This window comes from Pelagicoccus albus (assembly GCF_014230145.1).
Lineage (GTDB): Bacteria > Verrucomicrobiota > Verrucomicrobiia > Opitutales > Opitutaceae > Pelagicoccus > Pelagicoccus albus.
In genome coordinates this window covers 865,073-980,415 of the sequence record NZ_JACHVC010000013.1, presented here as the reverse complement: position 1 = coordinate 980,415, position 115,343 = coordinate 865,073, and the positions used below count along the sequence as shown (strand labels likewise).

Sequence of the window (115,343 nt, the reverse complement as noted above, 5' to 3'; positions counted from 1 at the left end):
GGCATGCTTTGGGCAGCCGATCTCAGAAAAGGTCGAGCTGCTCTGATTCCTGTTCCGGTTTGATCCGGTCGATCTCGAACTCACTTAAGCTCGGAACCGCCGGGTTTATCTTTTTGAGCTTTTCGTTGAACTGGCGGGCGACGAAGGGGGCGAAGTCGTCATCGCCTGAATGGGCAAAGAAATATGGCTTCTTGCCTTCTAGTATCCACTTGTTGATTACCGAGGCCCACTCGCGAAGGTATTTTTTGTTTTTGTTCGGATTGTCCTTCCCGACGAAACGGATGACAGGATGGTTGGACAGGCCGACCTTTCGAATCGGCATCTGCGGCTTTCGCTCTCTCGCCTCTTCTTCGTCTTTGTTGTCGGGATCCGATGCAAAAAGGGGACGGGTGTCGAATATGGCTTTGTCGATGTTTAGGGTTTCTAGCAAATCGTCCAGCCGCTTCTCGTTGTCTGCTTTGTCGTACCAGCTGATGTGCCGTGGCTCGACGGCGTAGCTGAAGCTCTTGGGCAAGCTTTTGAGATAGGCACTAAGCGTATCCAAATGATTGATATTGAAGGAGGGCGGAAGTTGAAGAAATGACAGGCCTAGCTTATTTCCGTCCGCAAGTGCTTCGAGTACCCGGAAGAACGCTTTGTTTTCTTCACCCGCACCTTGGAGTCTACGTTCATGTGAGATGACCTTGGGAAATTTGGGGGCAAAACGAAAGTGCACGGCTGTTTCAGCCATCCAGCGTTCCACCGTTGCCATTGGCGGTAGGGCATAGAAGAGAGTGTTGCCTTCGACTGTGTTGAAGACTCTCGAGTATTCCCTCAACAGTTCGCTGGTTTCAGTTCCGGTTCTGAACACGCGCCCGATCCAGTTGCGATTCGACCATGCGGGGCAGCCGGTGAAGTATGGAAAGGGAATTTGCATAGAATCTGGAAGGATAAGCGCCAAAAAAAGAGGGGAAGCTTTTGAGCTTCTCCCTCTTGGGTTGAGTGATTACTTTTTATAAACTTCGGCTGGATCGAATACCCGCTCTCCTCCGTCGAATACAAGCTTGTCGCCGTCTAGCTTCCGGTAGAAGCAGGACTTGTATCCAGTATGGCAGGCGGCCCCGTTCTCTCCGATGTCTGCTTTGATAAGGATGACATCCTGGTCGCAGTCGGTACGGAGTTCCTTGACCCATTGGATTTGGCCAGAGGATTCTCCTTTTACCCATAGTTTTCCGCGTGAGCGGCTGTAGTAGGTGGCTTTGCCGGTTTCAATGGTATGATTGAGGGCTTCTTCGTTCATCCAGGCGAACATGATCACCTCGTTGGTATGAACCTCGGTGGTGATGCAGGGGATGAGGCCATTGCTGTCGAATTTGGGCTGCAGCTTCTGGCCGTTTTCTATCTCCTCGTGCGAGGTGCGTTCGTGGATGCATGTTTGTGACATAACGCGGGGAATCAATTGGAAGGTCGGGCATTTGTAAAGGCGCTTAAGACGGTTGGGGGCCCTGAATGGCCTAAAAGGCTACCAAAGTGGATTCATCACAGTTGGGAATCACTGCTATCAGCGGTCTGAAATTGATCTCCAAAAAATAGTAAAAGGGAGCCGCTGATTTATGGGCCGCAAGCCAACGTCGTTTTCACAAGGGATTTAGCGTGCGAAGCGGTCCGGCTTTGCGGTCTTTAAATAGTTCTAAGATGAAACTAGAAAAACTATCGGTTCGTAGGCGACTCCATGTGCTCTTGGGCGCTGTCGCTTTGCTTTTTATTGGAATGTCGCTGCTTTCCTCTCGTGTGACGAGGAAATCTGAAGCCATCGCAGACCAGGTCTTGGCCGATAGCCTCTTGTCCATGCAGAAAGAGAAACTGCAGGTCGCTTCTCATTCGATGGCTGTTTCGCTCGCTCGACTGATTGAAAAAGAAGAATCGACGGAATCGAAAATCGCGATCCTTCGCGAGGCGATTGATACCATTCGCTTTGAAAGCGACGAATCAGGATATTTTTTCATCTATCAGGATACCACTGTCGTAGCGCTACCGACTAAGAAGAATTTACAAGGGAAGGACTTAGCTGAAGCCAAGGATCCTGGTGGCGTTTATTTCATCAAGGAACTGAAAGATCGAGCCATTGAGGGAGGCGGCTTTGTATTCTACCAATTCGATAAGCCAGGCGTCGGAATCGTACCTAAGCTGTCCTATGCCGAGTTGATCCCCGGTACTGAAATGTGGATCGGAACGGGCGTTTATATTGATAACATCGCGACTCAGCAAGCAGCCTTCAACGAAGTCTTGAACGAGCAACTTCTGAAAGAGAGAATTATCTTTTTCGCAGTGTCCGGCTCCGTTTTTCTTTTCGTCGTTTTGCCGGTTTCGATTCGTATCGCAGTCAGTGTGGCTAAGCCTTTGGAGCTCGCCATGAAACGACTCCATGAAAATTCCGGTCGCATCCTTGGGTCATCGACCGAAATCGCAAATGCCTCGCAGACGCTGGCTTCGGGGTCGTCGGAGCAGGCTGCCTCCATTGAAGAAACGACCGCAACGGTTTGCGAGATCGCGAACCTATCAGACAAGAACGCAGAGCGGGCTGAGGACGCGATAGCATTGATGACGGCAGCGAACCGCTCAATCGGGGAGGTCAGCGAGCGTATCGATGAATTGCATCAATCCATGGATCAGATTTCCGAATCCAGTGCGGAAATGCAGGCGATCATAAAGACCATCGATGAAATTGCGTTCCAAACGAACATTCTAGCCTTGAATGCGGCGGTTGAGGCCGCCCGTGCGGGCGAGGCTGGAGCGGGTTTTTCGGTGGTCGCCGAGGAAGTGCGTTCGTTGGCCGGTCGTTCGGCGACTGCGGCGAGGGACACTGCTGGTTTGATCGAAAATTCTGTTGCGACAGTCGGGCAAGGGACGCGGGTCATGCTATCTGCGAGAGAGTCCTTTGCTGAGATGAGGGGCAAAACTGCCGAAGTCAGTGGAATTCTTTCGGAGATCGAAGGGTACTCGAAGGAGCAGTCCAGTGGAGTGCGGGAGGTTAATTTGGCCAGCGAGCAAATGAACCAAGTGGTTCAGGCAAACGCTGCGCATGCGGAAGAATGTGCGGCGTCTTCCGCTCAGCTCAATAAGTCTTTCCGGGATTTTGGCGAAGTGATCAGTCTGATCGAGAAGGTCGTCGAGGGAGCGCAAGCTGGGCGAGCTAGGGCTGATGGAGCAGGAGATCTTGATGAATCTTCCGGATCGCCGGTTCAGGTGGCGGCTCACGGTCGGATGGATCGCTTTGCATCAGTTGCGGAAGATTCGTGGGAATCGGGCGACTCTTTCCTGCGTTGAAGCCCTCTATCGTTCGCGTTTTCAGACCCTCAGGAATCTGAGGGTCTCCGAGATATCCTTGATCGTGGGCACATTGGAGGCCGAGGAGGTTTTTTCTTCCTCCCCGCATATTCTGAGGGCGTGCCAGCCCGAATTACGGGCGCCTTCGATATCGTGCTGCAAACTGTCTCCCACGTGGAGAATCTCGTGAGGGGCAAGGTTGAGCTCCCTTTGGCAGTGCTGAAAAATCTTCGGATCGGGCTTTTCGAATCCGATTTCGCTCGAAATGAACAAGGCGTCGAATTTGTCGGAGAACCCCGTTTCCTCGACGACCTGCCGTACGCGACTGTCCCAGTTCGTGAGGAGGGCGGTTTGGTAGCCGCGCTTTCTCAAAGCGTCCAGTGTGGCTGCGGCAGTTGGCTCGGCTCTCCATCTATCACCGTGAGAAAATTCTTCCCAAATATCCTCGAAGAGGGCGTCGAAGTCCTCGGGTGGTGGGGAGAAATGGGAGATGGATTCACCAACGATGGATTTCCAGTAGCTCCACTCCCTTCTTTCTCCATCTAGGATCGAGCGATCTTTGCTTACGCAGCGGAAAGCTCTCTTGAAGCCCTCCTGCAGCTGATCGGCTGGATAGGCCAAGCCGTGTCTTTGCATGACTTCGCGGTAAATGGCCCCTACGGAAGGATAAGGGTGGTAAAGGGTGTGGGCGGCGTCGAAGGTGACCGCTTTTATGCTATCGAACCGCATCTTTGTGAAATTGGAACCAGTTGCGGCCAGAATTGCGTTCAGTCTCCGAGACTTTTGATAAGATCGAAGCTGTAGAGCCCGGTGGCGTGTCCATCCGAGAATTTGAAGCGGATCGCGTAGTTGCCTACGAACTGCCAGCTCAGGACGCGTACTTGAGAATAGTCCTTACCGTGCTCCCCGCCGTGCAGGACACCTAGGATGTCTCTCTCTCCGGCGGTTTCCGCACTGGGAGAGGCGGCTCGAAGGACAGGGCTTTGTATGTAGGTCTCGCTTTCGTCATCCCAGAGAATGGCGATTTCATTGCCGATGAGCTGAATGTTTTTCGGAGGTTTCATGACTTGGTTGTGGCAAAGTGGGATAGGGTGGGGGCGTTCCGCAAGCAAGTTCGCAGGCCCACTTTTCGGGCCACTTATTCCAGTTGTTCGCGAGTTATTCACAGTCCGACGGAGGTAGGTGAAAATGGGGCCAAAAACGGCCCAGAAACCCCGGTTAACAACATGGCGATTTCGGGAGCGTTTCAGCGTGCCGAAATCGCGATTTCCCTCTGTGCCGAGGGAAAAAGGGCCTCAAACGTAAAACCGCTGTTAAGGAATGGGATGTGAATAACTTGTTGATAGTAAAAAAGGGGCTTGGTGGTGGAATTTAATTGAAAAGTGGGGGAAAGTGGGGACTTTTGGGGAAGTTCTCCACATTACTTCCGGAAGAAAAATTAATGAGCGCCTTGGGCAGACCAATTTTCGTTGGCAAACACCAACGAAACCTTGATTCGAAGAATCGTCTCACGATCCCTTCGAAATGGCGCTTTGATGGGGACACAGAAGACGTGTATCTGGCATTCCCGGACCCAACCAGCGGGTCGATCCATGTACTACCGCCTTCGCGAGTTCAGAAGCTCATGGAGTTGATGGAGTCTCAAAACCTGAGCGACGAAGATCTGTCCACTTTGCAGGACAAGCTCTTCTCGGAAGCTCATTCATTTGGCTGTGATAAGCAGGGCCGAGTCAACTTGACCGAAGAGTTGCTCGCTCATGCTGGTATCACCAAGGAGGTCATGATCGTAGGCCGCCTTACCGATTTTCGCATTTGGTCACCGGACAGATGGAGCTCCGTGGATCCGAAGGCGAACAACGACGACATGAGCAAGCTGATGAAGCTTGCTGGGATCTAAAGGAGATTCAGTCATGAAGGACCGCCAGACAATACTCTCTAGTTTAATGGAAACAGTGGGGCTCGCCCCGCGTAAGGGGCTTTCGCCGGGAGCCGGAAGGTTTCTCGGCATGGGAGGCTCTTTCGGAAAAGCCAAGATCCGGCACTGCACGACTTGGGATTTTGAATACAAGCTACCCCGAGTGCCAGGCAGAGAGCAATTCAACGACACCAGATTTCGCTAGCCGCCTCGAAGATCGCCCACACGATATGGAAGGACATGTACCAGTTTTAGCAACCGAGACGCTCGAGTACCTTGCTCCGCGTGACGGTGGCTTGTATCTGGACTGCACCTTTGGTGGAGGAGGGCATACGGAACTGATTTTGAATGCAGCGGATTGCACCGTGGTAGCCTTGGATCAGGACCCTCAAGCTGTGGAGCGTTCGAAGGAATTGAAAAGTCGATACGGCGACCGCTTTCACTTTCACCGCATGAACTTCGAGTCCCTCGATCAGTTGGAAGAGGGACCCTTTGACGGGGCCTTGTTCGATTTCGGGGTTTCGTCTTTCCAATTGGATCAGATCGATCGCGGATTCTCGTTTCGAGGAGAAGCGCCTTTGGACATGCGTATGAATCCAGAGGCGGGACGTTCAGCCGCTCAGTGGCTTGCTTCTGCCGATCGCTCGGAGCTCATTCATGCGATTCGCGGATATGCGGAGGAAAAGAATTGGAGAAAGATCGTTGATGCAATTGTGACTGCCCGCGGTAAGGGTGAGCTGAATACGACCACTCAGCTTGCTGATTTGGTAGTCTCGGTAACGCCAGCAAGAATTCGCTTCTCATCAAAGATACATCCCGCGACCAAAGTCTTTCAAGGAATCCGCATTGCGATCAATGATGAGATTGGAGTTATCGAACGCGGGCTGCCTACAGCCTTCGAACGCCTTAAGATAGGAGGCATCCTTTGCTCGATCAGTTTTCATTCTCTAGAAGATCGCGTCGCGAAGACGTTTTACCGTCGTTGGGCCGGAAGACCTGAAGGGGCAAACGATAATAGACCGCAAGATATGCGGGAAGTTCTAGCGGAACTACTAGGCAAAAAGCCCATCACCGCAACTGAATCAGAGATAGCCGAAAACCCGCGAAGCCGTTCTGCCAAGCTTCGTGTACTGAGACGCCTAAAGTAGCCGAAATATGAATACGGCATAAAAATGACCACGCCAACCATGAATGACTCGACAACCAGCAAAAGTAAATTAAACCGCCAGCCTCACTCTCAAAACAGTGGAGCTGTTCCTCTCGACGCTAGCCTTGATTGCCGGCTGGAGACGACTGTCGGAACCGATTCTCCCACCATTGCTTTTAAACCCTTTGATCGCACTTTCAGGCTCCCCGCTCGACGCGTGTAGCTTGGCGAATACGAAAAATGAGTAACCGCACGACTCGAAAGAATACCCGCGTTAATTCGCTACTCAACAGAATCATTTGGCTTACCTTCTCACTCTTCTTGTTTGTAGGAGCGTTTGGCTTGGCCACCGTTTATCTGCGGCATGAAGCTGCTGTGCTCGCCAACCAGAATAAGGCGCTTTACTCGGGCATCTCCGAACAAAAGCGACACATCGCTGAGCTCGGAGCTGTACTTGCTCGGCAAACGACTCGAGATGAGCTCAAAGACTTGAACAAACAGTTTAAGCTGGGGCTTCGCATGCCGCGCGACACGCAGATCGTGCATGTTCTGGAGGATCCAACCAAGCGACTCTACGAGAAGCAATCTCAGTCTATGGTCACGGTATCGACTTTTTAATCACCTATGGCTAGCCGTCCAGGAACTAAGTTTAGATTTTGGATACTCGCTCTTCTTTTCTTCTGTGGATATGGAGCGATAGGCTACCGCTTGGTCGAACTGCACGCTTTCAAGAGCCCCGAACTGGTTGACGAATTGGAACAGACTCGGTTTCGCGTTCTTCGCGAAATGCCGAGGCGAGGCGACATTTATGACATCAATGGAGAAATTCTCGCCACCAGTCATATTTTCCTAGAGGTCGGGGTGGATCGTCACGAGATCAAGCAAAGCGACTGGGCCAAAATACCCGCTATAGCGAAATCTCTCGATCTTCCTGTATCCAAAGTTCAGGAGGCGTTCGGTATGGTCAACGGGCGCATGCCGGATAATCTGAAGTCAATCAGCCCTCGTTGGGTTCGCCTGAAGCGTCGGGTCGAGCCACGCTCATTCGAAGGATTGGCTCAAATGGGGATCCGTTGCGTTACGAGCACCAAGAGCTACGAACGTGAATATCCTCAAGAAGGCCTTGCTGCTCACGTTCTTGGCTTTGTTCGTAAAGACGGCCAAGCCGCGATGGGAGTGGAACGAGAGTTCAACTACTACTTGAGCGGAGAAGAAGGTTGGACTGAGACTGAAATTGGAGCCGGCCGCCGCGAAATGGCTCAATTCAGAAGGAGGCAGGTCGCCTCTACCGATGGATTTAATGTGGTCCTAACCTTGGATTCTTATGTACAGGATGTAGTTGAAAAGGAACTAGCTGAGATTGCCAAAAAGTATAAGCCACAGGCTGCTACTATTATTGTTTCCGATCCTTATACAGGCGAGATGCTTGGATTGGGGAACTATCCGAGTTTCAACCCGAATACGTATTCTGAATCTGACGACAACTCCCGTAAGAATCGTGCCCTCACAGATATTTTAGAGCCCGGGTCCACTTTTAAGATCGTTGCCGCCGCAGCAGCTTTGGAAGAGCGCGTTGTAACTGTAGATACGGAGATCGATTGCTCGGAAGCCTATGCTGTCATGCCAGACGGTTATCGAGTGAGCTTGCCGGGCGATGATCATGCAATGGGCGTTTTGACCGTTGCTCAGGTCATTTCGAAATCTTCCAATCGCGGTGCCGCCCATCTCGGCTTCAAGCTAGGGGACGAGAACTTTTACGATTGGGTCGAGCGTTTCGGATTTGGCGAGTACAGTGGCTTTGGCCTCGGTGTGGAATCCAGAGGGATATTGAATCCGCCTGATAAGTGGGACCGCTTAACTTTGTCCCGCATGACGATGGGCCACTCTATCGCGGCGACGCCGATCCAGATCCACATGGCGACCTCTACTCTTGCCAACGGAGGGGTGCTAATGACGCCTCGCGTGGTGGCAGCTATAACTAATTACGATGGGGATGTCGTGGCGGAGTTTGGTCCGCTTCCACGCCGGAAAGTCTTTTCCAGGGATACGGCGCGTACAGTTACGCAGTTGCTTGAGGAAGCGGCTTCAGTCCGTGGAACAGCTCGTAAAGCGGTAGTGGAAGGCTATCGCGTGGCGGGTAAAACCGGTACGACGCAAAAGATCGTGGGCGGCCGCTATTCACAGAAGGAGCACGTCGGATCGTTTACGGGATTCTTTCCCGCAAATAATCCACAAGTTGTTATCACTGTGATAGTTGATCGGGCTAATGTTTACAATAGCCAAGGCTACCGGATGACGGGTTATGGAGGTACTGTAGCAGCTCCATCTTTCAGCAATATTGCGAAAAAGTTGATCCCGCACTATGCTATTTCACCGTCCACTTCAGTGGATGGCTTCGCGAACCTGCAATCCTCAACCCTCCACAACGGGAGCAATTGATCGAGTGGTCGCGGTTCTCGGAGGAAACAGTCGCCAATAAGGCGAGTCGCACGGGTACGTGAACGTAAATCTACAGATGCCAACCAAAGCGAAAAAGCTAAGCGCAATTTTGGGACCGAAGTTTGCCAAAGCCATGAAGGGGCAACCGGATCCTAAAATCGAGCGTCTGGCGATCGATAGCAGGCGAGTAACGCCCGGCAGCCTGTTTTTTGCATTACCTGGATTGAAGGCGGACGGGAACTCATTCGTCGACGAAGCGATTTCGCGTGGAGCGGTCGCGGTGATCTCCTCGCAACCCCGTCGATTCCGCAGCAGCAAGACCGCCTTTGTCACCATTGAAAACCCTCGCCAAACATTGGCAGCGGTAGCCCGTGAGTTTTATGATAAACCAGACGAAGCTCTTTCCTTAGTAGGGGTGACGGGGACGAACGGAAAAACGACCGTGACCTATCTGGTGAAGCAGATTCTGGCCAATCTCGGACAGCGTTACGGATGCTTGGGTACGATCGGGTACGATTTGGTCCGCCGGACCGTTCCCTCTTTTCGCACGACTCCGGAGTCCTTGGATCTTTGCGATTTACTCAACCAGATGAGGGGGTTCGAATGCCGCGGGGCGGTGATGGAGGTTAGCTCCCATGGGATTGATCAACATCGGGTTGCGGGCTTGAAGTTTGAAGTAGCCGCCTTTCTGAATTTGACGCGTGACCACCTAGACTACCACGACGACATGGAGAGCTACTACCAAGTGAAGCGTAGTTTTTTCCTTGGTGAGCACGGGCCCCAGCCAAAGGTGGCGATCATGAACCTAGATGATCCTTATGGCGAACGTTTGGTATCTGAGGTTCCCGATGACGTTGAGGTAATTACTTTCGGAGAATCTCCAAAGGCGGACTATCGGGTTAGCCAGATTGCACTCTCTTCGGGTGGCTCTACTTTTGTCTTGAGTTGCCCCGATGGCGAATTCGAGGTGAACACTTCCTTGGTCGGTCGATACAATGTTAGTAATACATTAGCTGCCTTGGCCATTTGTGGTGGCTTGGGTCTGAATGTGACTAACTGCGTGAAGGATTTGAGTTCCTTTTCAGGAATCCCTGGCCGTATGCAGAAAGTGGAGGCAGGACAGTCCTCAACAGTTTTAGTCGATTATGCTCACACGGAAGACGCTTTGAAAAATGCTCTCAGCATGTTGCGCGACGTGACGACTGGAAAGCTCAGCGTTGTCTTCGGTTGCGGAGGAAATCGCGACCGTGGAAAGCGTCCCGCCATGATGCGGGTAGCCAATGAGTTGGCGGACGTTTCTTGGGCGACATCAGACAACCCTAGAAATGAAAAGGTGGAGGATATTTTCCAAGACATGCGCGAAGGCATTGTCGATGGCGATCGGGTTCATTTTGTCGCGGATCGTCGGCGGGCCATCGAGCTCGCATTGGAGTCGTGTGGCGAAGGGGATTGCCTCTTAATCGCCGGAAAAGGTCATGAGTCTTTCCAGGAGTATGGTGAGACGGTAATTCCTTTTGACGATAGAAAGGTGGCGATCGAGCTGATCGAGAATATGCGATTGGGAGGTCGGGCCTGAGTGGATACGATCGATGCGAGCGACTTTGAGTCTTGGACGTCTGGCCAATGGCGAAACGGATTCCCCAGCAAGATGGCTGGATTGGTGAACGACTCCCGGAAGGTTCAGCCGGGTTTCCTCTTTGCCGCTATCAAAACGCAGGCTCGCGACGGACACGATTTTTTGAATACAGCCTTGGAGGCGGGTGCTTCGGGAGCGATCGTAAATAGATTTCAAACGGAAGTTGAGATCCCGCAGCTTTTAGTTTCCGATGTGCAAAAGGCCCTCAGGGCTGCTGCTAGGGGATATCGCGAGACCTGGAAAGCCAAGGTGATCGGGATTACCGGCAGTTGTGGAAAGACGACTTGCAAGGAACTGCTCGCCTGCTTGCTCTCGGATAGCGAAACGCTCAGCACTCTCGGCAACTTAAACAACTTGCTGGGAGTTCCTATGAGTATTCTCAAGCCGCAAGGTCAGACAGCGGAGTTTGCGGTTTTGGAAGCTGGAATTTCCGAGCCTGGTGAAATGGAGCTACTAGAGGAGTGCATCCAGCCGGAAATCGGGATTATCACTTCGATAGGTCCCGCCCATCTACAGGATTTAGGTTCCGTCGAAGGCGTGGCGAAAGAAAAGGGCAAGCTACTAAAAGGAAGCCGTCTGGAAATCGCTTTTGTCGGCAGTACCTGTATGCCTTATCTGAAGCAGATTGACTGCTCAAAAGCTGTGGTCGTAGAGCCTGATGAGGAATTGTCCAAACTCTGGTCCTACCGTTTCGAAACTTCGGATGGCCGAACGCGCCATTGGCAGAATATCGAAGGCACTGTTCGGGAATTTGAATACGGCGGAACGGGAGCGGGCTTGGCATCAAACGCAGCCCTTGCCATCGCGGCGGCCTCCCATTTAGGCCGAGGTTGGGAGACTGTTGCCGAATCCCTACGGGATTGGCGTCCTGCCCAAATGAGAAACGAGTGGCGAAAGCTAGGGGACTGGAAAGTTTTCGTGGATTGCTACAACGCTAATCCGCTTTCGATGCGCGATTCGCTTGATACTTTCGTCCGAGAAACATCTGGCGAGGAAGCTCGATTTTACCTGATCGGATGCATGGAGGAACTGGGTGGCGAGTCCAAACGATTGCATGAAGAATTGGGGCGAGCTATTCCTTTCAGAAAACAAGATTTCCTGCTTGTGATTGGGGGCGAAGCGTCGAGCGTGTTGCACGGTATGAAATGCGCTGGGCGAGCGACAGATAATTGTATTGCGATCGAGACCGCGGAGGAGGCGACCGAACAGCTTCGGAACTTCTCCGGGAACGTCTTTCTGAAGGGAAGCCGCAAGTATCGGCTGGAGTCGGTGCTGCCTGTTTTGCAAGGAGGTGCGGCATGCTGAGTTATTTGGCCCAGTACGAAGAGTATTTTGGACCGTTTCGTTTGCTGCGGTTTATCACCTTGCGCACCCTGTTTGCATCGGGGTCGTCCCTAATGATTGGATACTTGTTAGGTCCTTGGGTGATCGCTAAGCTGAGATCTTTCAGCTTTCAGCAAAGTTTGCGGGACAAGAGTGAAGTCGGGCGTTTGGCCGAGCTGCACGAAGGCAAGAAAAACACTCCCACCATGGGTGGATTGCTCATCTGCTTAAGCGTTACGAGCAGCAGCCTGCTCTGGGCTCAATGGAACGTTTGGGTACTGACCGCTTTGCTGGTTTACGTGAGTCTGACTGCCTTGGGCTTCATGGATGATTTCCTGAAAGTCTCCAAGCGGAACAGCAAGGGTGTTAGCTCCAAGTTCAAGCTAGTCTGGCAAAGCATAACGACCGTAGTGGCCTTGCTGATACTTCTAAACCACCCGGAAAGCGCAGAGCTGACTCGAGAGCTTTGGCTGCCATTTTTCAAAGGTGCGGTGATCGAAAAGATGCCGTATTGGTTCCTGTTTATATTCCTTTTCTTCGTATTGGTGGGCTCGAGCAATGCCATCAATCTGACGGATGGGGTAGACGGGCTCGCGATTGGCTGCACTATTTCCGCGGCACTCGTTTACGCTGTGATGGCTTATGCTGCGGGTAATGCTATCATTTCTGATTATCTGCTAATATCCAATGTTCCCGGTGTTGGAGAGCTGACCATCATTTGCGGTTCTCTGGTGGGAGCAGGACTTGCATTTCTTTGGTACAACACGCACCCGGCGGAGGTCTTCATGGGTGACACTGGGTCGCTTGCTCTGGGTGGATTAATTGGCATAGTTGCCTTTATGGTGCATCAGCCAGTTACGCTAGTCATCGTGGGTGGCATTTTTGTCATGGAGGCGATGTCGGTTATTTTACAAGTGGCCTCCTTCAAGATGACGGGAAAACGGATTTTCCGTATGGCTCCCATTCACCATCATTTTGAGCTTAAAGGTTGGGCGGAATCGAAAGTGGTGGTCCGTTTTTGGATCCTATCGCTGATTTTCGCCATCGCAGGGCTGGGGACCCTGAAACTTAGATGAGCCTGCTGCATACAGATTTGCCTAAATGGCTTGCTCCTCTGGTTTCAAGTCCGGTCGCTATATTCGGCTCGGCCTCGAGTGGCCAAGCGGCGAGCAACCTGCTCGAAGGCTTCGGTTGCGAGTGCGATGTTTTTGATCAAAAGCATGGCGACCCAGCATTTTCCGTTTTCGACGAAACCGTTGCTGATAGGTACAAGCTGGTAGTGGTGAGTCCTGGCTTCCCAGCGGATCACCCGTGGCTGGAGGCAGCCAAAGCAGCCAAGTGTAAAGTCGTGCCGGAAATCGATTTGGGCGCTTCCATGTGGAAAGGCTCACTCGTGGTAATAACCGGTACGAACGGGAAGACCACTTTGACCGAATTCCTTAGTGCTGCATTCAGTAGCGCGGGGATCGAAGCTTACGCCTGCGGGAATATCGGTAGGCCGATATCCAGCTTGGTAGCGGAAGGCTGCAATTTAGAAGCTGTTGCGGTGTGCGAAGTGAGTTCATTCCAAGCTGAACTTTGCCAGCATCTTCATGCGGATTCGCTGCTTTGGACGAATTTCGACGAGGATCACTTGGATCGCCACAAGACCCTAGAGAACTATTTCCGGACCAAATATCATCTGGTCGATTTGCAACGAGGTGACGTCTTTCTTTTCGACGAAAGCGTGAAGGAATATGGCGAGCAGCTTGGTTTGGAGATTCCGGAAGGCGGCTTGGTAGAGGATACGCTTTCCGCCAGTGAGATGGGAGTCTCGGGCACTATTTTTGAAACATTGCCCGAGCGAAACACCTACCTAATCGCTCGATCCCTTTGGCTAAGCATGGGGCTAGATGAGGGCGAACTCATCGAAGCGGCCAATAATTTCAAGAAGAGCCCGCACCGGATGGAGCTCATCGAAAATCGAGATGGAATCTCTTTTTGGGATGATTCCAAATCCACCAATTTCCATTCTGTCTACGGCGCCCTAAAGCGCTTTGAAAATCCAGTGGTTTGGATAGGAGGCGGAAAAAACAAAGGGGGAGATCTGCAACGTTTTGCAAAGCGAGTTACGGGCCAGCTTCGCTCTGCCCACTTGATAGGGGAGACTGCGGAGGAACTTGCCGCAGCTTTCAGGGAGCATGAGCTCCCAACCCATGTCTACGAGGATTTAGACCAAGCAGTAGCCGGCGCCGTTGCAGACGCAGAATCCGGCACCAACATTTTATTAAGCCCCGGTTTCGCTAGCCTCGACATGTTCGACGGCTATTCGCAGCGTGGGGAAGCATTCCGAAGAGCAATCAGCCATTTGTCAGACCTATGAAACTATCAGCGTACAAGGAACTCGATTCGAGCAAGCGCGCCCAGACCCTGAGCCGCATTATCCTGATTGCGGGAGCGCATCTCGTCGTAATCGGAGGAGCGTACCTCGTGTCCACTTTTGGAGATAAGCAGGGCAACGACCCGGATTCACCATCCATGGCGGGAGTTGGGACCTGGTCCAACCGGAGCTCTGATGCCAACGCTCCGAGTGTCGATGCCTCATCGGGCACGCTTTTCGACTCTCGAGCAGGGGATCTTTCAGGCTACAATGCAGGCGATCCAGATCCAGTGCTTCTCGCGTCCGCCTCATCGCCCTCAAGCTCAAAGGCCCGCTATGCACCTCGGCGTCCAAGCGACTCGGGAAGCAGCAGCTCAAATTCCTCCACGCGTGCTCCTTCAACATCCACTTCCTCCAGCCAGGTTGACGACGATGAATTCTTGAGCCCGATCAACAGTTCGAGCGATGTACTCTACCCAGTGCGTTCGAGCTCCGCGTCGGAAGGCTTGTCCAAGACCATTGATTATAAAATCCAAAGTGGAGACAGCCTCTGGGGCATTTCCAAGCGGTTTAATGTGACCGTCGCCGAGATCACTGCCGTAAATCCCGGAATCAAGGCGAACGCAATTCGAGTCGGGCAGTCCTTGAACATTCCTCGCAACTCCACCACGGAGTCGATGGGACTGGGTGCTTCTAGCTCCTCCGATGCTTCCAAGAAGCCCGTCAACGGATCCATCTACACCGTGAAGGCCGGAGATGTGCTCTCCAGAATCGCCTCCCGTCAAGGTATGACTGTTGCTGAACTCAAGCGAGCGAATGGACTCAGCAATGACGTTATCCGCGTGGGGCAGGAGCTCGTGATCCCTGCCAAAAAAGCCAGTAGTGCCGATCTCGTTTCCAAGCAGCACAGAGGGCCGAAGGTAACAATCGAAGCGGGCGATACGATCGGAAAGATTGCCGCGATCTATGGTGTTTCACCAACTGAGTTGATGAAGCTAAACAACATCTCCAATCCGCGCCTGATCCGTATTGGCCAAACGCTTTTGATCCCCGAGAAGAATCCGACTCCAAGCACCGTCACGCCGCGTGCTCAAAGTACCGCTCCGACCCGTGCCAGCAATCCAGAGCCAACTCCGCGTCAGCCAACGCGAACTCTAGAGGACTTGCCTCCGCCTGCGGAGGAAACCTTGCCGACGCTTCCGACCTTGGACGACACATTTGGAGAAGAGGATTTGGAGGATCAGCCCCTTATTCAAATTTCCGAGTAGCGGCTTGTAGTCCATCCCACGCTACAGTCGCATGTCGAAAGCGAAGAAAAAAGAGCAGATTGGCCACAGTGGCGTCCTCAATCCAGCGGCGGTCGTGCTCGCCTGCGCCGCGATCCTGACGATCCTGGGAGTCACGATTCTTTTTAGCGCGAGCCTGCATATCCACAAATCTTCGCCTTACTACTTCATCGAGAAGCAAGCCATGTGGATCGGGCTGACCTTGCTTGTGGGATTGGTTATCCAATTGGTGAATCTCGACTGGATTCGCCGCTTTGTCTGGTTCGGCTATGCCGTGGGAATCGGCTTACTCTTGCTGGTTTTCATACCTGGCATCGGGACCACGATCAATGGAAGTCGCAGTTGGGTCCGTTTAGGCCCTATCGGATTTCAAGTAGCGGAGTTAGCTAAGATCGGCTTTGTATTTTTCATTGCCCACTACTTCAGCGTTATCCGTAGCGATAATCAGAAGTTCTTTCGAGGCTTCATTTACCCATCGATCGGTATGGCGGTTTACATCGGATTGGTGATAGCGCAGCCAGACCTCGGCACCGCCTTGATCTACGTGATGGTTGCGGTCGGATTGCTTTACCTGGCCGGAGTGAAATTGCTCTATCTGGTACCTTCGGTCACAGCGGGATTGGCCGGGGTCGTGGGGCTAATTTATAACGACGCCGAGAGATGGAGCCGGTTAACTGCCTTTTGGAACATGGAGGCCGAAAAAGCGGGCGATGCATACCAGGGTTGGCAAGCTCTGCTGGCTTTCGGGGCAGGGGGGATCGATGGAGTTGGTTTAGGCAATGGCCGCCAACAGCAGAGCTTTCTGCCTGAAGCCCATAACGACTTCATATTCGCCGTGATTGGAGAAGAGCTCGGCATGATCGCCACCCTCGCTGTAGTCGTGGCCTACTTTGTGTTATTTGTCGCTGGCATTTTGCATATCCGCAAGGCCCCTAACACCTATCAGTATCTGCTCGCAGCGGGAAGCGTATTGATGATATCGGTACAATCTATCCTGAACCTAGGCGTGGTAACTGGTGTGCTTCCTACCACAGGATTGCCACTCCCCTTTATCAGTTACGGGGGCTCCAACTTTTTGACGATGGGTATATTTGTAGCGATCATTTTGAATACGAGTATGGCTTGGAAGGGTCCGGTACTTCAGCAGTCGAAACGCAAACTGAAAGATATCGAAGGATGAAACGGGCCATCATTGCATGTGGTGGGACTGGCGGTCATATGTCCCCGGGAATCGCTTTGGCGGAAGAGCTCAGCTCGAGAGGCTGGGAGTGCACGCTACTGATTAGCAACAAGCAGGTCGATTCACGATTGGTTAGAAAGTACGGACAATTCAAGTACGACACCATCGATGGCAGACCCTTCTCTGTTCGTCCGGACCGGCTCGCACTTTTTTTGATCAGCCTGATGAAGGGTACTCTGAAATGCCGACGAATGATTCGGAGCTTAGAGCCTCAAGTCGTGGTTGGATTTGGCGGATTTCTTACCATGCCTGCTATGTTGGCTGGCTTTCTCGCTGGATTGCCAACTGTGATTCACGAGGCCAATCGCGTTGCTGGGCGCGTGACGCGCATCGTTAGCTGGTTTGCTCGCCGCATCTACTTACCTGAAGGTGTTCGCATACGAACTAAAAGATCTAGTCGTATCCGCTATTTGGGCATGCCAGTCCGAGACGAAATCGTGAGTATGTCGAAGTCTGCCGCTAAAGAATCGCTCGGACTGGATCCAAGCTTGAAAGTTCTAGCTATCATGGGCGGAAGCCAAGGTGCTCAGTCGCTCAACAACTGGGTAGAGACCAGCTTGAACGCGCTCAGCCAAAAGGAAATACAGGTTTTCTGTCTAACCGGAGACTCGTCTTCCGACAAAGTAGTTACTAAGAAGTCGCCTAAGGGAGGAGATATCAAACATGTCTTCCAAGGTTTCAGTGACGACATGGCCACAATCCTAAGTGCTGCCGATTTCGTGGTATCACGCTCTGGTGCGGGAAGCATCGCCGAGATGATTCGGTGCCGTGCTCCGGGAATCTTAGTTCCGTATCCATACTCTGCGGATGATCACCAGATCGCAAATGCTGAGAATTTCGAGAAATTGGGTTGCGGGATGCAGATGTCCCAAGAGTTCTTGGGTGACATGTTGGAAGAGATTAAAGAAGTGATTTACAACGAATGGTTGCTTCAGAAATTTCGGAAAAATCTCGAATTGGCGGATCGGGTAGATGTGCGAGCCTTTATGGCCGATGATCTGGAGAGCATCATTTCGAGTGATGGCTTGGATATGCTGGGACGCGCCCAGCGTCGTGTCGAAACATGATAGAGTCCCTTCCGGAACGTATCCATTGTCTGGGCGCGGGGGGAGCGGGGATGCTGCCACTGGCCATCTACCTGTCTGAAGTAGGACATATCGTTTCGGCCGAGGACGATGCTTTTGGCGAGCACGCGGAGACCTTGCTCCGTTCCTGTGGCGTATTGGTCCAGCCCTTTGACGAGGGATGCGAGGCATTGGTGTACTCTTCTGCCATCCCTCCCTCTCACCCCGCCTATCGTAAAATGCGGGAAGCGGAAAAACCTCTTTTAAGGAGAGGGGAATGCTTGGCTTTGATTGCTCAGGGTAAGCGACTTGTGGCGATATCAGGATCTCACGGAAAGACTACCACTTGCGCCATGCTGATCGATATTCTGGATACCCTCGGGTTTGATTTCGATTATCTATTGGGAGCTCTTTACGATAAAAAGGCGCCTAGCCGTTTTGCTGGCTCGCACTGGTTGGTCGCTGAAATTGACGAAAGCGACGGCACGATCGATTCCTTTTCGCCGGAGATTACTCTGATCTTAAATGTGGATCACGATCACCATGCACGCTACAAGACTGAGGGAGAATATTTTGCTGCTTTTGAGTCTTTGGCTCGGCGAACCTCTGGCACTGTCATTTTTGATGGATCTCTTAAGGAGCGACTTTGCCCTGATGTAGACTCGGCAGTGGATTGGGTCGGGGTGGGCGTTGATAGCGTGCTACACGCAAAACCAGCTGGAAGCGGCTGGACATGGCTGGGCCTGGAGGGGCAAAAAGCATTGCCAACCGTACTCCTCAATCGATCGGGAGAGATGAACTTTTATGACGCGGCTTGTGCATTGTTGGCGGCAAACGCGATGGGATCTGAAATTTTGGAAGGCCAAATTTTTGAAATGAATTCAGTCAAACGCAGGCAACGCTGCTGGTTTAATAGTCCGGAGACCCAGGTGTTCGAAGACTACGCCCACCACCCGCGGGAGATTCAGTCTTTGCTGGAGTGCGTGGAAAATGTGCCTGGCTGGCAAACTGTAGTTGTTTTTCAAGCTCATCGCTATTCGCGTACTAGAGAGCTAAAAGAGGAATTGGCTAACTCTCTCTCCCTCTGCGAAGAATTGGTGCTGCTCGATGTCTATGCTGCCAGCGAAGATCCACAAGAAGGCGGCATGGGGACTGATCTCTACGAAGCCTGCCGAAAAAGGAATCAACGCGTTTGCTACATTTCGGATAAGGTTGGTCCGATCGGGACTCTTTTTGCCAGAGCGCAACAGCCTAAGACTAGAATCATCTTTCTTGGAGCTGGCGTCGGGGACCAGCTAGCCCGGCAACTAAGCGATCTCCTCGCCGAGCAAGACAAACGATGGGGACAGTTCTATCGCTCCCTTGCCGAAGTTTCTTACTTCTCGCTTGCGATTAAGGCCGATGAACCGCTAGCCAACAAGACGACCATGCGAGTGGGCGGTACAGCGGAGCGCTATCTGGAACCGGCCTCGCTTTCCCAACTTCTCGCGGCGCTCAAGGCCTGCAAAAAGGCGGGGATTGAGGTTTTGCCGCTTGGCCGGGGATCAAATTTGGTAGTTGCTGATAGTGGAGTCTCTGGATTAGTGATCCGACTGAGTCATCCCTATTGGAGTCGATTTGAATTGCTAGGCGAGGGACGTGCCAGACTGGGAGCCGGTATGCGTATCAAGGCACTTTGCGGCCAGGCTGCCAAGGAAGGGCTGCAAGGGTTTGAATTCTTGGAAGGTATCCCGGGGAGTTTGGGCGGAGTACTTCGAATGAACGCTGGAGCGATGGGCGGATGGGTTTTCGATGTGGTCGAGTCGATCCGCTTCGCTACTCTCGACGGAGAGGTTCTTGAAGCGAAAAAAGGAGACTTGGATTTTGGATACAGGTACTGTCGCGAGCTAGAAGACGCGATCGCTTTGGACGCTGTTTTTGTATCCAAGGAGCAGAAGGGAGTCCCCGATCAGATCCGTAGGACGATAGATACCTATCAAAATAAGAGGAAGGAATCCCAACCTCGCGAACCGAGTGCCGGTTGTATTTTCAAGAATCCGGATGGAGACTCAGCCGGTCGGATCATCGACGAACTAGGACTTAAGGGGGCAGTTGTCGGAGGAGCGGAAATCAGCCAAGTCCACGGTAACTTCATTATCAATCGAGGTGGAGCGACGAGCGAAGATGTGGTGGAGCTTGTCAAATTTGCGCGAAAAGTGGCCAAAGAAAGAAAGGGTGTCGAACTCCATCCTGAAGTGCTTCTATTTGGCTCTAAATGGGAGGATGCCTTGAGATGAAAGACTTTCGAATTGCAGTTCTCTTGGGCGGCACCTCCGACGAGAGAGAGGTCTCATTGGGCTCAGGGAAGGCCGCCGCGGCAGCCCTCTCCAAATTTTTTGACGTGGATGTATTTGATATCCAATCCACGGAGCATTTGCCGGAAGGGCTAGATCCATCGAGACACGTAGTTTTCTCCACCTTGCATGGCAGTTTTGGCGAAGATGGGACTGCTCAAAAGCTGATGGATGACGCCGGCGTCTTTTATGCCGGTTGTGACGAAGCTTCGAGCCGTTTGACCTTCGACAAGGTCGCTACCAAAAGAATGCTCAGCGAGGCTGAAGTTCCTGTGACGGACGACCTCGTTTTTGAGGGCGGGAAGCTTCCGAGTGTCGACGCAGTGGTTAGTCGTTTGGGAAGCTCTGTGGTTATAAAGCCTGTGGATCAGGGCAGTAGCGTGGGGCTTATGTTTGCCTCAACCGAAGAACAGATCGAGGCGTCTCTCAAGAATTGCCTGAAAGGTCGTTGGTTGATCGAACCCCGCGTAGTTGGAAGAGAGGTAACGGTCGGGATTCTTCACAACAAGGCGATGGGCGTGGTTGAAATTCGTCCCAAGAGCGGGCAGTTTGACTTTACCAGCAAGTATACGAAGGGGTTGACCGAATACATCGCTCCAGCCGAATTGTCGGATGAACTGAGCGAGCGCATCCGGAATCTGGCTACGATTGCCTTTGAGGCATGCAACTGTCGAGACTTCGCCCGGATCGATTGTATGATCGATGCCGACGAGAATCTGTTTTTTCTTGAGATAAATACGCTCCCCGGGCTCAAGGAAACGAGCTTGTTACCCATGTCCGCATCCGTTTGTGGATACAATTTCGATGAACTTGTGCAAAAGCTTGTCGAACCCGCTATTTTGAGGTATAAGTCTCGTTAAACCAATCGACGAAATGGCCGCTCAGAAAACCAAGACAGCAACTCGCCGTAAGCGCAAAGCGAATACGTGGAAAGACATCGACCAAAGTGTAAAGCCGAAGGCGATGAGCTCCGCATCGGAGCGCCGAGTTTGGCTGGGCCGTGCCAAGTTTGCGGCAGTGGCATTATTCGTGGGCGCGATAGCGGCAGGTGGTATCTATTTGGCCCCAAAATTAGAGGCGGGGCCGGAGTTACTTACTAAGGCCGGCGAATCCATGCCGATTGTGCTGATCGATGTGCAAACGGATGGCAGCTTGGATCACAGCTTTATATTGGAACGTTTGGGAATCGAGGAAGACGCTAATCTGCTTAGTATAGACCTTGATTTGCTGAAGGAAAAATTAGAGGCGATTGGCCAGGTGAAAGAAGCAGTGGTTTCTCGCCGGTTTCCAGATGCTTTGGAAGTCTCCGTATCGGAGCGGAACCCCATTGTCCGTTTGATTGGTGTCCGACCTAACGGTGAAAAACTGGATCTATTCGCGGATGAGGAAGGGGTCGTTTTCGAAGCAGAGCAACTTGATCCTAATATTGCTGGCAAATTGCCGTACCTAGCTGGGGTGGGACTTTCGAAAGCCGCTGACGGCTATGCGCCGATAGGCGATATCGATGCCGTTGCGAAGCTGTTATCCGACGCCCAAGCGATCGCTCAGCATCTCTATGCTCGCTGGAGAGTTATTTCCCTTGAACACGAGGGACGCATCATCGTCAAAGCTGTTGGAACCAGAGAGATACACTTCGACAGAAATATGGACTTCAGGGATCAGCTGGGTCGTTTAGACTACATTATCGACTATGCGAGGAGCGTCGGGCATCCGTCGCTGAAGCGAGTCGACCTGACTTTGGAAGATCAGGTCCCGGTGACGCTTTAAGACTTTTCACTATCGGGTTGAAATTATTCGAAAAGGAGTCAGCCCTACGGTCTGAGCAAGGTGTATAAGACGAAGGTAATCGCAGGTGTAGACGTTGGTACGAGCAAGGTGACTGTGCTTCTCGGAGAAATCCATGAGGGAAGTAAGCTCAATGTGATCGGCCTTGGACAGTCGTCTTCGCAAGGAATTGTGAAGGGAGAGATCGTCGATTACCACTTAGCCAGCGATTGTGTGCATGCGGCTCTATTGGCCGCAGAAAGCCAAGCAGGTGTCTCCATAGACGGAGTATACTTGGCGCAGTCGGGTGGGCACATCGAAGGGTTTCCCAGCGAGGCCTCGGTCAACATCAGGGACACGGAAGGCTCTGTGCAGCAGGACGACGCGGATCATGTCTGCTCTCTCGCTCAGGGAAGAGAGTTGCCTGAGAACCGCACGACTATTCATCATTTGCGCAGGCCGTTTGTCTTGGATGGTAGGCAAGTGGATACTCCTGTCGGATTGGAGGGTGATCGGCTCGAAGTTAGCTATTGGACGATGCACGGTGATTCGAGGAAAATCAGCGATTCGATTCACATCATCAATGCTTTCAATTTACATGTAGACGATATCGTTTTGGCGGGGCTAGCCAGCAGCGCTGCAGTGGCAACCCCAGACCAGAAGAAAAGTGGGGCTTTGGTCATCGATATTGGCCGTGGCACTACTGACTATGCTCTCTTCATGGGCGGTTTTTGCATGCGGGCAGGGTGCTTGCCAATCGGAGGCGACCATATTTCCAACGACTTAAGTATAGGCTTACGCATGCGGCTCAAACAGGCAGAGAGCCTGAAATTAAGGTATGGGTCCGCAATCTTAGAGCATAAGGACAAAACGGAACGAGTTTGGCTTAATAACGATTTCGAGATCGGCGATCGCCCAATACCGCTTTGGAGCATCGAGAAGATTATCGAATTGCGAGTTTCGGAGATTTTCGAAGTGGTCCTGAAGAAGCTGGGAGGGCAATTCAACCCCGATAAGCTTGCTTCCGGTGTGATTTTGGCGGGAGGCACCAGCAAATTGGCTAATATAGATCAGTGCGCTGAAAATGTATTCGGGATTCAGGCACACGCGGGGGATAACTCCGCTATGGCGACTGGCGAGCTTAAGGATACGCAGTTCAGCACCGCTCTGGGCTTGTTGCATTACGGTCTCCAGTACCAGAGTGAAAATAGTTACAGCAAGCACCGGCAAAGCAGCATTTTTGGTCGCTTGAAATCCCTTTTCCAGAAGGCCTAGAGACTTCCCTATCCCTGAATCATGAGCGACTTGGAAAACGAAGATATTGGGACTCCGACCGGAGTGCGAATGAAGGTTATCGGAGTTGGGGGTGCCGGATCCAATATCGTGGACCGCCTTGTACTTTCGCAGTTCTCTGGTGTGGAGCTGGTCGCAGTGAACACCGATCAGCAAGCACTCTCCGATTCCCCCATCGTGTCCAAACGTTGTATCGGTAAAACTGTTACGGGAGGTTTGGGAACCGGAGGGGATGTCGAAGTGGGAGAGGAAGCAGCCCGCAAGGATGTCGAGGTAATCGATGAACTCGTAAAGGACGTGGACCTGTTGTTCATCGCTGCTGGTCTCGGCGGAGGCACAGGGACGGGGGTCGCTCCGATTATCGCTGAGCAAGCCTTGAGAGAGGGCGCTATCGTTATCGCTTTTGTTGCTTTGCCCTTCACGATCGAGCGGGCCCGTCGGGCCAATACAGCACAAGAAGGTCTCCGTCGTTTGCGTGACACATGCAATGCCGTCGTTCCCTTGCCCAATGATTTGCTGATTCAAGAGTCCGATCCAGATGCCTCGCTCCTCGACGCATTCGCAAAGGCGGATGCATGGATAGAGAAGGCGATCAAGTCGATCTGGTGCATGATGAACAAGACTGGGATGATCAACCTAGACTTCGCTCAGTTGCGGCAGATGCTAGCGAAAAAAGCGGGTAAGACCCTATTTGGTATTGGGGCGGGTGCAGGAGAAAATGCGGCAGCTGAGGCCATCGAAAATTTGAAGCTTTGTCCGCTGTTACATACTCCTGAATTCTCGAAAAAGGCGGATCAATTGCTGGTCAACATCGTTGGCGGTACCCGTATTGGAATGGCCGATACTCAAATGATCATGGAGGCGGTTGCCGAAGAATTCGGAGCGGATGCCAACGTGACCATGGGAGCGGTCGTGGACGAGGAATTAGGCGATTCCGTGGAGATCTGTATCTTGGGCACCAGTGAGGTAACGAGCGTGCCTTTTACGAAGGTGGTCAAAACGCGTAAGCCCTCTACGGATTCAGGCATCTCGTCATCGACCCAGTCCAAGGCACATGGTTCGAAACCGAAACCAACTGCCACCAAAACCTTTAGCTCCGCCTCCCAAGAAGAATTCTCTTTCTCGGAAGGGGATCCCAAAGGTGAATTCGAGAACTCTTCTGGCACTTTATTCGAAGGCCAGGATCTCGATGCCCCCACTTACTTAAGGCGGGGAGTTAAGATCGTCCTCTAGGCTCGAGTAAGCCCAGAGAACGTAGGTTGTAGGTCGCGATCAGAGGCTGTAGGAGGCCCCTAGGATAAACGAGCCATTCCAGTCCGATGTGGTGCCTGAGCGTTTACTCTGATACAAAAGGTAGTAGCTGGCCTTAACTTTCTCTGCATGCTTGGTGCCGAGCATAATGGGGTAGAAGCGGTTGATGGTTAACTTGCTTTTATCTACCTCATAAAAAGCTTCGTTCGCAATGGAGTATGATTTGAAGGGACCGAGGTCCACACTCCAAGTGGCTTTCGTTTGCTGGCGAATACGGTGAAACAGCTCGCTGCCTTTTCCTTCTTTCCAGCGTAGTTCCCAGCGGTTTCGCATGCTAATCGAAGGTCCCTTTTCCGCTACCTTGAATTTGGCCGGGTTTAACTCCACATCAAATCGGTAGGTGCTGTTCCAGTCGTCACCTTTCTTGGAATTCTCGAAAGTAGGATGTGTCCCTAGCTTCCAACCATTGTCCAGTTTTGTGTAGAATTTTTGCGAGAAGCGGACGTATCCAATTTCCTCGGCATCTGGGAGTCTTAGTTCAAGGTGGCTTTTAGTGCTAAGCGTATCGCTCAGATCGATACTTGCACTATTGCCAGTGAACCAGACATCACCGAAATCGTCGGCGTTAACTGATGCAGATGCTAGGATGATTCCTAGAGAAGCGAAGATTGTTTTTAGTTTCATAGGGGTATCTAGTTGTTCAAATTTTAGTTCCAGTCCGACATCGAGTCTACTAACTCTTTACGCGGAGAGGTCTCTCTGGATAGGTCCCAAGAGTGTGATTCTAAGGCCTTGTTGCTCTCCTCAAGATGAGCTTCCAAATTTGCCAGCCCCAGGAGGTCAGCTAGCTCGATCACCATGGTGTTAAGCTTTTGGGTTTCTCCCTCGAGTTGAGAGGTCGCGCTTGCCGTTTCTTCGGCGGAAGCAGCATTATTTTGGGTGACTTGGTCCATTTGGCTGAGTGCTGTATTGAGTTGGGCAATACCTGCTGACTGCTCTTGTGCAGAGGTAGTCATGTTGGTCATGAGGTCGTCCATTTCGTAGGCCTTGCTGCAGATTTTGGTGAGCATCTCGGCGACTCTCTCGCTCGTTTTAAGTCCCGCTTCGCTTCTTTGAGTCGACTCTTCGATACGGTCTGAGGTATCCCTCGCGGCGGTTGCGCAGCGTTGAGCGAGTGCTCGAACTTCATCAGCCACCACTGCAAATCCGGCTCCAGCTTCACCAGCCCGAGCGGCTTCTACCGCTGCGTTCAAGGCTAGGATGTTGGTCTGGAATGCGATTTCGTCGATGGTCTTAAGCGTTATGGATATCTTTGTGCTAGAATCAGCGATCAGCTTCATAGCCTCGATCATGGTATCCATTTCCTCTGATCCCTGTTGGGCGGCCTTATTGGTTTCTTCAGATACCTTTTTGATCTTTCGTACTGCATCTACGCTTCCCTCGATCGTGGCGGCGCTCTCCTCTAGTGACGCACTCGTTTCCTCTAGGGCTGCAGCCTGCTCTGATGCGCCCGTTGCCACCAAGCGACTGCTGTTGCTGATTTGGGTGGTGGTCTCAGCTGTCCGGTCTGCTGTGTCGGACAAGTTCAGAGCGATGTTCTTGAGTTTATTCGACACGTCATATCCGAACCGCCAGGTTAGGAAAATGCCGAGAGCGATACTTATGATGCCAGTTGCCGATACTAGGATGATCCCTATCTGGGCTGCCTGATCAGCACTTGCTTTAATTTTATCAGTTTGCTGCTCAAGTACTTCGGTTAGCTTATCGATCTGGTCTCTGCTTTTGTCAAAAGTGGCCAAAGCTGGCCCTTTGACCAGTTTAATGCCTTCGACTACACTCCCCGGCTGGTTGCTTGTAAGTAATGAGATCGCTTGGCTTGTTTCAGATTTCCATTGGGCAAAGCCTCTTTCAAAATCTCTCTCGAAACTCTTCACTTCTTTTGTTGAGTAAGAGCTGGCTTGATTTTTGAAGTTACCCCAACGCTCTTCAACCTGACTTATATTTTCCTCTGCGGACTTTATGTATTTGGGGTAATCTGCCTCGTCAGCATTCTCCAGCATCAGCTGTGCTATAAGGGCTTGGTGAAGATCTCGGTCTAGTTGAAGTAGAGAGTCCGTTGCTGACAAGACGTCGTCCGAAAATGTATGCATGTCCTCTAGGACCATGTGGGTTGTTCTCAACCCCATGGCGCCTGTGATCAGGCAGCATGCGGATAGAGTCGCGAACGCTAGGGTAGTTTTCTTAGAGAAGGTGAGCTTCATATCTTCGGATTCGTATTGTGCCTCGATTGTTCGGCACAGGTGTTAGATTGAATCCTCTAGATCGTTTGAAGTTTCGATCGGATGAAGTAAGTGAGCTCTTTGCTGCGCTGATTCGCTAATGTTTAACGAATTTCCAGGAAAGCACCCTAGCTTGTATTAGGGGAGCGATCTTAGATTTGAATGGATACCGTATACCTTCCAAATTGTTTTTTTCACCGCTCTTTTTCCCTACGGAAATCCGGTAACTTCCACGCCGCTAAGTAGTTAGCGCATGCATATACTGGGGGTATATTAGGTATTAGATATGCTTAATTAGGGAAATAGGCGTAAATAGCTTGAATAAAAAAGTAAAAATACCTACATAAATGCGACATGAAAATCTTGGTTAGGTATGCGAGTTACGTTCTGTTGCTGCTACTGCTTTGTAACCAATCGAAAGGTTCTGATCAGAACGTAATCCTATCGGGAACCGCCAGTAGCGACGGCTCCTCTGAAGTGGCAAAATGGCGAACCTCTGGTGGACGAGAGATGGTTTCAGCCCAACCGAAAAGATTGAGCGAGTTTCATTGGAATGCTCACTTTCACATCTTGAGGGCGAGCCCTGGATTTTGGACAGTCTATTATTTCGCGGATGAATATAAATCCAAGGAGCGCCCATTCGATGTGAGCGATTCCGGACCCATCGCAGGGGCTATGGGCGCTTGCCTGCTGTTCCTAGCCATTTTGGGCAAACAAGCTTTTCGCGAGTAGTATTCGCCGAACGTTCTCGTGTTATCGCTCAGATTGCAGATAGACCCGCCAGCTTCCCAAAGCGGTAAGTTCTTTGGCACCTGCAGTGGCCCAGGACTCGCAGAGGAAACCTTTTACGTATTGGCCATCGATAAGTTCTATATTTCCAATGCCAAGCGGAGATGGGATCTGAGCGATAAATTCGGCCCACTGTGTCTTAGGTAGATCCCAAATTTCTAATTCGATTTTTCCGCCGTTTGTCTCATCTCGGATCATTCCCGGCTTGGCAGGCGTGGTTCCGGCCAAGGCGAACAGCCGGTAGCTGTCATTGGTGGATGCCTTCTGGCAGAATGTCGCCCCGAGCTCTGTGAGTTGTCCGTTTAGTGGCAGACCGCTCATATGAGCTCCACAGACGGCGATCGGAATAGAGTCGTAGCAAGTAGGCAATAGCTCGGAGTTTACGCGATGCTGACTCGCTCCAAGTGGGAGCTCGCTGGCTTTCTGGAGTTGGTCGGCGACAACCAGTAGCTTTTCGTCGTGAAAGGCTGGAGCAATTACCGTTACGCCGAACGGCATGCCTTTCGGCGTGAAGCCGGTCGGAACTGCCATTGAGGAGAGGTCCAACAGGTTCATGAAATTGGTATAGTATCCAAGATTCGAGTTCAGCTGGATCGGATTGGCTTCGACTTCGGCGATCGTGTAATGCGTGCCAGCGGTTGGGCTGAGAATAAAATCAATCTCCTCCCAAACCGACTCCGTTTCTTGGCGGAAAGCTTGCAGCTTATAGCTCGCGTCGAAGGCATCGACTGCGGTTCCTTCGATCCCTTTTTCGATGATCGCTCGCGTGACCGGATGCAGGCTTTCGGGAGCCGATTTGATGAGGTCTTGAATTGCCCAATAGCGTTCCGCGACCCAGGGACCCTCGTAGAGAAGCCTCGCCGCTGCGAGGAAAGGAGCGAAATCGACGATCTGCTTTTTGAACCCTATCGATTCGAGTCGGTCGACGGATTTTAGGTAGAGGTCCAAGTAATCCTGATTTTCGAAAAACTCCAACTGCTCGGGAGAGGGGACACCAAAAGTCATGCCCTCCCGGAAACACTTTTTCGTGGTGTCCAGTTGTACCGGCTGTGGTCGCGAGAATGGGTCCGTTGCGTCGAAGCCTGAAGCGCTACGCAGAGCAGCCTGGGCATCGGAAGCGTTGAGGGCAAAAATAGATACGCAGTCAAGGGACTTGCAGGCTGGCACGACTCCCGTGTTGCTCAGTAGGCCGCGTGAAGGCTTGAGTCCCACCAAATTGTTGAAGCAGGCAGGTACCCGTCCGGAACCCGCTGTATCGGTTCCCAGTGAAAAAGAGACTTGTCCCAATGCTACGGATACAGCCGACCCGCTGCTCGATCCGCCGGGAATGTAATCAGGGTCGAACGCGTTCCCAGGAAAACCGTAGGGCGAGCGAACTCCCACCAAACCGGTTGCGAATTGGTCGAGGTTCGTTTTGCCGATCGGGATCGCTCCGGCTGCTCTGAGTTTGGCCACTACGGTAGCGTCTTTATCCGCGAAGTATCGATAGTCTGGGCAGGCGGCAGTGGTTGGTAGCTCTGCTACGTCAATGTTATCCTTAACGGCAAATGGAATGCCATAGAGCGGAAGGCTTTCAATATCTTGTTTTTCTAGCTCAGCCGCTTGAGCTAAGAGCCGCTCTTTTGTATCGACGCATATCCAAATTTTGGAGTCGCCCGATTCAATCCGATTAAGAATCTCCTGGATCAACTGAGAGGGAGTTGTTTCTCCGCTAAGGTATGCGGATCGCAGTGTTTGGAAATCGAAGGAAAGGTCTTTCATGCAGGATCGGATTCGACGCGGAGAATAGCGAGAGTTTGGCCCTTGTTGATAGGCGAGCCTTCGGAAGAAAGCAGTTTTTCGACCACACCATCGGCTGTGGCCATTATATTGATTTCCATCTTCATGGATTCGACAACCAAGAGGGTGTCGCCTTTTTTCACTTGGTCTCCTTCCGAGCAGTTCACTTTCCAGACACTTCCGGGGACGTGGCTTTGGATCGCTTTGCAGCCTTCTGGGATCTCGCTCTCTTCTTGAGGAGGGGCTCCCGCATCGTCGGCAACGTAGGTGGCTTGACCTGTTTCGATCCAGCGTTGTCGCTCTTCGTCGAAGGAGGCTTGTTGCTTGGTTTTGAAGGACTTGATGGATTCCTCGTTTTTGTTGAGGAACTCGTTGTATTCCGCCAAATCGAAAGTCGACTCTTCGACCTTCAGCTGGAATCTGCCATGTATGAAATCCTCCCGCATGGTGAGCAATTCCTCCGCGGAAACCTCATAGAAGCGGATTTGGTCGAAGAAGCGTAGCAGCCATGGCTTTCCTTCCTTGAAGTCCTTGGTCTGCTTGTAGCGATTCCACATCTGCACCGTTCTGCCCACGAACTGATATCCGCCGGGGCCTTCCATTCCATAGACGCACAGGTAGGCTCCACCGATTCCCACCGCGTTTTCCGGAGTCCATGTACGGGCAGGATTGTATTTGGTAGTGACTAGGCGATGACGAGGGTCGACTGGTGTTGCGACGGGTGCTCCGAGATAGACGTCACCCAATCCCATTACTAGATAGGAAGCGTTGAAGAGGATGTCTTTGACGTCTTGAATGGAATCCAAGCCATTGATGCGACGAATGAACTCGATGTTCGATGGGCACCATGGAGCGTTCTTGCGAACGGACTCGTACTTTTTAATGGCTAGTTGAGTGGCCTCGTCGTCCCAGGATAGAGGCAAGTAAACGGTTCGAGTTGGAACCTTCATCTCCGAAATTGCGGGAAGCTCCTGCTCGATTAATTTCAGGCGAGTCAGGAGCTCGTCCAAGGAAATTTCCAGGCTTTCGTAGTGGATCTGTAAGGACCGTATGCCAGGAGTCAGTTCTAAGATTCCAGGAATCGCATTCTCTCGAACTGCCTCCATGAGAGCGTGAGCTCGGAATCTCAAGTTTAGCTCGAGCTTCATCTCGCCGTATTCGACCAGCAAATACTTGTCGCCCGCTCGGCGATAGGTCACAGACGGCCGATCGAAAATCGGTTGCTCGTCCAGGACTTCTAAAACTGCGTCTTCGAGCCCGAAGCGAGATTGGGCAGGGGAAACTGTCTCCGCGACGGAGGAGTCGAAAACCGATTCCTGGGCTAGCTCTAGCTTGGTCGCTGTCGTTTGATCGACCTTTTCGAAGCGCACTTGATCGCCCGGCTTGAGCTGTCCCATCATCCAAAGGTCGGCTTTGATTATAGTGGCCGGACAGACGAAGCCACCTAAGCTCGGACCATCGGGACCGAGAATGACTGGCATGTCGCCAGTGAAGTCGATCGCGCCAATCGCGTAAGCGTTATCGTGGATGTTGGAAGGGTGAAGTCCCGCTTCGCCTCCATCGGTGCGAGCCCATTTAGGTTTTGGACCAATCAAGCGGACGCCCGTGCGGGCGGAGTTGTAGTGGACTTCCCATCGGCTGGCGAAAAAGGTTTCGATATCCTCGTCGGTGAAAAAGTCGGGAGCTCCATGAGGTCCGTAGAGTACACGAATCGTCCATTGATTGCTGTATTCGGGAATCTGTGACGGGAGTACGCTGGAAAGCGCTTGGAGTTCCGATTCGGAAGAGGATTCGTCGCTTGTTTGAGGGTGGAAGTGGATAACGTCTCCAATGAGCAGCGTCCGTCCGCAGTGCCCCCCGAATTGTCCAAGGGTAAAAGTTGATTTGCTGCCCAAATAATCGGGCAGATCCAAGCCGCCTTGCACCGCGAGGTAAGCGCGGCAACCGTTTTCGACGATCTTGCCGCAATCCAGAACGTCGCCGGCAGAGATCGGTATCGGGCGCCAGAATTCCACCGTTTCACCATTGAGCGTGGCATTCGTTTTTGCTCCCGTTAGCACGATGGTGGTGGCGTGGTTGAAAGCGAGAGTCGGACCGGTTACGGTTATCTCGAGACCCGCTGCGTCGTGGGAGTTGCCAAGAATCTTGTTTCCCAACCTGAAGGCATAGGAGTCGAAGGGACCGGAAGGAGGCACCCCGATGTCCCAGTAACCAACGCGACCCGGGTAGTCTTGAACCGTGGTTTGCGTACCTGCCTCCAAAACGTCAATGGTGCGCGGATGGTAGATCAGCGAATCGCAAAACTTCGTCGTATGACTAGCTGCCGTAAACTCGGGTGCGGCCAAGATACTTTCCAGGTATTCCAGATTGGTCTCGATACCTTTGATGCGAGAGTCGACTAGCGCGGTTGCTAGCTTGTCGATAGCGTCTTTGCGGGTTTCGCCTTTGGCGATGATCTTCGCAAGGAGCGGATCGTAGAAGGCGGATACTTGAGTGGATGTTTCAATCCAACTATCGACTCGGATATCCGAGGGAAAGCTGACTTCAGTTAACAAGCCGGAGGACGGCTGGAAATTTTTGTTGGGATCCTCCGCGTAGACGCGGGCTTGGATGGCGCAGCCTTTCGATTCCACCTTGATGGAATCGAGATCGTCCATTTCGTCGGCCGCTTGTCGAATCATCCATTCGACCAAGTCGACCCCGGTGACCTCTTCGGTCACACAATGCTCGACCTGAAGGCGAGTGTTCACTTCCAGGAAATAGAACTGAGCCGCTTCCACATCGTAGACGAACTCCACGGTGCCGGCGGAGCGGTAGTTGACTGATTTGGCGAGGCGGACCGCGGTATCCAAAAGGTCCTTACGAAGCGTTTCGCTGATTTCTGGAGCAGGGGTCTCTTCGATGACTTTCTGGTTTCGCCGCTGCACTGAGCAATCGCGTTCACCCAAGGCGATGACTTTGCCTTTTCCGTCTCCGAAGATTTGGGCTTCGATATGGCGTGCTTTTTCGACGAATTTCTCGAGGAAGATGCCCGCATTGGAAAAATTGTTTTGGCCCAGTCGTTTGACCGACTCGTAGGCATCCTTCAGCTCCTGCTCCGACCAACAGAGTCGCATGCCGATTCCGCCGCCACCCGCGGTAGACTTTAACATGACAGGGTAGCCGATCTTATCCGCCCCTGAACAGGCCTCATCGATGGTATCAACAAGCCCACTACCGGGGAGCAAAGGAGCTTGGTTTTCGATCGCGATTTCACGAGCTGTGTGTTTCAGGCCGAAGCTGATCGTCTGTTCCGGAGTGGGGCCGATGAAGGCAAGACCGGCAGCTTCAACTTTTGAGGCGAAATCGGCATTTTCAGACAATAGCCCGTAACCCGGGTGGATCGCTTCCGCTCCGGTCGATTCTGCCGCTTCGAGAATCGCTGCAACGTTCAGGTAGCTGTCCTTGACGGGATCAGGTCCGATGCGAACCGCTTCATCCGCTAGGTCCACGTGTTGGGCGAAACGGTCAGCATCCGAATAGACGGCCACGGACTGGACTCCCATTTTGCTCAGGGTGCGAATGACGCGACAGGCGATTTCACCACGATTGGCGATGAGAACTTTTTTAAACACGGTAGTGGGCGAGAAAGGTGTTGGCTTTGCTGCTGGGAAGTCTCGGTTGCAGCCGTTTTAGGTATTGGATTAGGCTAGTCCCAGATGATCGCCTCGACGGGAGTCGGATTGTAGGCGTTGCAAGGATTGTTCAGCTGCGGACAATTCGAAATGAGCGCGATCACATCCATGAGGGCGACCATTTCCACATAGCGACCCGGTGCGCTGATGCCGTCTTCGAAGCTTAGGCCACCTTCGGGGGTGACGGGCACATTCATGAAGAAATTGATGTTGCAGGTGATGTCCCGCTTTCCGAGGTCGTCGGAGTGAGAGTGGAGTCCGCAGATGAAGGAATCCCGGCAGGCGTGCATGGGCTCTTTATCTATGGCGTAGCGCATGGTGTTGGATTCTCGCGAGCAGGCTCCGCCGATAGTGTCGTGGCGCCCGCAGGTATCCGCCGTGATCTCGAGCAACGCGTGGCCTCCAGTGGACATTAGCATACTGCCAGTCGTCAGGTAGAGTGCCTGTTGGCAACGGATCGTGTCACTGGCCGAGTAGCGGTCGACTGGATCGTGCGCGTTGTAAAATAGCGTATCCGCCGCCTGGTTACCTTCGAGGTCCAAAATACGGAAAGTCTGCCCTTTCTTTATGACGTGGCTCCAGTGGTCGCCGGCTTTGACGACTTGTCGATAGACTGCGTTCGCTGGATCGAGTGATGATTCTTTTAGCACGGTAGAAATGGTTGAAATTATCGCGGGTGTCTAGAAACGCAGCTTGTTGTAGACGCTGGTGTTGTGGAACGCTCGTTGGTTTTCGGAACGGACCAGAAGAGAAGGGTCGTCATCTTGTACTGTATCCGCTTCGCCTATTTCGAGGGCGACGGGTTTGGGTGTGTATTCGGTCGATGGATCGAAAGGGTGAGGGCAGGTGTTTAGAACAACCAAGGTGTCGAGTTCGAACCGCAATGTCACCGAGTCACCCGCCTTGCTATGTCCCTCGACGAAGCTCAGCTTGCCAGCCTCGTCAGATACGACTTTCGAGAACCAGTTGATGTTTGGTACGAGATCCCGTTTTCCTAGTCCCCACTTTGCTAGTTCTATTAGGAAACACTCTTGGGCGTTGCGGTAGAAATCATTGCGAAGCTCTTGGTAGTCGCCCTGACCGTATTTTTCCTGAACCGCTTTCGCATCGGATGCTCCGCAGACCGTATCATGCCAGCCACTACTTTCTTCCACGATCGAAGCGAAGAGACGTCCCATATCCGAGTGCAGGCAATAGGGCGCTTTCAAGTTGAAGATGTACTGCCCTTTAAGCGTATCCGGCATGTTGTAGCGTTCGTGCTTCTCGTAGGCATTGTAGAGAAGCATACCGACGTTGGCTCCTCCTTCGAGGTCGGTCATCTTGAGGGTGCGACCCCGTTTGATCACTTTGGACCACATCCCGGCCCCGGTTAGTTTTTCTTGATGAATGATAGACATCGGACGCTTTGGATAAGAGTTGCTTGGCTACTTTTGATGTAGCGGCGGAATGATGGTAGAGGAGAGGTTTAGGTTCCCGGTCTTAACCCCTTTACAGGTGATGAGTTCGTTCGCTATGTCCCGAAGCTTCCAAGCTGGGCCCTGCACGACCAGCACCTCCATGATGTGGTCGTTTTCCAGTTGGACATGCAGAGAGCTGATCACTTCCGCGATGTGCTTTCGCTGGATCTTGCTCAGGGTGCTTTGTAGGTTGTTACGAAGCGTGCTGTAGAAAATCGTGATGGTGCCAGCCATGACCTGATCGACTTCCTCGGAACTCGCATCGATGATTTCACGATTCAGGATCTCGGCGATAGCTTGCGACCTGTTCGAGAAGCCGCGTTGTTCTAGCACGCTGTCGAATTTGGCGAGCACGGATCGAGGAATAGTGACGCTTACGCGTTCGGCTGGATCGGCCATGGCTTTTGTCATGATTAGTAAAGTATTACGAATTAAAAGAAAAGTAATACGAATAGAGCCTATGCTTCAAGCCCTTTCTCAATAAAGTCGGGCGTAGCGATCCACCTCCCACTGGCTAATGCTTTGGTGGTATTGGCGCCATTCCTCAGACTTGTAGGTGATGAATTCCGAGTGGAGGGTTTCGCCCAGTGTAGCCTTGGTGAAGGGGTCGTTTGCGAAGGCAGCGACGGCTTCCTTAAGCGAAGTCGGCAACTCGCTGATACCGCGCTCCTCCATCTGCTTAGGCGAGAGTTCGTAGAGGTTGACTTCCTGTGGGTCGCCGGGATTGAGCTTTTCGCGAATGCCTTCCAAACCTGCTGCCAAGACGAGCGTAGCGGCCAAGTAAGGATTGCAAGCCGCGTCGGCGTTGCGGGACTCTACGCGACCGCCGGACATTGGTACGCGAAGGGAATTGGTGCGGTTGTTGCGTCCATAGGAATTGAATACAGGAGCCCATGAGTAGTAGGCCATCAATCCTCGTCTGACCAATCGCTTATAGGAGTTGACGGTAGGTGCGAAGGTGGCGCAGAGGGCGGGGCCGTGTTTCAGAATACCGGCCATGAAGTGGTAACCCATTTCGGTAATTCCCAGCCCGCGAGGGTCTTCGGCGTGTGGTCGCTTGAAAAGGTTCTCTTTCGTTTCGAGATCGTAGAGCGACATGTTGAAGTGAGCTCCGCTTCCGGTTTTGTCAGCGAAAGGCTTGGGCATGAAAGTGGCAACCAAGCCTTCTTCGGCCGCGTAGTGTTTCGCCATCATGCGGAAAAAGGTGAAGCGATCGCACATGGTGAGGGCGTCTGCGTAGTTGAAGTCGAACTCGAATTGGGAGTTCGCGTCCTCGTGGTCGAGAGAGTAGAGGCCCCAGCCCAAGTCGTCTATGGCGGTGGCCATCTTGTCCAACCAATCGTAGCGGTCCATGAAACGCTTAATGTCGTAGCAGCTCTTGGTCAGGTTGTCGTCAGCATTTGGAATTTCGAGACGACCGTCTTCCGTCTGCTTGAGAACGAATAGCTCTGCCTCTATACCCAAGTTCATACCCACGCCCATCTCTTTCGCTTGGGCGAGAACTTTCTGAAGCGCGACGCGGGCGCTTACTTCGTATGGTTCGCCATGGAGCGTGTTGTCAGCAGGGATCCATGCGACTTCCGGATTCCAAGGGAGCGGGATGATCATTCCCAGATCTGGGACGGACGCGATCTCGTCGTCGTTGGGAGCTTGTCCGATACCATCCAAAGCGTATCCGGTGTAGAGTTCGGACCCGTGGGCGAAATGCTTGAAGTGGGAGAGGGGCACGAACTTGCCCTTGGGAGTACCGTGGATGTCGACGTAGGAGCCAACGCAGTACTTAACGCCCGCCTCTTGAAGGGAGGTCTGGATGGCGTTTAGCTGGTCGTCAGACCATGGATACGTTTCGTCGTACGCGAAGCCTCGAGCGGTGTTGTGCGTTTGATAAATGTCAGATGGTGTTGTCATGGTGATATGCGATTTGCCGTCAGCATCGGTTATTGCTTCGAAACCGATGGACGCGAAAGTGAGAGGTTAGTCTTGAGGGGTGAAATATGAGTTTGGAAGGGGCGGTGTTTCGCTCAGTCCCTTGTTGATTAACTCCACTAGGGAGTCGTGCAGCTTTGCGAATAGAGCTTCGCCTGCGTCTGCGGAGGCGAGGCTTGGGGTTCCGGTAACGCCGTTGAGGCTTGTTCGGTTAACCGGATGAGAGAACACGCAATCGGTGGTACGATCGGGATCGTCCGAACTCGCGATCTTTCTTGGCCGGGCGGAAGAAGGATCCAAGTGAAGGATGAGGCTCGTCTCTGCTGCATTGGCGTGCCAGTCAGAGGCATCTGAGGAAAACTCATCCGCAATTTCTGGCGTTAGTTTTCCGGTACTGAAAAGGGCGACGCTGAAGTCGTCGTACTTGGATCTGATCATCTCCAAGGCGCACCTTAGGGGCGCTTCGTTGGTGACGTGCGAATTTATGATAAAGAGTTTCCGGATCCCGGCGGGATAGAGCCAGTCGGCGATATCGGTGACGACTGAAATGAGCGTGTTTGGACTCAAGGAAAGAGTTCCGGGCCAGCGATGGGAGTGTCCGAGCGAACTGCCGTAGGGAAGTAGCGGCAGACAGGGAACTCCAGTCGTATTCGAGACTTCATAACAAAGTTTCCTGCCAAGGATGGAATCCATGCCGACGCTTAAGTGTGGCCCATGCTGCTCCGTTGCCCCTACAGGAAGGATGACCGCGTCCATCCCAGAAGAGACCAGGTCTTGGATCTCTTCCCAGGTTAATTCCTCCCACTGTTTGCTTGGCGACGTATCCATTTTTCTACTCAACGTCGTCTCCCACTTCAGTCATACGGGTGATTTGGATCCCCGGTCCCGACTTTTCAGTGCGAGGGTGTATCAGCTCTTCGAGACGTTTCTTGGTAGCCAAAAACTCGGTACTGAGAAATTGCTCTGAGGAACGTGGGCGTGGCACGGGAACCTCGATGAATTCTTGAACTTCACCCGGATGAGCTTTCAAGACTAGGATTCTGTCAGAAAGGTAAATGGCTTCCTCCAAGTCGTGGGTAACGAACATGATGGTGATGTCCACGTTGCGCCAGATCTGGAGTAGGTGAGACTGCATCTGGGAACGAGTTTGGGCGTCCAAGGCTCCGAACGGCTCGTCCATGAAGAGGATGCTAGGCTGGTTCGCCAGAGCGCGAGCGATGGCGACGCGTTGCTTCATACCTCCCGAAAGCTGGCTCGGGTAGGCTTCGGCAAATTTGCTCAGGCCCACCAGCTCGATCCATTCACGAGCTTCCGATTCAACGCTAGGCCCGGAACGTCCGGCGGTCTCAAGTCCGAACATGACGTTCTTCTTTACGGAAAGCCACGGGAAGAGCGTATAGCCTTGGAAGACCATTCCACGGTCCGCCCCAGGGCCTTCTGGTTGTGAGCCATCTAAGAGGAACGACCCGCCGCTGGCGTCCTCCAGTCCTGCGAGGATGCGGATCAATGTCGACTTGCCACAGCCAGAGGGCCCAATTACCGACACGAACTCTCGCCGGTGTACCTTGAAGTCGACTCCGTTGAGTACGTCGACGGAGCCCTTCGTAGTGGTGAAAGACTTACGCAGTCCTTTAACCTCCAGCTTAACCGGTCGCTGGTAGAGTTTTTTAAAGCGCTCCTTAACCTCGGCTGGCTGCTCCTTGTAGGATGGAAGATCTACTGTATGAAGTTGAGACATGGCAAAGTTTGCTTAGCTAGTTTTTAGGCGAAAGGTAGACACTGCGGTCTGTGAGCCACATGAAGAAGCGTCCGAAGGGGCCTCGCTTTTTGTCGGCGGCTTCCGGGGTCCATGGGAAAAGATAGGGGCGAAGGGATGAGAGGATCTGGTCCGTGACGAACCCTGTTACGCCAATGAGAATGATGATCGGAAATACCGCGTCGAAATTCCGCCAGCGTCCCTGTGTCTCGATAAATTCAGTCAGGCCGCTCTTGACGCCGATCAATTCCGCGATGACGAGCCAAGTCCAAGACCAGCCGAGAAGGATTCTCATGTCATTGTAGAGGTTTGGTGTGATGCCCGGGATTATTACACGACGGAGTAGAGAAAAGTTTTTCGCTCCCAGAGTTTGGGCTGCTTCAAGCAATGAGGCGTCCAGAAGTCGTGTTGTATTGGATACGACGAGAACCATTTGGAAGAAGGTGCCTACGAAGACTAAGGCGATCTTAGGAGCGTCGTGGGCTAAGAAGACGGCTACCAGCAAGGTGCTGAAGGCGGGGGCTGGCATGTAGCGGAAGAAGTCGATGAATGGCTCGAAGAGCTTAGAGAAAAAGTCGTAGGCTCCGCAGAGGACACCGAGTGGTATGCCGACTAGGCAGGAAAGGAAAAATCCGAAGAAGACGATCCGCAGCGAGTGCAGGTATCGATCTGTCATACTGACTTCGTCTTCTGGCGTGTTTTGGGTGAAAATCTCCCAGCCGCGGAATAGAACTTCGTGCGGAGCTGGTAGGTAGACGGGGTTGGCCGGGCGCGCTTGCGGGACAAGCTTTTCGAGAGGAGTCTCTGGAAGTAGTTTGGAATCGAATACTTCAGACCTTTCGGAAAGCAGCTCCCAGTTGCGTTCGATTACCTGAAGGTTTTCGGAAGAAAGTCCCGAGGAAGAGGCTTTAACTTCTCCTGTGGCTAAACCTTTCCAAACTTCGTAGATCGCGTCGTCATTTTCCTTGTCTTGGGAAGCGAGCCACTTTTTCGCGACTGCGTAAGGGGCAAGGTGACGTAGTAGTTTCTGGTTGGCTCTCCGCACTCTACTGCCAGAGGTTGAAGGTTCGACGCCTGCTTCTCGGTCCTCCAGGATCTTCACGTTTTCAGCTCTGACTTCACGAACAATAGTCGGAAAGAACTCTTTGCTCACGTGGTCCCCCGCTGTGTAAACAACTGTAACGTTTTCCCTATCGGCGGAGATCTCCAGCTTCATATCCGGGTGCCAGATGAAGGGCGTATAACTGACTAGACACCACGTGCCAAGTGGCAGGATGAAGGAGCAGAGAGTGAGCAGAAACTGACGTTTGCTGCTGAGCTCCTTTCGGATCGCTAGCCATGGTCGGCGTATTGGCCTATTGCTTACACTCATATTGAGTTCGTCCGTAGTTTAGGATTGGAGACAGGGTTGTCTGGGGACATGGAGAGTCGTAAACGAGCCGGCCTGAACCGGCTCGCTTAAATTTTTATACTCTTCTCTTCAAGTAAGAAGGCCCGCTACAGGCGGGCCTTGATTCGATTACTTTTCGAGGCCTTCAGCGTACTCGATGGTGAGGCTTGGGTCGAGGTACTGTTCGGTATTGAGAGCCTCTTCATATACGCCTTGAGCAACGTTGAACTCATCGGCGATCAAGGTAGAACCGTATACTGAATCAAGTCCTGGTCCTTTTTCCCAAGCGGCGAGGGCTTCATCGAGGGAGAGGATGTAGGTGCCGTCGAAAAATGGCTCATACTCTTCTGGTTTAACGGAAACTCGGGCTGCGAGTATGCTAAGAGCTTCGTCGAGGTTGTCCTCATCGTGCAAGTATTCGACGATTCGATACCAGACTTTGACGACTTTCATCCAATCGTCGCGACGAGCTTCCAAGCTTTCAGGAGAGACGGAAAGAAAATCATATATGATACCAGGAGCGTCCGCGGAGCTGAAGATACGCTTCGAACCAGCAACCGTCTTGAGCGCTTGTCCCGAATTTGGCTGCCATGCTCCGATAGCGTCTACCGCACCAGAAGCAAGCACCTGTGGTGTCTCGTTGGTTGGCGTATTCACTATTTCGATCGCTCCTTCTTCGATGCCGTGCATCTGCATGCCCTTTTGAAGCAGTAGGTGAATAACGAAGCCTTCTTCCAGGCCTACTTTCTTGCCCACGAGATCCTCGAGGGACTCGATTCCCGGAGCTCCTACGATCATGTCGTTTCCGTTAGAGTAGTCGCCAGCGATAATTGCTACAGAAGGCTTGCCAGTACCGCCTGTGACCAAGGCGTCACCGTTGGTCATGGTGACCGCGTCGAGCTGGCCAGCAGCATAGGCGTCCATTGATGCGACGTAGTCGAACCAGAGGAATTCAACTTCCACTCCTTCTTCGGCAAACCAATCCTTTTCGATACCGATTTCCCAAGCGACCCATCCTGGCCAGTCGGAATATCCGATTTTTAGAGGTTCAGCCTGCGTCAAAGGGAGGGAGGCAAGGAGGGTTACAGTGGCGAGGGCGCTTTTCGCTAAGCGAGTGAACTTCATAGGTTGTGGTCGTTCGGTTTGTTTATTAGGTAATACAAAAGGAAATAAAGGTATTACGATTGGGTTTTCGATTCAGCATCGCTCGCGCCATAGTTTGGATTTCTGGACTTTGAGGAAAAAACGCTCTTTTGCGATCAGGACGAGCGTTGGCTGCGCCCATATTTACGCGCTTGATAGAGCCGCGGTGCGCTTTTTGTCCGAACGTTCCTCAGCACCATTTGGGAACCTGAAACAGAAGGTTCGAGGTGACTCGTACCGTTTCGTTGATGACTGAGTCAGCTATATCTCAGCGAGAAACTCGTCGGGGTCAGTCGTGATGGGCAGCTCTTTTATCTTAGTTCCGGAGGGGGCCAGAATGAGAAGGGTGGGAAAGGAGCGGACGTTATAGACTTGCTGAAAAGCCTCGCCCTCGGGCGATTCGTATTCGATGCGAGCGAAGACATAGTTTTGGTCGATCGCCTCTTTGACGATTGGGTTCGAAAATAGATTCTTGTCCAGACTTCTGCAGGTGGGGCACCAGATGGCTGATAGGTCAGCGATAACCAATTTATTCTCCGCTCTGGCCTTGTTGAATGCTTGGTCTAAGCTGTGCTTTTCGATTGGAACTGCGGCGAGGGCCTTCTCGCCAAGCCGAGTTTGAATTTCGACGTTTAGAAAATAAGCGCCCACTAGGACGATGCCGAGGAGTATGAACTTTAACCAAGACTTGTTCGAACGGGCAGAGGGATCGCTTTCCATCTCGATAGTTTGAAAAGAAAGGCCCTTTCAGAGCGAGCGGCAAATCGCCTTAGGTCCCACGACTTTCGATATATTTTTTCAATGCGGAACGTATGTCCCTATCTTTAACTGGCTTGGGGAGGTAGTCGTTCATCCCGGCTGCCCTAATTGCCGGAGCGGCGTCTGCCTCCACGTTCGCAGTGAAGCCAATGATCCACGGTTGTGCGATCTTGTCTCCAGTCGAGCGAATGGTGCGAGTAGCCTCCAAGCCGTCCATTACTGGCATTTGGAGATCCATAAAGACGAGATCGTAGGGCTTGCGAAGAATGGCGGCTAGGGCTTCCGCTCCATCGTTAACGATGTCGATCTGATAGCCTTCCCGCTTCATGATCAGCTTGAAGACTTTCTGGTTCAGCTTGTTATCCTCTGCCAAAAGGATTTTGGCGTCCTTTATGGCACCCACCGGACCGAGCTTGCTGTTTTTCTTTTCAACCTCCTCGTTTTCCTGCCCAACAATATTTTGGACGATTGAGCGCAGGTCGCTGATATGTATGGGAGCGGTAAATACAGTTTTGCCAACGAATCGATTACCGGAGTCTCTGCATCTTGGATGACAAATCAGCACCTTGTGCGAGTCCGGCTGAAGCTTGTTGGACTCTTCGACTACAAAAACGCTAGCTTCTTCAGGATCGGAAAGGTGAGCCGTGTAGATGATGGCCACGTCTGCCTCTTGTTGATCGTCTACGATAGTCGCGTCCCAGGATTCGAAGATTTCCTGTACTGACGCTTTCAAGTGTTCGGAAGGAATCGCCAGCTTAACCGTGAAGGGGATCTTGTTAGGATTGGGGCTCGGATAGTTCGAAAGTGGAGTCGATTCATCAGTTATGATCGGAATGGAGAAACGGAAGGTCGATCCCACGCCGACCTTGCTTTCAACTTCTATGAGACCGCCCATTGCCTTGGTTAGCCTTTGGCTAATAGCGAGACCGAGACCTGTGCCTCCGAAACGGCGGGTCATCGACGAGTCAACTTGAGAAAAGGTTTGGAAGAGGCGGTGCTTGCGATCTTCGGGAATACCGATGCCCGTATCGTGGACAGCGATTTCCACGTATTTGGAAACTCCTTCGTCGGGCGTGCAGTATTTAGCCTCCAGCCAGACGTGACCCTCGCTGGTGAACTTAACCGCATTTCCAAGGAGGTTGATCAAAACTTGTCGCAGTCGAGTAACGTCGCCCTCGATCACGGCAGGAAGTTTAGGATCGATGGTGACCATGAATTCGATCGCGCTGTCGCGTCTCGGAGCGGCCACAATATCCATCGCCTCTTCGATGCAGTTTAATAGGCCAAACGGCTCCCTCTCGAGGTCGAGGTTTCCGCTTTCGATTTTAGAATAGTCCAGAACGTCGTTTATGAGCGATAGGAGGGTGTCGGAGCTTGAGTGAATGATCTTAACGTAGCTCTGGCGTTCTTCATCGAGATCCTTGCCCATCAGCAAGCTTGCCATGCCGACGATGGCGTTCATGGGCGTACGCAGCTCGTGGCTCATGGTAGAGAGGAATTCGGATTTAGCCTTGTTGGCAGCCTGGGCCTTTTCCATGGCGGTGCGGAGCTCTATGGTACGAGCCGCTACTTCCAATTCCAGATCGCGGTTGTTCTCCTGAATCTCTTTGTCGCGGGTTTGCACCGACTCCATCATGAAGTTGAAGCTATCGGTCAGAGATCCGACTTCATCGCTGTATCGTTTTACCGCACGCGAGGTGTAGTCTCCATCTTGATACACCTTTTTCGCGATCGTTTCCAGCTCCTTGAGAGGGTCAGTGATCAATTTTTGTATACCTAAACCTATAAAGAAAGCGATGACGGTTCCGGCTATCAACAAGAGGACTGCGACCGTGATTGTTTGCTGTAGCTGTTTCTTGATCGACGAGGTGTCTGCTTCTACCAGCAATGTGCCGAGCATCTCGCCCTCCAGCTCCACCTCGATCGCGTACAAAATATAGTCAGACCCGATTTTGGCCCCTTTGAAATCCGGGAAGGGGAGAGTCGATTCTGACGGTTCTCTTTGATACTTCGCAAAAACAGCAGAGTTTGTGTCGTACAAAATGGCGTTGGTGATGTCTGCTTCCTTGTCCAGTTGCGCTAGGTAATCAGTTGCAGCAAAAGGATCCCCGAAGCCCAATGGCGCTTCATTGTAGCTCTCAAGAATAGAAGCGATTGAAGCAATCTGCTCGATCTTTTTCTCTGTGAAGAGCGAGTTGACTCGATATACCTCGAATACGGTAAACAGAGAAAGCGTTATGAAACTGGATACAGTTGTTGCGAGGAGGATCTTCTTGGAAACCCCGAGCGACAAAAATGGTTTTAATAGCTTCTTTGGTGTCCAATTCATCGCTATCGTGCGGATAGTTGGATGAGCTTCGAGCTCAGATCCACTCCGTAAGTTTCCGTAGATTCCAAATTCAATGAGAACCGAAGTCTGTTTTTATGGATTGAAAACTCGATCAATCCACCGGCATCCATAAAGCCCGTCTGATCGCTGACGGTGACGATTGATTCCAGTTGTGCTCTATCAATAAGCTCGTTCCATCTAGTCTGTGTTCCCGTTCCGAAAAATACCAGGTCTACGCCTTTGAGGTCAGCTGTAGCTTGGATTTCAATGATACGAAATTCGCGGTTGCTAGACCTTTTGGCTTCGGCGATTGACAAAAGTTCTCGGTACAGACTGGGAGCGTTCAGAACTGCGATGGTCGTTGGTTCGTTCATGGGTCTACCCCAGCGAACGAAATCCACAAATCGAATAAGGTAGTTCGCTCTCAGACTGTCATCCTGAAGCGATTGTCCAAAGGTTAGGTTTGTCGAAATAAACAGAACCAGGATGGAAGCGAATACGCGGAATAGTTTTGCTCGTGTTTTAATGGTGATATCCTCGCGTTAAAATTCTAGCCTGAGCTCTAGGGAAAGCTCTCTTGCTTGTTCGGTTCCGTATCCGAAATTGTGGCGCAGCATGCTCTCGTCTGTTTTGGGATCCAACAGGTTACGACCCACAAGGGACAGTCTGGTGTTTTCTCGTGGGTTCCAGCTAAGTCTTATGTCCGATTGGAAGATGGAGGACTGCTTATAGAGAGAATTGGTAAAGGAGGAGCTTGCACGGAAGCCTAGGTCTAATCGCCAATCGTCGTTCAATTGAGCGAAAATCCACGCGGAGGCGATGTGGTTTGGCACCCCATTGTCTAACACTTGAAGGTCAGAAAACTGAAGTGGAGAATCCGCCAAAGTTGTTCCGGGCGCTAGTATCGGTGTATAGGAATCGGCTAGGTATGAGTAGCTTATGTTCGCATCGATCTTCTTGTTGATCTGAGTCGAGTAAGTCGCCTCGAAACCAGAGGAGTGTCCATGCGCGAAATTCGATATGGTAGAGGATATTTCCAAATAGGGAATCGCACCTGTGAAGACTGGAAATACGCCTCCGTCCAAGGATCCTATGAGGTTTCGATATTCGTAATAGAAAACGTTTAAGACAAAGTCACTCGTATTGCTTATGCGGGTACGGTATCCAATTTCATAGGCATCGAGATGTTCATTTTCAATGTCGTCCGCGGTTTGAGCCGTCACGAACTGAGTGGAGATCGGAACGTTTCCGTATGGAGTCGGAATGGTAATGGTCTCCATTGGCGCTCCGAAGAAGACGAAGTTCGACAAGTCGTCCATTCCGTTTGGAACGGAGCGAGTGGACTCTGAAATTGAAAGCCATAGCCTAGAGTCCTTCTCTAATCGTTTTACCAATTTAAGAGAGGGAAGCAATTCCGTCTCTTCCGAATAGGTGTCGTATTGGGCGGTCAAGCCGATTGATGCCTGTAGGGATTCCGTCAGATCGATAGAATATTCGGCACTTGAACTAGCGTATGTGGTGTGAGGTTCGTAGTCGGATTTGAACTGCACTGAACTACTCTCGTAGAACTCGATATTGTCCACTGCTACTGAAGTTCGGAAAACCAGACGCTGCTTGTCGTTGATCGACATACGAGCTTTACCCTCTACACCTACGATGGAAAAATCGAAATCTCCGTAGGGGGCTCGCATTTCTGTGTATCCAGCCCAGCTACGAATGGTGAATCCATTTTCCGCGTCGATTTGGCGCAGCCACTTTGTCTGGGCGTTGAAGCCTTGGTGGATTTCAGCTCCTTGATCGATCCAATAGGTTCCTTGCGAGGGATCGGCCCCATCTCTTGTGTATCCAAGATCTGACTTGTAAGCCTCCGCGCTTATGGTGAAAAGGTCTGCGCTCGACGGGCGGGTGTCGAACTGGACGCCAAGTCTGTAAGTATCCCAAGTGTCGTCTACAAAATCAGACTCGCTTGCTGTGCGGTGCATTGATTTGGCGGATACACGGATTGCGGATTTGTCTCCGATGGCCCAACCCACTCGCCCGGATACGGATGACTGTTCGGTGCCAACTTGCGTGCGTAAGACTGTGCCCTCTGTTTCAAGCGCTGATTTCAGGATTACGTTTATCTGCCCGTTCGCGGAGTTCGCCCCCCAGAGTCCGCCTCCAGGGCCGTAGACGACTTCTACCGATGCTATATCGTCCATACTCAGATCGTGCTGAGCTCCGTACAGACCACCAAATGCGTTGCCGTATAGATTTTGATCGTCGACGGTAAACTGTGCCCGCCCGAGAAACCTAGAGTTAATTCCTCGTATGCTCAGACCCCATACGCCATTTGTTGCGCGGACGATGTTTACACCGGGAGCGTAACGTAGAAGTTCAGGAAGCGAGTCCACGGGAAGTGACTGAATCTCTTCCTCGTTAAAGACGATAGCGCCTGCTGGTGTGTCGAAGAGCTTTTGATTTTTTTTAGCCGATTCGACGACTGGTACGTTCGCGAGCTCTTCGAGTGAGAGTTCGCTTAGATCCTCGCCGGAAGTATTGCCCTGTACTGAAGGAAGTGCAGCGAGCAGAGCGAGCGAGGCGAAGGCAACAGTGTTATGGCGTTTATCTAGTATACTCATAGCCATTCTGTCTATTTAGCTGAAAGCTGGATTAGCTTTGAGCTGAGGTTAACGCCGTAGTCCTCGGCGGCATCGAGGTTTAGGTAAAAGCGTAGTCGGTTTTTCTGGACCGAGAATTCGATCAAGCCACCCGCGTCCAAAAAGCCCGCTTCGTCACTGACTGAGACTACTGAGGAGGCCTGAGCTCTGGAGATGATTTCTTGCCAGACCTGTTTCCGGCCTGATGCGACGTAGATGAGGTCGTAGGTAGATTCGTCTTTCTCCACAGTGAACTCAGAGATGCGGAACTCGCGTCCGCTTTTCTGTTTTTCAGCAGCGATACTATTGAGTTCGCGGAGTAGGGAGGGAGATCCCATTACTCCGATACTTACCGGTTCATTCAGTGGTCTTTCCCACCGGATGAAGTCGACGAATCGGATAAGATAGTTTGCTCTAATTGTGTCGTCCTGTAGAGACTGAGCGGATACTGTATTTTCAAAAAAGATCGTAAGAGCGATCAGGCTCAGGAGGCGGATTGTGTTTTTAAGATATTTCATTGCTTCGTCCTCCTTTCTAGAATTCGTAGCGTAGCTCTACTGAGAGCTCTCTTGCTTGTTCGGTACCGAATCCAATATTGTGCCGCAGATGACTTTCGTCAGTTCGAGGGTCCAGCAAGTTTCGACCGACTAATGAAAGTCGTAGAGTGTCGTTGGGGTTCCATGACAGTCTGGCATCTGATTGGAATATGCTAGGTTGCTTGAATTCGGGGTTTGTGTAGGAGGAGGTAGCCCTCAGTCCTAGATCGAATTGCCACTCTTCCGATAGGTTGGTTAGCAGCCAGGCTGAAGCTGAATGCTCGGGAGCGTTGTTGTCTAGGTTCTTAACGTCGCCTAATTGGAAGAGAATATAGGCGGGATTCTCAACGCCAGAGAGGATGGCTTGAAAACTGTCCTGCAGGAATGCGTAGTTCAATTTTACTTCGAATTTCTTGCTCAACGCCGCATCCCAGCTGAGTTCGAACCCATATGCTTCTCCCTCGGCCGAATTTTCGACGTAAGAAGGAGTGAGCAGGTAAGGGTTCGGAACTGTGAGCACAGGCTCTATCGGGGCGTCGGTGGCACCCAAAAGATCACGGTACACGTAATAAAAGGTGTTGAGGGTCAGGTTTGACGTATCGGAAAATTGATGACGAAATCCGATTTCGTAGGAATTCTGCTGTTCGTTTTGCATATTTCCCCCTTCGATAGCGGCGACTATCTGTGTCGAAACAGGAATATTTCCTAACGGCGTGGGAATTTGAACTGTCTCCATTGGCAGTCCGTAATATACGAAATAACTAAAATCATTAAGTCCGTTCGGAACGGATCGGGTAGACTTCGAGTAGGAGAACCAAATTCTCGTTTTTTCGTTGAGACGTTCCATCACTCTGAAGGAGGGCAGGATTTCGACTTCGTCCGAGTAAGAATCGTACTGTGAAGAGAGTCCTGCGGAAATTTCACGTTTGTCGGGGATGAGGCTGTAGGTGTACTCCGCTCCGGCGTTGGCGTTGTAGCTATGCTCATCGTAGTCGGGCTGAAATATAATGTTAACGCTATCGAGGAGTTCCGCTTGGTCTACCGAAGCTGTGGTGGTGATAGTTAACCTCTGCTTGTCGGATATCTTTTTCCGCATTCTCGATTCCAGTCCCCATATTGAGTAGTTGTAGTTTCCATACGCGGCTCTCAATTCCGTATACCCGAGCCAGCTCCGTACCGTGAAGCCTGATTCGGAATCGGTCTGATGGGTCCATTTTGTTTGCGCGTTGAAGCCCTGGTGCAGCTCTTCGCCGACGCTCAGACCGTAATTTCCTGTGGAGAGGTCGGCACTGTTGTTCGCGAAGCCAAGGTCCGACTTGTAAGCTTCAGCGCTGATCGTAAAAAGATCGGAGGTGGACGGCCGCGTATCGAATTGAACACCTGTCCGGTAAATGTCCCAGTCATCTTCGAACAGGTCGGATTCGCTGGCCTTACGGTGGGTGGCTTTGGCAAATACGCGGATAGCTGATTTTTCGCCGATTGCCCAGCCGACTCGTCCGGCTACGGAGTTTTGCTCGGTTCCGATTTGAGTCCGAAGCACGTTTCCCTCGGTCTCGAAGGCTGACTTCATGATCACATTGACCTGTCCGTTGTTCGCATTGACTCCCCAGAGCCCGCCGCCTGGTCCATAGACGACCTCGACTGAGGCCACGTCGTCCAAAAAGAGGTCGTGCTGAGCTCCGTACAAACCGGCGAATACGGTTCCGTACAGGTTTTGATCATCCACGGTGAATTGGGTTCTGCCCAGGAAACGAGAGTTCATGCCGCGAACTGCGAGTCCCCAAATCCCGTTTGAGGCACGAGTCATATGCACTCCCGGCGCGTACCTGAGCATTTCAGGGATGGAATCTACTGGCAGGTTCTGAATCGCTTCCTCATCGAAAACGAAGGCGCTGGCGGGCGTATCGAATAGGTTCTGGCTTTTTTTCGCCGATTCGACGATGGGTACGCCAGAGAGTTCCTCGAGAGAGAGGTCTGCCAATTCGTCGGCTACAGTTGATGCCGAGCTGACGTAGGATGCTACTGCGAGCCCGGAAATAAAGAGTGATTTGTGCGTTTTACGCATGCGGATGGTCGTTACAGCTTCAAAATATCGGCTTCCCAGCAAGGGGCTTTAGGGTAAACGAACTCAGCTTTTCGCACAAATGCCCCAAGTGTTTTTGCAGAGATTAACTAGGGTCGGGGGAGTCTTTGAAGTTAACCATTGCCAATGCGAGTCCCGCTCTGACAATGGCCGCCCTATGAAAGAAAAGCTCAAGGAACTTCACCAAAAAGCCCGTATCGCTCGCGATCCGATCGCGACCGAGGCATATGGGGCGGCCCTTGCCGCTATCCAAGAAGGGGAAGTGCGAGCAAACGAAGATTTTTCCGAAGCTAAGGCTACTGCGGTAGTCGAGAAAGAAGCGGGCAAATTCTCCGAGTCTGCCGCGGCATTTGCTAAGGTGGGCCGTGAAGACAAGGCGAAGGAAATCGAAGCCTGTGCAGAACTGCTGAGGGATCTATTGCCTGCCAAGTTGGAGGCGGACGCTTATCCTAAGCTTGTTGCGGATGCGGTCGAATCCACCGGCGCTACTTCTATGCGGGATATGGGAGCAGTGATGGCCAAGCTGAAGGCCGATCATGGCACTGCCTTGGATATGAAAATCGCCTCTGCAGAGGTGAAGAAGGTTCTTGGTTAATCCGGCCTACGGTTGACTCTGTATCAGCGGATGGGCGAGGTCTTTACCGCGACGAGACAGATGTCATCCGAAAATTCCTTGCTGCCCGCTGATCTGCTCAGTGCGGACTCGATGGTTCTGAACTGAGTAGCGATGCTTCTCTCTGCATTGTTAAGCAGAATTTCCTCAAGCTTCTGAATTCCGAATTCCGTTCCCTCAGAGTCTTTTTGTTCTATGATTCCGTCTGTGTAGAGTAGGAATTCTGTCGTTTCTTCGATGGAAAATTCGTGTCTCGTATACTCGTAGTCGGGGATCAAGCCGAGGGCGGGGCCAATTTCACCAGCTGGGCAAGGCTCAAAGATCTCCCTGCCTTTGGTATCTCGGGTTTTCCAGAGTGGGCTCGGGTGGCCCGCATTCGCGATACGAGCTGAACCGTTTTCTAGGTCGATTGTGAAGTAGATCGCGGTCGTGAAACGAGGGAATTCCTGGTCTTCAGCGAGGGAGCAGAGACGTTTGTTGATCTGGCCAAGTACCTTGGCGGGCTGGTCGAGCAAAGGGGAGAGCTCCGAGATGAGCCCACGCAAAAGCATCGTCACTAGGGCGGCTTTCACTCCGTGGCCCATCACATCGCACACAAGCACGCCTAACTTATTCTCTGAAATTTGAACCAGGTCGAAGAAGTCCCCAGCTAGGTGATGGCTTGGTTTGTAGAAGTAGCTCGCTTCGACCTCCCAAGCGGTTCCGGTCTTGGTATAGGAGCGATGCTTATTGAAGCCCATGGACATCAGGGTTTCCTGCAATTGCCTCGCAACCAGAAGCTCAGCCTCGAATTCCAAGTTCTTAGACATGAGTTTACTGGAGAGTTCGCGAGCTTCCTCTTCAGCCCGTTTCTGCTCGGTGATGTCGTAGGTCATGCCCACGATGCCCTCGATTTCTCCTTCGCGACCCCGCAAAGGTATTTTCGAGGTTACGATCCAGCTATCCTCGTTAAAAATACCGAGATCCTCAACTATTTTGCCAATTATGGGATAGCCCTCGCGTACCCGCTTATCCTCTAGGTGGATTTGCTCTACTCGCGCCTCGTCGGTGAAGTCGGAAAGCTTTCTCCCAAGGAGATCCTCGGCTTTTTTCAGTTTTAGGGCGTCCAAATAAGTTTGGTTCACGAGGGCGAATCGATCTTCCATGTCCCTTACGAATATGCGGCAGGGAAGAATTTGGATAATCAGTTCCAAAAGGTTCCTTTGTCGTTCGACTTCTCGTTCCGCCAGATACCGATTGGTGATGTCCCTTGATATGCCAAATGTGCCATCTATTTCGCCCTCTCTATTGCGGAGGGGCAACTTGCTGGATAGGAGAAACCTCTGGTTTTCGTTGGCCCGTATGTGCTTTTCTTCGTGGAGGCTATAGCCCACTCCGGAGCGAATGATCTCCTGCTCGTCCTCGAATTGGAGGCTGGCGAAATCCTCCGGAAAGAACTCAAAATCCGACATGCCTATGGCGTCGTTCGGGTCCTCGAGTCCGAGAAAGTTAGCTTGGGCCCGGTTGACGCAGGTGAAGCGGCTCCTGCGGTCCTTGAAATAGACGTGGTCCGGCAGGGTATCCATCAGCTGCCAGAAAAACATTTCAGGATTGTACGCGGTGGCGGCTATTTTTTCGTTCTCGGTACCTGCCTGGTGAGCTTTTTGCAAAGCGGCCTGCAATTGCTCGAGACTTATCGTAACCTTTTGGTCCTCGGACGCTGCCGGATCGTACCCGTCGATGTCGACGGATATCCGTTTGAGGTCGGGATTTAAGGTGGGGCGATTCGGCATTTGCTTTTAGTAAATGCGGTTTATCGGAGTTTTCGAGCCAGCTAGTGAACTAGCTCACTCTGCGGGATTATTTACTGGGTTTGATGGTAGTCCTTTGAGTCTGTCGTTTGTATCCGTAAGGCATTACAATCCGAGAGGTACGGCGGGCACTTTTTCTTGCTTGGTTGGTTTACGATGCTGACTAGGACATAGTCTTAGCGTGGGACAACGATTTTGTGCGTATGGGGGCTATTTATCTTGGAGTTGAGCCTTGTTTGACGGGCTTTTAGTAAAGCCTTCTAGTCTCGGCGAGAAGAGGAGTGATTCCAACGTGCAGCAGTTATCCTTGTATTTCGAAAAAAGCGGGGTCGGACAGTTCGAAGTAGGGCGTTCGTTCGCTGGGCTGCAGGCTTCTTGCTTTAACATTAAAGCTGTATTGTCAGTGTTTTTGACCGCACGAACTGAGATGAATTTGTTTCTGGTAGCGAAAAATGGATACGCAAATATTGCGTTTTGTGCGAGTCGCTAGCGTCAAGGATGCTCCTTGGTTGAAATCGTGCAGATGGAGAAAGCGGTAGAGAGTTTGTTCGCTCCCTTTTTTGAGGCTCGATTTATGGAATGCTAGGCCTAGATCTAGCGATAGCATCATGGTCTCACCCATTTCCACACCCAATCGCCGCTTCTGCCCGGCCCTCGGCTCCTCGATAACCGTCGAGCATTGCGTTTCGGACCGCGTCATAGAGCTGGATTGCCCGATGTCCTGCGGCTTTAACCCCTTTAATCCATCGGCTCCCAAGGCGTTCGACGCGATCGTTGGCCGAGGTTTGGCCGCTGCTTCTCGGTGGCTTGAAAAGTCGGTGGGCTCTGACGAATGGCTGCGCCGGCTTGATGCCATGGATCGTCGTTTTGCGCCGGAGCGGGATCTACCTCTGATTTCCTTCGAAACTCAGTGGTCGATGCTTCGAATGGCTTTAGATGGCCATTGTTATCCCGAGCTGGTGGAAGTATTGGAGGATCCCGAGCATACGGGGCTCAAAAACGATGCTCGCCTTGTTTTTGAAAAGCTAGCCCAGAGCCAGGCTTTGTTGGTGCAGGTCGTGGATGCGCATGAGGGAGAACCCTTCTACACCGTGAAGGACGTTTACACAGAGGAGGTTTACACCTATGTGGACTTTGGAGATCAAGAGCCCTTGTTGGTCGGAGCTCTCATGTTCGGTCGCTTCCTTATTCATCATTCCAACATATACGTGATCCCGGGCGTGTTTGTGGGAACTCCAGACGTCTTGAGTCAGATCTTGGACAATATTGAAGAGTTCTTGGATGAGAACTTAGAGGATATTCCGCTCGCCATGCAGACCGCCTTGCCGGAAATCTGGAATATTTGTACCTCGATTCAAGATGAGCGTGACGGCGTTGATCGAGATCAACCCTCTGGCGAATCTGGCGGAGTGATGATCGACCCCTGCCAAGTTAGCTTCGTTCTAGACGTGGAAAAGGGAGGTGCGGTTGAATCGTTGAGAAAACACCCATTCTTTTCGGAAGTCGATGCTCCAGAATTCGGATACGATCCCTTAGAGGATACTGTTTTCGAGGTGCATGTTCTCCCTTCCTTTGGCCCTCCGATACAAGCCTTGGAAGGGGAGGATGAGGATGACGAGCCGATGGAGGAAGAACCGAGTGCCATTCGCGTTGGTTCAGTAGTTCTGGGGGCGGACAAGCTCACGATTACGGCTATGAACCCGGTAGAGCTGGAGTTGCTCAAAGGGCTGGTCTTGCAGCTTGTCGCTTGCTCGGATTCCTAAGCGGAAGCAGTCGGTAACTCCTCTGTCACAAACAATTGGCTGATTCGAGCCAGGCGATCTTCGCATCCCATAAGCAGTAACAAGTCGCCCTCGTGCAACACTTCGTCGGGACTTGGACTTACGATTCGCTCACCGTGTCGCTGGATGCCCACGATAGTTACGCCGTGATCCGATCTCAAGTGCGTATCTTGAATCGATAAGCCCTCCCAAGTGCTCATAGGAGGGATAATCTCTTTTGAGAATCTGAAAGGCGAAAGCTGGAATTCCGCTCCTTCTTTCTTTTGGTTAAGGTAAGTTCGAGCGGCAGCGATCTGCGAGGGCTCGCCCAAAAGGAATAGCTTATCTTGAGGGAAAATTCGTGAATGCGGCTTGATGTCAGTCATGTCGAAACCGCCGCGCTCAATACCAGCTATGGTTACTCCGGTTTGGCGCCTGAGATCGATTTCCTTAATCTCGTGTCCGTTCCAGCGAGACGTTTTCTGAATGTCCACCGCTTCGACTTGAACGTGCCAAGGGTTCTTCTCCTTAAGCTGAGTCAGGTTTTGCTCGATCTTCTTCTCGATTTGGCTTCGCGATTCGTTCTCCATGGATTCCACAAAAGCCATTTCCCAGTTATTGTGCATGTGCACGAGACGTTTCCAGAAGATGAGCCCTAGAATTAAGGCAACTCCGACGAAGGCTAGGAATACCGCTCCGGTCGGGAAGAAAGGCGCTGCAACGATGAGGAATACAGTCCCGTAGACGAATAGAAGAATCAGAAGTATTAGACCATTGAATACGTTGCGAAAGGCTCCTTTGGAGAATTGCTGAAACAGCCCTTTGCTCAGTGCCGCGTCGGAGAAAAGCAATACGAGCACGTTGAAGTTCCGTACGGTATCCACGAAGAACGGCAGGCTGATCAACAGGGAAACAAGAAAGAGGCCTTGTCCGAAATGTTCCTGACTTACCGGTATGAATTCCGGTTTTGCAACATGGGAAGAGATAATGGCGGCTCCGATTATGATGGCGTTGATAATCAGAAAATAGAGTACGATTCGAAGTATCGGACCCCGAGCTAGCTTTAGGAAGCTACGGTTGAAGGCGAGCTCGAGGTTGTCCTGCCACTGAGCGTAGAGCAGGGTGAATTCCTTGAGGGCGTTGGGTGACGCCTTCTGGATCGCACCTAGGATTCTGGCCTCGTTCCCAATCAGGACTGGCGTGAGGAGAATTGTCACGAAAGCGACTCCGGAAGCGATGGATTGAAGCTCTGGACTGGTTGCTCCGTATTTTGCGCCTATCGCGGTGATGACGAAACTGAATTCCCCGATTTGCGATTTTATAAGGGCAGCCCTACCAGCCACATCCGCGTGCTGACCCGCTACGAACAAGCCCAGCCAGCAAGCGCAGAATTTGCCGAGGATAACCACTACGGATAGGATGAGGATCGCTGGAGCGTTCTCCCAGAGGGCGGCAGGATTTATCAGCATGCCGACCGCTACGAAAAAGAGGGCACAGAAAAGATCTCGTAGCGGTTCGGTAAGAGACTCGATGCGATGGGCGATCTTAGAGCTCGACAGGATCGCCCCTGCCAAGAAGCCCCCTAAGGCCCAAGAAAAGTGAAATTGCTCCGCGATGAGACTGACTCCGAAAATGAGCCCGAGTGTTGCCATGGTGACCATTTCGGAGGTCCCGCGGGTGTCCAGAATTTTGACCAAGCGCTTCGCCCCCAATTTGCCGATCAGGAATACGGCCACGATGAAGAGTCCGATGAAGAAGGCGGTCTTGCTGAGGGCGGAATAATCGAAGCTGCCCTCGGAAGCCATTCCGTTTAGCAGAACCAGCAAAAGGATAGCTAGGATGTCTTCGAATACTAGGATGCCGACGGCTTGTTGTCCATGCTGGCGGTTAAAGGATCCGTTTTCGCGCATCAGCTTCACGGATACCATGGAGGAGCTGATCGAGAGAAGACCGCCGAGAAACCAGCCGTCCATCGTCGATAGTCCGAGCCAGCTCGCTGCTTGCAGGCCTATGAAAACCATGAGCAAGGTTTGCAGGATCAAGGCGGTGAATGCGGGTGCAAAGACCGCTTTGACCTTTTCGATATTGAACTCAAGACCGATGTAGAACATCAGGAAGACGACTCCCAGCTCACTCAGGTCTTGCACGTTGGAGAGAGTGACAAGCGGTGGCCACAACCCGAGATTTGGCCCGAGGAAGAAGCCTGCGAATAGGTATCCAAGAAGTGGAGGCAGCTTGATTCTGGCACACACTAGCGCGGCGATGGCCGCACCCAGCATGATCCAGGCAAGGTCCGCTAGGATGGTTGAGGAGTGGGCGGAGGCAGCGAGTGGAAGAAGTTCGGTCAGGTACATTTGCGGCACGAGCAATACGATTGAGCAAGTTAAGTGCCGTGCTCGCTTTTGCAACGACGCTGTGAGCAAGCGGGCACAATAAAAGCGCGACCCTTACGAGTCGCGCTTCGAATTGGAATTTTTTTGCAGCTACGATCAGCCTGGCAGAAGCATGAAGCAAAGAGCCATGACGATGGTTGGGAAGAGCGCTCCCATCATGAGCTTCAGCGGAGAGATGCCGCCTTCGAAGAATTTGGATAGCAATGACTGTCCGGCAGGGTTCGGCGCGTTGGCAATCACAGTGAGACCACCACCGGTAACCGCACCGGCCACTACGGCGTAGCGTAGGGCGTCGGACACCGCTCCTGGTTCGTTGAAGAGTGGTACTTGAGAGGCGAGGTAGGTGATCGCCGCATTGTCGTTGAAAGCGGTCAAAACAGTCGCCCCGATGAAGAGTGGAATGTTGCCCAACGAGCTAAGCACGGGAGAGATCCACCAGCCTTGCAGACCACCGTGGATAACCAAACCGGCGAGGAAGAATCCAACGAGCATCGGGCTCTTCATGTTGATTTGGTACTGGTGGTGGTCAGTCGCCATGGTGAAGGCGATGAAGAAGAGGAAGCCTCCAATGAAGAGCGGCGGGTAGTGCAGGGTCAAAATCGTCCAGACGAGGAAGAGGGCGTGCACGGCGGCGATCCAAACAGGGGCGTAGTGCTCTTCTTCGCCCTTGGGGGCCTGGCTCGCGGCTTGTTTGAGTGTGGCGAATTCTTTCTTGAAAATCGAGTAGTAAACTACGTTGGCGGTGGCAATTCCGATGATGGCCTTCCAGCCGTAGTGGGTGAACATGAACGGAAGATCCCATCCCCATTTGCTGGCTACCATGAGAACTGGAGGCGCCGCGAAGTGGGTCAAGGTACCGCCGACGGAAACGTTCACAAAAAGGAGGCCGATTGTGGCGTACTTAAGCTTGGAGCTTGGGTTGTGCTTGTAGAACTGCTGTCCGAGAAGGATGGCCGCGATGGTCATGGCTGCTGGCTCAGTGATGAAAGAGCCGAGTAGCGGAGCGATGGTGAGAACGGAGAACCAGTAGGCTCCAGGAGAGCGACCTCCGATACCAGCGATTTGGCTGACGGCGCGTTCGGCGCTCTGAACGATCGGACGAGAACCAGCGATAGCCATCAGTACCACAACTACCATAGGCTCGGTGAAGTTTTGCCCAGATACGTAGGCTTCGGCCTCGTGCCAGCCCTTGGACATGGTGATGGCGATGATCAACGGAATTACCCAAAGCCCGAAGATCGCCTCCACTTCGCCTAGGAAGTGGAACAAGGTTCCTTTAAAGCTGACCGGCTCCTTGTCTCCTGGGTGGGAGATTTCGCCCGACTTGAGCTTGTGCTCATGCTCGTGCTCGTACTTGTGGGCCAAGGCTTGAAACTTGCCGGCCACGAAGGTGTGGCAGATCGCCAGGAAGAAGATAACCGAAACGACTACGTTGAACGGATCTACGCCCGCTCTGACCTTCAGCGTCTCGATCAGAGTCAAATCTCGCCCAAGCTCCTCGGCTTTGTGAGCCTCTGCGGTAAGGTATTCGGAGGTTGGGTGAGGGAATGATCTTTCGACAGCCTCGCCGTGCCCGTGCCCGCCTCCAGCTGCGAGCAGGTCTGCACAGCCGATAGTGAGCAGCGCGAAGGTTGCCAAAAGTATGGAAGAAAGGTGTCGTTTCAGACGCATTATTTGATGGGATCGCTAGGTTAGGGTTCTTGCCCTCCCTTTCGGAAGGTATACTTCTCAAAAATCGAAGCATGACTTGCGGCAAGCAGAATCGGTCCGGTTCAGACCGGTTTTCAGTTTAGTGGAATCTTGTGATTGGTTCGTACGTTAAGGTTTATTAAATCCAGTATTCAGGTCAGCTAATCGTGCTTGATTTGAAGCCGATGCTTGCCATTTTTAGGAAAATCGAACCGTGAGCAGTTTTAAGGCCATCACCCTAATAATCGTAGCAGCTTTAGCGAATCCGCTGTGCTGCTGCTTTGGCATTGATGGCTTGCTTGCTCACATCGGCGATAACGCTCCGAAGCAGGAGATGCATGCGTGTTGTTCCATGCAAAATGAAGCGGCTTCGGAGGCGGAGCAATCCGCGGGTCACGATGAGTGCCCGCACCAGATCGATCGGCTCTCGAAAATTCTGGAAACCGATTTTGGTTCGCACCTCGCGCGTCCAGCCTTCTTACCGGTTTTCAGTATATGGGCAGACACTCTGCTGGTCGCTTCTCCTCTGGTTTCCGACGCTTCTTATTCGCGTGCTCCGTACAGTTGCCCTCCACTCGAGGCCAATCTGTCTAGACAGGAGCGCTGCGTCTACACGCTTTGATTGATCGGGTGTCAGCCCTTTTGGGGCTCGTAATAGACAAACGCCACTAGACCGCTTTTGAGACCCTTTGCGGGTCGCGGCTATCCTCACTTGGGCCAATGTCCTTTCATTGGCCAATCAATCAAGCACTCCCGCCGACTTTATTTTTGTTGGCTCCAACATTTTTACGCAGATGAAAAAGCAATTCGCTTATCTGGGCTACATCCTTGTCGCTGCGTCGGCCTTTTTGGTCGGTCGCTGCACCTTTTCTCCGGAGAAACCGATCTCCGAACATTCAGGAACGCATGACCATGGCGCGGAACCAGAGGAGATCTGGACCTGCTCGATGCATCCTCAGATCCGGCAAAACGCACCCGGGGATTGTCCTATTTGTGGAATGGATCTTATTCTGGCGGATCAATCCAGCGGAGGCGAAGGGGTACTCGTCAAAATGGGAGAGGCGGCTCGAGCCCTTGCGGAAGTTGAAACAACTGAGGTCGAAAGGAACTTGCCGGAAATCTCCATTCGGCTGGTGGGCTCGCTCAGCCTTGACGAAACAAAAGTGCGATCCATCAGCGCTCGTTTTCCTGCTCGAATTGAGGAGCTGTTTGTCAATTACACAGGTATCAGGGTGCAGCAGGGGGACCACTTGGCCAGTATTTACAGCCCCGAACTTTTGAGCGCTCAACGGGAGCTTTTGTTGGCCTACGAGCGAGAGTCAGATGGGACTTTTGTGGAAGCCGCCAGGAGAAAACTGAGACGCTGGGGATTGGAGGAGGACCAGATTGACGAGATCCGGACCCGCGGCGAATCCGATCGCTTCGAATTGCGAGCTCCCATGGGCGGCGTTGTCACCATGAAACATGTCAAAGAAGGCGACTACTTGCAGGAAGGGAGTGTCTTGTTCGAAATCGCCGACTACAGTCATCTCTGGTTGATGCTTGATGCTTACGAGTCGGATCTCCCGTGGCTGAGAATCGGGCAAAAAGTGGCATTTTCCGTGGATAGCTATGGAGAAGAGCGTTTCGAGGGGCGAGTCTCCTTCATTTCGCCAGAGCTAGATCCGGCGACACGATCGGCGAGTGTTCGGATAAACGTGGAGAATTCGGATGGCCGCCTGAAGCCAGGAATGTTCGCTACCGGGTATGCCAAAGCGATGATCACGGAAGAGGGCGGAGTTTTCTCGCCAGAGCTCGCCGGAAAATGGATCAGCCCGATGCATCCGGAAGTGGTCAAGGACGAGCCGGGCAATTGCGATGTATGCGGCATGGCGCTCGTACCTGCCAGCGAACTGGGGTATACGGACGAAGCCGCGGTATCTGCTCCGATCCTTATCCCTGCTTCCGCGGTGTTGTGGACGGGTGAGCGTTCCGTGGTTTATGTGGAAACGGGAACCGGGCCTGAACGGAACTATGAGGGACGTGAGATCACCATAGGTTCTCGGGTAGGCGACTCGTTCATCGCTTTGGACGGAATTGCGGAAGGAGAGCGTGTCGTAGCGAGGGGAGCTTTCAAAATCGACAGCTCGCTGCAAATACAGGCTAAGCCGAGTATGATGAGCATGGATACGCCGCATGAGCACAGTTCCGATTCTGAAATGCCTATGGCGGAATCACTTTTGGGTTCGGAGCAACTCGAAGCGATCCTTGATACGTATTTAGAACTTCAAGACGCTCTCGCCTCAGACGACTTAGCGTTGGCGAAGTCTGCAGTCTCTGAGTTGCAGGAGATCGCTGTTGATTCAGGTTCGCTCGCGGCGAGCTTAGGTGGTCTGGCTGCGGCGGAGGATTTGGAGTCGATGCGCCGTCCTTATTTCGATGACTTGTCTGCTCTCGTAATCGACAGTCTTGAGTCTAACAGTGAAAGCTTGGATCGAAGCCTGTGGAGAATGCACTGTCCTATGGTTTATTCGGATCGAGGAGCGGATTGGATACAAGGAAACGATCAGCTGAGGAATCCGTTTTTCGGGGCGTCCATGCTAACCTGTGGAGAAGTTGTGAGGGATTACGGCAATGATTGATCGCCTCATCCGATTCAGCTTAGAGAACAAGCTGGTTGTCTTTTTGCTAGCCGCCTTTCTCGTGACGGCCGGCCTCGTGGTATCGCCATTTGATTGGGAGCTGGATGGCTTGCCGCGACATCCGGTACCGGTTGACGCTATACCGGATACCGGTGACAATCAGCAGATCGTATTCACGGAATGGAGCGGTCGCTCGCCTCAAGATATTGAGGACCAAGTAACTTATCCGCTAACGACCGCCTTGCTCGGATTGCCAGGGGTTCAGACCATTCGCAGCAGTTCCAGCTTCGGCTTCTCTTCGATCTACATCATTTTCGAAGACGGGGTAGACTTCTATTGGTCGCGGACTCGGATCCTCGAAAAACTGGCTAGCTTGCCGAGTGGGACCTTGCCGGACAGCGTTCAACCGAGATTGGGCCCGGATGCGACCGCGCTGGGACAAGTCTTTTGGTATACCATCGAGGGTCGGGACAAGGAAGGAAATCCGGCTGGAGGTTGGGACCTCGCGGAACTTCGCAGCGTGCAGGATTGGTTTGTTCGCTATAGTCTGCAGAGCGTAAAAGGGGTCGCGGAAGTCGCATCCATCGGCGGGTTCGTGAAGGAATATCAGGTCGAAGTAGATCCGGACGCGCTTCGGGCCTATCAAGTTACTTTGCAAGATGTGGCCCAAGCAGTCTCGGCTAGCAACGTGGACGTAGGGGCTCGGACCATCGAGATCAATCAAGCTGAGTATCTGGTTCGCGGCCTTGGCTTTGTCAAAAACCTGGAAGATCTTAGAAAGGCCGTCGTCGCCGAAAAAGACAATGTACCCATTACCTTGGGACAACTGGCGAAAGTGGAATTCGGTCCAGCTTTGCGTCGAGGCGCACTCGATAAGGAAGGTACGGAAGCAGTTGGTGGAGTCGTGGTAGCTCGCTTTGGCGAGAACCCGATGGCTGTCATTTCCCGTGTTAAGGAGAAAATTGATGCTTTGGAGAGTAGCTTGCCCAGCAAGGAATTGGAAGATGGTAGAGTCAGCCAATTGACGATCGTTCCGTTCTACGACCGGTCAGGATTGATCGACGAAACTTTAGGCACTCTCGAGACCGCAGTGCGTCAGCAGATTTTGGTTACGGTGATTGTTGTACTCGTCATGCTGTTGCGGCTTCGAAGCGCGGTCCTCGTCTCCAGTGTTTTGCCTTTAGCAGTTTTGAGCGCCTTTCTCGGAATGAGTCTGGTAGGAGTCGATGCAAACATCGTAGCCCTCTCGGGGATCTCGATCGCGGTGGGCACGATTGTGGACATGGCGATTGTGTTGGTTGAAAATTGTCTCCGCAGATTGGAGTCGGCACCCCCCGGTAAGTCGCGTTTGGAAACTATTTTCGAGGGCTGCTCTGAAGTAGGTGGAGCGGTCCTAACATCCGTCCTTACGACCGTGGTGAGTTTTCTGCCAGTCTTCACAATGGTGGCGGAAGAAGGACGCTTGTTTAGGCCTTTGGCTTTCACCAAAACCTTTACCTTGCTCGGTAGCATTTTGGTCGCTCTCACCTTGGTCCCAGCCCTTGTCCATCTGTTTTATCGTCGAGGAAAAGTAGCAACCGAGAAGAAAAAAGGTTTTGGTGGTAAGGATTGGATCGCGATCTGCGCGGCCTTGCTTTTGGCCTTGTACTTAGCTCAGGACTGGCAGCCCATCGGGCCGGGGGCGCAACTAAGCAACATCGTATTTGTAGTGCTCGTCCTTGGGCCCCTGCTTTTAGCGGCTCATTTGATGATCCGGCTTTATCCGGTGGTCCTAAACTGGATACTTCAGGCAAAAGGACTCTTTCTATCGGGCTGTCTTTTGATTTTGCTTTGCGGTCTCGCTGTGTGGCTGGGGGCTTCCAAGTTGACTGCGTTCGCTCCAGATTGGGTGAAGGAAACTCGAGCATGGCAGGCTGCGGACGAGGCATTTCCCGGTTTAGGGAGGGAGTTCATGCCGGCCTTGGACGAAGGTTCCTTTCTTTCGATGCCAACTACTATGGCTCATGCTTCTATTGGGGAGGCTATGGATGTGCTACGAAAGCAGGACATGGCGATTAAGAGTATCCCAGAAGTGGAGACAGTGGTCGGCAAAATCGGGCGTGTGGAAAGCTCACTCGATCCCGCTCCTGTTTCGATGATTGAGACAGTCATCACCTACAAGCCGGAGTACGCTGAGGACGAGGAGGGAAACCAGGTCAGGCAGTGGCGTGACGAGATTCAGTCGGCGGATGATATTTGGAAGGAGATCGCTCGCGTTTCGCGGATTCCGGGAGTCACTGAAGCCCCTAAGCTTCAACCGATCGAGACTCGTAGGATTATGCTACAAACTGGCTTGCGAGCGACAATGGGCTTGAAGGTTTTTGCGGCGGATCTTGATACACTTGAAGAGTCGACTCTGCAGATCGAATCCGTACTCAAAAAATCATCGGTTCTTAAAACCGAAACCGTGTTCGCGGACCGCGTAGTGGGAAAACCATACGTGGAGGTTGATATCGATCGGTCAGCGATCGCCCGCTATGGAATCAGCATTCAAAACGTGCAGGACGTGATTGAGATAGCGATCGGAGGAAAGGTCGTGGGCTACACTGTAGAAGGTCGTGAACGGTACCCCATACAAGTCAGGTACCAGCGGGAAATGCGTGATTCGGTGGAGGCAATTGGGCGAGTGCTGATAGCGGCTCCGGACGGCACGCAGATTCCTTTGGGCCAGTTGGCTGAAATTCGGTATCGACGTGGCCCCCAAGTCATCAAAAGCGAGAATACCTTTCTCATGGCCTACGTTCTATTTGAGCCAGTAGACGGTCTTGCAGAGGTGGATGCGGTGGAAGCCCTCAGCTCGTTTCTTCAAGAACGGCAGGAGTCCGGTGAGCTTACGATTCCTTCAGGTGTGCATTATGAATTTACCGGCACCTATCTGGGGCAGATTAGGGCGGCCAAAACGCTGCGGCTCGTGCTTCCTGTCGCTTTGCTGTTGATCTGGCTTTTACTCTATTTCCAATTTCGGAAAACGATCACCACCTTTATCGTTTTCTCGGGGGTGGCCTTCGCCTGGTCGGGCGGTTTTATCATGCTCTGGCTTTACGGGCAGCCTTGGTTTCTCGACTTGTCGTTATTTGGGGTGGATCTACGCGATCTGTTTCAGGTGGATACCATTAACCTAAGCGTTGCGGTTTGGGTAGGCTTTCTCGCTCTATTTGGAACAGCCACCGATGACGGGGTTCTCGTGTGCTCCTATTTGAAGACCTCTCTGGAGGAGCGGTGCCCTGAAACAAAGGAGGAGCTACGCAAGGCAGTGGTGGAGGCGGGTATGAAGCGTATTCGTCCAGCCATGATGACTAGTGCGACTACGCTACTGGCTCTTCTGCCCGTCCTCAGTTCCTCGGGGCGAGGAGCGGATGTGATGATACCCATGGCTATTCCTGTCTTTGGAGGTATGTGCCTCGCTTTGCTCACCGTGTTCCTCGTTCCCGCTCTCTACTGCTCGCTAGAGGAGTGGAAACTATCACGAAAAGCTATCGCGAGTTGAACATTCTCTTTTTGAAACTAACTAAAAAAGTAACCCAATCGTATATGAAAAAACTAATCCTATCACTCGTGGCGGCTCTCGCTGCCGTATCCAGTCTTCAAGCTCACTGCGGAAGTTGCGGTGTGGGTGGAGACGCCGAGCATGCCGCCTCCTGCGAAAATTGCCCCGCCGAGCAGTTGGAGGGCTACTACGCCACTCAAAAGGGACTTGCGAACGATGACCTCGCCGCAGCGAAAAAGGGTGCGGACGCGTTTCTGGCCCATGCGGAAACCATGGGATGTAACAGCGGCGAGGATAGTTGTTGTTCAACTGAAATGGACGCAGCTTCTACAATATCCGGAGCCTCCGACATCGCAGCGGCCCGAGTCGCTTTTAAAGATTGGTCCGACGCACTGCTGGGCAAATTGGAGAAATCCGGACTAGGCGAAGGAGTTGCTTACAAGATGCACTGTCCCATGGCCTTCGAGAACAAAGGAGCGGACTGGATCCAAGGTTCCAAGGATCTTCGCAACCCTTACTACGGCTCCATGATGCTGACCTGCGGATTTGTGTCCGAAACGATCTCTGCTAAGGATGCGTCTGGGTGCTCATGTCCCGAGGGAGAGTGTTCTTGCGAATCGTGTGATGGCGAAAGCTGCAAGATGCCCGCATCCAAAGAAGGCTCTCATTCCATGCATCACTAAGCTTGCGAATTTTTAGCCTTTTGAGACGCTTTTGAAATAGGGCGTATCGAAATATATAGGGGCGACTACCGATTCGGTAGGTTCGCCCTTTTTTCGCTCGCCGTCTGTGAAGGTTCTTTTCGATTGCTTGCCAATCGGGAGGGCCGGTACTTTCTTTTCCATTCCACCTCATGTATCGGTACCACAATCAAGCGGTCTATGACCTATGCCAAATCCACAGTCTGATCGACGGTCCTACCCTGGATCGCTTGCAGGCAAAGCTGGGGGCCGAAGATCGTTCGCTTGCGGAGCTCGTTATCGGAGAAGGGAAGGTTAGCCGGTCTGTCTTTTTGGATACGGTGGCGAGCTACCTCGGAATCGAGAGACTGAAAGATGCTCCTTACGATATCCCGATTGAGATTATAGATTTGATCGATCCGGCCTTGGCGAGGATGCATGGAGTCGTCCCGGTCGATGGAAACGAGCGGCAAATTACCATCGTAACCACCGACCCTTTTAACACTTCGGTGATCGATGATGTCGCTTTTGCGGTGAATCGGGATGTGCGTCTTCGCTTGCTCGATCCGAAGACGGTTAACGAATTACTGGATGTTTACTATCGGCCGAAGAACGTCGACTACACCGGTATCCTCGAGGAGATCGACTTGTCTGAGGTCGCTGGAGTAGACGACATCAGTCCAGACGATCTGCTTGGAATGGCAGGCGAGACGCCCATTATCCGTTTTGTCAATTTGGTCCTTGCTCAAGCCATCAAGGACAAGGCTTCGGATATCCACTTCGAGCCCTTCGAAAAGGAATTCAAGATCCGCTACCGGATCGATGGAGCCCTCTACGAAATGTCTCCACCACCGCGTGAGCTCGCGGTGCCGATTATTTCCCGCGTAAAGATTTTGGGAGATCTAAACATAGCGGAGCGACGTGTCCCCCAAGACGGTAAGGTCCGTCTTGTAGTGGCAGGACGGCATGTTGATCTACGTGTATCCACACTTCCGACACAGTTTGGGGAAAGTGTGGTACTCCGCGTCTTGGACCAAGGAACCACGCAGCTCGAATTGACTTCCCTTGGTATGCCTGAGGACGTTTTGCACTCAGTCGAAGCAGGTATCGGCCGTCCTAATGGCATTTTCATTTCGACGGGGCCCACCGGGTCGGGAAAAACCACCACCTTGTACAGCTGCTTGAAGCGACTGAACCGAGTCGATTCAAAGCTCATGACGGCGGAAGACCCGATCGAGTACGAGATAGACGGTATCATGCAGGTGGGAGTTAATCCCAACATTGGGCTAACTTTTGCCAGTACATTGAAGTCCTTTCTACGCCAAGATCCGGACGTCATTATGGTAGGGGAAATCCGTGATTTGGATACGGCTCAAATCGCGATCCAAGCTTCCCTGACCGGACACTTAGTGCTCAGCACTCTACACACCAACGATTCCGCTGGCGCCGTAACGCGATTAATGGATATGGGAGTGGAGCCGTTTCTTATTTCCTCCTCTTTGGAGGCAGTTCTTGCTCAACGTTTGCTCCGCAAGATATGCCCCGGCTGCAAACGCGCTTATCTGCCAGATCACGCCTTGCTAAAGCAGTTGGAGTTAGAGCCTGCGATATTGCAGCAAAAGGAGTTCTTTCAAGGCACTGGCTGTACCGCTTGCGCCAATACAGGCTACAGCGGCCGGCTAGGGATATTTGAAATGTTGTCCATTTCGGAGTCCATTCGCGAATTAATTAGTGAAGGTAGGCCAGCGGTAGCCATTCGCGAACAGGCCATCAACAACGGGATGCGTACCCTGCGGGAAGATGGGCTGCGGAATATTTTTACCGGTGTCACTACGGTGGATGAGGTGATACGTTACTCGTAAGGCGAAATGCCTGTGTGATCCGAATAGGTATGTCGAAATTTAGATTCGTAGCGATAGACGAGGCTGGTAAAGAGCGAAGCGGGTTGGTGGAAGCACCGTCTCGACAGGCGGCGGTAAAACAAATCCGCGGCTATGGCCTAACGCCTGCCAGAGTATCCGTCGTCAAATCTCCAGGCTCTACCGGCAGTTCGGAAACTTCGGAAAATTCCAAGACCGGAAAAGTCGGCAAGAAGCCGATGTACTTTGGTTCCGCGGTAAAGAAGAAAGCTTTGGCGGAATTCACTCGGAAGCTGGCGACGCTTCTGCAAGCGGGGCTCACTTTGATTCGCTCGCTAGAGGTGCTGAAGGATCAAGAGAAAAACGTGGTCTTTCGCTGGATTCTCGGAAGCATAATCGAGAGTATCCAATCGGGCAGTACCTTTTCCGACGCTCTGGCTGCCTTCCCCAAAGAGTTTGATTTTCTCTACGTGAATATGGCTCGGGCCGGTGAAGCGAGCGGGATGCTCGAAACTTCGCTCGCTCGCTTGGCGACCTATTTGGAAAAGACGGAACGTATGAAAAGTCGTCTCGCCTCCGCCATGACTTACCCAACCGTAGTCATGATCCTTTCGGTGATGATTGTTACCGGGCTACTGATCTTTGTGGTGCCCAGCTTCAAGCAGATATTTATCGATGAAATCGGCGAGGATAAGATGCCGAAGCTGACGGAGTATGTCTTGTTCGTTAGCGAATTCCTAGTCGCCTATTGGTACATGGTGCTGGCCGCCATAATTGGTCTCGTCGTGGGCAAAAAGGCGTTTGGGGCGACGGGGCCGGGGAGGAGTTTCTACGATTGGTTGAAACTTCGCTTCGTCGGAGTGGGGGAGCTTTGCACGAAGATCTACGTTATCCGCTTCTCGAGAACTTTGGGTACTTTGATCGAGAGTAGCGTACCGATATTGGAGGCTCTGCGGATCACTCGAGACGCTTGCGGAAACAAGCACGTCATGGATGCGGTGGAGAGCGTGCGAAACCGCGTTAAAGATGGGGAGGGGATCGCCGCGACTTTGGAAGTGACCAAGATTTTTCCCACCATGGTGACCAGTATGGTCGAAGTCGGTGAAGAGACGGGAGACTTGCCAGAAATGCTGGTACAGATCGCAGACGTCTACGACGAGGAAGTGGATAACTCGATTTCCAGTCTGACGGCCATGGTTCAGCCGCTGATGATTGTGGTGCTGGCAGGGGCGGTGGTTCTGATCGTTCTGGCCCTCTTTCTGCCGTTCCTCTCCATCATGCAGAGTTTCGGTAATACCTAGTCGAGGAACGCGTTTAGTTGCCCGAAGACGCGGCGACAGCCTGCCTCACTGTTTCTAGGTCTAGCTTAGCTCCAGGGCGAATGTTGTTGTCGCTAAACCACTTGTGGCGCACCTCAAGAGCGTACATCATGTCGTCGCGAATCGATTTACGAGACAAAGTATCTTGGGCATAGAGCGGATAAACTTCGCGAAGTACTCCGTCTGCCGTGAAGAAACCGATGTCGATGGGGAAATCGACGTTCTTCATCCAGTACGACATCCTTTGCGGAGCCTTGTAGACAAAGAGCATTCCATGGTCGTCTTCGATGCCGTCGCGATACATGAGGCCTTTGGCCTGCTGGGCGTGGGTCAGTGCGAATTCGATGGTGATGTTTTTTTCGCCCACCTGGAGGTGAGTCGGCATTTCCTTTTTCTTGGATGCGTCTGCAGAGCAGGAGGCCATCAGCCCGGTGAGGGCGAAGATCAAAAAGGCGAAGCAAGTCTTGGAAATCGAATTCATGCGGAGGTGAGTTTCTAGCTCCAAAGTCGGAGGGGCAAGCGCGAAGCTTTCGCGAAAGTGAAGACCGAAACAGGCGCCGGAGTGTTCTTCGTTTTTTTCAGATTTTCTCACATCAAGTTAGGGGTAGGACAGGATATGTCTAAGGTAGGCTGCTAAAGTGGTCCCATGAAATCAACCAATCGATTTGAAGAAGCATGGGCCCCACAGTGGGATATGGGCCTACAAGGAGAATTTGGATTTGCCAGCGAAGTGGAGGAGTCGGAAAGCGATACTGCGGACTTCGAGCGAGTTCAGTCTTGGGAAGGGCGTGGTGAGGAAAGCGAGACTCGCAAGAGCGCGGCGAAATCCGACATCCTGTCCATCGGAGAGCTGGTCGATTTTTTGGAAACCCTCAGCGTGGAGCTCGCAAGCGAATGAGCAGTGAAGATCGTTCCATCCTGACTCTCGACAGTCGCAGCGAGAATATGATTCGCCGCCTGATTTCGATCCCGTTTTTTCTGCGTCTGAGACGCCAGCGTCGCATGCTTCTCGGGTCCAGCGGCTGTCTGGTGAAAGCGACCGACTGGGAGTCTTGACGCCTAAACTTTTTCGAGGGCAATCCAGCTCTCGGTATCGATTTGTTCAGGACGGGCATTGGGAGCGATGCCCGCCTGTTCTAGTTTCGCGAGCCAACGGGAGGCCGTTTCATTTTTCGCTTTGCGCAAAAGGGAGGAAATCTGCTTGCGGCGTTGTTGGAAGATTTCGCGAATCAGTTGAATGCTTTCGGGACTGAAGCGGAAGGGTTCCGCTTTTCGGCGGAGATGCAGCAAAGTCGATCCCACATCGGGCTTGGGATAAAAGCAGGAACCGGAAACGTCGTGTCCTGGCAGAACATCAAAGGCTGCGTGCAGGAAGATGCTGATCGCTCCGAACTGTTTGGTTCCCGCTTTGGCGGCGTAGCGTTGGGCCGCCTCTTTTTGCAGCATCAAGGTCATCACGCTGGGAAGCCGACTTTCCAAGACGGAAGCCATCCAGGGAGTCGAGATGGCGTAGGGCAGGTTGGCTACGATTTTGTAGTCGGAAATCTCCTCAGGCAGATCGCCCAAGGGGAAATCCAATGCGTCGCCTTTGACGAGGTGAAGGTTGGGCAGATTTTCTGAAAGTCTCTCGATATGGGCCCCGAGAGTCGGGTCGAATTCGACGGCGTGGACAATGGCACCCGCGTCGTGCAAGGCTTGAGTCAGGGTTCCTAGGCCAGGACCAATCTCTACCACGTGATCCCCCTCGGACACGCCTGCCAGTTCCAAAGACTTGCGAACGATGTTTCCGTCGATGAGGAAATTCTGTCCCAATTGCTTGCGCGGGCGGTGTCCCAATTGCTCGAGTAATTCGCGAGTCTGTGTCGGGGAGAGAGGCATTGGCGTTTGGAAGGATGTCGCTACCGAGTCGTGATTCTACGCTTGATGGAAATCGTTCATCAACGCGGCGGTGTCCGGAGCTTTCATGAGCGCTTCGCCCACAAGGATCGCTTTGGCTCCGCAAGCGCGCGCTCGGGCGGCATCCTCTTTGGTCCAAATTCCACTCTCCGATACTGCAACCACATCCTTCGGGAAAAGCGGGATGAGGCGTTCGGAGAAGGCGAGGTCGGTTTTGAAAACGGCGAGGTCTCGGTTGTTTACGCCGATGATTTTAGCATCCTGAGCGACGGCACGCTCTAACTCCGGCTCGGAATGGATTTCGTAGAGTGAGTCGAGCCCCGCGAGGTCCGCGGCTTTGCGGAGGGCCATCATCTGCGAATCGCTCAAGGCGCGTACGATAATCAGGATGGCAGACGCGCCCGCTTGGGCCGCTTCCAAAACCTGGATGGGGTGGATCATGAAATCCTTACGCAGGCAGGGGATCCCATTTCCGGAGTTTCTGAATATTTCGGTGACCGAAGAAAGGTCGGCCAGCTCGCCGCCGAAGTATTTCTGGTCGGTAAGGATGGAAAGGCAGTCGCCGCCTGCGGAAAGGTATTTTTCAGCCTGTTCGACGGAAGGGCCGAGGTCTTTGATTTGCCCGGCAGAGGGGGAGCGGCGCTTGATCTCGGAAATGACGGCTAATTTCTCCGGTGCTCTCAGGGCTTCGATGAATGAGCCACGGGCCGCCGCTTGTCCGGCGAATGCTTCGAGTTCGCTGGCAGACACCTCGCGAATGCGATCCGCGATCTCCTGGGCCTTCCAGTTCATGATTTCTGTGAGTTTGTCCATCCTTTGGCTTTGCTAGCGTGTTTGGGGAAGTTGCGGGCCCAATCGCCGATGGCGAATGTTTTTTTGGCCCTTGATGCGGGCGGAGCTTGATCGGGAATTGCTATGGGCAGGAGCAGTGTTCTTCATGCCACCCGTGAGCTCAATTGAAGAATTGCAGGAAACGATGGCCCGTCTTCGCGGACCGGGCGGATGCCCATGGGATATCGAACAAGACCACCAGTCTCTGGCCCAGTGCCTGGTCGATGAGTGCAGCGAATTGCTGGAGACGATCGATAAGCTCGATATGGACCACATGCGGGAGGAGCTCGGTGACGTGCTGCTGCAAGTCGTGTTTCACGCCCAATTGGCCAAGGAAAAGGGTCACTTCGATTTCGAAGCGGTTGCCGCGGAGATCAACGAAAAGCTGATCCGCCGGCATCCCCACGTTTTTGGAGATGTGGATCTTGAAAATTCCGAACAAGTATTGACGCAATGGGACGCGATCAAAGCGACTGAGAAGGCAGGCAAACCAGTGAGCTCCTCGCCGTTTAAGGATCTGCCACCCGCTTTGCCTGCTTTGCTTTTCGCATACGACGTCTTCAAGCAGATCAAGAAAAAGGCCATCCCGGTCGGAGAGAGTGTAGACATGGACGCTATCGAAGCCATGGCTGCGGAATTGGACGAAGAAGCGGCCGGACATATCCTTTTCGAAATCGCTGCCGCTTGCCGCCTGAAAGGGATCGATCCGGAAAGCGCGGTGCGGAAATTTGCCCGAAGAGTCATGGCGGAAAGCGAAGAGCTGACCGAAGACACGAAGGAAGAAAAGATCGTTTGAATCGTGTCCGCTGCGGCGAGCGAGATCTAGGAAGTCCAAGCGCGAAGATGAGCGAATCCGAAAAGTGGCGAAGCAAATGGGTCGCTCCCTTTTTGCGTCACTTATCCGGCGAGCGTCGTCTTTCCGCGTATACAGTTCGCAACTACGAAACCGCCTTGGAGGCGTTTTTCGAGTTTTTGGATAGTTGCGGTAAATGGCAGGGAAAGCTGGAAAAGGTTAACCTGCGTGAAGCGAGAGACTTCGTCATCGAGCAGCAAAACCGCGTTTCGCGTCGCACGGTTCACAACTACGTATCCGGGCTGCGTACTTTCTTCAAATACTGGATACGCCAGGGGATGCTGGAAGCGAACCCGCTCAATGGGCTCTCGCTACCGAAGCTCCCCAAAAAGTTGCCTGCCTTCATGACCGAAAAGCAGGTCAAACGCCTTTTAGACGGTCCCATGCTGGCTTTGGAGAATGAATCGATAACGCCTTATCAAGCTTGGCGTGATCGGCTGGTTCTAGAGTTGCTCTACGGAGCGGGATTCCGAGTCAGCGAGTTGTGCGATTTGACCTATGGGCAGATTAGTTTTGATGAGGGCGTGGCCCGTATCGTAGGGAAGGGCGGGAAGTCGCGGATTTGCCCTCTGGGTCGGGTCGCGATTGCGGTATTGGAGAAGTGGAGACGCGAGTTCGCAGTGGGAACGGCTTATTTGGATCCAGTGATCTTGAGCAACAAACGAGTCAAGTGGAGCCCTCGCGGAATCCAGCTTCTGCTCAAGAAGTACCTCGCCTTGGCTGATTTGCCGCACGATCTGACGCCCCACAAAATCCGCCACTCCTACGCCACCCATTTGCTTGATAATGGGGCGGATCTGCGGCTTGTGCAGGAGTTGCTCGGGCATGCCAAGCTCTCCACCACCCAGATCTACACTCATGTAAATATTGGGCGGCTCAAACAGGCATTCGACCAGGCTCATCCACGAGCATGAGTCGTAAAGCCATGGTTTAGCTAGGCTTATAAAGTTCGGGTGTGGGACGCTCCACTGTTCGGGGTGAAGAGTGGATTGGTGAAAATGTTTAGGCGTTTTTGTAAAAACCTATTGCAAGAAACTGTAGGAGTCGTGTTTTTGTGGTCTAAATGCCCTCCTCCCCAAGAAAATCAGGTAAAAGACCCCCGACACTGGCTGATGTAGGACGAATTGCAGGCGTATCCGCTATGGCTGTTTCCTCTGTACTCAACGGCTCCAAATCATCGGTGCGGATTTCCGAGGATACCAAACGCCGAATCAAAGAAGCTGCGGCCAAACTCAAGTATCGTCCTAACGTTGCGGCACGTGCCCTCGTCAATCGCAGGATGAACGCGATCGGTGCGGTCATCGTTATGGAAGGCGAGGAGTTGAACCACTATTTCCTAGAGGTTTTCAATGGGATCGTCAAAGGGGCGAATCTTCACAACCAGAACGTCACGGTCTTCACTTTGAAAACCTGGAAGGACGCGATACAGCAGCTCGAGCGGGCATTCGATGGCCGTATCGACGGTATGATTTTGATCGCTCCAGTCGTAACCGAAGAATTCGCCAAAGGCCTCGATCCTCATATGCCGTGTGTGAGCCTGCACGCCAACGCCTTGATCGACGGTGTCTTAAACCTCGAATCAGACGAAGAAGAGGGAGCCTACCAAATGGTGAAGGCCCTAGTTGATAAAGGGCACCGCCGCATCATGCATTTCAGCGGTCCGCGCGGATTGATCGGCGCGGAACGTCGTATCAAGGGCTACCTGCGAGCACTCGAAGAAGGCGGTATCGATTTCGAAGAAGACTTGCTCAAGTCCATGGAATTTCGGGATGTGGAAGCCAAGCGTGTGGCTACGGAATGGCTGGCCAACCACAGTAAGGAACAGCTTCCCGACGCGATTTTCTGCGCGAATGACCATATGGCCTTCGGTTGTATAGAAGCCCTTTCCAATGTGGGTATCCGAGTGCCGGAAGATGTTTCAGTTTGTGGCTTTGACGATACGCTCGTCGCCAGAGTTGCCATGCCAACTTTGACCACCGTAAGACAGCCCTTGAATGAGATGGGGGCAGAAGCGGTTTCGATCCTCATGAAGCGCATCGCCGACGAATCTTCGGAAAAGGAAAAGCCCAAGCACATCGTTTTTCCAACCGAGCTGATCGAACGCAATTCCACCTCGGCCCGCTAGGCGGATACAAAAAAACTTCCTCCCGCATGGCCGATTACGACCCGCAGGAGGAAGCTTGAAAGCTTGTTGAATTGGCCTACTTGGCGAGGACTTCGATCGTCGCGCTTTCCAAGCCTTCGGCTTCAGCGGTGATCGTTATGGTGCCGCCGTTACCAGCCAATGGACGGACGATGAGCTGAGCTTTGCCGTAGAATAGCTTTCTAACGGGTGAACTAAAGGAGACGAAGGAGTAGGAATCGCCATTTCCGGTTGCCTGGAATTCGCCCGCTCCGGAAACGGAGAAAGTGATTTCGTTGTCGGCCAGCGGGTAAGCGCGTCCCTTTGAGTCGACTGCTTCAGCAGTGACATAGACGAACTCTTGTCCATCTGCAGCGACTTCGGTCTTTTCCGGAGTCAAGCGGAGAGCCACCGGCTTGCCTGTCGTTTCGACGGTAGCTTCTCCGATCACTTCGCCATCCTTGTAGGAAACTGCTTTCAACTCGCCCGGCTGATAGGTCACTTCGTCCCAACGCAAACGGTAGTCGTAAGTTACGTCGTAGTAGTCGTTGGTCGTAGGGTTGGAGAAAACTTTTACGTCGCTCAACCCAGTTTCCGATTCCCCGAGATTCTCTGCAAAGGAGATACGCAGGTAACGGCCTTCCGCCTCGACCTGGTGTAGGATTCGGGTGACGCCCTGCCATTCCTCTAGGTCTTCGGTTCCTTTCTCGACGATCTGCTTCCACTTTTTTCCGTTTTTGGAGGTCTCGATGACGTAAGCGTAGAAGTGTTCTTTGCCGTTTGTTTCCAATTGGATGGTGCTGATCGGGTGGAGTTGGCCGAGATCGATGGTAAGGCTTGGCTGGTCTTCCTCGCCAGCTATCCAGGCAGTCGAGAGTTCCGAATCGATAGCCAATGCGGCGGATTCGCCCGAGCTTGCGGTGGCGGTGGCTGAAGCAGCGAGGTTGGGGCCACGCTCTGGACGCTCGCCCTTGCGACGCATGCCGAGAGATTCGCCATTGAGGAAGAGTTCGGCGGAGTCGCCGTTTGTGTAGACGAATACCGGCACGTTTTTGCCCTCACGACCTTCCCAATTCCAGTGCGGCAAGATGTGAGTCGTATCCACATCTTCACGCCAATGGGATCGGTAGATGAAGAAGCGGTCCTTGAGGAAGCCGCAAAGGTCGACGATGCCGAAGTACGAGGAGCGGGATTGCGCGTCGTAAGGAGTTGGTTCGCCGATATAGTCGAAACCGGTCCAGACGAATTCGCCCGCGACATAGGAATCGTTTTCCATCAACTCAAATTCCTTGTCGGGAACGTCCGACCAATAGGCCGCGGTGACGTCGTATGAGGAAATCTCATACGGCTTTCCGTAGTCGGATTTGCGAGTTGCGAGCTCAGGATCGTAGTAGCCTCGTGTGCTGAAAGCGGAAGCCGACTCAGAATATACGATCGGCTTTTCAGGCCAGACGGAGCGGAAGCGGGCGTAGCGGCGAGCGTAGTTCCAGCCAGCGAGGTCGAGTGAAGCGAAGTTTTCCCCGTTGGTGAGGGGAGGAATATGGCAGGCCATGGCGATAGGCCGATGGGCGTCGATCGTGCGGGCAAATCCGGCTAGCATGGCGGTACGCTCCGGTGTGATGCCGTCTCCCGCGTCGCCGCCTTGTACTTCGTTTCCGATAGACCAGATCACCACGGATGGATGGTTGCGATCACGCTTCAAGGTGTTCTCGATCTGGCGATGGGCAAATGGCATGAGCGGTGGTGTCAAATCGTCGCGTCCCGCGGTCCATCCCCATTTATCGAATACTTCGTCCCATACTACGAGGCCGAGCTCGTCGCAGAGCTCTAGCAGTTCTTTGGCTGGAGGGTTGTGGGAGGTGCGGATCGCATTGACCCCCATCTCCATCATGATCTCTAGCTGACGCTTTTGGGCGTGGTAGTTAAATGCCATTCCCAACGGCCCGAGGTCGGAGTGAAGGTTGACTCCTTTTAGCTGTACGCGGCGACCGTTTAGGTGGAAGCCGTCGTCAGCGGTGAAAGCGAAAGTGCGGAATCCAAAATTCGTTTCGTACTCGTCGAGCAGTTCTCCTTCTGAATCGAGCAACTTCACTTTGGCCGCGTAGAGTTTTGGCGAATCGACATCCCAAAGTTCTGGATTGGCTACATGCAGCTCCATACCGAGATGGGTGGTCGCATCTGAAAGGGCGGAGGCTTCCAATGTTTCAGTGGCAACTGTTTTGCCTGCTGGATCCAGGATCTCCGTTTCAATTACGAGAGCGGTTTCCGCGTCGGTGTGGTTTTCAACCTCGATGGAGAGAATCGCATTTTCCGCGGGCAGGCCGAGCAGCTCGTCACCATCGGTGGAAACGCCCACTCCCCAGTTCGCGAAGTGGATTTGTTGGTCGAAAACGAGCGTGACCTTGCGATAGAGCCCGGCTCCCGGATACCAGCGAGAAGACCACTTCTGGGTATCCAGCTTAACTGCGAGGACGTTGCTTTCGCCTGCTTTCACGTGGTCGGTGATGTCGATGCGGAAGGGCGTGTATCCGTAGTCCCATGATCCGACTTCCTCACCGTTGAGATAGATGACCGGGAAGGCCATGGCTCCGTCGAAATCGAGGTAGACGCGTTGGCCTTCCGCTTCTGCAGGGATATCCAACTCGGTGCGGTACCAGCCTATACCCTTCCAGGGCAGCTTGCCCGTGCCTCCATGCTCTTCAGGATCGAAGGGGCCGGCTGCGGCCCAGTCGTGCGGCATGTGAACCGGCTCGCCCGCGAAGGTAGCAGGCGTTTGAGCGTCGGCTACGGACTCAAGGTCTCCAGCATGAAAAAGCCAACCCTCGTCGAGGAGCTGGGCTGGGATTTGAGCCCAGGAAATTGGAATGGCCAGTAGCGATAGGGCTACGATCAGGGTTCGTAAGGATATGGGGAGTCTCATGGTATTGAGGTTAGTTTAACGATAAATTAAGTGTCAAGTTAAGCCCGACCCGTGAATTTAGAGAATAGGAACTTGGATGGTATGGGGTGGGTTCAGAGGGGATAGCTCGCTAAGCTAATGGGTTCAAAGCGGATTCCAATCGAGAAACATCGCTTGGGCCAAAATCCGCTTAGCTCGGTTCGTCTGAGACCCAAAAAAACGCTAACCCTGCCGGGCTAGCGTTTTTGGCTAAATTCGATTTGCTCGCCTGTTAGACGTACTTGTTGCGTAGCACGACTCGGGAGGAAGCGCCGTCGAGGGCGATTTCCTTCACGGCGAGCGAGATGCGGTTTTCTTCGTCTAGAGCCTTCCAGTAGAGTTCGAGCGTCTCCTCTGGAGTTGCGGCGATTGGGAGCAGAAGTGGGTCGACATTGAATGTTGGCAGCGGATTTCCGTCGCCCATATAAGTGGTCAATCCGTAGCCAATACCGGCCGCTGGCTCTTGCGGATAATAGTAGTGGCGGTCCGAATACGTAGGGTCGATCTTATTGGCCTTCAGGATGGAGAGGCCGATTTCGGCCGTTTCTCCAGTCAAGTCTAGCTGGCCTGTGATGCGAGGTGTGTAGTTTGGGGCATCTGGTTCGCGGTCGCGTGTGGAGAGGGCTTCCTTCGCGGTTTTGCCGGCGGCGAGTCCGTCACAGAGGGTGCGGGTTTGGTCGCCATTTGAGACCAGGAATTGCTTGGGGAGCTCCAGCATGGCCTCGTAGATGATGAGGCTCGGGTCTTCGACTTTGGATGGGTCGAAGGGTTCGGTGCTGAGGGTCGTTCCCTCGAGGGAAAACTGGCGGTTGCGGGAGTTGGGGCTGCGGCCCATGATCCAGTAGACTTGTTGCCAAGCGTCGCCAGAAGCGGATTTGCCGATGACGAGTCCGCGGCCAGGATAGGGATTGGCGGCCACGTGGGATTGCAGAGTGGAAGAAGCGATTTCTGAAGGAGTCATAAGTTAAGAATGCAGGCATAGGTTGCCCGGGTTGGGAGGCAATTTTTTTCAGCGCCAAATCTGAGGTGAGACACGAGAGGTCGTGCAATAAGTAGAACTGTAAAGCAACTGTCTCAAAACGGAAACCCGCGGGTTTCGAGCTTTTCTGGCGCTCGCGTTGCTAGGCGTTAAAGCCATGCAGAAAGTTCCGTTCATCCTCCTTTTCGTCTCCCTCGCTGCACTCGCTCAAGCTGGTGAGGGCTTTAAACTCCTGATAAACGATAAGCATGCCAAGGAGATCATCTCCTACCTGCAATCCGCCGACATCGAATATTCGGAAGCGGACCCATTTGCCGAGTTCCAAGAGTCGGAACAGTTAACCCGAGCCTTGGCCAACTACTCGCTTTTTATGGAGGCGACGATCGACCAGATGCGGGAGAACATTCGCAACGTCCACACAACCCGCACCGCCGACGGTGGACCCTATGCCCGCAAGATCGTCGAATTGGGAGATGATTTCAATGTGGTGGTGCAAGCTGATCCAACTGCGGGTCCTTTGGTCTACGCTCCCAGACATCCGCATGCCGACAATGAAGGGATGCTTCGTATGCCCAACGTGAACGTGGCGGAGGAATCTGCCCAACTGCTGCAGGCAAAGATCCGCTATCGTCTCGTGATGGATGCCCTTTCTCAACTCGAACCTGGCCTCGTATCGGCCGACCTTTATTCGCACAACGAATCGTCTCTCCGCAAAACCGAATCCACTAGCAAGTTGATGATCGGTGGCGTGGAACGCGAATAGTCTTCTCGCCATAGGTTAACGCTGCTCGGGAGGGATACTTTTAAGTTTTCCCGAAAACAGCTGGTGCTCTGTGGTGGAGACGGGGTTGAAGACGACTTGGGTACTGGCCGGATCGTTGCCGAGGCAATTTCCGTTTTTCCAATCGCGGCTTGGACGTATAGGGCGAGGAACGAACCCTCCGCCGCAGTTGGGGCAAACGTTTTGTAGAATCGTTTCTACGCAGTCCGCGCAAAAGGTGCACTCGTAGGAGCAGATCCGAGCTTCCAGCGATTCGGGAGGAAGCGGTTTCTGGCAATGTTCGCAGGAGGGACGGAGCTCTAGCATGGCTTAACGAGCGCTTGGATGTGATCTGGTGTGGTAGAGCCTTGAGGCAAATGAGGGTCGGGCTCTGGATTTAAGACCTTCATTTCAGTCGGAATTACGCCGGCCCAATAAGGACCATCTAAGTCGGACGCAATATCGCTTACCGGCCCGCTGCGGACCTTCAGGCTAGCTTCCTCGATTTTTAAGGCAGCAATGGCGGTGACTTTTGCTTCGGATTCGTTGGGCTGCCGGCAGTTTTCCCAGCGTCCGGGGATCAGCTTTTCTACCGTCAGTTCAAAGGCTTCCCAGCGTTCCGCCTCATCCGTCACCAAATGACCACTACCGAAGGCGACTACGGAGCGGTAGTTCATGGAATGATGCATGGCGGAGCGGGCGGCCACGATTCCATCGAGGAATGTGAAGGTGCAGCAAATCGGATTGCCTGAGGCGATGGCCTGTAAGAGCCGACTTTGGGTGGAGCCGTGGAAATAGAGGGTGTCGCCTTTACGAGCGTGAATGGTCGGAATGACAAAGGGTTGCCCGTCTGGCTGCGTGAAGCCGACGTGGCAGATGGGAGCTTCGTCGACGACGGCGTAGATCGGTTCACGCTCGAATCCGACCCGTTTAGGTGATCTTTGAGGACGCGAGCGTTCGGTGGAGGCAAAAGGACAAGACATAGGTTTGTTTGAGTCTGTTGGTGTTTAGGTTGATTCGATGGCCATGATAGCTAATTAGTGGATCTGTAGATAGGTCCACTAGTGTGAAAAATAATAGAGCCAATTATTGCCCTCAACTCAGCCCCGGCCCGCAGCCGATCTACCGACGGCTATACGAGGCGTTTCGTGATGCGATCTTGTCGGGGCAATTGACCACTGGGCAGCGAGTTCCCTCCAGCCGGGAATTGGCTGCTCGATACGGAGTGGGGCGTATCACGGTGACTCAGGCTTACGAACAGCTGATAGCGGAAGGTTATTTGGAAACGCGACGAGGCTCCGGCACCTTCGTGACCAAGCTGCTGCCGGATGGCTTCCTCAAAGCCGAAGGAGCCCGAAGGGCCTTGAGTACGGATGAGGAAACGGAAATTCGCTCAAATTTGGCACCCTACATTGAGCTCCCTCCGTTTTTGTCGGGTTGCCCGGATCTGGAGGCTTTCCCGATCGAAACCTGGCTCAAATTGTACAGCAGGCGATTGCGAGGGTCGCCGGATTCCCTCAACACCTATGGACACGGGGAGGGCGGTTATCTCGGCTTGCGCGAGGCGATCGCGGGGCACCTGCGGACACATCGGGGCGTTCGCTGCAGTGCGGACCAGATCCTGATTTTCAACGGAAGCCAACCGGGCTTGGACCTAGTGGCACGAGCACTCGTGGAAAGTGGAGATCGAGTTGCTGTGGAAGACCCGTGTTTCAAAGGAGTGGCGGACGCGTTTCGCATGAGCGGAGCTGAAGTGCTTCCGGTACCGGTGGATTTGGAAGGCATGAAGGTGGAGGAATTGCTGGCTCAAAAACGCTCGGTTCGGCTTGTGGTCGCGACTCCCGCGCGCCAGTTCCCGATCGGGTCCGCTATGCCGGTCGGCCGACAGGCAGTGCTTCTAGAATGGGCTCGCAAAAAGGGAGCATGGATCCTGGAGGACGATTACGACAGCGAGTTTAGATTTCGCGGAAAACCGCTTCCTGCCATGCAAGGATTGGCTGGTTACGATCGTATCCTCTATCTGGGCACGTTCACCCGTTCTATGTTTCCGGATGTGAGAATAGGATATTTGGTGGTGCCCAAACATGCGTATCCGGATTTTCTGACTCTTTGGAAAGTTGGCGCTATGAATCCGTCTATATCTATCCAAGCGACTTTGGCCGAGTTTATCCGCCAAGGACACTACCTGCGACATGTTCGAAAGATGCGGCAACTTTATGCGAAGCGCAGCCACTGGCTGGCCGATAAGGTTTTGGAAATGCTGGGCGATTGGATAGAGCTGGGGCCAACGGACGGCGGCATGCATTTCGTTGGCTTCTTCAAAAAGCCTGTCGATATCCGATCTTTGGCGAAGTCAGGGAGCGAGCAAGGGTATGCTTTTAGGGCTCTATCTAGCTACGCGATAGAAACGAAAGGCCGAGACGGTCTCATGTTTGGCTTCTCTTCCTTTTCAGAGTCCAAGATGCTGGATGCTTTGACAGTGCTCAGAGGGATCTTGAGCGCCTCTGTTTAATTTTTGGGATCCAGCTTGCTGCTACTCGATGGGCCAGTCTAGGCGGTCGAATTCGGATTTGGCGTGCAGGGTGACGTTCTTGAAGGTGTCGATCCAAAAGCGGTCTTGGTTCTCCGCCAGGTATTCAAGGATCTGTTCGTGCAGCTTGGCGTCGGTGACGAGATAGTCTCCGCCCACGCCATGGTTGAGGAAAATCGCTACGGTTCCTTTGGCGTAACAATCTTCCAAATACGCTACGCATTCTTCGAAGGTTTTTGTATCTGGCGAAAAGGCGGGCGTATCGCTGAACTTGAAGTCTCGCATGGATCCGAGCTCTGGCGAGACGCCTCGAGAGGCGACGAAGAACTCGCGAGCGAATTCGAGGAATGGTTGGGTGCCGTTTGATACGGCCGTGTCGCCGCAAGGGTAGGCGAAAGTGCGATCGGTTTGGCCGTCGATGGCGTGTAGGAGGATATTGGTTACCTCCATTTCGGATTCGAGCCGTTCCAGATTGTATTGGTCTAAGTCGTACTTGTCTGCCACCCAATCTCGGCCTGGTAGGCCTTTGCGGCATGGGTGCATGAGTGAGTGGCTGGCGAGTTCGTGACCCGCTTCCGCGATCTGTCGCCAATCGTCGACTCGAGATTCCATGGTGCCGCCATTTCCTTGCAGGAAGAACGTCCCTTTCAAGCCTGCGGCTTCCAGTTGCGGATAGGCGACATCGATCTGCGACGCTAGAGAGTCATCGTAGGTTAGGCAGACTGCAGCTCCCGCTCCGTGCGGCCAGTGGAAGGCCGACTCGTCCGCGTGGGCAAGGGTCGCTGCGAATGTGAAACAAAGGGCAAGGGGCGTGATTCTCATACCCATTTATCCTTAGCCCAAGGCGATCGCCCCGCCAACTCCGAAGTGTAGTCTAACAGACGAGCTAGCCGCTCAGTTTGTCTGGGCTTCGAGGAATTCCAGGAATGGGCCAATGAAGCGGTCGAAGGCTTCGATGTGCGGCATGTGGCCGAGCCCATGCAGTTCCACTAGCTTGGACCCCGGGATTGCGGCTTGGGTCGCTTTGCCGAGTTCACCATATTTGCCGAGCTTAGCTCGTTCCTCGGGACTTACGGCGTCTTTTCCCAGAGCGGTGCGGTCCCGATCTCCAATGATGAGAAGAGTGGGCATGGAAAGTTGTCTGAATTCGTAAACGACCGGCTGGGTGAAAATCATATCGTAAGTGAGGGCTTGGTTCCAGGCCATGATCGGATAGTCCGGGCTATCGAGGTAGGCGGCGAGCTGGTCCACCCAAGGTTGATATTCTGGATTCCAGTTTCCGTCGTAGTAGGAGTTTAGCTGGTAGTTGCGGATTTTCTCTTCGGTCTTGCCCAGTTCTTGAGCGTACCAAGCTTCGACCGGGCGATATGGCACTCCGAGGGCCTTCCAGTCCTCCAAACCAATCGGGTTGAGAAGGGTAAGCGATTCGGTGTAGTCCGGATACATGAGAGCGAAACGCGTGGCGATCATCCCTCCCATGGAGTGACCCAAAACGTGGGCGCTCTCAATTTCGAGGGATTGCAGCAGTCCCATCGTGTTGATGGAGAGTTGTTGGAAAGTATAGTGGTAGTGTTCCGGCTTGGTCGATTTTCCGAAGCCGATCTGGTCCGGCATGATGACGCGAAAACCGTCTTCGCTGAGGGCTTTGGCGGTTTCTTCGAAATAGGAGCCGGAAAAGTTTTTGCCGTGCAGCAAGACAACGGTTTCGCCATTTGCGAGGCCGGTTGGCTCTAGGTCCATGTAGACCATTTCTAGGTTTTGCTCCTGACTGACGAAATCGTAAGTGTATTCGGGGAACGGATATGGCCAATCGGAAAGGCGGATATCGCTCTCACCCCGCACGAGTGGACTCGCGAAAAGTGCCAGCAGACTGGCGAAAGCGATGATCGGTTTCAGTAGTGCTCTTTCCAAGTTGGTTGATCGCATGTGTAGAAGTACGTTTCGGAGCTGAGCTTGGATGCGAAAGCTGGCGATCCCGCATTATTCTCCGAACATGAAAAAGGCGGATCGCTGCTGCGATCCGCCTGTGGTGTAAGCGTTTTAAATTTCAGTGTTATCGGTCCGGACAACTAGTCTTGTCCTACGGTGTATTTGCTCGGAGGAGTGACCACTCCAGTGCGCACGCAGAAGTCTCCGAAGCCTTCGCCTTCTTGGCGTTCCTTGGCGTAGGCTTTCAAGTGCGGCTCGACGGAAGGTACGATCTCCTCGGCTTTGATGCTCTCCTTGTAGATTGTGTTGAGACGCATGCCGTTGTACTTGGCTCCCAAGTACAGGTTGTACTTGCCGGGGGCTTTACCGATGAGGCCGATTTCCGCCAAGTAAGGGCGAGCGCAGCCATTCGGGCAACCGGTCATGCGGATGCTGATGGCGTCGTCGGAGAGACCCGCTTCGTCGAGGACCTTTTCGAATTCGTCGAGAAGGTCGGGGATGAAGCGTTCCGATTCGGAGAGAGCCAGTCCACAGGTAGGAAGAGCAGGGCAGGCCATGGCGTTTTTGCGAAGTCCAGATAATTTCTCCGGTCCGGCTACTCCGTTTTCGTCCAGGATTTTTTGGATGGCTTCCTTATCCGCCTCGTCGATTCCGCAGAACGCGAGGTTTTGAGTAGGAGTCAGGCGAATGTCGCCCTTATGGATCTTCGCGATTTCACGGAAAGCGGTGCGCAGGTTTACGCCGTCCTTGTCGATGATGCGACCGGAGGCAACGAACTGCACGTAGTACCACTTGCCTTCGATGTCCTGATTCCAGCCGTAGTCGTCCTGAATGGTGGTGAATTCGAATGGCTTGGCTTCCGCGATCGGGAAGCCAGTGCGTTTTTCGACTTCGGCCTTGAAGGCTGCCAGCCCCATGCGGTCGATGGTGTACTTCAAGCGGGCGTTTTTGCGGTCTGTGCGGGAACCGTTGTCGCGCTGGGCGAGCACGACGGCTTCGGCGACTTGGTTAACCTGCTCTGGAGTGCAGAAGCCCATCACGTCCGCGACGCGTGGGTAAGTCTTGTCGTTTCCGTGCGTAGTGCCGAGTCCACCGCCAACGGTCACGTTGAAGCCGAGCAGCTTTTCGCCTTCGAAGATAGCGATGAAACCAAGGTCTTGGGAGAAGACGTCGACATCGTTGGTTGGTGGAATCGCGACGCCGATCTTGAACTTACGCGGCAGATAGGTGGTGCCGTAGATGGGCTCTTCCTCGACTTCACCGGAGAACTTTTCTCCGTCGATGAAGATTTCGCGATAGGCTTTACCCTTCGGGAGGAGGTGCAGGGAAATGTTCTTGGCGATTTCGTAGACCTTGGCGTGGGCGTGGGTCTTCTTGAAATCCGGCTGGCACATCACGTTGCGGTTGATGTCGCCGCAAGCGCCGATGGAGTCCATAAGGACGTCGTCCATCTTGCGAATCACATTGCGGAGATTTCCCTTCAGTAGCCCGTGCAGCTGGTAGGTCTGGCGGGTAGTGAGGCGGATGGTGTCGTTTCCGTAATCACTGGAAAGCTGATCCATCATGAGGTACTGATCCGGGGAGCAAACTCCGCCCGGCAGACGAACGCGCAGCATGAAGGAAAACGCTTTCTCCAGCTTCTTGGCGCGGCGTTCCCCGCGGATATCGCGGTCGTCTTGTACGTACATGCCGTGAAATTTGGTCAGCTGAGAGGCGTCGGCGCTGATGCCTGCAGTGCTGTTGTCGGCCAATTCCTCTACTAGGGTGCCGCGGAGATTGTTGCTCTCCTCTTTCAGGTACTCGTTTTTTTCGAGCTTTGGTGTGGCTTCTCCGGAACTCATGATTCGGGCGGTTTTAGGTTTCTTAAATTATAAAGCAAGTAAATTGCCTTAGATGCCAAAGATTAAAAGCATGGGTTATGTTTTCGTTGCTTTCGAGGCCTTTGGCAGGGGATTTGTGTGGAAGCTGGCAGCCTATGAGAGGGCTGATTCAGTTCGCGAGGGTATATTTTTCCAATCGGATGGAAGCGTTGCCCACGGAGGTCTTCACGTCGAAGCGGACGGGGATGCGGCGCTCGTCGTTGGTGATCCAGACCGACATTTTCCCACCTTCTCGGAAGACCTTGCTCTCTGGAAAGGAGCTGATCGGCTCTAGGCGGAAGCACTCCACGTCGCCGATTTCAGTGTCGAGTTCTTCCATCTCGATTACCTTTAGGACTGCGTAGTAGAATTTGCCCTTGGTGCTGACGAAGAGCGGGTAGGTAGATCCTACTTTCAGGTCCATGCCACGGAGCTGAAGAAAGGCGGAAGAGTAGTCGACCGGGCAGTCGTAAGGGAGCTCACGAATGCGGCTGTACTCTGGCTCGACCTGGTCCTGATAGTTCATCAAATCGCGGTCGAAGTCGAAAAGAGTGAGAGTCGAGGTCTCGTCAGAGCGGACCTTGCCCTCGGTCTCGTTGCGGAGCATACGCCAATTTTCCGCGTCGAGCACGGTGGTGGCCATCAGCGTCATGGGATAGAATTTCCGTATCAGGCCGTCGGACCGAGTTTCCGTTTTTACGATCAAGGCCGCTTGGTCCGGGTCGTCGCTCGGCTCGGTGTAGAAGGCGATACGACCCGCCTTGCGAAACCAACCCCATTGGGCGCGGTACTCGAAGGACTCGCCCGGGTGGAAGCCGCGGCCACGGATTTCGGCGGAGGGAAATTCGACCTCGGGCCAATCGAGATTGTCCTCCTGTCGCAACTTGGGATCGTCCTCGAAGGCATCGTTGCCGAAGCCGGCATGCAGCGAGGTTGCCAAAAATAAGGATGCCGTGGCGACAATAAGGGCGGGGAGTTTGGAAAAGCTTGGATACATGGCGCTAGAAATAGGATCGGGTATTACCGAAATTGAAATGTGATGCGCAGATGTCGCCTAGAGTTCCACCTTTTTGTGCGGCCCGGCTTATGGGGACTATCTCAGTTTTAGCCAGCTTTCCGCTTCGGCTAGAGGATCGTAGGCGCTTTGAGGGTCCTTGAAGAGGAGTCCCTTGTTTCCGCGCGAGGTCGTTTGCTCGAGGGCTTCTTCTACCTGGTCGACTCCCATGAGCGGGGAAACGGGAGTAATCCGTATTTTTGGGGTCACCGAAAAGGTGTCCAGTTTCTGGCGTCTTTCCTCCAACGGCTTGTCCAGCAGGTCTTCTCCATTGAGGCAAAGCAGGTCGAAGAGCCAAAGCGTTACCTCTACATCCTCGCCTAAGAAAAGGTCCTCGGCGCGAAGGGTGAGGCGTTTATCCAATTCGCTGCGGGGAAGCGGACTTTCGTAACCCCAGGGGACGACCGCCGCGTCGGCGATAAAGTGCTGGGGGATGGACCGGGCAGTCTCGACTAGCTCTGGGAAAAGGTGGGTGATGCGGTCCCCGCTGGCGTCGTAGAGGTCCACGTGCTCGCCATTTTTGTGGATTTGACAGCGCATCCCGTCGTGTTCCGGTTCTGCCCAGAGCGAGAGGCCTTGCTTTTCCATTACAGCCTCAGGGCTGAACTCCAATTTCGCCTGCAATGGAGCTATGGGCTGAAAATAGCAAATGCGGATGGAGTCCAAGCGGTGGTCTGCGGCGGCTTGCAGCACGGGGAGCAGTCGCCCGTTTCTCAGGTAAGCAGCCCGCACCTCCACCACGTTTTGCCCGAAGCGTTGGGCGATGGCTTGGCAGAAAATCTCGTCGCTCAGTTCGTGGGAGGTGGAGTGGCTTAGGTAGGCCAGCAGGTGAACGCCTTCGGCTGGCCATAGTTTGCGAAACTGTTCGCTTAGCAGGGATTGCTTGAAAATGGGATTAGGTGCGGCGGCAAGAGCCTTGAGGAAGGCCTGAAGGTCCCGAAGCGATTTGCCGGATGTGATTGACTGCTGGCCGAGGAGTTTAGCTGCAGTCGTCTGAGTATTTCTTAGTTGCTGGTGTAGCTGCTTGTATTCGCTTTCGCTTGTTCCGGTGGCCAGGAGCAGCGATTGCAGAACGCGTTTGGGCGGGAAGTCCGTGGCGATCGCCGGATCGGGCGTATCAAGAAGGGAAATGCAGGCGTTACAATCCTCGGCGCTCAGCTTCGCAAGATGCGAATCCAGCAGATCCTGCTTTTTGCGAATACTATCGGTTTGGCAGAGGGATTCGTAGAGCTGGGCGAACGCCGCGTAGCTGGAGTCGTCCACCGATTCGATTTTTGGCTCCGACGTTTGGGGCAGATCGTTCTCCACAACAGGCTCAGCGGGCAGGTCTAAGCCCAGCTGGTTTTCTTGGTTGAGGGCGAAGGCTTGATAACCTTGTTCGCGTAGTGTGGCGGCGAATTCCTTGGCGAATCCGTGCACGGTGTAGACTTCGCTCGGGTCTACTTTGGCTACGAAACTGAGCAGATCCAAGTAGTCCGCGTGATCCGAGATCGGGAAAGTCTTGTCGCACTGGTAGCGAAAAGTGGAGGACGGATCCAAGGCCCAGCCCGAGATCATGGCGGTCTTTGGTTTGCGGATACTTTGCATCCATTCCGAGTCCTTGGGCATGGGTGGAGAAATGATCACCTTCCCTTCGTGCTGTCGCTCTGCGAAGGCGAAGTAGGGCGGGAATTCCCAGCCCAGTTCTTCGCAAGACCGAGTGAGCTTCAGGACTTGTGGGTGAAGCATGACCTCCAGTTTCGCTTCGGCTAGGGATCTAAGGATGGCTTGGCTTTTGCCGAGGCTGTATCCGAAAATCACCGGCGTATCGCCGTTGTCCAAGGTGTCACGGCAAAACTGTATCATCTCGCCGAATACCTGCTCTTCCGGCGGGAAGGTGTAGCGAGGCAAACCGTAGGTGGATTCCAGGACCAGCGTGTCCGCTTTGACAGGCTGGCAGACTTCGGCGGAAATCCCGCGAGTCAGTTTGAAGTCGCCCGTGTAGAGGAAGCTGCGACCCTCTTTCTCCAGCCAAAGCATGGTCGAACCGATGATGTGTCCGGCCGGATAGAAGCAGGCGGTGACTCCCGGTTTCAGTTCGAAGGTCTCTCCGAAGTCGTGGATGATCCAATTCCGTTTCCCCGAAATCCTCCGCTGCATCAGCTTAGCTGTGGCGGGGCTACAGAGGATGGTATCGTGCGCGCCCATGTGATCGAAATGGGCGTGAGATACGAAGGACCGATGGACGGGCTTGCGGGCATCCAGATGCCAGCCGATAGCAGGCAGGAAGAAGCCATTTCCTTTCTCGATCCGCCAATTCATCTCGAAGGGAGTAGCCAATCGGCTTTTGAAGCGACTGAAGCGAGAAGCGGACTAGATGCCCTTGCGGTCGAGACTCAGGCGTCCGGGGCCGATAAATAGCAGCCCGAGCAGGGCGAGTGTTACCTGCAAGTGTACCATGAAGCTCAAGTGGAAGGAGCTTTCTACAATGAGGTTGGCCAGTGCGAAGCCTACTACGACGCTCAAAGTCAGGGAAGTCGCTCGGGTAAAGAGACCGAGGACTAGCAAAATTCCCCCTGCGAATTGGATCACTCCGGAGGCCAGTCCGACGTATTCGAAAAATGCGGATGGCAAGCTGGCGATTGCGGCGGCTGATCCCACATCCGTCCAAACGTCACCGCCGCCTGTGATGATGGGAAAACCGTGAAACGCCAATAGGGCTCCTACTCCTACGCGGTAGAAAAGGATGCCAATATAATCGAGTTTACCAAGGCCTGCTAAAGGGGATTTCATAGTATGACTAAGTCTTAGAAGGGAATTGCTGGGAACGAAAGCGCAAATGCAGGGAGTCTGCTTTTAGGCGTCGCGCAGCAAGCCTTCCGCTACCGCTTTTTCGATGAGATCTTGGGCGAAGGTCCAGAGATCGTGGCTGCCCTTGTCGATCTTGCAATTGATGGCTCGCACTTGACTAGCCGCCACGTCGTGCTTTTTCCAGGTTTTCCCCTCGGCCAAGTAGTTCAGAAGCATCGGGTGCAGGCGATCGATCGCTTTGGCGAAGCGAGCCTCCGGCGTTTCTCCTTCCTCAAATTCGTCCCAGATCGCCCGAAAGCTGAGGGCTTGGTCGTCTGGCAACATGCCAAAAAGCCGATCCGCGGCCCGTTGCTCGCGTTCCTCTTGGTCCTGCTTATGCACTTCGTCGTAGATGTAGGTGTCGCCCGCGTCGATTTCCACGATATCGTGGATGGTAACCATGCGGAGGATTTTCAGCAGATCGAGCTCCGGGGTATTGGCGTGCTCGTAGAGCGTGATCGCCATCAGAGCCAAATGCCAAGAGTGCTCGGCGTCATTTTCCCGGCGAGAGGCGTCGCTAATGTACGATTGGCGAAATATATTCTTCAGCTTATCGGCTTCGATAATGAAGGCCATTTGCTGGGCGAGTCGGTTGGAACTATCAGGCATGAGTCTACAAAACAGTTTTTGCCTCGGGTGTAGATATCTGGACGAAGATACGCAACCCTCGCGGGCTCAAGGGGTCGAATTTGGAAGAAATCTAGCTGGGCGCACGGCGGTGGTCGATCAAGGTAGGCGGCAGGTGTTCCGCTTCGAGAGTCGCAAGCGTTTTCCTAGAAAACGCGACCTTCACCTCTCGTTTAAAGAGTGGGGCGAAGGGGGAGGTTTGGCTTAGGTCCGGGGCGGCGTCCGGACCCTGCTTTTTTGTGAGGAGAAGTGGCTCGAAGTTTGCTCTAGGCCGCCACATGCCTCCCTCCAAGTCTCCCATCACATTGATCCTTGGCGCCATGCCTTCCGAAGTCCGGCTGATCAACGACCGGCTTACTCGAAAGACACATGGGCAACTCGAGTGCTTCCCGTATCACTCTGGGTTTATTGGCAAGCGAAAGGTCGTGGTGGCGGTCACTGGCGTAGGGGTGACCAATGGCGCGATGGTGGCGACTTTGTTTGCCCATCATTTTAAACCCTCGGAACTGGTCGTTTCCGGAACGGGTTCTCGATTTAACCCACGTATCCGGACGGGCGATACGCTTATATCCAAAAAGACTATTCATCATGCCGCTGGAAGCTTGACCGATGATGGTATGGTGTACCGCAAGGTGAGGGGGCCTTTGCCCGGTCAGATGACGCATTGGGCGTACCCGCCTGACAAGGAATTGTTTCGCTTGGCGAAGGCAGCGGTGTCGAGCTACGAGCCAGAACCGGTGACTGTGGAGGGCGAAACTTATACCCCGAAAGTTATGCCCGGCGTGGTCAGCGCTAGTGATCTATTTGGCGTGTCCGACGCCAAAATCGCGGATATGAAAGCCAAGCTAAACCCCGACCTAATGGAAATGGAAAGCGCCGCGATCGCGCAGGTCTGCCACCAGCTCGGTGTGCCGCATGTCGTTTTTAGGGCAGGCAGCAATCGAACGCAGTCCGACCCCGGAGCCGCCTACCGGAAGCTAGGCCAAACTGCGGCTGCTGCTGCAGCTCGCTGGACGATTCACTTCGTCGAGTTTCTAGGAAACCAAAGCAGTCGATGAAGCTCTTCACGCGAGGCGACTGGGAAGGCTTTTTCGCCGCTTTCGTCAACAACTTAGTCCAGCTGCTGATACTGGCTCCGCTGTGCATGATGGCGCTCGGTTTTTCCGCCTCCCTCATTTTCGGAACTATCCTGCCAGGGGTCGCAATTTCGTTTTTGGTGGGAAATCTGTTTTACGCGTGGCAGGCGAAAAAGCTGGCAGAGAAGGAAGGGCGCGATGATGTTTGCGCATTGCCTTACGGCATCAGCACGCCCGGCATTTTCGCCCATATATTCTTGGTTATGTTGCCCGCGAAGCAGCTAGCGATAAGTCAAGGTCTACCGGATCCTGAATACGTGGCTTGGCAGGCCGGTTTGGTGGCGACCTTGGCTGGCGGACTGGTGGAATTTTCCGGAGCCTTTTTCGCCGATAAGTTGCGTCGCCTGACGCCGCGTCCTGCGATGTTGGCAACTTTGGCGGGTGTTGGAATGGGCTTCCTCGGTTTGGCGTTTCTGTTTCAAGCCTTCGCTTCACCTGTTGTGGGAATCGTGACGATAGCGCTTGTCTTTATCGCTTATTTTGGACGCGTGCAATTTCTGGGAAAAATTCCAGCTACGCTGATCGTTTTACTGGTGGGTACAGCTTTGAGCTGGCTCGTTGGTATTGCTCCAGTAGGGGAGAGTACGGAAGCTCCTTGGAGTGAACTCGGCTTCTATTTTCCGAAGCTTGTATTGGGTGATCTGATACCAGCTTTGACGGAAGGGCACATCTTGCCCTACCTTTCGGTCATTGTGCCGATCAGTTTTTTGGGTGTGGTTGCGTCACTACAAAACATCGAATCCGCTGCCGCGGCGGGTGATGATTACCCGGTCCGACCCAGTCTGGTGACCAACGGACTCGGAACCATGGCGGCCGCATTTTGTGGTTCTCCGTTTCCGACCTCGATCTACATTGGGCATCCTGCCTGGAAAGCAATGGGGGCTCGGGCTGGGTATTCAGTTTTGAATGGAGCGTTTATCACACTGGTTTGTATCACTGGATCAATGTCGCTGCTAACGTGGGCTATTCCGGCAGAAGCAGGTTTGGCGATCATCCTTTGGATCGGGATAATCATCTCATCCCAAGCCTTTGAAGCAACCGAAGTGAAGCATCGCGTGGCTGTTGTGGTGGGAATTATGCCCGGCTTAGCTGCATGGGTGATGCTGGTGGTGAAGGCAGCGATGAATGCGGTCTCCAGTCAGTACGGAACTGATCCGGCCGTGATCGCGGAAACGGTAGATATTGCTCACTTATCCGGTTCGTTCATCGGAGGCGGTTTTGCTTTGGAGCAAGGCTTTCTCTACTCGGCGATGATTTGGTCCGCGGTAGTGGTCTACATTGTGGAACGGGAGTTCAAAGTCGCCGCGTACTGGAGTTTTGCGGGAGCTGTCCTAGCGGCATTGGGCTTAATGCACTCCTATCGATTGACCGGCTCCGACTCCATTATCGATCTTCCGCTTGTCCAAGCATTGGTGGGAAATCTTGAACAGGGGCAGAGTTTGTTCCCCGCTTGGGAATTCGCTTTGGGCTATGCTCTGATGGGTATCACTCTTTTGGTGACACCGTATGTCGCTAAGCCCGAGACTGATTAATCGTTAGGCTGAAGGTGCTACGACTGCTTTTCTTGAAAGCGCGTTAGCAGTTCGGCTTTCTCGCTGGTAGAGAGGAATGCGGTGGCTAGTGCGTTTTCCTGAGCTTTGCGGGCGTGATCTACGCTGATTCCCGCTTCTGGGGCGGCTTGATGAAATTCGAACTTTAGATCGATCCCGCTGATGATTGGGTCATCGGTGTTGATGGTTGCCAGAAGCCCGTGGTCTAAAAACTTGGCCAACGGATGCGCTTGCAGGCTGGATACGGTGTTCGTTTGGACGTTGCTGGTCAGGTTTACTTCCAGACCGATGCCGCGCTCGCGAATCAGATCAATTAGCTCCGGATCTTCCGAAGCCTTAATGCCGTGTCCGATGCGAGTCGCTCCGAGTTGTTCGATCGCGTAGCGGATATTGTGAGAGCCACCCGCTTCGCCCGCGTGAACGGTTATCTGCCAGCCCGCATCTCTGCCTTGTCGGAAATGGTCTTGGAAGAGTTCGCCTGGCCATCTTGCTTCGTCGCCTGCCAAGTCGAGGGCGCGAAGTTCGTGCTTGTGAGCCAGCAAGGCGTTGAGTTCCTCGCGGCAAAGCTCCGGTCCAAACGTTCGGCTCAGGATTCCGATCAATCGAGTCATCACTCCGAAGTCACGTTCTCCCGCTTTTGCTCCATCGATGACCGCGGCCACTACGTCTGCTGGATTGAGTCGATGAGGGCGAGCCATGAACAAGGGGCTGAAACGTAACTCTAGATAATCGAGGCCTTCATTGGCCGCATCGTGTACGCTTTCGTAGGCGATTTGGCGGCAGGCATCCAAATCTGCGAGGACATAGATCATCCACTGTAGCTTGGACAGGAATTCGATCAAGTTGGCTTGAGGGCCAGAAAGGACCACGTGAGGGGTAAGGCTTTCGATCGTCTCTCCTGGTAGTCGGAGGCCATGCTGTTCGGCTAGGGAGAGCATGGTTTCGAGTCGCACGCATCCCTCCAGATGCCGGTGCAAGTCGATAAAAGGGAGGCGTGGGTCTATCATGGTTGTGCTTCGGCTGGCGTATTCAAGTAATGGCGTTTAGCAAGCGAAGTGCCAGTGCCATTTCGATTACCCTCAGGCTTCAACCCAGCTGGGCGTACTGGGCGGAGCTAATCCATTTCCTGCGCATGCGAAGCATGGACTCCTCGCAGGTGTAATCTTCCAGATTCTCTATGGCGACCCACTGGAGGTCTAGCGATTCGGAACTCATGGAGAGTTCCTCTGAATCTGTAGGTTGAAGCAGATAACGGATATCGTAGTGATAGTGTTCGGGGTCCTGTTTACGGGCAGGAATGAGATGGATGTCTATGTCGAAAATTTCTTTCTGAAGAGCGGTGAAATTTTGGATACCCGATTCTTCTATCGCTTCGTTTAAGGAGACTTTGAATACGTCCTGCTCGCCGTCTGCGTGTCCGCCTAGTTGAAACCATGCATCGAGTTTTCGGTGATGGGTGAGTAGGGTCTTCTTGCCGGATTTGTCCACGATCCAGGCTGATCCGGTTACGTGACCTTCTTGTAGGCTACGTTCGAAACAGTTTGGGTTTCTGGATACGAAGTCGATGAAGCGAGTTGCGGTGGCGTTTTCTGCCTCCCAGTTGTCTCGGTAGGCTTCCAATTGCTTGATTAGGTTTTCTCTGCTCATTGTGGCTGCCTAATGTTTTCTTACCGAGAACTCCGGCAACTTTATGTGCCAGAAGATGCCAGCAAAGCGAGTTGCTGCGATGACTGCTACTCCGGAGAGGCTGGCGGTTTGGGATGGGACTCCGAGATATTTTAAGCCCAGGTAAGCGATGATCCCGGAAGCTGCGGAAACGGAATAAATCGGTTCGCCAGATCGGAAGATAAGTGGGATTTCGTTGGCCAGCACATCGCGGATGATGCCGCCGGCTACACCGGTGAAAACTCCCATGGTTACTACGATCAGAGGAGTCATGCCCTCAGCCTCGGCGATCTTGGCTCCAACGATTGAAAACATAGCGAGCCCGATGGCATCAGCGAAGTTTAGGGCGTTGGTCGGAGGCTTAAAGTAGCGAACGTATATGATTGTGAATACGGTAGCTCCGATAACCACCCAGAGATAAGTTGGATTTGCTATCCAAAAAACCGCCTCACGTTTCAGGAGTACGTCACGCAGTGTTCCACCACCGAGGGCGGTGGCACTTGCCAGAAAAAGAACCCCAACCCAGTCGGACCCTTTGCGATCTGCTGCGAGGGCACCACTGATGGCAAACACAGCTACTCCTACAAGACCTAGGTAGTAGACCAGACTTTGTGTCGTTAGCGGCACGAACGTAGTTGGCCGACTAATACTGTCGACGGAGGTTGCTGGGCAAAATTCCCAGTTCCTCGCGATACTTTGCGACGGTCCGTCGAGCGATTTTCAAATCCTTTTCTTGCAGGCGAGACACGATCTCTTGGTCGCTCAATGGCTTGGAGGTGTCTTCGGCAGCTATCAGGTTTTGAATCATGTCCTTAACGCTGGTGTTTGAAATAGCTTCTCCGTCCGAGCCCTTGTAGCCTGGAGTGAAGAAGAATTTCATTTCGAAAATTCCGTGCGGAGTCTGCATGTACTTATTGGCGATAGCACGGGACACGGTGGTTTCGTGCACGCCCACGATTTCAGCGACTTGCGTCATGGTACAGGGGCGTAGCTTGGATACGCCTTCCTCGAAAAAGTCGTTTTGGAGTTTTATGATCTCGTTTGAAATCCGCTCGATCGTCTGCTGCCTCTGTTCGATGGAGTTGATCAGGAATTTGCCCGAACGCATCTTTTCTTGAATGTACTCTTTCTCCTGTTTCGAGACGCTGCCTTTGGCGATCATCTCTTTATAGGTAGGACTGATGCGTAGCCTTGGGATATAATCGGAGTTGAGGGAAACCTTCCACTTGTCCTCGTCCCATTCCACGATGACATCTGGCATGATGGAGCGATTTGTATCCTCTGCGAAACGTCGTCCAGGGGCTGGGTCCAGCAAGGCGATTTCAGCTATGGCGTCTTGCACGTCTTCGACGTCGATGCTCATGCGTCGCGCGATGTCTGGAATCCGGCGACGGGAGAGGAGCTTAAAGTGCTTCTGGATAATTTCGTAGGCGATGGAGCTGCGCCTACCTTTTGCCTCTAATTGCATTGAGAGGCAGTCCTGGATGTCGAAGGCTGCGATGCCGGCAGGCTCGAAGCTTCTCAGGGTTTGGTGAGCCTCTTGCATTTCGCCCAAAGAGAGTCCTGAGAGGAGGGCGAGGTCGGAGAGCGAGGTTGTGAGGAAACCGCTATTGTCGATACTGCCAACCAGATACTCGATGGCTTCTTTTTGCTTAGGCTCGAGGTCCGCGAGGGACGCTTGGTCTAGAAGATGTTCCTGTAGCGAAGTTTCGGATACGAGCGAGTTGAAAAAATGTTCACGTTTTTCGGCGTCTTCGCTGGTGTAATTTTGAGCGCCGCCCACTTGCGACATGTAGTCGCGCCAGTCCTCGTCCAGCTTGTTGAGAATTTCAAAGTTTTCGCCGAATTGCAGTTCCTCGCTCTGGGAGTGCTCGTCTTTAGGATCGTTACTCGATTCGCTTTCGCTTGGAACGGGTTCGTCCAGGCTCGGAGTCTCCATGGACATCTCTTCGAGAGAAGGGTTGGTTTGCAGCTCTTCGAGGATGGTAGTGCGGAGATCCATCTGAGCCACTTGCAGAATCTTGAGAGACTGGCGGAGCTGAGGAGCAAGTACTAGGGACTGGGTTTGTTTCTGTCTTAGCTCTTGGTTGAAACCTTGCGCGGCCATAAGGTAATCTGGTGCTTGTCTATCGGTTGAGAGGAGGTGGAAAAAGGACCTCCGTAGCGACACAGGACCTGTTTCCGAAATGCAGCAAAGAGCTTTTTTTGATGGAATGCAAGCTGCTAGCGAGATTTGAGCATGATTTATGCTGTAGGTACTCTCAGGGGCCCCTTCAGGCAGACGCTGTGTTTGACAGGAGTGGCCTCGCAGCCTTTAAATAGCCGCATGATCACGCTTACACCGAGAGCAGCAGCAAAGATTGAAGAGCTTCAGAAAGAGGCTGGGGAAGGCAAGCTTCTCCGTGTTTTCGTCGAATCCGGAGGTTGTTCCGGATTCCAGTACGGCATGTCTTTCGACGAAGCGAAAGCGGACGACCAAACTCTCGAGAGCGAAGGTGTCAGTCTTTTGATCGACGAAGCGAGCTTAGCGTACATGAGCGGCAGCACTATCGATTTCGACGATGGCCTGCAGGGGAAGGGGTTCGATATTCAAAACCCAAATGCTGAAAGCACCTGCGGCTGCGGTAAGTCCTTTAGTTGAGCTGCCCAGTCCTTTTGTTACGGTCACCTGCGGGTGGCCGTTTTTTAGGCTTTGGCGATGTGCAGGGCCACCATGCCAAATGTCATGGGGATTGCTCGGATGTCTTTGAAACCGGCGTCTTCCAGCTCTTGGGTGATTCCTTCGCGAGGCGGGAATGCCTCGATGGAATCGCTCAAATACCGGTAAGCGCTTACGTCGCCGGTCAAGGCTCCGGCTATATTGGGCAGAAGTGTCTTGAGGTAAAAGTAGTAGAACGGGCGGACAATTTTCGCCGGTTGCGAAAACTCTAGGATGAAAAGGTATCCATTTTCCGGTCGTAGAACTCTTCTCATTTCGAGCAGGCCGCGGTGCCGATCACCTAGGTTGCGGTAGCCAAACGAGATTGTTACCGCGTCGGTGCTGTTGTCTGGGAGTGGAAGGTCCAGGCAATCGCCGACCTCGAAGCTCATGTTTCGATAACCAGCTTTGGCCTGTTTTTTGCGGGCCTCGTCTAGCATCGGTTCGCAGAAGTCGAGGCCATCGATGCGGATGCTCGGGGCGAACTCTTTGCGCAGTTCGAATGCGACATCTCCGCTTCCAGTAGCAAGATCCGTGATATTGGACGGATTTTTCAGCCAAACCTCGTCGACCAAACGGTCTCGCCAAAGCGTGTCGATGCCGAGGCTGAGGGCTCTGTTCGCGAGATCGTATTTGGCCGCGATGCGGCTGAACATGGAGTTGACTTTATCTGGATCGGGCACGGCTTTCTGATTTCGGATCGAGAGTCATGGAGTGCTGGACGCGGCGTGGCGATAGGGAAGTTTCGCAAAATGCGCTCCGGCTACTGGGGCTCGCTTTCTTCTTTGCGGTAGCTGGCGACCACCCAATTCGAAAGTGCTTTTTCAGCGTCTTGGATAACGGTTTCGTCGATGACGAAGGTGGTCTGGTCCGTGTTGCGGTTGATGAGGGTCAATCCGTGGTTGAAGTCGTGAAATTTGCGTTCGCAGAGTCCGCGGATGGTTTTGTCCGTTTCCAGTGATTCTTCTACGAGGGCGTGAATGGCGTCCTCGGTGAAATCCAGCTTGAAGCCGTACTGCTGCTCGAATCGGGCCGCGTACTCGTGGACCTCCTTTTTGAGCAGGGTGCTTTGGTCGGAGAGGTTCTCGTGCAGCATATTTTTCAGCTGAGCTTGCGGATCCTCAATTGTCTCGCGGCTGACCTGCAGACTTTTGATATTGGTGGAAGGCAGCTCGAATTTGAATCCGCGGAAGGCCCGCTCAAGGATTGTCATCAAGCCGCGGGCTCCGGTTTTCTCCTTGTAGGCGCGCTCGGCGATTTCCTGTAGGGATTCTTTGTCCATCTCGAGGGAGATGCCGTAGCCTTCGAAGTCCGAAATGTACTGTCGCAAGACGCTTCCTTCGGAAGTGGTCATTATTTGGAACAGATCCTCCGGCTTGAGCGGTTGGCAGGCCACTCGCACGGGAAGGCGGCCCACAAACTCAGGCTCGAAGCCGTAGTCGATGAAGTCGCGCGTTTCCGCTTTGTCCAAGAAGTTGGCGTCGCCCTCATCGTCATCGATCTGGCTCGCACCGAAGCCCATGGAAGTGTTGGTCAGACGTTTTTTGATGGAGCCATCCATCTGGTCGAAGGCCCCGCTGACGATGAAAAGTATGTGTTTTGTCGATACGCTGCGTTTCTTCTTCTTTCCCCGTTGCAGATCCATCATGGCCTGCATCTGGCCCATCATGTCGGTCTGGCTTTGCAGGTTTACTTCCGTGTCCTCCATCAGCTTGAGGAGGTTTATCTGCACGCCGCGTCCGGAGACGTCGCGTCCGCCGCCATTGCCGTTCATCTTGTTGGCAATCTTATCGATTTCGTCGATGTAGACGATTCCGTATTGGGCAAGCTCGGTATCGCCGTTGGCCGCCTTGACCAAATCGCGAACCAAGTCCTCGACGTCGCCCCCGATGTACCCAGTTTCGGAGAATTTTGTGGCGTCGGCTTTTACGAAGGGGACACCGACCAGCTTGGCCACGTTTCGCATCAAGTAGGTTTTTCCGACGCCGGTAGGGCCGAGTAGGATAATGTTTTGCTTGGCGTAATCCTGATCCGCGATTTCTGGCTTTTCGAGGCAGCGGCGGATGTGGTTGAAGTGGTCGCAAATCGCTACGGAAATCACCTTTTTGGCTTCATTCTGTTGGATCACGTAGCGATCTAGGTAGTCTCGGATTTCGCGAGGCTTCAGGTTGAAGGCTTCGATGCGTTTGAGGGCTTCGATTCGCTCTTGGTCCTCCTCTTCGGGTGGTGGCGTGGATTCCGGACCAGGGCTGGCAACGCCGGTGGGTCCTCCGGTAGGACCGCCGAAGGGCATGAAGGCTTTTCCCTGTTTGAATAGGTCCTGCAGGTTCTTTTGGAGTTCTTCTAGTGGATCTTTAGGCTGATCGTCTTTACTCATTGGATTCGGATATTTGATGGCTTTGAGGTTGACGCAACCCAAACTGTGGAAGTAGCTTAGCCTCAACTATGTAACGAGTTTCCAACTCATTTTGCTGCCATGTCCAACAACCTTACAAAACGCGATATTGTCCTACGAATTTTTGAAAAGACGAAGGATATCCCTCAGAGCAAGATTCAGGATACGGTCCAGATGACTCTGGACATCATTCTGGATGCGTTGGCCGAAGGTCGAAACGTAGAGTTGCGCAACTTCGGCGTTTTCGAAGTTCAGAAGCGCAAGGCCCGTGTAGGTCGCAACCCGAACCGCCCGGAGACAGACGTAGTCATTCCGACTCGCGCTGTCGTCAAGTTCAAGGCGGGCAAGGTGCTCAAGGCGAAGATCAAGGATATCGACCTCGAAGGTCTCGATTGATCCAAGCAAAGATAGACTTTTCCGAAAGACGCCCTTCGCAACCGCGAGGCGTCTTTTTTTTGTGGATTGGCGAGAGGGGCTGGGTTCGTTGAGGCTCAAGACTCGGGGGGGGCATGCTGATGCGTGCCCGCAATCTTGGAAGAGGAACGAAACCGAGAAGAAGACCCCCATTACGCGTAGTCGACCTAGCCTCACGACTTTTTTCGTCAGTTTGGTCTTCGGTCAGACAGGAAAGTTACTCGATCCCGATCTCCGGAGGCTCCTCCTTCTTCCGCATCCGAGCCGTCGGCCACGGCAGCTCGACTCTTGTCTATTCCGCTTACGCTTCTTTTGGTACGGCACCCGAACCGGGCAGCGAAACCCTTTCGGGCGAAGTTCACTCCAATGGTTACTTTTCCGAATCTACACAAGTTGAGGTTCCTGCTGGTATGACAGCGAGTGGCACTGTGAAGGCTAACACTTCCCAAACCGGACCCGAATATGCGTATGCAGCTGCGATTGTAGGGGGTCCCGGTGTCGATGAAAATGTCTCTTCAGGATCTGGTTCTGGATTGTCAGGATTCCAGAGTAAATCGTTTAGTGGTGGAACTTCTGGCACCTATACCCTCGTAGTAATTTATAACGCATATAGTGCAAACGGAGGAGCCCCTTATGCATGGGCAGAGGTCGTTTTGAACTGGCAATAGCTTACTATTTTTCCCTTTGCCGAGTGCCCGGAGTATTGCCGGGTGCTCGTTTTCATCATACTCCACAGCAGAAACCTGTGAAAAAACGGACAATTATTTGGATAACCGCCGGCGGGCTCTGTCTTCTTGCCTACTTCCTTGATTCGGATTCCAGACCGAAGGATCATCCCACAGAAAACGATCCGGCCTTTGCCGCCACCGGGGCAAAGGCCTTGCAGCTGGCCTTCCCGCACGCGCGTCTCGGCTCCGACAGCGTCCCGCCCATCGAGAAGCCCCTGCCGTCGGACGCAGCCGACGCTCAGATTGGACAGCCCGTATTTCTCGGAGCCATCGGCCATTACGAATCGATCATGGCGCTCACGACTTCCGAGAACGTGGGGCCGATCACGCGATTCTACGCCGCCGACCAGATAGGGGTGCGCCCCATTGGAGGTTTCGAGCTGTCTGCCTTGGAGGAGCGGCTTTCGCAGCTCGGCTACCGGTTCAGCCAACCCTTCGAGGAGTCGCCGCTTCTGAGCGTTCATCTCGATCCGGCACAATCCAAGCACATCGTCCACCATCGGCAGCGGCTCCGTGAAACGCTCGCCGAAATCGCAGTCGTCGATTTCTACGAAGTGTTCAAGAACTTCTTCGGCAACTTCGACGCGTCTCCCGTCGTCCCAGACGACCTGCTGTACGATCTTCAATGGAACCTTCCCGCTATAGAAGCACCACGAGCCTGGCGCTTCCAAAAGGGTAGCTCGGATGTGGTGGTGGGAGTGATCGACACGGGAGCGGATTTGGAACATCCCGACTTGCTCGGCGGACTTGTCGATGGGAAAAACTTCGCCTACAGCGAGATTCTTGGCATACCGGAGGAAGTCGTCGACGATCCATATGGACACGGAACTGCAATGGCCAGCGCCATCGCGGCGGCTACCAACAACCGCTTGCTGCTCGCAGCCGTTACGTGGCGCTGCAAGGTGATGCCCCTCAAATGGAAACATATGACCTTCGCCCCTTATGGGGCAGAAGAGGCCGCCATAGAATATGCTTTAGCACGAGGGGTTAGGATTCTCAATTATTCTGCTGGTGGTGGACCAGACGATCTCCTCGCAGAAGCGGTTCGCGAGGCCGGCCGGCAGGATTGCCTCTTCGTGACGTCGATGGGCAACTATGGAGACGACTTCGTGTCGTGGCCCGCAGTAGTAGACGAGGCGGTGGCGGTGGGTGCTTCCGGCAAGGACCGCAAGCGGGTCTACTATAGCTGCTACGGAGACCATATCGACCTCATCGCTCCCGGCGACCTCGTGCCCGCCCTGTACCCTACTTACGGCAAGGTTAACCAGTGGTGGACTTACTCGGGAGGCACCTCGCTCGCCGCCGCTCAGGTGTCCGCTGCGGCCGCCATGTTGCTTTCCATCAATCCCGACTTCACCCGCCGCGACCTCAAACTTTTCCTCTACGCAGGTTGCGACGACATGCTTGGCGACGAGAACGACACTCTTGGCTGGGACAAGTACCATGGCTGGGGGCACCTCAACCTCTACAACTCCGTGGTGCTCGCCACTCTTCCTACGAAAATAGAAGAAATATCTGGTGGCCGCGGTATACTCCGCTGGAAGGTCCCCATCAGCCGCCGCTCAGAAGTCGGTTATCAGATAGAAATGAGCTATGACTTAGAAACCTGGTATGTGGTAGAGGATCCCGAAATTCGCTTCGAGGAGGAGGACGCCTACTGGGAATTCCGGGGGAGCGACTCCGCCAACGGACCCGAGAAGAGCTTCTTCCGCATCCGGCCCACCTTTTCCAAGGAACTGCTGGAAGCCGCCTCGATGTGACTCTCGGCGTGTCCGCATTCGTGAAAAGAGTCCGCACCTGTTATTCGACGCAGTCGACCTGACCTCTCTTCTCTTTTTCTTTGGCCAAGTAGGGGTGGCTGAGCGACCGTAGGGCTGGGTTGATAATTAGCCTGTCCCTAGAAGAACGAAGATGTGCTTCCTTTTTCTTTGGCCACTAAAAGGCACGAAAAATCTGCACCACGAAAACCTGTCTTACAAGGCAGGATCCGTTGCAGGAGTTTTTGCGTTTTTTTGTGGCGATATCCAAAGTACATGGATTGGCGGGGAGGGGGGCTGTCGGGACCGCGGCTGCTCTTGCTTGACCTTTGTGTTGCATTGGCAGTGGGGGCTTGGGCATAGTCCCGCGTTTTATTTTTAGAGAGATGGCCACATTTAAGACATTGCCCGGTTTTCGTGAATTTTACCCTGAGGATTACGCTCAGCGGAAGCACATCTTCCAGATTTGGAGGCAGGTGGCCCGTCGTTTCGCGTTTCAGGAATTTGATGGCCCGGTACTTGAGTCCTTGGAGCTCTTTACTGCGAAGTCTGGTCCGGAAATTGAGAGCCAGCTTTTTTGCTTCGAAGACAAGGGAGGCCGCCAGGTTTCCCTGCGTCCAGAGTTAACGCCCACCTTGGCCCGTATGGTAGCGGCCCGCGCCAATGGACTGAAGCGACCGATCAAATGGTTCAGCATTGGCGACAATTTTCGCTACGAGCGTCAACAAAAGGGGCGTTTGCGTTGTTTCACTCAGCTCAATGTGGATTTGCTCGGCGAGCCAGGTCCGGCGGCGGAAGTGGAGCTCATCGCTTTGCTGATCCAGAGTTTGCTGGGATTTGGCCTGAACGAAGAGGATTTCTACGTTCGCTTGAGCGACCGAAATCTCTGGATGCTCTACCTCGCGGCCCTCGGTTACGAAGGCGAAGCGATCGCGGGAATTCTCGGTGTGGTGGACAAATGGGAACGCATGCCGGAGGACAAGCTGATCGCCCAGCTGGCGGAAGTCGCCGGTGACAAGGCGGATCAATTAAAAGCTTCGGTGGACGCTTTTCTGAAGCTCGATTCTGTGGAAGGCATTCGCGATTGTTTCGCCGCTTTGGAATCGGATGAGGAAGGCAAGTCCCAGTTGTCCGAGCGTCTTGCGGATTGGCAAGTCCTGCTCGAAGGCCTGTCGGCCATGGGCTTAGGAGCTTTCATCAAGATCGATCTCAGCATCGTTCGTGGGTTGGCGTACTACACCGGTTTCGTCTTCGAGGCTTTCGACAAGAAGGGCGAGTTCCGCGCTTTGGCGGGAGGCGGTCGCTATGACGCCTTGGTCAAGAAAATGGGCGGTCCGGATATGCCAGCCGTTGGATTCGGCATGGGCGACGTGGTTCTGGGCGAGCTGCTCAAGTCTCGCGGCAAGATGCCAACGTTTGTAGATACGGTCGACTTTTTCGCAGTGATCGGTGGCGACGAGGAAAAGCCTGTGGCCCTGGCTGATATCGCTTTGCTGCGGCAGGCGGGGTATTCGGTCGAGTACCAGCTTAAAGGCCAGGCCTTTGGCAAGCAATTCAAGGCCGCGACCTCATCCGGAGCTCGCTTTGCTTTGATCTACGGTTCCGAGGAATTGGAGAAGGGGATCGTGAAGCTTCGCAATCTAGCGGATCGTTCCGAACAGGACATTCCGAGATCTCAACTGCTAGAAGCGGTGCGAGAGCTAATCTAATCGGAGCGTCGGCGCATGCGCGAACGGGAGAGACGCAACGGGTTTAATACCATTCTGGTGCTCGTCGCCTTGTGCGTGCTCTTCTTTTATCTCTTCGCCCAGATGGTGACGAAGCAGCTTCTCTTCGTGCCTGGACCTTCCACCTATCAGGCTGATGATGATTTCATCCAGCAGGTGGTCGCCGACGACGGAATTGTCCTTTCGGTCTATTGGCAAAAGGTTCCCGGGGCGACCAAGACGGTTTTCTATACGCACGGGAATGGGGAGGATATCGGGCAAACGCTTTTCATTTTGCAGAATTACGCCCTGCAAGGGGTAAATGTTCTGAGTTTCGATTACCGTGGCTATGGACTGTCGGAGGGAACTCCCAGCGAGAAAAATTGCTACTCGGACGCTCGCGATGTTATTGAGCACGCGGTTCAGGAGTGGGGAGTTGACCGAAATTGGCTGATTTTGCATGGAAGATCGCTGGGAGGAGGCGTCGCTGTGCAGCTCGCTACGGAGTTTCAGCCTCTCGCCGTGATCCTGGAGTCCACATTTTTGAGCATTTACCAGCTTTATCTCCCGCTGTCTTGGGTGCCGGGTGACAAGTTCGTCAACGAAGACAAAGCTCCAGAGGTAAGCGCTCCCGCATTAGTGATCCACGGCAGGGAGGATCGAGTGGTTCCCTTCGAGCAGGGGCTCGAGCTTTCGCAGGCTCTTGGCAGCCATGATGTTAAGACCGTTTGGGTAGATGGGGTTGGGCACAACGATCTAGTGGTCAAAGCCAGTTCCGAGTATTGGGCCGCGATTCGTAGCTTTTTGGCTAATCTCTGATAGGCTCTCACGACTCGCTTCCCCTCGGAAATGGGGGACTAAAAGCAGTCTATTCTATATTTGCTTTTTGAAAGGCATCACTTTTGATGGGCACTCTTTTTTTCCGATGAAAATCCTAGTAGCAGACAAAATCTCGTCAATTGGAGTCGACTTCCTGAAGCAACAGGAAGGATTTGAAGTCGTAGAAGCCTACGGCACCTTCAAAGAAGACTATTCCAAATTCCTCGAGCTCGCTAAGGGCGCGGCCGCAATCATCGTGCGCAGCGATTCCAAGGTAAATCGGGAAGTATTTGAAGCGGCTGCCCCGACTCTGAAGGCTGTCGGTCGTGCTGGTGTAGGGGTCGACAACATCGATGCCGAAGCGGCTACAGACTACGGAGTGGTCGTGATGAACACTCCGGGCGGCAACACGATTGCCACCGCGGAGCTTACTTTTACTCACATGCTTTGCGGAGCACGTCCCGTGGCTCAAGCGGCCCAGTCGATGCGCGAAGGTCGTTGGGACCGTAAAATCTACGGCGGCAGCGAACTGTTCAAAAAGACGCTTGGCGTTTGCGGTATGGGCCGTATCGGCGCTGAAGTAGCCAAGCGTGCCAAGGCTTTTGGTATGACGGTTTTGGCCTACGATCCTTATTTGTCTGCGACCAAGGCGGAAGCCATGGGCGTTAAGCAAGTCGAGCTCGATAAGCTTTTCCGTGAATCCGACTACATCACCGTTCACATGCCACTCACCGATGCGACTCGCGGCATGATCAACAAGGATGCGATCTCTACAATGAAGGACGGTGTCCGCCTCTTCAATTGCGCTCGCGGCGGAATCATCGACGAAGACGCTCTGCTCGAAGGCCTCGAAAGCGGCAAGGTCGCGGCAGCCGGTTTGGACGTGTATACTAGCGAGCCTCCTGCGGAAGATCACCCATTCCGTTCACAAAAGAATCTTAACCTCACTCCGCACTTGGGCGCTTCCACTGAAGAGGCTCAGGAAAGCGTGGGATTGGAAATCGCAGAAAGCGTGACCAGCGTTTTGCGTGGTGGAGGAATCCGCAACGCGATCAACATGCCGTCTCTCGACGAAGCGACTCTGAAGACGGTTGGCCCTTACCTCGAGCTCTGTTCGGCTCTCGGTTCGCTGGTACACCAACTCGCTCTTGAAAAGGTGTCCAAGGTTAAGATCACTTATTCGGGCAAGGTCGTCGATCTCGACGCCAACTCTTTGACTCGTGGCATTTTGAAGGGCTTCCTGAAGGATGTTAGCAGCAACGTTAACTTCGTTAACGCGCTTGTTATCATGGAGCGTCTCGGTCTGCCGGTTGATGTTCTCAAGTCTTCGGAAGAGACCGACTACGTAGAGCTTATCAAGGTCGAAGCCGAATGCGTAAATGGCGAAAAGGTGTCTGCTGAAGGTACCTTGATCGGCAAGGGCAATACTCCTCGCATCGTGGCAATCAACGGTCGCGAAGTCGAAGTCGAGCCACACGGTTGCATGCTGGTTATCGCCAACAGCGACGAGCTTGGAATCGTGGGCAAGATCGGTAACATCATTGGCAAGGATGGCGTTAACATCGCTGCTATGTCCCTCAGCCGCAACGAAGTCGGCGGTATCGCTTTGAACATCGCTTGCTTGGATAGTGAACCAAGTGCTCAAGCGATCGCTGAGATCAAAGCCATCGAAGCCATCAAGCAGGCGAAAATCGTCCACTTGTAGGAATCTATCGAATAGGACGAATGTCTATCGACTTAATAGTCGCGCTCAGCGCCGCAGGAGCAGGGTACCTCATTGGTTCCCTGCCTTTTGGCTATTTGGTGGCGAAAGCGAATGGGGTCGATATCTTCAGTGTCGGCAGCAAAAACCCAGGCGCTACCAACGTGAAGCGATGCGTGGGCAAGAAGGCGGGCAACATCGTTTTCTTGCTCGATGCGATCAAGGGATTCGTGGCGACAGGTTGGCCAATCCTTTTGGCAGGCGAGTCTTTCCACTATGGTTTGATCGGACTTGTATTCGCGGTCCTAGGACATTCGTTTTCTCTCTTCACAAGATTCAGAGGAGGCAAGGGAGTTGCGACAATGCTCGGCGGAGTCGTAGCCCTAATGTATATTGCTGCACTGGTAGGCGTCTTGGTGTGGTTGGCGGTTTTTTATTCCAGCCGGTATGTATCGCTCGCATCCATCTGTTTGGCGATCAGCCTGCCGATCACTAATCTAGTCGTTGGTTCTCCAGCGACACTTACCTGGGTCTCTCTCGCACTCGGATTACTTGTGGTGGTGAGGCATAAGGAAAACATCGTTCGCCTTCTGAAGGGCGAAGAAAATAAATTTGCAAAGAAGTAGATGAGTGACCGCGTAATATCAGTGGGACTGTGCGGCTTTGGTGTCGTGGGGCAGGGGGTATTTAACCACCTGCAGAAAAGAGAAAAGGATCTCGGCGTCCAGTTAGGCGCGAAGGTTAAAGTGACTCGTATCGCAGTTCGTGATACGAGCAAGAAGCGCGATTACGATTTCGACGAATCTACTCTGACGACCGACCCGCTCTCGATCGCTCGCGATCCGGAAATCGATGTCGTTTGCGAACTGATGGGTGGCACTGGGCTCGCTCTTGATGTGACCATGGCTGCTCTCGAAGCGGGCAAGGTTGTCGTATCCGCCAATAAGGCTTTGATCTGCGATCATGGTGAAGCTCTTTTCGCAGCTGCGAAAAAAGGAAACGGCCAGTTGCTTTTCGAAGCTAGTGTGGCCGGCGGAATTCCGGTGATCAAAGCGATCAAGGATGGCTTGGTGATCAATCGCTTCAGCAGCATCTACGGGATCCTAAACGGTACCTGCAATTACATGCTCACTCGGATGACGAAAGAGGGAGCATCCTATCAGGACATCCTCGTTCAGGCCAAAAAGTTGGGTTATGCGGAGGCAGACGAATCCCTCGATGTGGATGGTATCGACACGGCTCACAAGGCAGTGGTGCTCGCTTACCTCGCTTACGGCCGCTGGGTTCCGTACAAGGACATACTTGTGCAGGGCATATCAGAGGTCACTCAGGCGGACATTTCCTTCGCCAAGGAGAACGGCTACGCGATCAAGCTACTGGCGGTAATCGATGTGGCTCATGCCTCCGGCAAACTCTACATCTCGATTCTGCCAACGCTTGTATCCAAGAAATATGTACTTGGAAGTGTTGATGGTGTTTTCAACGCAGTGTCTATCATCGGCGATGTAGTTGGAGAAACGGTTTACATTGGCCCAGGGGCCGGTCGGGACGCTACAGCCAGCGCTGTTATCGCTGATATCGTGGACGGAGCTAAATCGCTTGTGCAAGGAGGGTCTAAGTTTGTCGATCCGGCACCGCAAGGAGGTGATTTGATCGAACTCGCGGAACCTGAGGAAATACAATCCCGCTACTACGTCAGGCTGCAAGTGGAGGACAAGCCGGGTGTCATGGCCGAGGTTGCTTCCTTGTTGGCAAAATTCGAAGTGAGTCTAGCGAGTGTTACGCAAAAGGAAGTAGACGAAAGCGCTGACCACGCGACCTTGATCATGACCACTCACATGACAACGGAACAAGCGATTCTCGACGCCGTTAAAGCGTTGGAGGAAAGCTCGAACGTGAAGGGCAAACCATTCACCATGCCCATCAGCAGCTTCGAAAGCTAAGCTGTATTCAATTATTGGAAGCGCACTGAAATGGCTCGGATAGTAAAGAAATTTGGCGGGACCTCTGTAGGGGATGTAGACCGCATCAAGAATGTAGCGAACATCATCAGAGAGGATGTCGAGAAAGGGCACCAAGTCGCTGTCGTGGTATCCGCTCGATCGGGTGTGACCAACGAGCTAATCGCTCGGGCCAAGGCCATCAATGAGCAACCAGACGAGCGCGAGATGGATGTTTTGTTGGCTGTTGGCGAGCAAGAGACTATCGCGTTGACTGCCATGGCTCTTCATTCGCTCGGCATTGAGGCGATCTCGATGACGGGAGCTCAGGCCGGTATCAAAACCGACCTCGCCCATACCAGAGCTCGCATCGTCAGCATGAATTGCGAGCGGATCGAAGCCGCTTTGGGCAAGGGCAGCGTCGTGATCGTGGCAGGCTTCCAAGGCGTAAACGATGAGGGAACGACAACGACTTTGGGACGAGGAGGCTCTGACCTTTCGGCCATCGCTCTTGCCAGCGGCCTGAATGCTGACCTTTGCCAAATCTATACCGATGTGGATGGCGTTTACACGGCTGACCCGCGTATCGTTCCCAAGGCTAGCAAGATCCAGGAGATCAGCTATGAAGAAATGCTCGAGATGGCGAGTCTCGGTACCAAGGTGATGCAGGCCCGTTCGGTCGAATTTGCCAACAAGTTCAATGTCGTATTCGAAGTACGATCCAGTTTTGACACCTCAATCCCAGGCACAATCGTGAAACAGGAAGTAAGCTCAATGGAAGATGTCGTCGTACGCGGCGTCGCTCTCGATCGCAACCAAGCCAAAATCATGGTCAGCAACATTCCAGATAAGCCTGGTTCTGCCGCCCAGATTTTCGAAGCACTTGGCAAAGCGAACGTCTGTGTGGACATGATCGTACAGAACATCGGTCGCAACGGCGTAGCGAATCTGACTTTTACCGTGACTCGTGACGATTCGAAGCGCTCGCTCGACGCGGTCGAGAAAGTGCTTAACGAGTTGGGTGGCGGCGAGGTCGCGGTTTTTGGTGAAGTCGTTAAGCTCTCCGTAGTAGGCATCGGTATGCGGAGCCATTCAGGAGTAGCGAGCAAGCTGTTTGCTTCCCTGGCTGACGTTAAGTCGAATATCCAGATTATCAGTACGTCTGAAATCAAGATCTCCGTCGTTATTGACGAAGAGGGCGCTGAAGAAGCGGTTCGCGCCGTTCACACCGCGTTTGGTTTGGATAAAGCGGAGGCTTAAAAAGCGGTGAAATTCGTAAGCACCAGAGGTCAGACTAAGCCGCATCTTTTTTCGGAAGCGGTCAAAATCGGGCTTGCCCCGGACAAAGGTTTGTTCGTGCCCGAATCAATGCCGGACCTGAGTCAGGAGATTCCTACCTGGGAGGGACTATCGTATCCGGAACTGTGCTACGAGTTTTTCAAGCATTTCGCCACCGATATTCCAGCGGATGAGCTGAAGTCTTTGGTAGAGAAGGCCTATAGCCGATTTGACCACAAAGAGCACGCACCGTTGGTTAAGCTGAGTGATAAGCTCTATGTGCAGGAGCTGTTTCATGGTCCTACCTTAGCTTTCAAGGATTTTGCACTGCAGTTGCTAGGTTGCCTGTATGAACGTCAGGTCGCCATGAGCGGCGAGAGCATCAATGTGCTTGGAGCCACCTCTGGAGACACCGGTGCAGCTGCGATAAGTGGGTTGCTCGGCAAAAAGGGCGTAAACATTTTCATCTTGTATCCAGATGGCCGTGTTTCGCCTTTGCAGGAGCGGCAGATGACTTGCTTGGAGGAGGAAAACGTATTCCCGCTTTGCATCAAAGGAAGTTTCGACGATGCCCAAGCTGCTCTCAAAGACGTTTTTGGAGACAAGGAGTTTAGTCAGGAAGTTCATCTCTCCGCTGTTAACTCTATCAATCTAGCCCGCATACTGGCCCAGTGCGTGTATTACATTTACGCTTACTTGAAGTTGCCAGCTGACCGACGCGAGCGAGCGACTTTTGTAGTTCCGACCGGCAATTTCGGCAACGTATTGGCAGGCTGGATGGCTTCTCGTATGGGGATGATTGTGGACGGCTTCCGTGTCGCCACGAATCAGAACGATATTTTGCACCGCTTCTTTGATGCGGGAGACTATTCGCTAGGTGAAGTACTCCCCAGCCACGCGCCGTCGATGGACATCCAAGTGGCCTCTAATTTCGAGCGATTCTTGTATTTCTCATTGGGCGGCAATGCCGAAATGACTCGTGAGATCATGGAAAGCTTCAAGAAAGACGGAAGTTTCCAGGTTGGTGGAATGGCGATCACGGAGTTCATGACCAGTACTCGCATGGACGACGAGGAAATCGCCAAGACCATTTCCGAAGTGTATCGCGAATACGGTTACACTGCTGATCCTCATACTGCGTGTGGTTTTAAGGATTTGGATAAACTTGAAACAGCGGTGGTGCTTTCGACTGCTCATCCAGCGAAATTCCCCGACGTGGTGGCAAATTGCACCGGCGTCGAACCGACTCATCCCAGCCTAGAAGCGCTCAAGTCTAAAGAGATTCGGAAGTTCTCCGTGGATCCCGACGAAGCGTCGATCAAGGCATTCATTCGGTCCAAACAATAAGCCCTGCAGGACGGATCAACTTTAACTACGACGGGCCTGACAGCTGTGTCGCGTAACGATTTTTATTATGAGCAAGCCAACAATATTCATGTACGATACCACGTTGAGAGACGGCACCCAAGGCGAGGGCGTCTCCTTTTCTGTGACGGATAAGCTCCGAATTACGGAGAAGTTCGATCAGTTTGGTATCGACTACATTGAAGGCGGATGGCCTGGATCCAACCCTCGTGACATGGCCTTCTTCGAAGAGGCTAAAAAGCTTAAACTCAAGCATGCTAAGCTGGCGGCTTTCGGTTCGACTCGTCGGGCGAATCTTGCGGCGGAGGAAGATCCCCAACTCAAGACATTGATCGATGCGTGCACACCAGTCGTAACCATTTTTGGTAAGACATGGCTCCTCCATGTTACAGAGGTTATTCGAGTAGCTCCGGAGGAGAACCTTGCTATGATCGAGGACAGTGTCCGCTTCCTGAAGGAGAGTGGGCGTGAGGTAATTTACGACGCCGAGCATTTCTTCGACGGATATTTGGATAGCCCTGACTACGCGATGAAGACGCTCGAGGCGGCTGTTCGCGGTGGAGCAGATAATCTAACTCTCTGCGATACCAATGGGGGCAAGCTCGTCAGTGAATTGCAAGAGATCACCAAAGCGGTGGTCGAGCGTTTCCCTGAAGTAGCGGTAGGGGTGCATTGCCACAACGACTCTGGTTTAGGTGTGGCTCTTTCGCTTGGTGGAGTCGAAGCGGGAGCGACTTTGGTGCAAGGCACCTTCAACGGATACGGAGAACGCGTTGGTAATGCGAATCTAACTACCATCATCCCAAACATTTCCCTCAAGATGGGGAACCCACTCAATTGCGAGAAGCACTTGAAGCGTTTGCGTGAACTCTCCATGTTCGTCGCCGATTTGGCCAATCTCGAACACGACGGAAAAGCTCCGTTTGTCGGTTTGTCCGCCTTCACTCACAAGGGGGGAGCTCATGCGGATGCAACGAAGAAGGTGAGCTATAGCTATGAACACGTGGACCCCACCAAGGTTGGAAACAAGCAGCGTGTACTTGTTTCGGACATGGCGGGTCGCAGCAGTTTGCTCATGAAGGCTCAGGAATTGGGATTCGATCTCGATCGTGATTCTCCAGAGACCAAGGTTATCATTGAGAAGCTCAAGGAGCTGGAGTTTAATGGATACGAATTTGAGTCTGCCGACGGATCGCTCCGTTTGCTTTTGGATAAGCTCACCGGCAAGCGCAAATCTCACTTCGAGTTCGAAGGCTACCGGGTTATCGTTGAAAAGCGTCGCAAAGAAGAAGATCCAATTTCCGAGGCCACAATTAAGGTCAAGGTGGACGGAGAACCTCGCTATGTGGTGGCGGAGGATCCCGGCCCGGTGGGCGCGATCGACAAAGCTCTGAGAGTCGCTTTGGGAGATGCTTTCCCGAACCTTAAGGATATGGTGCTAAAGGACTACAAGGTTCGTATCTTGGACTCGAAGGAAGGAGCGGAAGCAAAGACGCGCGTGCTTATCGAGTCTTCAGATGGTGAGGAACTCTGGGGTACAGTTGGAGCTTCGAACAATATAATCGAAGCGAGCTGGCAGGCCATTCGAGACGCGATCGATTATAAGATTCTTCTCGATGATACGAAGTAAGCTCTTCACTTTTTAAAATATAGTCCGCCACACGAGGCGGACTTTTTTGTTTTAAAGCAAAGGAGCGATCAGTCGGCTTAAATCTTCGGCAATGCCGCGAAAGTGTCTCTTGTGGAAAAGCACTTCCGAGCTCTGTTCGATACAGTTTCTTTTGATCGACTGTATCCAGTTTTTAACTTCTCTGATGTCGTTTGGCGAATAGAAGAAGGCCGCTACCTCGAAGTTCACAAACAGGCTTCTTAGATCCATATTGGCGGAGCCGGTCATCGCCATCTGGTCATCGATTAGCATAGCCTTGGCGTGAAGCATTTTGGGTGTGTAGGCGAGTATGGTCGCTCCGACTTCGTGCAATTCGCGCAGATAGGCGTTGCGGGCGAGGTCAGTTATTTTGTGGTTGGATCGAAGGGGGATGATGATGGTGACCTTTCGACCAGTGCGAGCCTTTACGGTGAGCGAGCGGAGCAGAACTTCATCGGGAATGAAGTAGGGTGTGACTATGGTTATGGAATGTTCCGCATCTTGGATACTCGCCAGTACCTTTTCGTAAAGAGGGTCTCCGGGGGTATCCGGTCCGCTCGCCATTATTTCGATCGTCGAATCTCCGGTCGGGGCAGGGGGGATGGTGGGCTGCTTCTCTGCAGTGTATCCTTTTTTACGACACGCGAACGCCCAGTCTTCTTCGAAGATGGTGTTGAGCGCGGATACGGCTGGCCCTTCGATCTTGACGCCGAAATCTTCCCAGCGTCGTTGGGAAGGAGTGGGCCCCATATATTCACGGCCGATGTTCCTTCCCCCGATGATAGCGGATGATTTGTCGAACAAAGCGATCTTGCGGTGGTTTCTCAGATTTGAAGCGCCCGGAAATGCGATGGGAAAGACGGGCATGAAACGTTCAATTCTCCCTCCTGCCTTTTCGAGGTCTAGAATGTACAAGGTCTTTTTGCCCCAAGATCCGAGGGCGTCCAACAGGAGTCGCACTTTCACGCCTTCCCTCGCTTTCTTGGAAAGCTCTTTGACCACTCGTCGTCCCACGACGTCGTGGCTCAGGATGAACGTCGTTATGTCGATCGACTCTTTTGCGTTTTGAATAGATTCGATGAGGATCCGATAGGCTTCGGTGGCGTTGGGTATGAATTGGGTAGAGTTGCCTTTTGCCACCAGACCAAAAGGGGATACTGAGATGGAATCATCGTTGGGGGTGAGCTGATGGAGCCGGAGAGATTTTTTGTCGCGAGTGAGGCGCTGTATTTTTCTTCCGCCAAAAAGAAGGAAGAGAGGTACACCTATGTAGGGGGCAAGTACGATTAACAAGAGCCATGCAAAGGTGTTGCTGGGGCGTCGTTTTTCTCTCATCAGGCGAGCGATCAAGATCACGCCGAGACCGAGGCCGATGATGGCCCCGAGGTGAGGCAAAACGGAATCGAAGAGGAGTTTCGGACTCATTTATCCTAGGGGCAGATGGATGCCTTCATGCTCCAACATCCATTGTTTGCGCCATAAACCTCCGGCGAACCCAACGAGTACTTTTTGCGCCCCTACGACTCGATGGCAGGGAATCACTATCGGTATGGGATTTTTGTTGTTGGCTCCGCCGACTGCCCTTGCCGCTGTGGGTTGGCCGAGTTCAGTAGCTATTTGCCCATAGGACTTCGTGGTGCCGAAAGGGATTTCCGCCAACTTAGTCCAAACTCTTTTTTGGAAGGAGGTTCCCTCGACTGAAATAGGGCAAGTGAACCGAATCAATCGCCCTTCGAAATACGAGACTAGCTCTTCCTTCAAGCGGTCCAGGATCTCGGAGCCTTTGCCGGCGCATCGATGATTTTCCGCACGCTCATCAGCGAAAACGATTCCGCTAACGCCTTTGGAGGTGGCTGTAAGCTTTAGGATCCCTAGGGGTGTATCAAGGTAGTCAACGCACACTAGGATTGAAAGTTGCCTCCTATTTTGGTGGGAAGCAACTGAAACTCTAGCGAGTAAACTAGTAGGCGCTCTTCGGAGGGAAAACGACGGCCTTGGCGGTTCTCAGCATGATTTTTAAATCAAGCATGAAGGACCACGTATTGATATACTTGATATCGTAGGCGATGCGTTCCTTGAGGTGCTCTGGCTCGTTGATCTCTCCTCGGAATCCGAGGGATTGGGCCAAGCCTGTGATACCTGGCTTCACAAAGTGACGCGTGTAGTAGACTTGAAGCTTTTCGGAAAACTCGCGGTCGTGGTCGATCAAGTGAGGACGGGGACCGGATACGCTCATTTCGCCCAACAGTACGTTGATGAATTGCGGGAGCTCGTCTAGGCTGGTCTTTCGAAGGATAGCGCCAAAGGCGTAGATGCGAGAATCTCCCTTGGTCGCTTGTTTCGCCACGTTCTTCTGGTTTTCGTCCGAAACGTGCATGGTGCGGTACTTTATGATGTGGAAAGTCCGTTTGGTCATGCCAGTATGAGGCTGAGCGTAGAAAATGGGTCCTGGGGACTGCTTCCTTTGGAAAGCCCACACAAACAAGGTCAGAGGCGGGAGAACGAAAGCCACGATTGGGAGCGAAACAGCTATGTCGAAGCCTCGCTTTACCATGCGGTTGATTGGGTTTTCCAGCGGCTCGTCCTCGTAAGTCAAGAAGGTGTAGTCTCCTTCGTGCTCGACCATGATGCGCTGTTGGAAATCAGCCTGCCAGTTATTGTAGATACGCACGCGGCACCCAGCTTTTTGGCTGATAGACATCGCTTTTTTTGCGGCCTCAGAGCTTAGAGCCCTATCGATGACAACTACTTGGGAAATACGGTGTTCGTTCAACGTTTCCTCGAGGCTGTCGATGGTTCCCAAACAGGGGATTGGTTGTTCTTTTTTCGGCGGGCAATTGTCTTCGCTCACGTAGCCGACCAATTCGATACCGTAGTTGGTTTTGTTCGTTATCCAATTATCTAGGCTCTTCAGAGACTTGGTAGATCCAACTATGATCGTGGGGATTACCTGAGTCTTGAAGGAAAGGCGGCAGAGGTGCTTGGGCAGAATCTTGTTCATAGTGAACAAGGCCAAGAAAGACACGATGAAGTATGTGCCAAGAAATGCCCGGCTGATTTCTACGTCTTTGAGGGCGAAGACGACCGCAAGCTGAAGAAGCATCACCCGTATCAGCTGTTGGAAGCTTAGCTGGAAGGTGCGTGTCCAGCCGAGTTCCAGAAAATGCTCCGCGTATCGCTTCAGAATTCGGACGCTGGCGATGGATCCGATTACTATGCTCGCTAAGTATAGGCTCAGATAGTCCAATCTTATCCTATAGCCGCTCATTTCGAAGACCTCGCGAGTGACTAGGAATAAAATTAAGAGGCAGGCTGCCTGCCACAGGCCGTGCAGATTTAGGATTCCTTCTTGTCGGTTTTTAAGCATCTTACGTCAGGTGTAAAAAAGACGTAAACAGTATCCTTTATGCTGGGTAGTAGCGCAATCGAATTTGTGACCACTACTCACCATTACATGGACTCCCTCAACTCGGCATCAGGCTTTAACTGAGTTGCGTCTTACGTTCAATACCTACGGGTCATAGAGTCCGAGGTCTAGTTGTCTACACAAAACAATGATAAGGGGCGCTAGTCCGCCCTAGCGAGTCTTACATCGACTTGCGAAATGTAGATCCATCTGGGGTGCGAAAAACCAGATCTGTCTCAGTAAATCCTACCAGTTTTAGCTGGCTTTCGAAGTCTACTACTTCGCCTATTCTGCGAATCTTTCCGTCTAAGAATACCTTTGATTCGAGACCGGCCTTGCGAATCCCTTGGAATGCGAATCCCTCTACGATATCTTGGATTTTGGCGGCTTCTTCCAGACTCATCGTAGGTACCTGTGTCGCGGCAGCTTTTTTCGCTGCCTCACTTGCAGCGAGATTTGCCAGTTTTTGTTCGAGAAGGAGCTTCTTGACGGCGGACAATTCCTCGTCGGAAAGCCCCGTAAACAGTTGCTCGACTGCTGAAGCGGGCGGCTTTTCCGTGGCTATTGGCTCGGCTGTCGTAGGCGCTGTGGTGTTTTCTTGGGGAGGACTATCCTGGCTTGCCGCAAGCTGCGAAGACCCTTTTTCAGGAATCAAAACCAAGACTAGAGTTAGGCATATCGCCGATACCGTGCCCAATCCCACCAGGGCAGTCAGGATTAGAGGAAAGCGATCTCTGGAGGCTTGACGGTGTAGACGCGTGACCATGGGCGGTACGGGACCGCT

Annotated in this window: 99 protein-coding genes (1 of these 99 cut by a window edge); 48 read left to right on the top strand and 51 right to left on the bottom strand. The window is 53.0% G+C overall.

Annotated elements, in window-relative coordinates:
- Positions 1 to 22 precede the first annotated feature (22 nt).
- The gene (locus H5P27_RS19305; protein WP_185662062.1) at positions 23 to 916 is read right to left on the bottom strand and encodes a DUF72 domain-containing protein; all 894 of its coding nucleotides are present in this window, start codon (positions 914 to 916) and stop codon (positions 23 to 25) included.
- Between the two features lie 69 nt (positions 917 to 985).
- A complete protein-coding gene (gene hisI / locus H5P27_RS19300) occupies positions 986 to 1,423 on the bottom strand; it encodes a phosphoribosyl-AMP cyclohydrolase (RefSeq protein ID WP_185662061.1) in 438 nt (145 codons plus the stop codon).
- 251 nt (positions 1,424 to 1,674) lie between these two features.
- Here hisI and H5P27_RS19295 point away from each other — a divergent pair, with 251 nt between their 5' ends.
- Complete coding sequence (locus H5P27_RS19295; RefSeq protein WP_185662060.1) at positions 1,675 to 3,306, top strand: methyl-accepting chemotaxis protein; 1,632 nt, start codon at positions 1,675 to 1,677, stop codon at positions 3,304 to 3,306.
- Between the two features lie 21 nt (positions 3,307 to 3,327).
- On the opposite strand, the gene H5P27_RS19290 is transcribed toward H5P27_RS19295, so the two are convergent.
- Positions 3,328 to 4,035, bottom strand: a complete 708-nt coding sequence (locus H5P27_RS19290; protein ID WP_185662059.1) for an HAD-IA family hydrolase — start codon at positions 4,033 to 4,035, stop codon at positions 3,328 to 3,330.
- 38 nt (positions 4,036 to 4,073) lie between these two features.
- Positions 4,074 to 4,370, bottom strand: a complete 297-nt coding sequence (locus H5P27_RS19285) for a gamma-butyrobetaine hydroxylase-like domain-containing protein (RefSeq protein WP_185662058.1) — start codon at positions 4,368 to 4,370, stop codon at positions 4,074 to 4,076.
- Positions 4,371 to 4,747: 377 nt separating this feature from the next.
- Here H5P27_RS19285 and H5P27_RS19280 point away from each other — a divergent pair, with 377 nt between their 5' ends.
- The 17 genes from H5P27_RS19280 (at position 4,748) to H5P27_RS19200 (ending at position 24,338) form a co-directional block, all read left to right on the top strand.
- Positions 4,748 to 5,203: a division/cell wall cluster transcriptional repressor MraZ gene (locus H5P27_RS19280; protein WP_185662057.1), complete on the top strand. Its 456-nt coding sequence runs from the start codon at positions 4,748 to 4,750 to the stop codon at positions 5,201 to 5,203.
- A 13-nt stretch (positions 5,204 to 5,216) separates the two neighbouring features.
- Positions 5,217 to 5,426, top strand: coding sequence for a hypothetical protein (locus H5P27_RS19275; protein WP_185662056.1), 210 nt, complete (start codon positions 5,217 to 5,219; stop codon positions 5,424 to 5,426).
- 25 nt (positions 5,427 to 5,451) lie between these two features.
- Entirely contained in the window at positions 5,452 to 6,369 is a 918-nt protein-coding gene (gene rsmH, locus H5P27_RS19270; protein WP_185662055.1) for a 16S rRNA (cytosine(1402)-N(4))-methyltransferase RsmH, read from the top strand.
- Positions 6,370 to 6,608: 239 nt separating this feature from the next.
- The gene (locus tag H5P27_RS19265) at positions 6,609 to 6,986 is read left to right on the top strand and encodes a hypothetical protein (RefSeq protein ID WP_185662054.1); all 378 of its coding nucleotides are present in this window, start codon (positions 6,609 to 6,611) and stop codon (positions 6,984 to 6,986) included.
- A gap of 6 nt (positions 6,987 to 6,992) precedes the next feature.
- Positions 6,993 to 8,807, top strand: a complete 1,815-nt coding sequence (locus tag H5P27_RS19260; protein WP_185662053.1) for a peptidoglycan D,D-transpeptidase FtsI family protein — start codon at positions 6,993 to 6,995, stop codon at positions 8,805 to 8,807.
- A 58-nt stretch (positions 8,808 to 8,865) separates the two neighbouring features.
- Positions 8,866 to 10,383: a UDP-N-acetylmuramoyl-L-alanyl-D-glutamate--2,6-diaminopimelate ligase gene (locus H5P27_RS19255; RefSeq protein WP_221774796.1), complete on the top strand. Its 1,518-nt coding sequence runs from the start codon at positions 8,866 to 8,868 to the stop codon at positions 10,381 to 10,383.
- Positions 10,384 to 11,748 (top strand): UDP-N-acetylmuramoyl-tripeptide--D-alanyl-D-alanine ligase, encoded by a 1,365-nt coding sequence (locus H5P27_RS19250; protein WP_185662052.1) that lies wholly within the window; start codon positions 10,384 to 10,386, stop codon positions 11,746 to 11,748.
- Positions 11,742 to 12,842 carry a phospho-N-acetylmuramoyl-pentapeptide-transferase gene (gene mraY / locus H5P27_RS19245; RefSeq protein ID WP_185662051.1) on the top strand — a complete coding sequence of 367 codons (1,101 nt, stop codon included), beginning with the start codon at positions 11,742 to 11,744 and terminating at the stop codon, positions 12,840 to 12,842. Before H5P27_RS19250 ends, mraY begins: the two co-directional genes overlap by 7 nt.
- Positions 12,839 to 14,128, top strand: a complete 1,290-nt coding sequence (gene murD / locus H5P27_RS19240) for a UDP-N-acetylmuramoyl-L-alanine--D-glutamate ligase (protein WP_185662050.1) — start codon at positions 12,839 to 12,841, stop codon at positions 14,126 to 14,128. The genes mraY and murD overlap by 4 nt, the downstream gene beginning before the upstream one ends.
- Positions 14,125 to 15,393, top strand: a complete 1,269-nt coding sequence (locus H5P27_RS19235; RefSeq protein ID WP_185662049.1) for a muramidase family protein — start codon at positions 14,125 to 14,127, stop codon at positions 15,391 to 15,393. The genes murD and H5P27_RS19235 overlap by 4 nt, the downstream gene beginning before the upstream one ends.
- Positions 15,394 to 15,424: 31 nt before the next feature.
- Complete coding sequence (locus H5P27_RS19230; protein ID WP_185662048.1) at positions 15,425 to 16,591, top strand: FtsW/RodA/SpoVE family cell cycle protein; 1,167 nt, start codon at positions 15,425 to 15,427, stop codon at positions 16,589 to 16,591.
- A complete protein-coding gene (locus H5P27_RS19225; protein ID WP_185662047.1) occupies positions 16,588 to 17,718 on the top strand; it encodes a UDP-N-acetylglucosamine--N-acetylmuramyl-(pentapeptide) pyrophosphoryl-undecaprenol N-acetylglucosamine transferase in 1,131 nt (376 codons plus the stop codon). The genes H5P27_RS19230 and H5P27_RS19225 overlap by 4 nt, the downstream gene beginning before the upstream one ends.
- Positions 17,715 to 19,991: a UDP-N-acetylmuramate dehydrogenase gene (gene murB / locus H5P27_RS19220; protein ID WP_185662046.1), complete on the top strand. Its 2,277-nt coding sequence runs from the start codon at positions 17,715 to 17,717 to the stop codon at positions 19,989 to 19,991. Before H5P27_RS19225 ends, murB begins: the two co-directional genes overlap by 4 nt.
- Positions 19,988 to 20,908: a D-alanine--D-alanine ligase family protein gene (locus tag H5P27_RS19215; RefSeq protein WP_185662045.1), complete on the top strand. Its 921-nt coding sequence runs from the start codon at positions 19,988 to 19,990 to the stop codon at positions 20,906 to 20,908. Before murB ends, H5P27_RS19215 begins: the two co-directional genes overlap by 4 nt.
- 13 nt (positions 20,909 to 20,921) lie before the next feature.
- Positions 20,922 to 21,815 carry a cell division protein FtsQ/DivIB gene (locus H5P27_RS19210; RefSeq protein ID WP_185662044.1) on the top strand — a complete coding sequence of 298 codons (894 nt, stop codon included), beginning with the start codon at positions 20,922 to 20,924 and terminating at the stop codon, positions 21,813 to 21,815.
- 60 nt (positions 21,816 to 21,875) lie between these two features.
- The gene (gene ftsA / locus H5P27_RS19205; protein ID WP_185662043.1) at positions 21,876 to 23,087 is read left to right on the top strand and encodes a cell division protein FtsA; all 1,212 of its coding nucleotides are present in this window, start codon (positions 21,876 to 21,878) and stop codon (positions 23,085 to 23,087) included.
- A gap of 21 nt (positions 23,088 to 23,108) precedes the next feature.
- Positions 23,109 to 24,338, top strand: coding sequence for a cell division protein FtsZ (locus H5P27_RS19200; protein ID WP_185662042.1), 1,230 nt, complete (start codon positions 23,109 to 23,111; stop codon positions 24,336 to 24,338).
- Positions 24,339 to 24,377: 39 nt separating this feature from the next.
- Here the strand turns inward: H5P27_RS19200 and H5P27_RS19195 are convergent, their stop codons facing one another.
- Positions 24,378 to 25,040 carry a DUF2490 domain-containing protein gene (locus H5P27_RS19195; RefSeq protein ID WP_185662041.1) on the bottom strand — a complete coding sequence of 221 codons (663 nt, stop codon included), beginning with the start codon at positions 25,038 to 25,040 and terminating at the stop codon, positions 24,378 to 24,380.
- 23 nt (positions 25,041 to 25,063) lie between these two features.
- Entirely contained in the window at positions 25,064 to 26,617 is a 1,554-nt protein-coding gene (locus tag H5P27_RS19190) for a methyl-accepting chemotaxis protein (RefSeq protein WP_185662040.1), read from the bottom strand.
- 372 nt (positions 26,618 to 26,989) lie between these two features.
- Here H5P27_RS19190 and H5P27_RS19185 point away from each other — a divergent pair, with 372 nt between their 5' ends.
- Entirely contained in the window at positions 26,990 to 27,367 is a 378-nt protein-coding gene (locus H5P27_RS19185) for a hypothetical protein (RefSeq protein ID WP_185662039.1), read from the top strand.
- A 21-nt stretch (positions 27,368 to 27,388) separates the two neighbouring features.
- Here the strand turns inward: H5P27_RS19185 and atzF are convergent, their stop codons facing one another.
- The 16 genes from atzF to H5P27_RS19105 all read right to left on the bottom strand — a co-directional run bounded on the left by atzF (position 27,389) and on the right by H5P27_RS19105 (position 48,877).
- Positions 27,389 to 29,185 carry an allophanate hydrolase gene (gene atzF / locus H5P27_RS19180; RefSeq protein ID WP_185662038.1) on the bottom strand — a complete coding sequence of 599 codons (1,797 nt, stop codon included), beginning with the start codon at positions 29,183 to 29,185 and terminating at the stop codon, positions 27,389 to 27,391.
- Positions 29,182 to 32,817: an urea carboxylase gene (gene uca / locus H5P27_RS19175; RefSeq protein ID WP_185662037.1), complete on the bottom strand. Its 3,636-nt coding sequence runs from the start codon at positions 32,815 to 32,817 to the stop codon at positions 29,182 to 29,184. Before uca ends, atzF begins: the two co-directional genes overlap by 4 nt.
- A gap of 74 nt (positions 32,818 to 32,891) precedes the next feature.
- The gene (locus H5P27_RS19170) at positions 32,892 to 33,527 is read right to left on the bottom strand and encodes an urea amidolyase associated protein UAAP2 (protein WP_185662036.1); all 636 of its coding nucleotides are present in this window, start codon (positions 33,525 to 33,527) and stop codon (positions 32,892 to 32,894) included.
- A 30-nt stretch (positions 33,528 to 33,557) separates the two neighbouring features.
- Positions 33,558 to 34,274: an urea amidolyase associated protein UAAP1 gene (locus tag H5P27_RS19165; RefSeq protein ID WP_185662035.1), complete on the bottom strand. Its 717-nt coding sequence runs from the start codon at positions 34,272 to 34,274 to the stop codon at positions 33,558 to 33,560.
- Between the two features lie 27 nt (positions 34,275 to 34,301).
- Positions 34,302 to 34,733: a nickel-responsive transcriptional regulator NikR gene (nikR, locus tag H5P27_RS19160; protein ID WP_185662034.1), complete on the bottom strand. Its 432-nt coding sequence runs from the start codon at positions 34,731 to 34,733 to the stop codon at positions 34,302 to 34,304.
- 78 nt (positions 34,734 to 34,811) lie between these two features.
- Positions 34,812 to 36,242, bottom strand: coding sequence for a type III glutamate--ammonia ligase (gene glnT / locus H5P27_RS19155; protein WP_221774795.1), 1,431 nt, complete (start codon positions 36,240 to 36,242; stop codon positions 34,812 to 34,814).
- A 66-nt stretch (positions 36,243 to 36,308) separates the two neighbouring features.
- The gene (locus tag H5P27_RS19150; protein WP_185662033.1) at positions 36,309 to 37,088 is read right to left on the bottom strand and encodes a creatininase family protein; all 780 of its coding nucleotides are present in this window, start codon (positions 37,086 to 37,088) and stop codon (positions 36,309 to 36,311) included.
- 4 nt (positions 37,089 to 37,092) lie between these two features.
- Entirely contained in the window at positions 37,093 to 37,998 is a 906-nt protein-coding gene (locus H5P27_RS19145) for an ABC transporter ATP-binding protein (RefSeq protein ID WP_185662032.1), read from the bottom strand.
- Positions 37,999 to 38,014: 16 nt separating this feature from the next.
- Complete coding sequence (locus H5P27_RS19140; RefSeq protein WP_185662031.1) at positions 38,015 to 39,388, bottom strand: ABC transporter permease; 1,374 nt, start codon at positions 39,386 to 39,388, stop codon at positions 38,015 to 38,017.
- Between the two features lie 147 nt (positions 39,389 to 39,535).
- On the bottom strand, positions 39,536 to 40,531 hold the full coding sequence (locus H5P27_RS19135; protein WP_185662030.1) for an ABC transporter substrate-binding protein: 996 nt from the start codon (positions 40,529 to 40,531) through the stop codon (positions 39,536 to 39,538).
- A 279-nt stretch (positions 40,532 to 40,810) separates the two neighbouring features.
- A complete protein-coding gene (locus H5P27_RS19130; protein ID WP_185662029.1) occupies positions 40,811 to 41,269 on the bottom strand; it encodes a thioredoxin family protein in 459 nt (152 codons plus the stop codon).
- A 49-nt stretch (positions 41,270 to 41,318) separates the two neighbouring features.
- Positions 41,319 to 43,637, bottom strand: coding sequence for an ATP-binding protein (locus H5P27_RS19125; RefSeq protein WP_185662028.1), 2,319 nt, complete (start codon positions 43,635 to 43,637; stop codon positions 41,319 to 41,321).
- 2 nt (positions 43,638 to 43,639) lie between these two features.
- The gene (locus H5P27_RS19120) at positions 43,640 to 44,065 is read right to left on the bottom strand and encodes a YfiR family protein (protein WP_281384378.1); all 426 of its coding nucleotides are present in this window, start codon (positions 44,063 to 44,065) and stop codon (positions 43,640 to 43,642) included.
- Positions 44,066 to 44,179: 114 nt separating this feature from the next.
- Positions 44,180 to 46,258: a TonB-dependent receptor plug domain-containing protein gene (locus tag H5P27_RS19115; protein ID WP_185662026.1), complete on the bottom strand. Its 2,079-nt coding sequence runs from the start codon at positions 46,256 to 46,258 to the stop codon at positions 44,180 to 44,182.
- Positions 46,259 to 46,269: 11 nt separating this feature from the next.
- Positions 46,270 to 46,794: a YfiR family protein gene (locus tag H5P27_RS19110; RefSeq protein WP_185662025.1), complete on the bottom strand. Its 525-nt coding sequence runs from the start codon at positions 46,792 to 46,794 to the stop codon at positions 46,270 to 46,272.
- A 16-nt stretch (positions 46,795 to 46,810) separates the two neighbouring features.
- Positions 46,811 to 48,877, bottom strand: coding sequence for a TonB-dependent receptor plug domain-containing protein (locus H5P27_RS19105; RefSeq protein WP_185662024.1), 2,067 nt, complete (start codon positions 48,875 to 48,877; stop codon positions 46,811 to 46,813).
- Positions 48,878 to 49,052: 175 nt separating this feature from the next.
- Between H5P27_RS19105 and H5P27_RS19100 the strand changes: the two genes are divergently transcribed.
- Positions 49,053 to 49,490 (top strand): GatB/YqeY domain-containing protein, encoded by a 438-nt coding sequence (locus tag H5P27_RS19100; protein ID WP_185662023.1) that lies wholly within the window; start codon positions 49,053 to 49,055, stop codon positions 49,488 to 49,490.
- A 23-nt stretch (positions 49,491 to 49,513) separates the two neighbouring features.
- Here the strand turns inward: H5P27_RS19100 and H5P27_RS19095 are convergent, their stop codons facing one another.
- On the bottom strand, positions 49,514 to 51,280 hold the full coding sequence (locus H5P27_RS19095) for a SpoIIE family protein phosphatase (RefSeq protein WP_185662022.1): 1,767 nt from the start codon (positions 51,278 to 51,280) through the stop codon (positions 49,514 to 49,516).
- Positions 51,281 to 51,906: 626 nt separating this feature from the next.
- Here H5P27_RS19095 and H5P27_RS19090 point away from each other — a divergent pair.
- Positions 51,907 to 53,061 carry a hypothetical protein gene (locus H5P27_RS19090; protein WP_185662021.1) on the top strand — a complete coding sequence of 385 codons (1,155 nt, stop codon included), beginning with the start codon at positions 51,907 to 51,909 and terminating at the stop codon, positions 53,059 to 53,061.
- On the opposite strand, the gene H5P27_RS19085 is transcribed toward H5P27_RS19090, so the two are convergent.
- Both H5P27_RS19085 and H5P27_RS19080 read right to left on the bottom strand, forming a co-directional pair.
- Positions 53,058 to 55,412, bottom strand: coding sequence for a cation:proton antiporter domain-containing protein (locus tag H5P27_RS19085; protein ID WP_221774794.1), 2,355 nt, complete (start codon positions 55,410 to 55,412; stop codon positions 53,058 to 53,060). The two genes, H5P27_RS19090 and H5P27_RS19085, sit on opposite strands and share 4 nt — an antisense overlap.
- Positions 55,413 to 55,547: 135 nt before the next feature.
- Positions 55,548 to 57,122 carry a putative Na+/H+ antiporter gene (locus H5P27_RS19080; protein ID WP_185662019.1) on the bottom strand — a complete coding sequence of 525 codons (1,575 nt, stop codon included), beginning with the start codon at positions 57,120 to 57,122 and terminating at the stop codon, positions 55,548 to 55,550.
- 232 nt (positions 57,123 to 57,354) lie between these two features.
- On the opposite strand from H5P27_RS19080, the gene H5P27_RS19075 reads away from it, so the two are divergent.
- The 4 genes from H5P27_RS19075 to H5P27_RS19060 all read left to right on the top strand — a co-directional run bounded on the left by H5P27_RS19075 (position 57,355) and on the right by H5P27_RS19060 (position 63,970).
- Positions 57,355 to 57,762 (top strand): hypothetical protein, encoded by a 408-nt coding sequence (locus H5P27_RS19075; RefSeq protein ID WP_185662018.1) that lies wholly within the window; start codon positions 57,355 to 57,357, stop codon positions 57,760 to 57,762.
- Between the two features lie 172 nt (positions 57,763 to 57,934).
- Positions 57,935 to 59,761 carry a heavy metal-binding domain-containing protein gene (locus tag H5P27_RS19070; protein ID WP_185662017.1) on the top strand — a complete coding sequence of 609 codons (1,827 nt, stop codon included), beginning with the start codon at positions 57,935 to 57,937 and terminating at the stop codon, positions 59,759 to 59,761.
- A complete protein-coding gene (locus H5P27_RS19065; protein ID WP_185662016.1) occupies positions 59,754 to 63,287 on the top strand; it encodes an efflux RND transporter permease subunit in 3,534 nt (1,177 codons plus the stop codon). Before H5P27_RS19070 ends, H5P27_RS19065 begins: the two co-directional genes overlap by 8 nt.
- Before the next feature lie 44 nt (positions 63,288 to 63,331).
- Positions 63,332 to 63,970, top strand: a complete 639-nt coding sequence (locus tag H5P27_RS19060; RefSeq protein WP_185662015.1) for a DUF3347 domain-containing protein — start codon at positions 63,332 to 63,334, stop codon at positions 63,968 to 63,970.
- Positions 63,971 to 63,982: 12 nt separating this feature from the next.
- On the opposite strand, the gene H5P27_RS19665 is transcribed toward H5P27_RS19060, so the two are convergent.
- Positions 63,983 to 64,132 (bottom strand): hypothetical protein, encoded by a 150-nt coding sequence (locus H5P27_RS19665; RefSeq protein ID WP_221774793.1) that lies wholly within the window; start codon positions 64,130 to 64,132, stop codon positions 63,983 to 63,985.
- Between the two features lie 8 nt (positions 64,133 to 64,140).
- On the opposite strand from H5P27_RS19665, the gene H5P27_RS19055 reads away from it, so the two are divergent.
- On the top strand, positions 64,141 to 65,829 hold the full coding sequence (locus H5P27_RS19055; RefSeq protein WP_185662014.1) for a GspE/PulE family protein: 1,689 nt from the start codon (positions 64,141 to 64,143) through the stop codon (positions 65,827 to 65,829).
- 29 nt (positions 65,830 to 65,858) lie between these two features.
- Positions 65,859 to 67,127, top strand: a complete 1,269-nt coding sequence (locus H5P27_RS19050) for a type II secretion system F family protein (RefSeq protein ID WP_185662013.1) — start codon at positions 65,859 to 65,861, stop codon at positions 67,125 to 67,127.
- Between the two features lie 13 nt (positions 67,128 to 67,140).
- Here H5P27_RS19050 and H5P27_RS19875 read toward each other — a convergent pair whose 3' ends face one another.
- Positions 67,141 to 67,737 (bottom strand): DUF192 domain-containing protein, encoded by a 597-nt coding sequence (locus H5P27_RS19875; RefSeq protein ID WP_185662012.1) that lies wholly within the window; start codon positions 67,735 to 67,737, stop codon positions 67,141 to 67,143.
- 54 nt (positions 67,738 to 67,791) lie between these two features.
- Here H5P27_RS19875 and H5P27_RS19040 point away from each other — a divergent pair, with 54 nt between their 5' ends.
- A complete protein-coding gene (locus H5P27_RS19040) occupies positions 67,792 to 68,043 on the top strand; it encodes a hypothetical protein (RefSeq protein ID WP_185662011.1) in 252 nt (83 codons plus the stop codon).
- Entirely contained in the window at positions 68,040 to 68,201 is a 162-nt protein-coding gene (locus H5P27_RS19035; RefSeq protein WP_185662010.1) for a hypothetical protein, read from the top strand. The genes H5P27_RS19040 and H5P27_RS19035 overlap by 4 nt, the downstream gene beginning before the upstream one ends.
- 3 nt (positions 68,202 to 68,204) lie before the next feature.
- Here the strand turns inward: H5P27_RS19035 and rsmA are convergent, their stop codons facing one another.
- Together rsmA and H5P27_RS19025 are read right to left on the bottom strand one after the other, a co-directional pair.
- The gene (rsmA, locus tag H5P27_RS19030) at positions 68,205 to 69,023 is read right to left on the bottom strand and encodes a 16S rRNA (adenine(1518)-N(6)/adenine(1519)-N(6))-dimethyltransferase RsmA (protein ID WP_185662009.1); all 819 of its coding nucleotides are present in this window, start codon (positions 69,021 to 69,023) and stop codon (positions 68,205 to 68,207) included.
- A 36-nt stretch (positions 69,024 to 69,059) separates the two neighbouring features.
- Positions 69,060 to 69,854, bottom strand: coding sequence for an indole-3-glycerol phosphate synthase TrpC (locus H5P27_RS19025; RefSeq protein ID WP_185662008.1), 795 nt, complete (start codon positions 69,852 to 69,854; stop codon positions 69,060 to 69,062).
- Positions 69,855 to 69,909: 55 nt separating this feature from the next.
- Here H5P27_RS19025 and mazG point away from each other — a divergent pair, with 55 nt between their 5' ends.
- From mazG to H5P27_RS19010, 3 genes are all read left to right on the top strand, one after another.
- Positions 69,910 to 70,668, top strand: a complete 759-nt coding sequence (gene mazG / locus H5P27_RS19020; RefSeq protein WP_185662007.1) for a nucleoside triphosphate pyrophosphohydrolase — start codon at positions 69,910 to 69,912, stop codon at positions 70,666 to 70,668.
- Between the two features lie 47 nt (positions 70,669 to 70,715).
- Entirely contained in the window at positions 70,716 to 71,639 is a 924-nt protein-coding gene (locus H5P27_RS19015) for a tyrosine recombinase XerC (protein ID WP_185662006.1), read from the top strand.
- Positions 71,640 to 71,788: 149 nt separating this feature from the next.
- On the top strand, positions 71,789 to 72,850 hold the full coding sequence (locus H5P27_RS19010) for a LacI family DNA-binding transcriptional regulator (protein ID WP_185662005.1): 1,062 nt from the start codon (positions 71,789 to 71,791) through the stop codon (positions 72,848 to 72,850).
- A gap of 76 nt (positions 72,851 to 72,926) precedes the next feature.
- On the opposite strand, the gene H5P27_RS19005 is transcribed toward H5P27_RS19010, so the two are convergent.
- Complete coding sequence (locus tag H5P27_RS19005; protein WP_185662004.1) at positions 72,927 to 75,767, bottom strand: glycoside hydrolase family 2 TIM barrel-domain containing protein; 2,841 nt, start codon at positions 75,765 to 75,767, stop codon at positions 72,927 to 72,929.
- A 250-nt stretch (positions 75,768 to 76,017) separates the two neighbouring features.
- On the bottom strand, positions 76,018 to 76,746 hold the full coding sequence (locus tag H5P27_RS19000; protein WP_185662003.1) for an IMP cyclohydrolase: 729 nt from the start codon (positions 76,744 to 76,746) through the stop codon (positions 76,018 to 76,020).
- A gap of 175 nt (positions 76,747 to 76,921) precedes the next feature.
- Here H5P27_RS19000 and H5P27_RS18995 point away from each other — a divergent pair, with 175 nt between their 5' ends.
- Complete coding sequence (locus H5P27_RS18995) at positions 76,922 to 77,527, top strand: flagellar basal body rod protein FlgC (protein ID WP_185662002.1); 606 nt, start codon at positions 76,922 to 76,924, stop codon at positions 77,525 to 77,527.
- Positions 77,528 to 77,542: 15 nt separating this feature from the next.
- On the opposite strand, the gene H5P27_RS18990 is transcribed toward H5P27_RS18995, so the two are convergent.
- Both H5P27_RS18990 and H5P27_RS18985 read right to left on the bottom strand, forming a co-directional pair.
- Positions 77,543 to 77,851 carry a DUF1272 domain-containing protein gene (locus H5P27_RS18990; RefSeq protein WP_185662001.1) on the bottom strand — a complete coding sequence of 103 codons (309 nt, stop codon included), beginning with the start codon at positions 77,849 to 77,851 and terminating at the stop codon, positions 77,543 to 77,545.
- Positions 77,845 to 78,507, bottom strand: a complete 663-nt coding sequence (locus H5P27_RS18985) for a pyridoxamine 5'-phosphate oxidase family protein (protein ID WP_185662000.1) — start codon at positions 78,505 to 78,507, stop codon at positions 77,845 to 77,847. The genes H5P27_RS18990 and H5P27_RS18985 overlap by 7 nt, the downstream gene beginning before the upstream one ends.
- A gap of 83 nt (positions 78,508 to 78,590) precedes the next feature.
- Between H5P27_RS18985 and pdxR the strand changes: the two genes are divergently transcribed.
- A complete protein-coding gene (gene pdxR / locus H5P27_RS18980; RefSeq protein ID WP_185661999.1) occupies positions 78,591 to 80,036 on the top strand; it encodes a MocR-like pyridoxine biosynthesis transcription factor PdxR in 1,446 nt (481 codons plus the stop codon).
- Between the two features lie 21 nt (positions 80,037 to 80,057).
- Here the strand turns inward: pdxR and H5P27_RS18975 are convergent, their stop codons facing one another.
- The 8 genes from H5P27_RS18975 to H5P27_RS18940 all read right to left on the bottom strand — a co-directional run bounded on the left by H5P27_RS18975 (position 80,058) and on the right by H5P27_RS18940 (position 88,674).
- A complete protein-coding gene (locus H5P27_RS18975) occupies positions 80,058 to 80,876 on the bottom strand; it encodes a polysaccharide deacetylase family protein (RefSeq protein ID WP_185661998.1) in 819 nt (272 codons plus the stop codon).
- A 72-nt stretch (positions 80,877 to 80,948) separates the two neighbouring features.
- On the bottom strand, positions 80,949 to 81,980 hold the full coding sequence (locus H5P27_RS18970) for an alpha/beta fold hydrolase (protein ID WP_185661997.1): 1,032 nt from the start codon (positions 81,978 to 81,980) through the stop codon (positions 80,949 to 80,951).
- 143 nt (positions 81,981 to 82,123) lie between these two features.
- On the bottom strand, positions 82,124 to 83,824 hold the full coding sequence (locus H5P27_RS18965) for an NADPH-dependent assimilatory sulfite reductase hemoprotein subunit (RefSeq protein ID WP_185661996.1): 1,701 nt from the start codon (positions 83,822 to 83,824) through the stop codon (positions 82,124 to 82,126).
- A 148-nt stretch (positions 83,825 to 83,972) separates the two neighbouring features.
- Positions 83,973 to 84,839, bottom strand: a complete 867-nt coding sequence (locus tag H5P27_RS18960) for a DUF3108 domain-containing protein (protein ID WP_185661995.1) — start codon at positions 84,837 to 84,839, stop codon at positions 83,973 to 83,975.
- 96 nt (positions 84,840 to 84,935) lie between these two features.
- Positions 84,936 to 87,197 (bottom strand): ATP-dependent DNA ligase, encoded by a 2,262-nt coding sequence (locus H5P27_RS18955; RefSeq protein ID WP_185661994.1) that lies wholly within the window; start codon positions 87,195 to 87,197, stop codon positions 84,936 to 84,938.
- A 51-nt stretch (positions 87,198 to 87,248) separates the two neighbouring features.
- A complete protein-coding gene (locus H5P27_RS18950) occupies positions 87,249 to 87,668 on the bottom strand; it encodes a DoxX family protein (protein ID WP_185661993.1) in 420 nt (139 codons plus the stop codon).
- Positions 87,669 to 87,731: 63 nt separating this feature from the next.
- The gene (locus tag H5P27_RS18945; RefSeq protein ID WP_185661992.1) at positions 87,732 to 88,334 is read right to left on the bottom strand and encodes an HD domain-containing protein; all 603 of its coding nucleotides are present in this window, start codon (positions 88,332 to 88,334) and stop codon (positions 87,732 to 87,734) included.
- 91 nt (positions 88,335 to 88,425) lie between these two features.
- Positions 88,426 to 88,674: a hypothetical protein gene (locus H5P27_RS18940; RefSeq protein ID WP_185661991.1), complete on the bottom strand. Its 249-nt coding sequence runs from the start codon at positions 88,672 to 88,674 to the stop codon at positions 88,426 to 88,428.
- Between H5P27_RS18940 and H5P27_RS18935 the strand changes: the two genes are divergently transcribed.
- Together H5P27_RS18935 and H5P27_RS18930 are read left to right on the top strand one after the other, a co-directional pair.
- Positions 88,673 to 89,410 (top strand): 5'-methylthioadenosine/S-adenosylhomocysteine nucleosidase, encoded by a 738-nt coding sequence (locus tag H5P27_RS18935; RefSeq protein WP_185661990.1) that lies wholly within the window; start codon positions 88,673 to 88,675, stop codon positions 89,408 to 89,410. The two genes, H5P27_RS18940 and H5P27_RS18935, sit on opposite strands and share 2 nt — an antisense overlap.
- On the top strand, positions 89,407 to 91,020 hold the full coding sequence (locus tag H5P27_RS18930) for an NCS2 family permease (protein WP_185661989.1): 1,614 nt from the start codon (positions 89,407 to 89,409) through the stop codon (positions 91,018 to 91,020). Before H5P27_RS18935 ends, H5P27_RS18930 begins: the two co-directional genes overlap by 4 nt.
- A gap of 17 nt (positions 91,021 to 91,037) precedes the next feature.
- Here the strand turns inward: H5P27_RS18930 and add are convergent, their stop codons facing one another.
- From add to rpoN, 4 genes are all read right to left on the bottom strand, one after another.
- On the bottom strand, positions 91,038 to 92,045 hold the full coding sequence (gene add / locus H5P27_RS18925) for an adenosine deaminase (RefSeq protein ID WP_185661988.1): 1,008 nt from the start codon (positions 92,043 to 92,045) through the stop codon (positions 91,038 to 91,040).
- Between the two features lie 79 nt (positions 92,046 to 92,124).
- Entirely contained in the window at positions 92,125 to 92,685 is a 561-nt protein-coding gene (locus H5P27_RS18920; RefSeq protein ID WP_185661987.1) for an NUDIX hydrolase, read from the bottom strand.
- A 9-nt stretch (positions 92,686 to 92,694) separates the two neighbouring features.
- Positions 92,695 to 93,330, bottom strand: a complete 636-nt coding sequence (locus H5P27_RS18915; protein ID WP_221774792.1) for a trimeric intracellular cation channel family protein — start codon at positions 93,328 to 93,330, stop codon at positions 92,695 to 92,697.
- 16 nt (positions 93,331 to 93,346) lie between these two features.
- Positions 93,347 to 94,810, bottom strand: a complete 1,464-nt coding sequence (rpoN, locus tag H5P27_RS18910; protein ID WP_185661986.1) for an RNA polymerase factor sigma-54 — start codon at positions 94,808 to 94,810, stop codon at positions 93,347 to 93,349.
- A 219-nt stretch (positions 94,811 to 95,029) separates the two neighbouring features.
- Here rpoN and erpA point away from each other — a divergent pair, with 219 nt between their 5' ends.
- Entirely contained in the window at positions 95,030 to 95,344 is a 315-nt protein-coding gene (erpA, locus tag H5P27_RS18905) for an iron-sulfur cluster insertion protein ErpA (protein ID WP_185661985.1), read from the top strand.
- A 44-nt stretch (positions 95,345 to 95,388) separates the two neighbouring features.
- Here erpA and ubiE read toward each other — a convergent pair whose 3' ends face one another.
- Both ubiE and H5P27_RS18895 read right to left on the bottom strand, forming a co-directional pair.
- Positions 95,389 to 96,084, bottom strand: a complete 696-nt coding sequence (gene ubiE / locus H5P27_RS18900) for a bifunctional demethylmenaquinone methyltransferase/2-methoxy-6-polyprenyl-1,4-benzoquinol methylase UbiE (protein ID WP_185661984.1) — start codon at positions 96,082 to 96,084, stop codon at positions 95,389 to 95,391.
- Positions 96,085 to 96,164: 80 nt separating this feature from the next.
- Positions 96,165 to 97,778, bottom strand: a complete 1,614-nt coding sequence (locus H5P27_RS18895; protein ID WP_221774791.1) for an AAA family ATPase — start codon at positions 97,776 to 97,778, stop codon at positions 96,165 to 96,167.
- 99 nt (positions 97,779 to 97,877) lie between these two features.
- On the opposite strand from H5P27_RS18895, the gene H5P27_RS18890 reads away from it, so the two are divergent.
- From H5P27_RS18890 to cimA, 11 genes are all read left to right on the top strand, one after another.
- Entirely contained in the window at positions 97,878 to 98,192 is a 315-nt protein-coding gene (locus tag H5P27_RS18890) for an HU family DNA-binding protein (RefSeq protein ID WP_185661983.1), read from the top strand.
- Between the two features lie 113 nt (positions 98,193 to 98,305).
- Positions 98,306 to 98,878 carry a hypothetical protein gene (locus H5P27_RS18885; RefSeq protein WP_185661982.1) on the top strand — a complete coding sequence of 191 codons (573 nt, stop codon included), beginning with the start codon at positions 98,306 to 98,308 and terminating at the stop codon, positions 98,876 to 98,878.
- Between the two features lie 77 nt (positions 98,879 to 98,955).
- Entirely contained in the window at positions 98,956 to 100,698 is a 1,743-nt protein-coding gene (locus H5P27_RS18880; protein ID WP_185661981.1) for a S8 family serine peptidase, read from the top strand.
- A gap of 383 nt (positions 100,699 to 101,081) precedes the next feature.
- Positions 101,082 to 102,404 carry a histidine--tRNA ligase gene (gene hisS / locus H5P27_RS18875; protein ID WP_185661980.1) on the top strand — a complete coding sequence of 441 codons (1,323 nt, stop codon included), beginning with the start codon at positions 101,082 to 101,084 and terminating at the stop codon, positions 102,402 to 102,404.
- 15 nt (positions 102,405 to 102,419) lie between these two features.
- A complete protein-coding gene (locus H5P27_RS18870; RefSeq protein WP_185661979.1) occupies positions 102,420 to 103,220 on the top strand; it encodes an alpha/beta hydrolase in 801 nt (266 codons plus the stop codon).
- Between the two features lie 106 nt (positions 103,221 to 103,326).
- Entirely contained in the window at positions 103,327 to 104,925 is a 1,599-nt protein-coding gene (serA, locus tag H5P27_RS18865) for a phosphoglycerate dehydrogenase (protein ID WP_185661978.1), read from the top strand.
- 20 nt (positions 104,926 to 104,945) lie between these two features.
- Complete coding sequence (gene plsY, locus H5P27_RS18860) at positions 104,946 to 105,548, top strand: glycerol-3-phosphate 1-O-acyltransferase PlsY (RefSeq protein WP_185661977.1); 603 nt, start codon at positions 104,946 to 104,948, stop codon at positions 105,546 to 105,548.
- Positions 105,549 to 106,865 carry a homoserine dehydrogenase gene (locus H5P27_RS18855; protein WP_185661976.1) on the top strand — a complete coding sequence of 439 codons (1,317 nt, stop codon included), beginning with the start codon at positions 105,549 to 105,551 and terminating at the stop codon, positions 106,863 to 106,865.
- A 30-nt stretch (positions 106,866 to 106,895) separates the two neighbouring features.
- Positions 106,896 to 108,122 carry an aspartate kinase gene (locus tag H5P27_RS18850; protein ID WP_185661975.1) on the top strand — a complete coding sequence of 409 codons (1,227 nt, stop codon included), beginning with the start codon at positions 106,896 to 106,898 and terminating at the stop codon, positions 108,120 to 108,122.
- A gap of 6 nt (positions 108,123 to 108,128) precedes the next feature.
- Entirely contained in the window at positions 108,129 to 109,487 is a 1,359-nt protein-coding gene (gene thrC / locus H5P27_RS18845) for a threonine synthase (RefSeq protein ID WP_185661974.1), read from the top strand.
- Between the two features lie 67 nt (positions 109,488 to 109,554).
- Positions 109,555 to 111,135: a citramalate synthase gene (cimA, locus tag H5P27_RS18840; RefSeq protein WP_185661973.1), complete on the top strand. Its 1,581-nt coding sequence runs from the start codon at positions 109,555 to 109,557 to the stop codon at positions 111,133 to 111,135.
- A gap of 51 nt (positions 111,136 to 111,186) precedes the next feature.
- Here cimA and H5P27_RS18835 read toward each other — a convergent pair whose 3' ends face one another.
- From H5P27_RS18835 to H5P27_RS18820, 4 genes are all read right to left on the bottom strand, one after another.
- Entirely contained in the window at positions 111,187 to 112,578 is a 1,392-nt protein-coding gene (locus tag H5P27_RS18835) for a phospholipase D-like domain-containing protein (protein ID WP_185661972.1), read from the bottom strand.
- A complete protein-coding gene (locus H5P27_RS20165; protein ID WP_185661971.1) occupies positions 112,579 to 113,055 on the bottom strand; it encodes a methylated-DNA--[protein]-cysteine S-methyltransferase in 477 nt (158 codons plus the stop codon). It lies immediately after the preceding gene.
- A gap of 58 nt (positions 113,056 to 113,113) precedes the next feature.
- Positions 113,114 to 114,520 carry a sugar transferase gene (locus H5P27_RS18825; protein WP_185661970.1) on the bottom strand — a complete coding sequence of 469 codons (1,407 nt, stop codon included), beginning with the start codon at positions 114,518 to 114,520 and terminating at the stop codon, positions 113,114 to 113,116.
- Positions 114,521 to 114,740: 220 nt separating this feature from the next.
- Positions 114,741 to 115,343 carry the 3' portion of a hypothetical protein gene (locus H5P27_RS18820; protein ID WP_185661969.1) on the bottom strand. 54 nt of this gene lie beyond the right edge of the window, so 603 of the gene's 657 nt are visible here — the last part of the coding sequence; its start codon lies beyond the right edge, outside the window — the gene reads right to left on this strand; it ends in the stop codon at positions 114,741 to 114,743.

Bases quoted from the DNA above. Each gene is read 5' to 3' on its own strand.
- mazG (WP_185662007.1), top strand. From the start codon at position 69,910: ATGTTTTTTTGGCCCTTGATGCGGGCGGAGCTTGATCGGGAATTGCTA.
- murD (WP_185662050.1), top strand. From the start codon at position 12,839: ATGAGCCTGCTGCATACAGATTTGCCTAAATGGCTTGCTCCTCTGGTT.
- add (WP_185661988.1), bottom strand. From the start codon at position 92,045: ATGATAGACCCACGCCTCCCTTTTATCGACTTGCACCGGCATCTGGAG.
- H5P27_RS19005 (WP_185662004.1), bottom strand. From the start codon at position 75,767: ATGAGACTCCCCATATCCTTACGAACCCTGATCGTAGCCCTATCGCTA.
- H5P27_RS18890 (WP_185661983.1), top strand. From the start codon at position 97,878: ATGTCCAACAACCTTACAAAACGCGATATTGTCCTACGAATTTTTGAA.
- atzF (WP_185662038.1), bottom strand. From the start codon at position 29,185: ATGAAAGACCTTTCCTTCGATTTCCAAACACTGCGATCCGCATACCTT.
- H5P27_RS19095 (WP_185662022.1), bottom strand. From the start codon at position 51,280: ATGCCGAATCGCCCCACCTTAAATCCCGACCTCAAACGGATATCCGTC.
- H5P27_RS19015 (WP_185662006.1), top strand. From the start codon at position 70,716: ATGAGCGAATCCGAAAAGTGGCGAAGCAAATGGGTCGCTCCCTTTTTG.
- hisS (WP_185661980.1), top strand. From the start codon at position 101,082: ATGGCCACATTTAAGACATTGCCCGGTTTTCGTGAATTTTACCCTGAG.
- H5P27_RS19135 (WP_185662030.1), bottom strand. From the start codon at position 40,531: ATGAAGTTCACTCGCTTAGCGAAAAGCGCCCTCGCCACTGTAACCCTC.
- H5P27_RS19280 (WP_185662057.1), top strand. From the start codon at position 4,748: ATGAGCGCCTTGGGCAGACCAATTTTCGTTGGCAAACACCAACGAAAC.
- H5P27_RS18870 (WP_185661979.1), top strand. From the start codon at position 102,420: ATGCGCGAACGGGAGAGACGCAACGGGTTTAATACCATTCTGGTGCTC.
- rsmA (WP_185662009.1), bottom strand. From the start codon at position 69,023: ATGCCTCTCTCCCCGACACAGACTCGCGAATTACTCGAGCAATTGGGA.
- H5P27_RS18995 (WP_185662002.1), top strand. From the start codon at position 76,922: ATGCAGAAAGTTCCGTTCATCCTCCTTTTCGTCTCCCTCGCTGCACTC.
- H5P27_RS19035 (WP_185662010.1), top strand. From the start codon at position 68,040: ATGAGCAGTGAAGATCGTTCCATCCTGACTCTCGACAGTCGCAGCGAG.
- H5P27_RS19195 (WP_185662041.1), bottom strand. From the start codon at position 25,040: ATGAAACTAAAAACAATCTTCGCTTCTCTAGGAATCATCCTAGCATCT.
- H5P27_RS19090 (WP_185662021.1), top strand. From the start codon at position 51,907: ATGGTCTCACCCATTTCCACACCCAATCGCCGCTTCTGCCCGGCCCTC.
- glnT (WP_221774795.1), bottom strand. From the start codon at position 36,242: ATGACAACACCATCTGACATTTATCAAACGCACAACACCGCTCGAGGC.
- plsY (WP_185661977.1), top strand. From the start codon at position 104,946: ATGTCTATCGACTTAATAGTCGCGCTCAGCGCCGCAGGAGCAGGGTAC.
- H5P27_RS19065 (WP_185662016.1), top strand. From the start codon at position 59,754: ATGATTGATCGCCTCATCCGATTCAGCTTAGAGAACAAGCTGGTTGTC.
- H5P27_RS19080 (WP_185662019.1), bottom strand. From the start codon at position 57,122: ATGCGTCTGAAACGACACCTTTCTTCCATACTTTTGGCAACCTTCGCG.
- H5P27_RS18985 (WP_185662000.1), bottom strand. From the start codon at position 78,507: ATGTCTTGTCCTTTTGCCTCCACCGAACGCTCGCGTCCTCAAAGATCA.
- H5P27_RS18970 (WP_185661997.1), bottom strand. From the start codon at position 81,980: ATGCGATCAACCAACTTGGAAAGAGCACTACTGAAACCGATCATCGCT.
- H5P27_RS19130 (WP_185662029.1), bottom strand. From the start codon at position 41,269: ATGGAAAGCGATCCCTCTGCCCGTTCGAACAAGTCTTGGTTAAAGTTC.
- H5P27_RS18885 (WP_185661982.1), top strand. From the start codon at position 98,306: ATGCTGATGCGTGCCCGCAATCTTGGAAGAGGAACGAAACCGAGAAGA.
- H5P27_RS19000 (WP_185662003.1), bottom strand. From the start codon at position 76,746: ATGACTCCTTCAGAAATCGCTTCTTCCACTCTGCAATCCCACGTGGCC.
- H5P27_RS19115 (WP_185662026.1), bottom strand. From the start codon at position 46,258: ATGAGTATACTAGATAAACGCCATAACACTGTTGCCTTCGCCTCGCTC.
- H5P27_RS19050 (WP_185662013.1), top strand. From the start codon at position 65,859: ATGTCGAAATTTAGATTCGTAGCGATAGACGAGGCTGGTAAAGAGCGA.
- H5P27_RS19060 (WP_185662015.1), top strand. From the start codon at position 63,332: ATGAAAAAACTAATCCTATCACTCGTGGCGGCTCTCGCTGCCGTATCC.
- H5P27_RS18850 (WP_185661975.1), top strand. From the start codon at position 106,896: ATGGCTCGGATAGTAAAGAAATTTGGCGGGACCTCTGTAGGGGATGTA.
- serA (WP_185661978.1), top strand. From the start codon at position 103,327: ATGAAAATCCTAGTAGCAGACAAAATCTCGTCAATTGGAGTCGACTTC.
- H5P27_RS18930 (WP_185661989.1), top strand. From the start codon at position 89,407: ATGAAGCTCTTCACGCGAGGCGACTGGGAAGGCTTTTTCGCCGCTTTC.
- H5P27_RS18990 (WP_185662001.1), bottom strand. From the start codon at position 77,851: ATGCTAGAGCTCCGTCCCTCCTGCGAACATTGCCAGAAACCGCTTCCT.
- H5P27_RS19105 (WP_185662024.1), bottom strand. From the start codon at position 48,877: ATGCGTAAAACGCACAAATCACTCTTTATTTCCGGGCTCGCAGTAGCA.
- H5P27_RS18825 (WP_185661970.1), bottom strand. From the start codon at position 114,520: ATGCTTAAAAACCGACAAGAAGGAATCCTAAATCTGCACGGCCTGTGG.
- murB (WP_185662046.1), top strand. From the start codon at position 17,715: ATGATAGAGTCCCTTCCGGAACGTATCCATTGTCTGGGCGCGGGGGGA.
- H5P27_RS19150 (WP_185662033.1), bottom strand. From the start codon at position 37,088: ATGGATACGTCGCCAAGCAAACAGTGGGAGGAATTAACCTGGGAAGAG.
- H5P27_RS19145 (WP_185662032.1), bottom strand. From the start codon at position 37,998: ATGTCTCAACTTCATACAGTAGATCTTCCATCCTACAAGGAGCAGCCA.
- H5P27_RS19215 (WP_185662045.1), top strand. From the start codon at position 19,988: ATGAAAGACTTTCGAATTGCAGTTCTCTTGGGCGGCACCTCCGACGAG.
- H5P27_RS19190 (WP_185662040.1), bottom strand. From the start codon at position 26,617: ATGAAGCTCACCTTCTCTAAGAAAACTACCCTAGCGTTCGCGACTCTA.
- H5P27_RS19165 (WP_185662035.1), bottom strand. From the start codon at position 34,274: ATGTCTATCATTCATCAAGAAAAACTAACCGGGGCCGGGATGTGGTCC.
- H5P27_RS19265 (WP_185662054.1), top strand. From the start codon at position 6,609: ATGAGTAACCGCACGACTCGAAAGAATACCCGCGTTAATTCGCTACTC.
- H5P27_RS19140 (WP_185662031.1), bottom strand. From the start codon at position 39,388: ATGAGTGTAAGCAATAGGCCAATACGCCGACCATGGCTAGCGATCCGA.
- H5P27_RS19200 (WP_185662042.1), top strand. From the start codon at position 23,109: ATGAGCGACTTGGAAAACGAAGATATTGGGACTCCGACCGGAGTGCGA.
- H5P27_RS18955 (WP_185661994.1), bottom strand. From the start codon at position 87,197: ATGAATTGGCGGATCGAGAAAGGAAATGGCTTCTTCCTGCCTGCTATC.
- H5P27_RS19260 (WP_185662053.1), top strand. From the start codon at position 6,993: ATGGCTAGCCGTCCAGGAACTAAGTTTAGATTTTGGATACTCGCTCTT.
- erpA (WP_185661985.1), top strand. From the start codon at position 95,030: ATGATCACGCTTACACCGAGAGCAGCAGCAAAGATTGAAGAGCTTCAG.
- H5P27_RS19235 (WP_185662049.1), top strand. From the start codon at position 14,125: ATGAAACTATCAGCGTACAAGGAACTCGATTCGAGCAAGCGCGCCCAG.
- H5P27_RS19040 (WP_185662011.1), top strand. From the start codon at position 67,792: ATGAAATCAACCAATCGATTTGAAGAAGCATGGGCCCCACAGTGGGAT.
- H5P27_RS19230 (WP_185662048.1), top strand. From the start codon at position 15,425: ATGTCGAAAGCGAAGAAAAAAGAGCAGATTGGCCACAGTGGCGTCCTC.
- cimA (WP_185661973.1), top strand. From the start codon at position 109,555: ATGAGCAAGCCAACAATATTCATGTACGATACCACGTTGAGAGACGGC.
- nikR (WP_185662034.1), bottom strand. From the start codon at position 34,733: ATGGCCGATCCAGCCGAACGCGTAAGCGTCACTATTCCTCGATCCGTG.
- H5P27_RS19225 (WP_185662047.1), top strand. From the start codon at position 16,588: ATGAAACGGGCCATCATTGCATGTGGTGGGACTGGCGGTCATATGTCC.
- rsmH (WP_185662055.1), top strand. From the start codon at position 5,452: ATGGAAGGACATGTACCAGTTTTAGCAACCGAGACGCTCGAGTACCTT.
- H5P27_RS18920 (WP_185661987.1), bottom strand. From the start codon at position 92,685: ATGAGCAGAGAAAACCTAATCAAGCAATTGGAAGCCTACCGAGACAAC.
- H5P27_RS19025 (WP_185662008.1), bottom strand. From the start codon at position 69,854: ATGGACAAACTCACAGAAATCATGAACTGGAAGGCCCAGGAGATCGCG.
- H5P27_RS18945 (WP_185661992.1), bottom strand. From the start codon at position 88,334: ATGCCTGATAGTTCCAACCGACTCGCCCAGCAAATGGCCTTCATTATC.
- mraY (WP_185662051.1), top strand. From the start codon at position 11,742: ATGCTGAGTTATTTGGCCCAGTACGAAGAGTATTTTGGACCGTTTCGT.
- H5P27_RS19070 (WP_185662017.1), top strand. From the start codon at position 57,935: ATGAAAAAGCAATTCGCTTATCTGGGCTACATCCTTGTCGCTGCGTCG.
- H5P27_RS19055 (WP_185662014.1), top strand. From the start codon at position 64,141: ATGTATCGGTACCACAATCAAGCGGTCTATGACCTATGCCAAATCCAC.
- H5P27_RS18950 (WP_185661993.1), bottom strand. From the start codon at position 87,668: ATGAAATCCCCTTTAGCAGGCCTTGGTAAACTCGATTATATTGGCATC.
- H5P27_RS19305 (WP_185662062.1), bottom strand. From the start codon at position 916: ATGCAAATTCCCTTTCCATACTTCACCGGCTGCCCCGCATGGTCGAAT.
- H5P27_RS18960 (WP_185661995.1), bottom strand. From the start codon at position 84,839: ATGTATCCAAGCTTTTCCAAACTCCCCGCCCTTATTGTCGCCACGGCA.
- H5P27_RS19665 (WP_221774793.1), bottom strand. From the start codon at position 64,132: ATGGAAAAGAAAGTACCGGCCCTCCCGATTGGCAAGCAATCGAAAAGA.
- H5P27_RS19100 (WP_185662023.1), top strand. From the start codon at position 49,053: ATGAAAGAAAAGCTCAAGGAACTTCACCAAAAAGCCCGTATCGCTCGC.
- H5P27_RS18855 (WP_185661976.1), top strand. From the start codon at position 105,549: ATGAGTGACCGCGTAATATCAGTGGGACTGTGCGGCTTTGGTGTCGTG.
- H5P27_RS18940 (WP_185661991.1), bottom strand. From the start codon at position 88,674: ATGGCGCCAAGGATCAATGTGATGGGAGACTTGGAGGGAGGCATGTGG.
- hisI (WP_185662061.1), bottom strand. From the start codon at position 1,423: ATGTCACAAACATGCATCCACGAACGCACCTCGCACGAGGAGATAGAA.
- H5P27_RS19210 (WP_185662044.1), top strand. From the start codon at position 20,922: ATGGCCGCTCAGAAAACCAAGACAGCAACTCGCCGTAAGCGCAAAGCG.
- H5P27_RS19285 (WP_185662058.1), bottom strand. From the start codon at position 4,370: ATGAAACCTCCGAAAAACATTCAGCTCATCGGCAATGAAATCGCCATT.
- H5P27_RS18965 (WP_185661996.1), bottom strand. From the start codon at position 83,824: ATGAGTTCCGGAGAAGCCACACCAAAGCTCGAAAAAAACGAGTACCTG.
- H5P27_RS19275 (WP_185662056.1), top strand. From the start codon at position 5,217: ATGAAGGACCGCCAGACAATACTCTCTAGTTTAATGGAAACAGTGGGG.
- H5P27_RS19110 (WP_185662025.1), bottom strand. From the start codon at position 46,794: ATGAAATATCTTAAAAACACAATCCGCCTCCTGAGCCTGATCGCTCTT.
- H5P27_RS18935 (WP_185661990.1), top strand. From the start codon at position 88,673: ATGCCTTCCGAAGTCCGGCTGATCAACGACCGGCTTACTCGAAAGACA.
- H5P27_RS19085 (WP_221774794.1), bottom strand. From the start codon at position 55,412: ATGTACCTGACCGAACTTCTTCCACTCGCTGCCTCCGCCCACTCCTCA.
- rpoN (WP_185661986.1), bottom strand. From the start codon at position 94,810: ATGGCCGCGCAAGGTTTCAACCAAGAGCTAAGACAGAAACAAACCCAG.
- H5P27_RS19295 (WP_185662060.1), top strand. From the start codon at position 1,675: ATGAAACTAGAAAAACTATCGGTTCGTAGGCGACTCCATGTGCTCTTG.
- H5P27_RS19010 (WP_185662005.1), top strand. From the start codon at position 71,789: ATGCCCTCCTCCCCAAGAAAATCAGGTAAAAGACCCCCGACACTGGCT.
- H5P27_RS18975 (WP_185661998.1), bottom strand. From the start codon at position 80,876: ATGAGAATCACGCCCCTTGCCCTTTGTTTCACATTCGCAGCGACCCTT.
- H5P27_RS18895 (WP_221774791.1), bottom strand. From the start codon at position 97,778: ATGAGTAAAGACGATCAGCCTAAAGATCCACTAGAAGAACTCCAAAAG.
- H5P27_RS19185 (WP_185662039.1), top strand. From the start codon at position 26,990: ATGAAAATCTTGGTTAGGTATGCGAGTTACGTTCTGTTGCTGCTACTG.
- H5P27_RS19125 (WP_185662028.1), bottom strand. From the start codon at position 43,637: ATGAATTGGACACCAAAGAAGCTATTAAAACCATTTTTGTCGCTCGGG.
- H5P27_RS18835 (WP_185661972.1), bottom strand. From the start codon at position 112,578: ATGAGTCCGAAACTCCTCTTCGATTCCGTTTTGCCTCACCTCGGGGCC.
- H5P27_RS19290 (WP_185662059.1), bottom strand. From the start codon at position 4,035: ATGCGGTTCGATAGCATAAAAGCGGTCACCTTCGACGCCGCCCACACC.